Genomic DNA, 115343 nt, shown 5'->3' on the forward strand with positions numbered 1-115343 from the left:
TTCGAGGGCCACAACATCCATACGGAGTACGCCTCGCTGCGCAGCCGGATCGGGATGGTCCCCCAAGACGACGTCGTGCACCGTCAGCTGACCGTCAACCAGGCGCTGGGCTATGCCGCCGAGTTGCGGCTGCCACCGGACACCAGCAAGGCCGACCGCGAACAGGTCGTCGCGCAGGTGCTCGAGGAACTCGAGCTGACCAAGCACGCCGACACCCGCGTCGACAAGCTCTCCGGCGGCCAGCGCAAGCGCGCGTCGGTGGCCCTGGAATTGCTCACCGGCCCGTCGCTGCTGCTCCTCGACGAACCCACCACCGGCCTGGACCCGGCGCTGGACCGCCAGGTGATGATGATGCTGCGCCAGCTGGCCGACGCCGGCCGCGTCGTGTTGGTCGTGACGCACTCGGTGTCCTACCTCGACGTCTGCGATCAGCTGCTGCTGGTCGCGCCCGGCGGCAAGACGGCCTACTGCGGCCCGCCCAGCCAGATCGGCGCGGCGATGGGCACCACCAACTGGGCCGACATCTTCGCCAAGGTGGGTGCGGACCCGGACGAGGCCAACCGCCGGTTCCGGGAAGAAAACCAGCAACAGCCACAAGTACCGTCCGAACACAGCCCGGCCGCCGATTTGGGTGAACCGGTACACGCCGACGTGCGCCGCCAGTTCTCCACGGTCGCCCGCCGGCAGATACGGCTGGTCATCTCCGACCGCGGCTACACGGTGTTCCTGGCGCTGCTGCCGTTTTTGATCGGGGTGCTGACCCTGACGGTGCGCGGCAACAGCGGGTACGGCATGTCCGATCCGCTGGGTAACAATCCCGCTCAGCCCGACCAGATTCTGGTCATGCTGAACGTCGGCGCGGTGTTCATGGGTACCGCGCTGACGATCCGCGACCTGATCGGCGAGCGCCCGATCTTCCGCCGCGAACAAGCGGTCGGCCTGTCCACGGCGGCCTACATGGGCGCGAAAATCGTTGTCTTCTCGACGTTTGCGATCATCCAGGCCGCGATCGCCACGACCATCTCCGTGATCGGCTGGGGCACCCCGATCTCCAAGGCCGCGATCCTGGGCAACGTCAACTTCGAACTGTTCGTCACGGTGGCCGCGACGTGTGTGGGTGCGGCGCTGCTGGGCATGGCGCTGTCGGCGCTGGCCCAATCCCAGGACCAGATCATGCCGATGCTGGTGGTGTCGATCATGAGTCAGCTGGTGTTCTCCGGCGGCATGATCTGGGTGACCAACCGGCTGGTGCTCGACCAGCTGTCGTGGCTCACGCCCGCGCGGTGGGGCTTCGCGGCGTCGGCGTCGACGATCGACACGCACCGGCTGATACCGGGCCCGACCGACCCGAAAGACCAACACTGGAATCACACCAAGAGCGCATGGCTGTTCGATATGGCCATGCTCGGAGTCCTGTGCATAAGCTATAGCGCGATCGTGTGGTGGAAGATCCGGCTGAAACGACGCTGAACTAATGAATGCGCCTGCGCAATCGGTACTGACGGTGCGGTCCAACCGATCCGAGGTCAGTTTTGCCCCCGGCGGCGACGTCATCATCGGCAGCGACGTCCGCGCCGACCTGCGCGTGGCGCATCCGCTGGTCACCCGGGCACACCTGGTGCTGCGCTTCGACCACGGCAAATGGGTTGCGGTGGACAACAATTCGCGCAGCGGCATCTTCGTCGACGGACGCAGGGTGCCGGGTGTCGACATCCGGGACGGCCAGGCCGTCAACCTCGGCGCCCCCGACGGACCGCGGATCACCTTCGCGCTGGGACACCATCGCGGCAGCGTCGGAGTGCTGCCGCCGACCTCGCGGGCGGTGCCGACCGTCCCGCCGGTCGGCAGATACCAGGACCGGCCCACCGACGCGGTGCACACCACCGCCGTGCCGATCGTGCAACCCACCCTGCCGACCCAGGCCGTCCCGAACGACGCGACCCGGGTCGCCCAGCCGGCGGGCACCGACATGTCGCAATTTCCGACGCGGGTGATGAAAGTCGTCGGGCCCGAGTCGGGGGTGCAGGCCCCGAAGGGCGGCACCGCCTGGATCGGACGCGAGCTCGACAACGACATCGTCATCCACGACGTGCTGGCCTCGCGGCATCACGCGTTCCTGGAGCCGACGCCCGCCGGCATCGAGATCCGCGACGCGAACAGCATCAACGGAACGTTCGTCAACGGGGTGCGAATCGCGCAGGCCCTGCTGACCGAGGGCGACGTGGTGACGATCGGCAACGTCGACCTGGTGTTCACCGCCGGCCTGCTGGCCCGCCGCCAGGAAGTGGCGACGAGCACCGGTGGGCTGGAGGTGCGCGAGGTCGGCTTCGCGATCAACGGCAAGCATCTGCTGCAGCAGATCTCGATGACGGCACGACCCGGCACCCTGACCGCGATCATCGGCGGCTCGGGCACCGGCAAGTCGACACTGTCGCGGCTGATCGCCGGCTACACCACCCCCACCGCGGGCGTGGTCACCTTCGAGGGCCACAACGTCCACACCGCCTACGCCACGCTGCGCAGCCGGATCGGGATGGTCCCCCAAGACGACGTCGTGCACCGCCAGCTCACCGTCAACCAGGCGCTGGGCTATGCGGCCGAACTGCGGCTGCCGCCCGACACCGGCAAGGCCGGCCGCGACCAGGTGGTGGCTCAAGTCCTCGACGAGCTGGGACTGACCGCGCACGCCGACACCCGCGTCGACAAGCTCTCCGGCGGGCAGCGCAAGCGCGCCTCGGTGGCCCTCGAACTGCTCACCGGGCCGTCGCTGCTGATCCTCGACGAGGCGACCTGGGGGCTGGACCCAGCGCTGGACCTGCAGGTCATGACGATGCTGCGCCAACTCGCCGACGCCGGGCGCGTCGTGCTGGTTGTCACGCACTCGCTGACCTACCTCGACGTCTGCGACCAGGTGCTGCTGATGGCGCCCGGCGGCAAGATCGCGTTCCTGGGCCCGCCGGGTCAAATCGGGGAGGCGATGGGCACCACCAACTGGGCCCAGATTTTCGCCAAGGTCGGCGCCGACCCCCACGAGGCCAACCGCCGTTTCCTGGAACGACAGGACCACACCCCGCCCGCCCGGGCCGAGACGCCGGTCGATCTGGGCACCCCGGCGCGCAGCAGCATGTTGCGCCAGTTCTCCACGATCGCGCGGCGCCAGGTCCGGTTGATCGTCTCCGACCGCGCCTAATTCGCCTCCTTGCGCTGCTGCCGTTCATCCTGGGCGCGCTGTCGCTGACGGTCCCGGGTCACACCGGCTTCGGCATCGCGGACCCGAACAGCGAGACGCCCGACGAGGCCGCCCAGATCCTGACGTTGATGTCGATCGCCGCCGTCTTCATGGGCACGGCCCTGACGATCCGCGACCTGATCGGCGAACGCCCGATCTTCCAGCGCGAGCAGGCCGTCGGCCTGTCCACCGGGGCCTACCTCGGCGCCAAGATCTCGGTGTTCTGCGCGTTCGCCATCATCCAGGCGGCGATCGCCACCGGCATCGTGCTCGTCGGTAAGGGCACGCCCAAACAGCCGGCGCTGCTGCTCGGTAATGCCAGCCTGGAGCTGTTCGTCACGGTCGCCGCCACCTGCGTGGCGTCGGCGATTCTGGGCCTGGTGCTGTCGTCGATCGCCCGCTCCAACGAACAGATCATGCCGCTGCTGGTGGTGTCGCTGATGCTGCAGCTGGTGCTCGCCGGTGGACTGATCCCGGTGACCGGGCGGCTCTTCCTCGACCAGCTGTCCTGGCTGATGCCCTCGCGCTGGGGCTATGCGGCGTCGGCGGCCACCGTCAATCTGCGGACGTTGGTGCCCCTCGGCCCGAAGGACAGCCACTGGGCGCACACCGACAGCGCCTGGCTGCTCGACATGGCGATGCTGGGCGTGCTGTCGGTGATCTACTCGACGATCGTGTGGTGGCGCATCCGGCTCAAGCGCTAGTCGGATTTGGCGTCCAGCCGCAGCCCGCGTGCCGCCGCGAAGGCCAGCGCACAATCGGCCCACTGCTGCACCGCGGTCAAGCCGTCAGGCTTTGCAGCGCGTACTCGCTGATTGCGATCAGCGCATCGGTCGCCGACCGGCGATCCCTGGCATCGACATCGATCACCGGAGTGTGCGGCGACAAGGCCAGCGCCTCGCGGATCGCGCCGACGGGATAGGTTGGCGCACCGTCGAATTGGTTGACGGCGATCAGGAACGGCAGGTTGCGGTGTTCGAAGAAGTCGACCGCGGCGAAGCTGTCCTGCAGCCGGCGACAGTCCACCAGGACGATCGCGCCGATGGCGCCGCGCACCAGGTCGTCCCACATGAACCAGAACCGCCGCTGGCCCGGCGTGCCGAACAGGTAGAGCACCAGGTCGTGGTCCAGCGTGATCCGGCCGAAGTCCATCGCGACCGTCGTCGTCCGCTTGTTGGGTGTGGCCTCGAGCATGTCGACGCCGGCCGAGGCGTCGGTGACGAGCTCCTCGGTGCGCAGCGGCATGATCTCCGAGACCGCCCCGACGAACGTGGTCTTGCCGGCGCCGAACCCGCCGGCGACGACGATCTTCGTCGACGCGGTGGCGCCGGAGTCAGAGTGCTTTAAGGCCACGCAGGGTCCTTCCTATGAGTTCGTGGCGCTCGTCGCGGGTCGACTGCTCGGTCAGCGTTCGATGCACTCGAAGGTAGCCGGACAGCACCAGGTCACCGACCAGCACCCGCGCGACACCGATCGGCAGGTTCAGCAGCGCCGAAATCTCGGCTACGGAAGGGTTTTTGACGCACAGCCCGATGATCTTGCCTCTCGCATCGTCGGCCGGCCAGCGATGAGCCCGCCCGGCCTGCAGCGTCTGAACCGGCGCCTCCAACGGAATGTCGACGCCGGAGTTCGTCCGCCCGGCGGTCAGGGTGTACGGGCGGACCAGGTTCGCCTCACGTGAGGGCGGCCCGGATTCGCTTCTGTCCATCGCGACTCACGAATGCCTGACGGAGCGGCGGGTGGACTGCACGACGCCGCCCACCCGTTCGACGAGGATCGCCATCTCGTAGCCGATTTGGCCGATGTCGCACGACGTCTCGGCCAGCGTCGCCAGGTGCGACCCGTCGCCGACGCGCATCAACAACAAGTAGCCGTTCTGCATCTCGACCACCGACTGCAGCACCGCTCCGCCGTCGAACAGCTGGGCGGCACCGGTCGCCAGGCTGGCCAGCCCGGAGGCCACCGCGGCCAGCTGGTCGGCTCGTTCGCGGGGTAGCAGCTCGCTGGCGGCCACCGGCAGACCGTCGACCGACACCAGCAGCGCATGCGCCACGCCGGGGACCTCGAGAGCGAACTTCGTCACCAGCCAGTCCAGTGAGCTGCTTGCAGACGTCATTCCTCATCGGGTCCTTGGCTCGAGTGACGGGCGTGTGACCGCCCGCTGCGCACCCCGCCGAAGTGGTTACTGAACGAGGCCCGAACCGCTTCGGGGTCGCGGGCCGCATGCAGTCCGCCGTTCGATCCTACGAGGGATTGCTGGTCGTCCTGGCTGCGGTGCCGCTGGTCGGAGGCGGGGACGCCGGCCGCTCCGGGCACCAGCCGGGCGCCGGGGGTGCGAACGGGCAGGCCGTGGTCGGCGGTGCGCTCCTCGACCGGCTTGTCCTCGGCCTCGGCGGCCAGGGACCAGCCCCGATCCCACACCGACTGCCAATCCAGGTCCGGGCTGTTGACCAGGTCGTGCGGGTCACCCATCATCTCTGAGAGCATCCTCCGATAGATCACGTCGTCCTTCGACGCCGGCATCGCGGCCGGGATGGACGGCTCGGCGGGTGGCTTGGCGGGCGCCGGTTTGGCGGGCGCCGGCTCGACGGGGGCCGGCTTGGCGGCACGGGCCGGTGGCCCCGCCGAGCCGGTCTCCCGCGACCGCGCGGCGAAGAACGCCGAGGTGTCCGAGACCGCGGGGGCCGGCTTCGGGGCGGGCGGCGCGGGCCGCGGCTGGTTCTCGGTCTCCCACCACGGGGTGGCCAGCTCACGATGGCGCTTGGGCAGCGGCGGCGCGGGAGGCGCGGCGGGAACGTCGGTGATGCCGCTGGAGCCCGGGCTGCGGCGGGGCAACAACGAGATCGGGGGCACCTCGCCGGAGCCCTGGTCGGGTGTGGCCGCAACGGGGCGTTGGCGCGTCGCGCCCCTTTTCACCCGCGGCGGCCCGCTGGCCAGCTTGGTGCTCGGCGACGAGACGGCCCGGATCCGCTCACCCTGGTCCTCCGAGATTTCGGCCGGGCCGCCGTCGAAGCCCTCCAACACCGTCGGCGGCAGGTAAACCTCGGCGGTCGTGCCGGTGCCCGCCTCGTTGGGCCCCGGGCCGCGCAGCCCGACCCGGATGCCGTGCCGGGCGGCGATCCGGCCCACCACGAAAAGCCCCATGTGGCGGGCGTTGTCGGGGGTCACCTCACCACCGGCTTGCAGGCGCATGTTGGCCATCCGCCGATCGGAGTCGTTCATGCCCAAGCCGGAGTCGGCGATCCGTAGCACCACTCCGCCGTAGCCGCCGCGCGCCCCGGAAATCCGGGCGTACGTCGACGGCGGCGAGTAGCGCAGGGCGTTGTCGATCAGCTCGGCGAACAGATGGATGGCGCCACCGGCGGCCCCGCTGATCAGCAGGCACTCGGGCAGCTCACCCAACTCGACCCGGCGGTAATCCTCGACCTCGGAGACGGCCGCGCTGATCACCGTGGACAGTGGGACCGGCTCGCGCTGATCGCGGGCCAGCTGGGCGCCGGCGAGCACCAGCAGGTTGGCGCTGTTGCGGCGCAACCGGGCGGCCAGGTGATCCAGCCGAAACAGGCTGTCCAGCCGATCGGGGTCCTCTTCGTTGCGCTCCAGCCGGTCGATCAGCGACAACTGCTGGTCGACGAGCGAGCGGCTGCGCCGCGACATGGTCTCGAACATGTCGTTGACCAGCAACCGCAACCGCGCCTCGTCGCCGGCCAGCAGCAGCGCCTGGGTGTGAAGTTCGTCCACCGCGTGCGTGACCTGACCGATCTCCTCGGTGGTGAACACCGGCAGCGGAGCCGGAATCGGTTCGGCCTCACCGGCTTTCACCCGGGCGATCTCCTCCTCGAGATCGGTGTGGGCGACCTTGAGCGCGCCGTCGCGCAGCACCCGCAGCGGCATCACCAGCGCGCGCGCCATCAGTAAGACGACCAGCAGCGCGATCACGATGGCGGCGAGTACCAGCACACCGTCGACGATCGCGGAGTTACGCCGCTCGTCGGCCTGGGTGTGCACCGACTTCGTCACCGCCGCGGTGGCGCTGGTGATGACCTGCTCGGCGATCGTGTCGGTGGTCCGGATCGAGCGCAGCAGGTCCGGGTTGTCGGCGAGCGCGCTGGCCGGATCGGACATGATCGCCATCCGGGTCACCATCTGCTGCTGCAGCGTCTTGGCGTCGGGCGAACCGACACCCAGCACCTGGCTCATTCCGAACAGCGTCGACGGCTCGGTGCCGGCCAGGGTGATCATCGAGGTGCGCAGCTGCGGCTCGGACAGCTCGGCGCCGCGGGTCACCAAAATTTCCTGCATCGTCATCTGGCCCCGGGCTCCGACGGCCCGGCTCAAACCCTGTGCCTGCGCGCGGATCTGCTCGTCGTCCACCTGTACCGAGGCGTTGATGACATCCTCAGCTATCAACAGCAGCGGCGCATAGGTGGTGACCCGGTCCCGCAAACCGATGCTGTTATCGGCCACCTTGTCCAGCAGCGATTGCCCGCCGCCCAGCAGGGTGCCCACGCCGGACCGGACGTCGGGAGTGACATCGGTGTTCGACAACCGGGTCTGCAACTCGCCCCTGCGGGCTTCGTAGTTCTTCTTCGCGCCCTCGACGTCACGCCCGGTGGAATTCGCCAACAACGCGACGTCCAGCGCCGACATGTACTTGGTGAGCGCCGGCAGCAAGTCGGCGCGCGCGGCGGCCAACCGGAGGCCGCTGGAGCTCGAGATGGCCGTGTTGAGGCGCAGGCCGCCGAAGATTGCGGCCAGGACCAGCGGGATCAGCACGATCGCCGCGACCTTCCAGCCGACCGGCCAGTTGCTCGGGGACCAGGCCGGCGGACGCCTCGCCGGGGTCGCCGGCGCGTGGGCGAACTCGGGGGGCGCCGCCTCGGCCGAGGTGGCCGGGCGGTTGAACATCGTCATGTGGTTGCGGCCGCGCGACCGGCCGCTGCGCTGGCACTGGGCATCGAAACAAACGAGAGGCTCATGAACTTCCTGCTTTTATTCCGCTCCCCCCGCGCCAAGACGCGCGAGCGGAAAACGCGTGGCAATTCGACGAGTATGACAGCCCGCGGCCCGGCTCACCAGAATCGTTACTGAGCAGACAGGCACCCCCAAGGTGTGCCGGTGCGCGGGCATGCGGGTCTGGCAAACGGGCCGCGGCGCGAAATCCCTACGCGGGCCGCAGGATCGCGACGAGGAAGTCGGAATCGTCGGTGAACGGCCGCAGATCCCAGGTGGACAGCAGCACATCGGCAGCGAATCCGGCGGCCGCCGCGTGGCCGAGAAATTCGTCGAATTCGTAGTCGCGGCCGGCGCCGAAGCCGATCGCCGCTCGACCGTCGTCGGCGACGTGGGCCCGCAGCCGGCTCAGCACCCGGCCGCGGGTGCTCGGCGCGAGGAATGCCATCACGTTGCCGGCGGACACGATCACGTCGAACGCGTCGGTGATGCCGCGCGCGGGCAGGTCCAGCTCGGCGAGGTCGCCGACCAGCCATTGCGGGCCGGGATAATCCTGCTCGGCCGCGGCGATCAGCGCCGGGTCGACGTCGACCCCGACCACGTGGTGACCGACCGTGGCCAGATACCCGCCCACCCGTCCGACGCCGCAGCCGGCGTCGAGGATGCGGGCCCCGCGCGGCACCATGGCGTCGATCAGCCGGGCCTCGCCGACCAGATCCTTGCCGTCGCGGGCCATCGAACGGAAGCGTTCGATATACCAGTTCGAATGTCCGGGATCGGCGGCCACCTTCTGCATCCAGATGCTCTGCTCGATCATGTCGCCATTATCCGTTCATTCGACGACCAAGATCGGGATCGTCCGTTCCGTCAGCGCCTGCAACTGCGTGTAGACCGGGTAGGCCTCGATCGCCGTCTGCCACCATTCCTCGCGTTCGGCGCCGTGCACCTCGCGTGCCGTCATCTCGAAGACCTTGTCGCCGTCTTGCACAGTGACGTTCGGGTTGGCTTTCACGTTGTGGTACCAGGGCGGGTGCTTCGGGGCTCCCCCGATGGAGCCGACCATCGCGTAGCGTCCGTCCTTCTCGACGCGCATCAGTGGCACATACCGCTTGAGGCCACTCTTCGCGCCGGTCACGGTGAACAGCACGACGGGCCGGTCCATGATCTCGACGCCGTCGGTGGTGCCTTGCCGCAGAATTTGTTCGGTCTGCTCGCGCACCCAATCCGTCGTGCTGAGCTGTACTTGATCCGTCATGCCCTGCTCAACAACGAAGGGAGTCCGCAGTGTTCCGGCTGATGTTCGTGGCGCCGCGGATTCCGCCCAATACCGGCAACGCCATCCGCACGGCCGCGGCCACCGGCACCGAATTGCATCTGGTCGAGCCGATGGGCTTCGACCTGTCCGAACCCAAGGTGCGCCGGGCCGGACTGGACTACCACGACCTGGCCTCGGTCACCGTGCACGCGACGCTGCAGCACGCGTGGGACGTGCTGATGCCGGCGCGGGTGTTCGCGTTCACCGCGCATGCGCCGACGTCGTTCGCCGACGTCGCCTATCGGCCCGGCGACGTGTTGACGTTCGGGCCGGAGCCCGACGGGCTGGATGCGCAGACCCTGGCCGACGGCCACATCACCGGCCAGGTGCGCATCCCGATGCTGGCCGGGCGGCGGTCGCTGAATCTGGCGAACGCCGCGGCGATCGCGATCTACGAGGCATGGCGCCAACACGGCTTTCCCGGCGCGGTGTGAACTACCAGGTGTTCCAGTGCGTCAGGGTGTCGGCGGGCAGCCGCTTGGCCGGGCGGAAATAGGTGCCCTTGGTGTAGGCGATCGGGAACAGCCCGCCCTGGCTGACCTCCTCGTAGGGGATCCCGAGCACCTCGGCGGCCTTGCATTCGCCGTCGCCGAGCAGGTGCAGCGTCGTCCAGCAGGAGCCCAGCCCGCGGGAGCGCAGCGCCAGGCAGAAGCTCCACACCGCCGGGAACAGCGACGCCCAGAACGAGACGCCGCCCAGCGGTGACTTGTCCTCGCGGCCGGCGAGGCACGGGATCAGCAGCACCGGCGCCTCGTGCATGTGCTCGGCGAGGTAGGTCGCCGAATCCACCACCTTGCCCATCCGCTCGCCGCGGGTGTCGCCCTCGGCGTACTCGGGCTTCGGCGCGCTGAGGTAGGGCCGGGCATACGACAGGTAGATCTCGCCGATCGCCTTTTTCTTCTCGGCGTCTTCGACGAACACCCATTGCCAGCCCTGGGCGTTGGAACCGGTGGGCGCTTGCAACGCCAGCTCCAGGCACTCCATCAGAACCTCGCGCGGCACCGGCTTGTCGAAGTCGAGACGCTTGCGAACCGAACGGGTCGTGGTGAGAAGTTCGTCGACGGACAGGTTGAGGGTCATGCTTGGAGGCTATACGCGTGCGCCGAACGTGCACGCAGCGCGAGACTTTCGCCGTTCGGCGCAGGGTCAGCCTAGGTCGGTCGACGTCGAAAGCGTCCGCCACTTGTCGATGTCGGCCTTGAGGCTGTCGATCTTGGCCTCCACCGTGGCGACGCAGTCGGTGCCCAGCAGCAGATGCACCGGCGGGTCGACGGCCGCGGCGATGTCGACGATGGCCGCGGCGGCCTTGATCGGGTCGCCGGGCTGGGCGTGGTTGACGTCCGCGGCGTGGGCACGCACCGCCCCGGCGGTGGACTCGTAGTCGGCGATGACGGTGGCTTCGGTGTCCAGGCTGGACGCGTCGAGGAAGTCGGTCGGAAGTATCCGGGTTCGACGATCGTGACCCAGATTCCCAGCGGCCGCAGCTCGCCGGCCAGCGCCTCACTGAACCCTTCCATCGCGAACTTGGTCGAGCAGTAGATGCCCCATCCCGGCCCACCGGCCAGGCCGCCGACCGAGCTGATGTTGATGATGTGGCCAAAGCGCTGGGCGCGCATGATCGGCAGCACAGCGCGTTGCATGGTCAGGGTACCGAACACGTTGACCTCGTAGACGGCCCGGACCGCTGGGTCGGAGGCCTCCTCGACGGCGCCGAGCAGGCCGCGGCCGGCGTTGTTCACCAGCACGTCGATCCGGCCGAACGTATCGACCGCCGAACTGACCGCCCGCGCGGCCTGATCGGCGTTGGTGACGTCGAGGTCGACGGGCAGCAGCGCGTCGCCGGCGTCGGGCAGGTGGGTGAGGATCTCTCGGCGCGTCGCGCGGTGGCCACCACGCGGTCGCCCTGAGCCAGGATCTTGCGGGCGATCTCGAGGCCGAAACCGCGGGAAGCTCCGGTGAGGAACCAGACCTTGGACACTTTCCCTCTTTCTTCTCGCGTTTCTTCTCGCGGTCGGCCTAGCTGGGCGGCGGGGGTGGCTGGTCGGGCGGGATCGCCCCGGCGCAGCCCCCGGGCGGGGGCGGCCCGGGCAGGAGTTCGTCGCCGCCGACGCAGTCGTAGTAGAACTGCGGGCCGGCTATCCAGGTCTTCATCCACTGGTGCCAAAACGACCCGTCGGGGTACTTCTCTCCGTCGCACACCGCCAAATTGCCGTATCCCCATCGGCCGCCCGGGCAGTAGCCCTTCGTCATGTCGGGCTGGTGCGGGTCGGGCGGATCGGCGCGGGCGACGGCGGGAGAAAGCACAAGCGCCGCAGCACAACCCACTATCGCTGCGCCTCGGCGAAGAAGCGTGAATGTTATTTCGACTCCGTTGAGGCATGCGATAAGGGGGCGATTCGGGTTCGCACAGTGTACGACGCGGTCGTTCCCGCCGAACGTGCTCTGGTGGTGAAAAATCGGCGAAAATCTCGCCATTAGAGCACGTTCGGCGAACAAGTCAGCGAAAGTCCCGCGACTTCGAGCCGACGGCCAATGTGATACGGCCCAGCCGCTCGGCCACCACGGTGACTGCGCCGCTGGCGTTTTGGACCTGACCGCGGACCAGCAGCGCCGGTGCGGTGTTCGCCAGCTTGCGGTGTCGCGCCCAAACCCCGGGTGTGCAGAGCACATTGACCATCCCGGTCTCGTCCTCGAGGTTGATGAACGTCACGCCCTGCGCGGTGGCGGGTCGCTGCCGATGGGTCACCGCGCCGGCGATCAGCACCCGGTCGCCGTCGGGCACGCCGAGTAGCCCCTCGGCGGGCACCACCCCCATCGCGTTCAGGTCGGCCCGCAGGAACTGGGTCGGGTAGCTGTCCGGGGAGATGCCGGTGGCCCACACGTCGGCGGCGGCCAGCTCCAGCTCGCTCATCCCCGGCAACGCCGGAATGTGCGACGACGAGCCCACCCCGGGCAGCCGGTCCGGCCGTTGGGTGGCCGCGGCCCCGGCCGCCCACAGCGCCTCGCGCCGCGACATCCCGAAGCAGGCGAAAGCCCCGGCCGTCGCCAGCGCTTCGGTCTGCGGCACGTTCAGCTGCAGCCGGGAAGTCAGATCCAGCAGAGAAGTAAACGGGCCGTTGGCTTTTCGCTCCTCGACCAGCTTCTCGGCCAGGTCGTCGCCGATATGACGGACCGCGCCCAGCCCGAGCCGTACCTCCGTGCCGGCGTTCTCGAGGGTGGCGTGCGCCAGGCTCGCGTTGACGTCCGGGCCGTGCACCAGCACGCCGTGCCGACGTGCGTCGGCCACCAGCGACTGCGGCGAATAGAAGCCCATCGGCTGGGCACGCAGCAGCGCGGCGCAGAACGCGGCCGGGTGATGCAGCTTGAACCACGACGAGTAGAACACCAGCGACGCGAAGGACAATGCGTGGCTTTCCGGGAAGCCGAAATTGGCGAAGGCTTCCAGCTTTTCGTAGGTCCGCTCGATCACCTCGTCGGTGGCACCGTGCAATTGACGCATGCCCTGGTAGAACCGGTCGCGCAGCCGTCGCATGCGTTCGGTCGAGCGCTTGGACCCCATGGCGCGCCGCAGCTGGTCGGCCTCGGCGGCCGAGAAGCCGGCGCAGTCGACCGCGAGCTGCATCAGCTGCTCCTGAAACAGCGGCACCCCCAACGTCTTTCGCAACGCGTGCTCCATGGACGGGTGGTCGTAGACCACCGGGTCCAGGCCGTTGCGCCGCCGGATGTAGGGGTGCACCGACCCGCCCTGGATGGGCCCGGGCCGGATCAGCGCGACCTCGACCACCAGGTCGTAGAACACCCGCGGCTTCAGCCTGGGCAGCGTGGCCATCTGCGCGCGGGACTCCACCTGGAACACGCCGACGGAATCGGCGCGGGCCAGCATCTCGTACACCGCCGGCTCGGAGAGGTCGAGGCGGGCCAGGTCGACCTCGATGCCCTTGTGTTCGGCCACCAGGTCTTTGGCGTAGTGCAACGCCGAGAGCATGCCCAGACCGAGCAGGTCGAACTTCACCAAACCGATTGCCGCGCAATCGTCTTTGTCCCACTGCAGGACGCTGCGGTTCTCCATCCGCGCCCACTCCACCGGGCACACATCGGCGATCGGGCGATCGCATATCACCATGCCCCCGGAGTGAATGCCCATGTGCCGCGGCAGGTTCCGGATCTGGGTGGCCAACTCGATCACCTGCGGCGGGATGCCGTCGAGGTCCGGCGAGTCGGCCAGACCGTCCCAGTGGCTGATCTGTTTGCTCCACGCGTCCTGCTGGCCCTGCGAGTAACCCAGGGCACGGGCCATGTCGCGCACCGCGATCTTGGCGCGGTAGGTGATGACGTTGGCGACCTGAGCGGCGTAGTCGCGGCCGTATTTGTCGTAGACGTACTGGATGACCTTTTCACGCTGATCCGACTCGATGTCCATGTCGATGTCGGGCGGCCCGTCGCGGGCGGGCGACAGGAAGCGCTCGAACAGCAGCTCGTTGGCCACCGGGTCGACCGCGGTGACGCCCAGGGCATAACAGACCGCGGAGTTGGCCGCCGATCCCCTGCCCTGGCACAGGATGTTGTTCTCCCGGCAAAATCGGGCGATATCGTGCACCACCAGGAAATAGCCCGGAAACCTCAGTTGGGCAATGACTTTCAGTTCATGTTCGATCTGGGCGTACGCCCGTGGCGCTGATTCGACAAGCCCGTAACGATCGCGCGCTCCCGCCATCGTCAACTGCCACAACCAGCTGTCCTCGGTGTGCGGATGGGGCACGTCGAACGGCGGCAGCTGCGGGGCGATCAGCGCCAGCCCGAACGCGCACTGCTCGCCGAGTTCAGCGGCGGCGGTCACCACCTCGGGCCACTGGGTAAACAGCCGGGCCATCTCTTCGCCGGACCGCAAATGCGAACCACCCAGCGGGGCCAGCCATCCGGCGGCCGACTCCAATGACTGCCGGGCCCGGATCGCGCCCATCGCCATGGCCAGCCGGCGCCGGGACGGCCCCGCGAAATGTGCTCCGGTGGTGGCGACGACGCCGACGCCGAAGCGTGGCGCCAGGGCGGCCAGTGTCGCGTTGCGCTCGTCGTCGAGGGGCTGGCCGTGCTGGGTCAACTCGACGCTGACCCTTTCCGCGCCGAATCGGTCCACCAGATCGGCCAGCGCCCGCGCCGTCGCCTCCGGGCCTGCGTCGGAAAAAGCTTGGCGCACATGGCCTTTACGACATCCGGTCAGGATGTGCCAGTGCCCGCCCGCGGCTTCGGTCAGCGTGTCGAGGTCGAAGCGCAGCTTGCCTTTCTCCCCGCCGGCCAGATGCGCGGCGGCCAGCTGCCGCGACAACCGCCGGTAGCCCTCCGGGCCGCGGGCCAGCACCAGCAGGTGCGGGCCGGGCGGGTCCGGCTGCTCGGTGCGGGCCTGTGAGTTCAGCGACAACTCGGCGCCGAACACGGTGCGCACGTCGAGTTCGGCGGCGGCGTCGGCGAACCGCACCGCGCCGTACAAGCCGTTGTGGTCGGTCAGCGCCAGCGCCCGCAGATCCAGCCGGGCGGCCTCCTCCACCAGCTCCTCAGGCGTGCTGGCGCCGTCCAGGAAGCTGTAGGCCGAATGCGCGTGCAGCTCGGCGTAGGCGACGCGCGAGCAGGCCGCCCGACCACCGTCTGGTGGCCGATAGGCCGGGCGCTTGCGCGAGAAGGGGGCCTCTTCCGCCGGACCGGACGGGGTGGGTGCGCCGGCATGACGCGGCTTGCCGTCGAGCACCCGCTCCATTTCCGCCCAACTCGGCGGCCCATTGAACCAACCCACCTCCGCAGTCTATCGAAAGTGTGTTCGATTTCGCGCGGGGTTGTCGAAGAGGTTGTTAAACGGGTCTTCAACTTCTAAACACAGTCTTAACGGACTGGGATCTACCGCGACGGGGCCGCGGCCACAGATACTGGTACGGGGCAACTAGGGCGGGAACTGAACATGGGACAGCTGACAGCGGCATTGGATTCGGGATTGCGCACCGCGGCGGACCCCGATCGGCAGGCGAGCATGGCGACGGGGGCGGTCGCCATCGTCGAAGGCACCATACCCAGCCCGGCACGCCTCAAAACCCTACTGGCAGAACGCATTCAGTCGATACCGTGGTGCACCCAGGCGTTGCGGACACATCCATTCAGCGGTGTCCAGCATTGGGCCGACGATCCTGCTTTCGACCTCGCCCACCACCTGCACCGGGTCGCGGTTCCCCGCCCGGGCGACGAGGCCGACCTGTCTCGGGCGATCGCCCATGCCCTGGAACGCCCCCTGGAATTGGACCGCCCGCTGTGGGAGTGCTGGGTCATCGAGGGGCTGCGCGGCAAGTGGGCGATCCTGATCAAGGTCCACCACTACCTCGCCGAAGCCACCCCCGCTGCCCACTTGCTCACCCGGCTCTGTGACGACGCCGACGGCGAGACGTTTACCAATTATGTTGCGTACCAATTATGTTGTGCCGGATAATGTTTCGGAACAGGGTCGGAAGCCGGATTGGACCGACGCGCTGTGGCGGGTCTCAATCGTCGCCAGCACTGTCACGAGCACGCTGGCCGAGACCCTCCGAGCGGCGGCACGTACGTCGACGGGTCCGGCGGTCACGATGCGGCGCTACGGCACGGTGCGCGTTCCCCTCGCCGCCGTCGACGCGGTGTGCGGCAAGTTCCGGGTGACCACCGACGACGTCGCGCTCGCCGCCATCACCGAGGGCTTCCGGGCCGTGCTGCTGCACCGCGGCGAACAACCCCGCGCGGGCTCGCTGCGCACTCCCGAGAAGAGGTACCTGCCCGTCGAGCACGACGATCCGGTGCAGCGGCTGCGGATCGTGCACAGCAGCTTGAATCAGCCCACGCCGGCTGACCAGAACACCGGACCGAGAATCGCCGACCTGGCTACCAGCTCCATGCCATTCACCTTGTGCGCCAAGGCGATTCGGCTGGTGCTGAGCCGGCTGCCGCAACCGGGCATCGTGACGCTGGCCACCAGCGCGCCCGGGCCGCGGCACCGGCTGGAGCTGATGGGCGCCACCGTGGAGCGCCTACTGCCGATCCCGCCGACGGCTTCCCGGCTGTCCAACGGAGTCGCGGTACTCAGCTATGGCGACGAGTTGATCTTCGGGATCACCGCCGACTACGACGCCGCACCCGAACTGCAACAGCTCGCCAGCGGCATCGAACGAGAGATGGCGCGGCTGACGGCACTCAGCCAGGACTCCGTCCTGCTGTTCAGCAAGGATCGCCGCCAGCGACGGGTTCGTGCGCTGACGGGCGGCGCCGTCGAACCACCCGACCGTGCGCGCACGCCGCTGACCCGACCCGGGCGGCGTCCATCGCCGTGAGAGGGTTGGTCAATGCCATCGGTCACGATCGACCCACACCGCCACGACGCGGTGCTGTTCGAGCCAGGACTGGACGCTCCGCCGGCGTTGCTCGCGCAATTGCGGGAGGCCGGTGTCGGCATCGGCAGCTTCCCGTCGCCCGACCTTTGCGACATCCGGGCGGGACGAGCCGTGGTCGTGGCGGCGAGCGCGGCGGCGGCCGCGGCCGCGGGCGACGCGGGGTTCGCCTTGGTGATCGCCGCGCAGGACCTCGATGGCGTCGCGGTCCGCACCGGGGACCTGCGGATGTCGCAGCTGCCCGACGCCTCGCGGCTGCTCGATGAGGATCTTCGGCACCCGGCGGTGTTCTTCGACTTCGACGGCACGCTCTCGGACATCGTCGACGATCCGGACGCCGCGCAGCTGGTCGCCGGCGCGGCCGACGCGCTGCGGCGGTTGGCCGCTTGGTGCCCGGTCGCGATCCTGTCCGGCCGCGACCTGGCCGACGTGAGCGCACGCGTCGGCCTGCCCGGCATCTGGTATGCCGGCAGCCACGGATTCGAGCTGACCGCACCCGACGGGACTCACCACCAAAACGACGCGGCGGCCGCGGCCGTGCCGGTGCTGGAATCCGCGGCCGCCCGGCTGCGCGAGCGGTTCGCGTCGATTCCGGGTGTCCGCGTGGAGCACAAGCGATTTGGCGTCGCCGTGCACTATCGCAATGCCGCGCGTGACCGGGTCGGCGAGGTGACCGCGGCGGTGCGGGCGGAGGGTCAGCGCGACACGCTTCGGGCGACCACCGGGCGCGAAGTGATCGAGCTGCGCCCGGATGTCGACTGGGACAAGGGAAAAACGCTGCACTGGGTGCTCGATCACCTGGACGACACGGCACACCTGACGCCGATCTTCCTCGGCGACGACATCACCGACGAGGACGGCTTCGACGCGGTGCGCGCGGACGGGATCCCAATCCTGGTGCGGCACAACGACGACGGCGACCGGGCCACCGCCGCGCGGTACGGGCTGGACAGTCCGGCCGCCGCGGCCGACTTCGTAGCCCGGCTGGCGCAGCGGTTGTCCGGCTAGCTCGGCACGTATTCGACGGCGCCGTCGTCGAGCACCACCCGCCCGGCCTCGGCGCCTTCGGCACCGGAAGCAACCGTGCGAAAGACCGCCTTGCCTTCCCCGGTGCGCCAGATCAGCGTCGTCAGCGTCTCGCCGGGAAACACCGGTGAGCTGAAGCGCGAATCGATCGCGGTGATGTTGGCCGTCACCCCCTTGCCGAGCTCGGCCACCAGCGCCCGGCCCGCCACTCCGTAGCTGCACAGCCCGTGCAGGATCGGCTTCGGGAACCCGGCCAGCTCCCGGGCGAACCACGGGTCGCTGTGCAGCGGGTTGCGGTCACCGGACAACCGGTAGATCAGCGCCTGATCCTCACGGGTGGGCAGCGCGACCGTCACGTCGGGCTCGCGATCTGGGAATTCCGGGGCGATCGGGCGCTGCCCCGGCTGCCCGCCGAAACCGCCCGCGCCCCGCACCACAAACGTGGTCGACGTTTCGGCGACCAGATTGCCCGAATCCGGGTCGGTGCCGCGGCCGCGCAGCATCACGACCGCGTTCTTGCCCTCACCCTTGTCCTGGATATCGGTGACCTCGGTGACCACCGACAGCTTGCCCGCGGCGGGCAGCGGCGCGTGCAGCCGGATGCCCTGCGAGCCGTGTAACAGCATGGCCCAGTTGAAATCTCCGATCTTGCCCGCCGCCCCGAACGCCGGGCAGCAGATCACCGCGTAGGTGGGCAGCACCTGCTGGGTGATCCCGTGGCTGTTCTCGGTGGTGAACGACAGATCGTCGAACCCCGCGCCGACGCCGAGGGCGTACAGCAGTGTGTCCCGGTCGTCCCACTCGAACAACTTCGGCTCGGTCACCGCGCCGACGGCAGTCGGGTCGATCGCCATTCGGGTCTCCTCTCGATCTCACAATTCCGGCTTTTCTGCACCCAACCATTGCAAACCCTTCCCCCGGGGCTGTCGGCAGGGCAGGCTATCGACATGGCCACGCGCAGTAGGCTCGGACGGGCTTTTTGGAAAACGGGGGTCGTGGTGGCCGCCATGCTCATCGTCGGTGCCTGCGGAGGATCGACGCAGGCGCGCGCGATCACGCTGACGTTCATCCGAAACGCGCAGACCCAAGCCGACGCCGACGGGATCATCGCCACCGATCCGCCCGGCCCCGACCTCACCGCCGAGGGCAAGGGTCAGGCCCGGCAGGTCGCGCATCAGAGCGGTCGCAACGACTTCGACGCCGTCTACGCCTCCGCGATGGCCGAGGCACAGCAGACCGCCGGACCGCTGGCCAGCGAACTCGGCAAGCAAGTCGAGATCCTCAGCGGCGTGCAGGCACTGGGCGCGGGCTGGTACAACGGCAAACCGCAATCGATAGCGGCTACGACGTACATGCTGGCGCCGGCCGGCTGGATCAACGGTGACGTCGCCAACAGCATCCCGGGATCGGTCAGCGGCAAGCAGTTCAACGACCAGTTCACCGCCGCGGTCAACAAGGTCTACAACAGCGGCCACAGCAAACCGGTGGTGTTCTCCCAGGGCGCGGCGATCATGGCGTGGACGCTGATGAACGCCACAACCGCAGGAACAGCCTGCTGACCAGCCATCCCCTACCGAACATCGGCCGCGTGGTCCTCACCGGCAACCCGACGGACGGGTGGACGCTGGTCGAATGGGACGGCATCCGCAACTTCAACTGATCCCCGCTACCATGGCTGAATGCGGTATGTCGTTACCGGCGGTACCGGGTTTATTGGTCGCCGCGTCGTAGCTCGCCTGCTGCACACCCGGCCCGACGCCGAGGTGTGGGTGCTGGTCCGGCGCCAGTCGCTGGGACGCTTCGAACGCCTGGCCGCCGAGTGGGGCGAACGCGCAAAGCCGCTGGTCGGGGAGCTGCCGGAGCTGGCGCTGACCGACCAGACCATCGCCGAGATGGGCCGGGTCGACCATCTGGTGCACTGCGCGGCGATCTACGACGTGACAGCCGGTGCGGCCGAACAGCGCGCCGTCAACGTCGACGGCACTCGCGCCGTCGTCGACCTGGCGCGACGCCTGGACGCCACGCTGCATCACGTGTCGTCGATCGCCGTGGCGGGCGACTTCCCCGGCGAGTACACCGAGGACGACTTCGACGTCGGCCAGCAGCTGCCCACCGCGTACCACCAGACGAAGTTCGAAGCCGAACTGCTGGTGCGCTCGGCGGCGGGGCTGCGCTATCGCATTTATCGTCCCGCCGTCGTGGTCAGCGATTCGGTGACCGGCGAGATGGACAAGATCGACGGCCCGTACTACTTCTTCGGCGTGCTGTCCAAGCTGGCCGTGCTGCCGTCGTTGACGCCGATCCTGTTGCCCGACACCGGGCGCACCAAACATCGTCCCGGTCGACTACGTCGTCGACGCACTCGTCGCGCTGATGCACGCCGACGACTCCGACGGGCAGACGTTCCACCTGACCTCGCCGAAAACCATTGGGCTGCGTGGCATCTATCGCGGAATCGCCAAGGCGGCCGGGCTGCCCCCGCTGCGCGGCGCACTGCCCGGCGCGGTGGCCGCACCGGTGCTCAAGGCCCGCGGACGCGCAAAGGTACTGCGCAACATGGCGGCCACCCAGCTCGGGATCCCGGCCGAGGTGCTGGATCTCGTCGACCTGGCGCCCACCTTCGTCAGTGACAAGACGCAAAATACGTTGCGCGGCACCGGATTCGAGGTCCCCGAGTTCGGCGGTTAAGCGGCCCGGCTGTGGCGTTACTGGGCCGAGCATCTGGATCCCGACCGCGCCCGCCGCGACGACCCGCAGGGGCCACTGCGGGGCCGGCACGTGATCATCACCGGCGCGTCCAGCGGCATCGGCCGCGCGTCGGCGATTGCAGTTGCCGAGCGGGGCGCCACGGTGTTCGCGCTGGCCCGCAACGGCGCCGCGCTCGACGAACTGGTCGCCGAGATCCGCGCCAACGGCGGTCAGGCCTACGCGTTTACCTGCGATGTCACCGATTCGGTGTCGGTGGAGCACACCGTCAAGGACATCCTGGGCCGGTTCGACCACGTCGACTACCTGGTGAACAACGCGGGCCGCTCGATTCGCCGTTCGGTGGTCCACTCATACGACCGGCTGCACGACTACGAGCGGGTGATGGCGGTCAACTACTTCGGCGCGGTGCGAATGGTGCTGGCGCTGCTGCCGCATTGGCGGGAGCGCCGATTCGGGCACGTGGTCAACGTGTCCAGCGCCGGTGTGCTGGCCCGCAATCCCAAGTACAGCTCGTATCTGCCGACCAAGGCCGCGCTGGACGCGTTCTCCGACGTGGTCGCCTCGGAGACGTTGTCCGACCACATCACGTTCACGAGTATCCATATGCCGCTGGTCAAGACGCCGATGATCGTCCCGTCGCAACGGCTCAACCCGGTGCCGCCGATCAACCCCGAACGGGCGGCGGCGATGGTGGTGCGCGCACTGGTCGAGAAGCCGGCCCGCATCGACACGCCGTTGGGCACGCTGGCCGAGGCCGGCAACTACCTGCTGCCAAGACCTCGCGACGAATTCTGCATCAGGTCTATCTGGGCTACCCCGATTCGGCTGCCGCACTGGGCGTTTCGCCGAGTGAACCCGAGGGTGACCACACTCCGGCACGCCGTCGGCCCAGACGGCCGGTACGTGCCGTCGGTTGCATCGGGGTCCCCCGGACAGTGCGCAAAGCGGTCCGGCTGGTGCCCGGAGTTCATTGGTGAGCGAACCATCGCCGGTGTTCGCCGATGTCGATACCGGCGTCGACGACGCGCTGGCCTGATCTATCTGCTGGCCAGCCCGGACGCCAATCTGGTCGGTATCGCCTCGACCGGGGGAAATGTTGGCGTACAACAGGTTTGCGCTAACAACTTAGGCCTTCTCGAATTGTGCCGAGGCACCAGCGTGCCGGTGTCCAAGGGCGCCGACGAAACGCTGACCGGACCCCTGCGCACCCCCTCGAAGGTCCATGGCCCGCGTGGCCTGGGATATGCCGACGGGCCCCCGGGCAGCGCGGAGCCGACCGACTACGACGCGGCGACCGCCTGGGTGCGCGCGGCGCGGGCGTTTTCCGGCGAGCTGATCGGCGTGGCGACCGGCCCGCTGACCAATCTGGCGCTGGCGCTGCGCATCGAACCCGAGCTGCCGAACCTGTTGCGCCGCTTGGCCATTATGGGCGGGTCCTACGACCACATCGGCAACACCACCGCCGTGGCGGAATGGAACATCAGCGTGGACCCCGAGGCGGCAGCCGAGGTGTTCGCCGCCTGGTCTGATGAAAGCCTTGGGCCGCAAGGACTTCCGATCCTGTGCGGCTTGGATCTGACTTGCAACGTCGCGATCACGCCGGGAATCCTGGCGCGATTGGCCGACGCCGCGGGTTCGACGTCGACGATGATGAGCGTGGACGACCAACGAGGCACTCGATCGACGGCGTCCAATCCGATGATCCGGGTGATCGAGGACGCGTTGCGGTTCTACCTCGAGGGTTACTACGACAACGGGCACGGATATCTGGCGCATCTGCACGATCCGCTGGCCGCGGCGGTAGCGCTGGACCCCGAACTCATCGCCACCCGTTCCGGGCGAGTGGACGTCGAACTCGCGGGCACCCTGACCCGAGGCATGACGGTGACCGATTGGCGCCGAGAACCCAACGCACACATTGGTATTGGCGTGGATCCGAAAGCATTTTTCGATCGCTTCATCGAACGCGTGGGGCCTTTCGCGCAGCGCCTGGCCCGCTAGCCGAGCTGGGCCCCGCCTTGCGTTGACCCAACCCGGCCAGCAAAGATGGAATAGTTGGGTATCTGCGCGGGGTTGCGGTATTCAAAGCTGGGAGGACCTTCGCGATGACAGAGCTGAGCACCGGAAAGGCGCTACCAAATGTAGTGGTCACCGGCATCGCCATGACGACCGCATTGGCGACCGACGCCGAGAACACCTGGAAGTTGTTGCTGGACAGCCAAAGCGGCATCCGCACGCTCGAGGACTCGTTTGTCGAGCACTACGACCTGCCGGTACGCATCGGCGGGCACCTGCTGGAGGATTTCGACCACGGATTGACCCGCGCCGAGCGGCACCGGATGGGCTGGTTGCCGAAGATGACCACCGTCTTGAGCCGCCGGGGTGTGGGAGAACGCCGGCTCGCCCGAAGTCGACCCCAACCGGCTGCTGGTGTCCGTCGGCACCGGCCTGGGCTCGGCCGAGCAAATCGTCTTCAGCTACGACGACCTGCGCGCCCACGGTATCAAGGCGGTTTCACCGCTCGCGGTGGCGAAGTACATGCCCAACGCCTCCGCCGCGGCGATCGGGCTGGAACGACACGCCAGAGCCGGGGTGCTGACCCCGATTTCGGCGTGCGCGTCGGGTTCCGAAGGTATCGCGCAGGCCTGGCGCAAGATCGTCCTGGGCGAGGCCGATATTGCCATCTGCGGTGGTGTCGAGGTCAAGATCGAAGCGGTCGCGATCGCGGCTTTCGGCCAGATGCGCATCGTGTTGTCGACCCGCAACGACGACCCGGCCGGGGCGTGCCACCCGTTCGACCGGGACCGGACCGGCATCGTGTTCGGCGAGGCCGGCGCGTTGATGGTCATCGAGACCGAGGAGCACGCCAAGGCCCGGGGCGCCAACATCCTGGCCCGGATCATGGGCGCCAGCATCACCTCCGACGGCTTCCACATGGTGGCGCCGGACCCCAACGGTGCGCGCGCCGGACATGCGATGAGCCGGGCGATTCAGCTGGCGGGGCTGACGCCCGCCGACATCGACCACGTCAACGCACGCCACCGGCACCCTGGTCGGCGATCTGGCCGAAGGCAAGGCCATCAACAACGCGCTGGGCAGCCACAGACCGGCCGTGTACGCGCCCAAGGCCGCGCTGGGCCACTCGGTGGGGGCGGTCGGCGCGGTGGAATCGATCCTGACCGTGCTGGCGCTGCGGGATCAGGTGATCCCGCCGACCCTGAACCTGGAGAACCTGGATCCAGAGATCGACTTGGACATGGTGGCGGGCAAGCCGCGGCCCGGCAATTACCAATACGCGTACCAATACGCGCTCAACAACTCGTTCGGGTTCGGCGGCCACAACGTGGCCGTGGCTTTCGGCCGGTACTGACACCGGGTTACTCGTAGCTCCCTTCGAGGTACCACCTCCTTTGCCGATAGCACAGCAGCAGCGCGCGTTCGCTTTCCAGCAACACCTGGGCGCGAGCGGTGCGGCCTTTTACCAAGTCGGTGTCCCACCACCGTTCGTCGACCGGCCACGGTCCGGCCCACCAGCGCAACGGATCGTCCTGGCCGCGGCCCACCATGCGCGCGGGATCGGCGGAGAACATCCCCCGGCTGGTCACCCGTACCGGATTTCCTTGGGCATCAAGCAATTCCACCGGATCGTCGAGCAGCACCGCCGGCGACGGGTCCGGCAGCTGGCCGGGCCACGGCAACCCCGGGTCGGCGTGCGGCACCGGCTCGTCACCCAGCGGGGTCAGCGTGATGCGTTCGGCCGGCCCGCGGCCTCCGGACAGCACCGGCACCCGCACCGCCTCCGGGCCGAGCAGGCCCTGCACCCGCACCAGCGCGCGGCGCGCCCGCAGCCGGTCCTCCTCCCCCAGGCCGCCCCATAACGGCAGCTGCAGCGCCTCGGCGGAGACCACTTCCACCGCCCGTAGCCGCAGTAAGGTCACCGGCGCCGTCGGGCGGGGATTGCGGGCGGTCCGGCTGTTCAACCACCCGTCCAGTTGCCAGCGCACCCGATCGGCGGTGGCGTCCTCGGTCAACGGCTCAGCGCACCGCCATACCCGGCTGCGTTCTTCGCCGTTGGCGGTGACGGCGTGAATGGACAGCCGGGTGCATCCCACCCCGGCGGACATCAGCATCCGGTGCAGCGAGCCGGCCAGCGAGCGTCCGGCGAACGCCGCGGCGTCGACCCGGTCGATCGGCGGATCGCAGTCCAGACCGGCCTCGAGTTCGGCCGGCGGTTCCCGCCCGGACGGTCCCCGCTCGGGCTGCCCGCGGGCGAACCGGTGTGCGCTGACCCCGTCGGCGCCGAACCGGGAAGCCACGTCGGCTGCCGGCAACGCGGCGAACTGCCCGATGGTGCGAATCCCTAACCGCCACAACAGATCCGTCAGCTCTTCTCGCCCCGGACCGGACAGGCTCGGCTCGGTGGCCAGCTGCCGGATCGACAGCACCGACAGAAACTGCGCGTCGCCGCCGGGCGCGATGACACGACCCGCACGGGCGGCGAAGACCGCGGTGGACAGCTGATCGGCGATCCCGACCTGACACTCGGCGGCGGCCACTGAACTCACCGCCACCGCGTCGATCAGCCGTTCGGCGGCCTGGGCTTCCGACCCGAAATAGCGGGCCGCTCCGCGCACCGGCAGCACCAGCAGCCCGGGCCGCAGCACCTCGGCGCGGGGCACCAGATCGTCGACCGCCGCGATCACGCTTTCGAAAAAGCGGGCGTCGCGGTCGGCGTCGGCTGTGGCGATGTGCAGTTGCGGGCAACGGGCCGCCGCCTCCCGGCGTCGCAACCCTCGCCGCACTCCGGCCGCCCGCGCCGCCGACGAGCAGGCGATCACCCGGTTGGCCAGAGTGACCGCGATCGGAGTCGTCATGGGCCGGTCGGCGGCTGCCGCCGCGGCGACCGCCGGCCAGTCCATGCACCAAATGGCCAGCACGCGAGAAGACATTCGAACTCACCCGGTTCGCGTTCGGCTGCTGATCACCCGTCTCCCCGCGCACACCCCGCTGACCTGCAGCCGCACCCCGCCGATCCGGCCGAATCCCGGACGGCCTTCGGCGGTGATCTCGTAGCCGCAGACCCGGGCGGCAAGCCGCGTCGGCGCCCCTTGCCACTCGCCGTCGGTGACCAGCAGGGTGCAGCCTTTCAGGCGGGCGCGAGCCACCACCGCCCGCGCCCGGGTCGGCGGCACCCGGCGCCCGCCCAGGCCGAGAACCACCAGATCCATCCCGTCGACGAGCACCGCGGCCACCTCCACCGGATCGGTCCCGGGGTCCGGGATCACCGCGAGCCGGCTCAGATCCGCCCCCATCTCCACCGCGGCCAGCAGCCCGATATCCGGCTGGCCGACGATGGCCGCGTTCCCGCCGGCGGCCGTCACCGCGGCGATCACGCTCAGCAACAGCGACCGCGCACCCGAGAGCACCGCCACCGTCCCGCGGGGTAGCGGGACGGGTAGCGCCTCGGCCAGCCACTGCGGGACCGGCAGTTGGGATTCCGATTCCGGCAGCAGATCGTCGGGCCGGGCAGCGGGCCTCCCGGGTGATTTTCCGGACAACACCGCCATCTGCCGGCGCAGCGATTCGAGCTGTTCCGCACGATCCGGGTCGGAGGCGACAGCCGCCGTCATATAGCCTCCTACCAGCAGTTCCATGACTATTTTCGAATGTATGTTCGACTTGATCCGAGTAAACACCCACCCGCCGACAACCGTCAAGAAACGGGAGAGGCTGCTTATGCGATCGGTGCTGCTGTGGCTCCTGGTGCTGTTTTGTGGAGCGATCGTGACGGCCACCCCGGCCCGAAGCGACTGCCAACCCGCCAAGTTCTTCGTCGCCGACCACCCCGATCCCTATTCGAGCCACAGGCCGACGCGACGATCGCCGTCAACGGCGTGACGGTCACCGGATCGACGCCGCTCGACGGGGTGTACTGGCCCGACGCACAGCAACGGAGCACCGTTGATCGTTCGCGCGAATTCCATGTCTGCGGCCCCGACCAGCCCACCCTGCACGCCGCCGCCGAGGCACTGCGCCGGCAGTTCAGCCAGGAATCGGTGCTGTTCTTCGACTACCGGCCGCAGCAGGCGCCGGACGCGATCATCATCACCGTGCCGAATGTCGACATCGAACGCCTCGGCACCGCGCTGGCGGGCGATCTCGCGGCCCGCAACCGGCTGCACGGCGCCTCCGTCACCGCGACCGACCACACCCTGATCCTGGTCGCCGCCAGTGGCGATCGCGATATCGCCCGCCGGCTTGTCACCGAGGCCGGTGGCGACTGGCAGGAGGCCGACATTGCTTACGGCAGAAGCGAATTCGTGAAGTAGCTAGCCGGGAACCTCTTCCCCCGCGGGCGTGACGCCAGCCGCACGTTCGGCGGGCGGGAGCCTGTCGCGGAGTTACTCCCACTCGATGGTGCCGGGCGGCTTGCTGGTGATGTCCAGCACCACGCGGTTGACCTCGCGGACCTCATTGGTGATCCGGGTCGAGATGCGCTCCAGCACCTCGTAGGGCACCCAGGTCCAGTCCGCGGTCATGGCGTCCTCGCTGGACACCGGGCGCAGCACGATCGGGTGCCCGTAGGTGCGGCCGTCACCCTGCACACCGACCGAACGCACCTCGCCGAGCAGCACCACCGGGCACTGCCAGATCAGGTTGTCCAGGCCGGCCGCGGTGAGTTCCTCGCGGGCGATCGAATCGGCCCGCCGCAACGTGTCCAACCGGGCAGCGGTGACCTCGCCGACGATCCGGATCCCCAAACCCGGGCCCGGAAATGGTTGGCGCCCAACGATTTTCTCCGGCAGGCCCAGCTCGCGGCCGACGGCGCGGACCTCGTCCTTGAACAGCAACCGCAGCGGCTCGACCAGCTTGAACTTCAGGTCGTCGGGCAGCCCGCCGACGTTGTGGTGGCTCTTGATGTTCGCGGTGCCGCTGCCGCCGCCGGACTCCACCACGTCCGGATACAGCGTGCCCTGCACCAGGAAGTCGACCCCGGACCCACTGTCTCCCACGATGTCCCGCACCGCGCCCTCGAAGGCCCGGATGAACTGGCGGCCGATGATCTTGCGCTTGCCCTCCGGGTTGGTCACGCCCGCCAGCGCCGCGAGGAAGGTATCGGCAGCGTCCACGGTGACCAGGTTGGCGCCGGTGGCGGCGACGAAATCGCGCTGCACCTGTGCGCGCTCGCCGGCGCGCAACAGCCCGTGGTCGACGAAGACGCAGGTCAGCCGGTCTCCGACGGCCCGCTGCACCAGTACGGCGGCCACCGCGGAATCCACTCCGCCCGACAGCCCGCAGATCGCACGGCCGTCACCGATCTGGGCGCGTACCTGCTCGATCAGCGCCTCGGCGATGTTGGCAGCCGTCCAGTCCGCGCCGAGCCCGGCGAAGTCGTGCAGGAACCGGCTGAGCACCTGCTGCCCGTGCGGGGAGTGCATGACCTCGGGGTGGTACTGCACGCCGGCCAGACGCCGGGCCCGGTTCTCGAAGCCGGCGACCGCCGCACCCGCACTGCTGGCCACCACGTCGAACCCCTCGGGGGCCGCGGTGACCGCGTCGCCGTGGCTCATCCAGACCGGCTGCGCCGCGGGCAGGCCCGAATGCAATTCTCCGCCAAGCACTTTCAGCTCGGTGCGACCGAACTCGCTGGTGCCGGTGTGGGCGACGGTCCCGCCCAGCGCCTGCGCCATCGCTTGAAACCCGTAGCAGATGCCGAACACCGGCACGCCGAGGTCGAACACCGCCGGGTCCAGCTGCGGGGCACCGTCGGCATACACACTGGCCGGCCCGCCGGAGAGCACCAGCGCCGCCGGATCCTTGGCCTTGATCTCGTCGATGGACGCGGTGTGCGGGATGACCTCCGAAAAAACGCGGGCTTCCCGGACGCGACGGGCGATCAATTGCGCATACTGCGCGCCGAAGTCGACCACCAGCACGGGCCGCGTCGAAGCTGCTTCCACGGCAGCCAGCTTAGTGGCTGGCCAATGCCGAGGCGTCGGCGTAGGGATTCCCGGCCGACCGGCCTACAGCGAAAAGCCGGCCCGCACCGCGTCGACGGTCGCCGGATCGCCCGTGACGGCAACGCGCCGCAGCGCCGCCTTGCGTTTGGCATCGCTGTGACCCAAGCGGGCAGTCACCAAATCCGCGGCGGCGGCGGTGATCGTCACCACGGGCTCGCAGTGGGCACCGGCCAGCCGGCCCTGCGTGACCATGAAATCGAAACGCCGGCCGTCGATCTCGGCCCGGCACGTCGCCTCCAATCCCGCGGTCTTGCCGGGGTCGAAGCCGAGCAGGACGCCGACCAAAAAGCCGTTGAGCGGCGTCACCGGACCGACGTCGACGGGATCCAACCGGTCCAGGCCGAACCACGCGATGCTCTGGATGATCGGCAGCACCCGCTGCCAGCCCAGGTCGCTGAGCGTGTACACGGTACGCCCGATCGGGGCCGGCAGGTCGGTCCGGTCGACCAGCCCGGCGTCCTGCAGCTCCTTGAGCCGCTCGGCGAGCAGATTGGTTGCGATGCCGGGCAGTGCGGCGCGCAGGTCGCCGTAGCGGCGCGGCCCGCCGACCAACTCGCGCAGGACCAGCAGCGTCCAGCGCTCACCCAAGATGTCGAGCCCGCGCGCGATCGGGCAGTTCTGGTTGTAGTTGCGTGTCCGCATCACCCCACCTTACCAGCGAGAGACGTCTTTTTCTTTCTGTTGCGTGATTTATTTGTCTATTAGATGTACTGTCTTGTCCATGCGTACCAGCCCAGTGTTCCGAGATCACCCGTTCGCCGCGCTCACCGTCATCTGCCTCGGCGTCTTCGTCATCAGCGTCGACGCCACCATCGTCAACGTCGCACTGCCCACCCTGTCGCGCGAACTCGATGCCGACACCTCGCAGCTGCAATGGATCGTCGACGCCTACACCCTGGTCATGTCCGGGCTGTTGCTGTCGGCCGGCAGCTTCAGCGACCGCTACGGGAGGCGAGGCTGGCTCAATGCCGGCCTCGCGCTCTTCGCTGTCACGTCAGGCCTTGCCGCGCAAGCGAATTCCGCGGATCAGTTGATCGCTGCGCGTGCTGCCATGGGAGTGGGGGCGGCGGTGATCTTCCCGACCACACTGGGCCTGATCACCAACATCTTCACCGACCCGGTCCCGCGCGCCAAGGCGATCGGGCTGTGGGCGGCGATGGTCGGGGTCGGGGTGGCCGCCGGGCCGATCAGCGGCGGCTGGCTGCTCGAGCATTTCTGGTGGGGAGCCATCTTCATGGTGAACATCCCGATCGCGATCGCGGCCATCGTCGGCGGCGTCTTGTTCGTGCCCACCTCCCGCGACCGCGCGGCACCGCGCGTCGACGTGCCGGGGTTGGTCCTGTCGGCGGCCGGCGTCACCGCGCTGGTCTACACCGTCATCGAGGCGCCCTCGTGGGGCTGGACCAGCACCCGCGCCGGCGTCGGATTCACCACGGCCGCTGCCCTTCTCGCCGGGTTCGCCCTCGTCGAGCGGCGCAGCACCCACCCGATGCTGGACGTCACGGTGTTCGCCAACCGCCGGTTCTCCGGCGGCAGTCTCGCGGTGACCGCGGGCTTTCTGACCTTGTTCGGTTTCATCTTCGTCATCACGCAGTACTTTCAATTCATCAAGGAGTACAGCGCTTTTCAGAGCGGCGTCCGCCTGCTGCCGGTCGCCGTCTCGATCGCGGCGGCCAGCGTCGTGGGGCCGCGACTGGTAGAGAGGATCGGAACCACCGCCGTCGTCGCCGGCGGACTGGCCGTGTTCGCGGCCGGTCTGGCCTGGGCATCCACCGCCGACGCCGCGACGAGCTACACCGAGATCGCCGCGCAGATGCTGCTGCTCGGCGGCGGCCTCGGACTGACGTTTTCGCCGGCCACCGAGGCGATCATGGGTTCGCTGTCGGCGGACAAGGCCGGGGTCGGCTCGGCCGTCAACGACACCACCCGTGAGCTCGGCGGCACCCAGGGGGTGGCCATCGTGGGCAGCGTCTTCGCCTCGGTCTACTCCGCACATCTTGGCTCCGCGCCCGCGCTGGCCGCCTTGCCGGCCGACCTCACCGCGGCGATGCGTAACTCGATGGCGGTGGCGCACGCGGTGATCGGGCGGCTTCCCGCCCAGCACGCGGGCCCGGTGCGCGAGGCCGTCAACCGCGCGTTCTTGGACGGCCTGCAAGTGGGTTCGCTGGTGTGCGCGGGGATCGCACTGGCTGCAGCGATCGTCGTCGCGGGGCTTCTTCCGGCACGCGAACGGGTCCGCGAATTGGAAAGGCAACAAGCATGACTCGGATTGGAACTCAGTATTCGACCGGCCTGTCGCGGGCCAACATCGAGCAGGCGCTGCGCACCGCCGGAAAGGACCTCACCCGGCTGGTCCCCGCCGACCTGAGCCTGCTGGAGGACTTCCACACCATGGGCCGCATCGCAACCGCCCAACTGGTCGACCTCGCCGGGATCACCAGTGCGAGTGCGGTGCTCGACGCGGGCAGCGGGGTCGGCGGGACCGCGCGCTATGTCGCCGACCGGTTCGGCTGCACCGTCACCGCCGTCGACCTCACGGCCGAATACTGCGACACCCACCGCTGGCTCAATCGACTCGTCGGCCTCGACGACCGGATATCGGTGCACCAGGGCGACGTCACCGCGCTGCCCTTCGCCGACGCCGGCTTCGACGTCGCGATCAGCCAGCACGTCCAGATGAACGTGGCCGACAAGGCGCGGCTGTACTCCGAAGCGCGCCGGGTGCTGGTCAACGGGGGCCGTCTTGCCTTGTGGGACATCACGACTGGCGACGGCCGCGAACTGACCTATCCGCTGCCGTGGGCCGAGCAGCCCGCACACAGCCATCTGGTGACCCCCGCCGAGCTGCGCGAGGTCATCGAGGCGTCCGGATTCGCCGTCAAGCACTGGAACGATCTCACCGACCAGGCGGGCACGATCATGCAGGCCCTGCTGGCCCAGCCCGTCGGGCCGTTGGGCCTGCACGCCTTCGTGGCCGACTTCGCGCGCAAGGCCGAGAACCTGACCGCCGCATTGTCGGATGGGCGGCTGCGGATCATCCGGGCAGTCGCGCGAGTGAGCGGCGCGGGTTAAATGCCCTGAGCATCATCGCGCGCGGGCGCAAGAATGCGAGTTCGCTGGCGGCCCAACCGCAAGCATGGTGGAGTGGTATCGCCCGAATACTCCGACAGTGAGGATCCTCTGTGCTGGGTCTGCCAGAGAAGGTGCGTGCCTGCCTGTTCGACCTCGACGGCGTGCTCACCGACACCGCAAGCGTGCATACCAAGGCCTGGAAGACCATGTTCAACGCGTACCTGTCCCAGCGGGCCGAGCGCACCGGGGAGAAGTTCGTGCCGTTCGACGCCGCCGCGGATTACCGGACCTACGTCGACGGCAAGAAGCGCGAAGACGGGGTCCGGTCGTTTCTGCACAGCCGGGGAATCGAACTGCCCGACGGCGACCACGACGACCCCAGCGACGCCGAAACCGTTTACGGCCTGGGCAACCGCAAGAACGACATGTTCCAGAAGGTGCTGGACCGAGACGGCGTCGAGGTGTTCGACGGGTCGCGGCGCTACCTGGAGGCGGCCTCGGCCGCCAGGCTGGGCATCGCCGTCGTGTCGTCGAGCGCCAACACCCGCGAGGTGCTCGAGATCACCGGGCTTCAGCGGTTCGTCCAGCACCGGGTGGACGGGGTGACGCTGCGTGAGGAAAACATCAAGGGCAAACCGGCGCCCGATTCCTAATCTGCGGGGCGCGCAGTTGCTCGACGTCTCCCCCGACGCGGCCGCGGTGTTCGAGGACGCCCTGTCGGGTATCGCGGCCGGGCGTGCCGGTAACTTCGGCTACGTGGTGGGTGTCGACCGAGTGGGCCAGGCCGAAGATCTGCGGAAGAACGGCGCCGACATCGTGGTGACCGATCTCGCAGAATTGCTGCCCGCATGATCACCCAGGAGGCCTTCCCGGTCGAGCCGTGGGTGGTCCGCGAGACGCGCCTGGACCTGAACCTGATAGCTCAGTCCGAATCGCTGTTCGCCTTGTCCAACGGGCACATCGGGCTGCGCGGCAACCTCGACGAGGGCGAGCCGTACGGTCTGCCGGGTACGTATTTGAACTCCTTCTACGAGATCCGGCCGCTGCCCTACGCCGAGGCCGGTTACGGGTATCCGGAGGCGGGTCAGACCGTCGTCGACGTGACCAACGGCAAGATCATCCGCCTGTTCGTCGAGGACGAGCCGTTCGACGTCCGGTACGGCGAACTGGTGTCCCACGAACCCGTTCTAGACCTGAGGGCGGGCACGCTGACCCGTAACGCGCACTGGCGTTCGCCGGTGGGCAAGGAAGTCAAGGTGACTTCGACCCGGCTGGTGTCGCTGGCCCACCGCAGTGTCGCCGCCATCGAGTACTGCGTCGAGGCGGTCAACGAGTTCGTCCGGGTCACCGTGCAGTCGGAGTTGGTCACCAACGAGGACCAGCCGAGGACGTCGGCCGACCCCCGGGTGGCGGCCATCCTGGAAAATCCGCTGGAGGCCGTCGAACACGACGAGACCGACTGCGGTGCGCTGCTGATGCACCGGACCCGGGCCAGTCAGCTGATGATGGCCGCGGGAATGGATCACATCGTCGAGGTGCCCGGGCGCGTCGAGGTCACCAACGACGCCAGCCCCAAACTGGCGCGCACCACCGTGATCTGCGGGCTGCGCCCCGGCCAGAAGCTGCGCATCGTCAAGTTTTTCGCGTACGGCTGGTCCAGCCAGCGCTCCCGGCCCGCGCTGCGCGACCAGGTCGCCGCCGCGCTGCACAGCGCCCGCTACAGTGGCTGGGACGGGCTGCTGAAGCCCAGCGGCAGTTCCTCGACGACTTCTGGAACAACGCGGACGTCGAGGTCGAGGGCGACTCGGAATCCCAGCAGGCGGTGCGGTTCGGGCTGTTTCACCTGGTGCAGGCCAGCGCTCGGGCCGAGCGCCGCGCCATCCCCAGCAAGGGCCTGACCGGAACGGGCTACGACGGCCACGCCTTCTGGGACACCGAGGGTTTCGTGCTTCCGGTGCTGACCTACACGCTGCCGCACGCCGTCGCCGACTCGCTGCGCTGGCGGGCGTCGACGATGGACATCGCCCGAGACCGGGCGAAGGAACTCGGCCTGCAGGGAGTGAGCTTTCCGTGGCGGACCATTCGCGGCCAGGAGTGCTCGGGCTACTGGCCGGCCGGCACCGCGGCCTTCCACGTCAACGCCGACATCGCGATGGCCTTCGAGCGCTACCGGGTCGTCACCGGCGACCAGTCCCTGGAGGCCGAGTGCGGCCTGCAGGGACTGATCGAGACGGCCCGGCTGTGGATGTCGCTGGGACACCATGACCGCCACGGCGTCTGGCACCTCGAGGGGGTCACGGGCCCCGACGAATACACGGCGATCGTGCGCGACAACGTCTTCACCAACCTGATGGCCGCGCACAACCTGGTCGTCGCCGCCGACGCCTGCAACCGCCACCCCGAGACGGCCGAGGAGCTGGGCGTCACGCACGAGGAGATGGCCTCCTGGCGCGACGCGGCCGACGCCGTCCACATCCCCTACGACGAGGAGCTGGGCGTCCACTAGCAGTGCGAAGGCTTCACCAAGTTCGCCGAGTGGGACTTCGAGAACCGGCACAAATGTCCCCTGTTGCTGCACGAACCGTATGTGCGGCTGTACCCGGTGCAGGTGGTCAAGCAGGCCGACCTGGTGCTGGCCATGCAGTGGCAGAGCCACGCGTTCACGCCGGAACAAAAGGCCCGCAACGTCGACTACTACGAGCGACGCACGGTGCACGACTCGTCGCTGTCGGCCTGCTGTCAGGCCGTGATGTGCGCCGAGGGCGGACATCTCGAGCTCGCGCACGACTACGCCTACGAGGCCGCGCTGATCGATCTGCGCGATCTGCACCAGAACACCCGCGACGGTTTGCACATGGCATCGTTGGCCGGCGCCTGGATGGCAATCGTCGCGGGCTTCGGCGGCCTGCGCGACGACGAAGGCATCCTCGACATCGATCCCGCCCTGCCCGACGGCACCACCCGGCTGCGCTTCCGGGTGCGGTGGCGCGCCTTCCGGCTGATGGTCGACGCCAACCACACCGACGTCACCTACACGCTGAGCGACGGGGACTCCGGTGAGCTGACCATCCGGCACGCCGGCGAGGAACTCCTGCTCAAGACGGACTCGCCGACGACCATTGCGGTGCGTCAGCGCAAGGCAATGCTGCTGCCGCCGCCACAGCCGCCCGGCTGTGAGCCCACCCACCGGCGCACCCAAGCCCACCAGCTCGCCGGCGGACACTGACCGCGGCTACGCCACGGGCACACCGTCTTCTGTTGCCGCAGAGTCGATCTCGCTGTCCAGTAGCTCGACGATGCGCGCGGTCACCGCGGCCGCGGTGGGGTGCTCCCACAGCAGCGTCGGAGGCAATGCCAGCCCGGTCTGCTTCTCGAGCTGACGGCGCAACGCGACCGTCATGATCGAGTCCACGCTGATTTCGACCAGCGGCATCCGGGTGTCGACGCTGTCGACGGGCAGCCCGAGTTCGGCGGCCACCGCCGTGAGGACCTGCTGGCTCACCCATTCCTCGGTGTCCATGTCGCCGGGGCCCACCGGGGTGCAATCCTTTTGCCGCATGGTCGAATCCGCGGCAACGGCCGCGGCGATGTCGGCCAGGATCGGCACCGACGCGGCGTCCGGGAGCACCGGCAACACCACCGGGTTGGCCTCCTGCGACCGCATCGCGACGTCCAGGGCCCGCAGTGCGTCGTCGGCGCCGATGGTGTCCATGCCCAGCGCATCCAGTTGCGCGGCAATGTATCCCGAGTCGAGCCCATACCCAGGCCGCGCCACGCGGTCCAGGCCACGCTGGTGGTGACGTCGCCCAGCCCGCGCCGGTGCCGGACCAGCGCGTCCAGGAAGGCGTTGCCGCAGGCGTAGACACCCTGTCCGGGGAAGCCGGCCAGGTAGCCACACGAGGAGTACAGCACCATCCAGTCCAGCTCGCCGGGCGCGAACATCTCGTGCAGCGTGAGCGCTCCGTCGACCTTCGGATGCATGGTGGCGACGATCTCGTCGATGGTGGTATTCGCAAGCAACACACCGGCTTCCACGCCCGCCGCATGGATCACGCCGCGCACCGGCGGCAAGTCGGCCAGCACCGAGCGCAGTTCGTCGGCGGCGCCGGGCGTGGCGATGTCCAAGGCGACCGAGCGCACCCAGACGCCGCGCTCTTCGAGCGCGGACACCGCGCGGACCTGGCTTTGGTTGTCCGCGGCGGCGCACGCCGAGCGTTGCGGAAGACCGGACCGGGACAGCAGCACCACGCGGTGCGCACCCAGATCGGCCAACCGTTCGGCGATGCGCAGGCCCAGCACGCTGGTCCCATCGGTGACCAGGTAGGTGCCGGCCGGCGTGCATTCCATCGTCGGTCCGGTTCCACCAATGACGTTGGCCAGCTTCGCAATCCGCGCGACACCGTCGCGAACCACTACCACAGCGTGGCCGCTGAGCGTGGCCAGCGCACCCAGCGGCAGCCGGTTCTCGGCCAGATCCAGCACCCCACCCCACAGGGTGGGATGTTCGGCGGCCGCCACCCTCGACAGTCCCCACAGCGGCGAGCGGTTCACGTCGGCGCCCTCGTGCACGCCTTGGGTCAAGGTCCACAGCCGTGCTGAGAGGCCATTGTGCAGCAGCGATTTGAGGGTCGTCAGCACGGTCTCCACGGCTCGGACCGGACTGTCCTCGGCATGGGGCAACACCAGTACGACGGCGCCGGAGTCCAGCTCGGCGGGAAGGTCGGCCGGCGTGGCGCAGATTTCATAGGCGACGCCAGCCGCGGTCAGGTCGCGTTCACACCAGGCGCGGACGCCCGCGTCACCGCCGACCAGCACGACGTGACCCGGCACCGCGTCGGCGTCGAACGGCGTCGGATGCCAATCGATTCGGTGCACCACCCGAGACACGTCGCCGCCGTTGTTCTCCAGCTCCTCGAACGTCATCCTCGCGACCGCCACCAGCGGCCTGCCGGTCAGCGTGGCGATGGTGACATCGGTGCAGGTGCCCTCGTCGCGCCGGCGAATGTGCAGCAGTACCGAATCAGACGGTGTACCAAGGACTCTCACCCGTTGGATACGCGCGGGCATGTGCAGCCGGGGCGCGCCGTCGAACACCGTGGAGGCCACCGAGGTGGCGGCGTCGATGAGCCCGGCCCACGTCGAAGGCTGCGACCCGTCGGGTTCGGCACGCACCTGCGCGAGGAATTCGCCGTCACCGGCCCACAGATCGACCACCTCCCAGCCCAATCCCATCTCGGCGACACCGAGGGCGGCTAGGCGCTCCACCACGGTGTTCGACGTCAACTGCTCGGTGCACCGTACCCGGATCGCGGACTCGTCGAGCCCGGGCACCTCGCGATCGTCGCCGGGGGCGGCGATCGCGAGGTGCAGTGCGTCAGCCAGCCGCCGACGTCGGGGCCGTCGTCGACCAGCCGGGTGGCGATCGCCAGCGCCTGGTCCTGCAGCACGACCTGGACATCGCGGGTACGGCCGGGCGCGACGGGGGTGCGCAGCTGCACCTCGGCCACATCGGTTTTCGCGGCCGTGCGGAAAGTGTTGAGCAGCACCGCGGCCGGCACGATCTCGGTGCCCTGCACGGGATGGTTACCGGGATACGGCCGCGTCGCCATGTCCAGCCGGGTCTCCCAGACCCGGGCCAGCACCGTGCCGGTGACCTCGAGTCGGCCGCCGAGCAGGGTGTGGCTGTCGGCGTCGTGTACGCCGCGGCCCGCGGGCGGGGCGCTCGGGATGCGCCAGAAATCGCGGTGCTGCCAATGCGTGCCCGGCAGATCAGGGGCCCATGTTGCGGCGGGGTGCCGGCGTCGCCGACGGGCGCGCCGTGGCAGTGCAGGGCGGCGACCGCGGCCGCGACGCAACGCCGTGCCCGCTGGTCGCGGCTCAGCACGTCGACGGCCGCATGCTCGTCGATCTGCAAGTGCAGCAACGTTTCTGCGATGGAGTGCGAAACCACCGGGTGGGCCGAGACCTCGAGGAACAGCCGGTGACCGTCCTCGGCGGCCGCGCAGACCGCCTCGGCGAACCGGACCCGGTCGCGCAGATTGGCCACCCAGTAGTCCGGCCCGCGCGCCGCCGACGACCGCGGGTCGGCCAGCGCGGTGGTGTAGAGCGGAACCCGGGCCGGCGCCGGCTCGGGCAGCGTGGCGGTGAGCCGCGCCAGGTCGGCGGTGAGGGGGTCCATCGCCGGGCTGTGGAACGCGACGTCGGTCTTGACGCGCCGGACCGACAGGCCTTCGTCGCCCCACCGGGCGGCGACCTCGTCGACGGCCGCGGCGGTGCCCGACACCACCGTCGAGGTCAGCGACGCGCTGATGGCCGCCACCACATCGGAGCGCGCGCCGAGCCGTTGCTGAGCAGCGGCGAAGGGCAGCGGCACCAACGCCAGCGCGCCCGCACCCATCACCGTGCGGAATCCACGGGCGCGGTAGCACACCACGGCGGCCCCCTGCGCCAGGTCGAATACACCCGCGGTCACGCAGGCGGCGACCTCGCCCACGGAGTGACCGATCACCGCCGCGGGCCGCACCCCGCGCTCGCGCAGCACGGCGGCCAGGCCGACCTGCATCGCGAAGGTCAGCGCCTGCACCTGGTCGGTGCCGCCGAGGTCGCCGGAGGCCAGCGCCACGCGCGCCGACAAACCCAGTTCGGCGCCGAAGATCGGGTCGATCGCGTCGATCACGGCGGCCAACGCCGGTTCGGTGGCCAGCAACTCCTGGCCCATCCGCGACCAGTGCGAACCGTGTCCGGAGAACACCCACACCGCACCCCCGGACGCACCGGGCAGCACCGTGCCGCGCACCAGCGCGGCGTCACGCCCGCCGGCGGCCAGGGTGCGCAGCGCGCCGATCAGCTGCTCGGAGTTCTCGGCTATCACGGCCGCTCGCACCGGCTCGTGGCTGCGACGGGTCCACAGCGTCGCGGCGATCTCGTCCAGCGATGCCTTGCGGTCGCCGAGATGCTCGGCCAGCGCCGCGGCCTGCGCGCTCAGCCTGCTCGCCGAGCGGCCCGATAGCGGAATCACCGCCGCCCCAGTCTTTTCCGCGGGTGCGGCAGCCGGCGCGGGCGGCGCCTCCTCGAGCAGCACGTGCGCGATCGTGCCGCCGTAGCCGTAGCTGCACACCGCCGCTCGGCGGGGATGGCCGGGCCGGCGCGGCCAGGCCTGCGCCTCGGTCGGCACCCGCAGGCCGCTGTTGTCCCAGTCGACGGCGGGGGTGAGCTTGCGCACGCCGGCGGTGGGCGGAATGGTCCGGTGGTGCAGGGCCAGCACGGCCTTGACCAGGCCGACGGCGCCGGCGCCGCCCTCGAGATGGCCGGTGTTCGGTTTGACCGAACCGACCAAGGCGGGATCGTCGGCGGGTCGGGCCGCCCCGTACACCTCCGCCAGCGCCGCGACCTCGACGGGATCGCCGGTGGGCGTGCCGGTTCGGTGCGCCTCGATGAAATCGACGGTGGCGGGGTCGATGCCCGCCGACGGCAGGCCAGCCGGAACAGATCCGCCTGGGCGGCGCCGTTGGGCGACATGATGCCGACTGTGCGACCGTCCTGGGCGACCGCTCCCCCGCGGACCACGGCCAACACCCGGTCCCCGTCGCGGCGGGCGTCGGCGAGCCGCTTGAGCACCACCACCGCGGCGCCCTCGCCGCAGCCGTAGCCGTCGGCGGACTCGTCGAAGGTTTTGCAGCGGCCGTCGGGCGCCGTCGCGCCGGCCTGGTCGAGCACCCGGGTCAAACCCGGCCCGATCAGGGCGCTGACGCCGCCTGCCAGCGCCAAGGCCGTCTCGCCCGAGCGCAGCAGTTGGCAGGCCTGATGCACGGCCACCAGCGAGGCCGCGCAGGCGGCGTCCAGCGCCACGCTGGGGCCACGCAGATCGAGCAGGTGGGACACCCGGTTGGCGATCCCGCACAGCGACGTGCCGATCCCGGTCCAGGCCTCGATGCCGGGCAGGTCCTCCATCAGCAACTTGCCGTAGTCGTCGGAGTTCACCCCCATAAGCACGGCGGTGTCGCTGCCGGCCAGCGACCGGGGCGGCACCCCGGCGTGCTCGAGCGCCTCCCAGCTGACCTCGAGGGCCAGCCGCTGCTGGGGGTCCATCAGTTCGGCCTCGCGCGGGGAGACGCCGAAGAACTCGGCGTCGAATCCCGCGAGGTTGTCGATGAAGGTGCCCCACGGTGTGGTGTCCTTGAGCACCGCGGCGTTGCGCGGGTCGCGCCACCGGTAGGGCTCCCACCGGTCGGCGGGTACCTCCCGCACCGCACTGCCACCTTCCAGCAGGAAATCCCAGAAGGCCGCGGCCGTCGTGACATCACCGGCCAGGCGGCAACCAACGCCGATGACGGCGATCGGTTCGCGCATCGCGTCAGAGGTCACGCGCGGTACCGTTCATCAAAAGCCACCGTTGAAATGTCATGTCAGTCAAATCCCAAGTGCGCCAGTGGCTCTCACGCCCGCGTCAGGGTGACGACGATTTGCTTCTTGTCCACCTTGCCCACCGCGGTTTTGGGGAGCGACCGCATGGCCTCCAGCACGTCCGGCTTGGCGTGAACCGAGACGCCGCGACCGTCCAAGAATCCATTCAGCTCGGCCAGGGTGACCGGAGTGCCCTTGAAAACAACTGCCGCACAGATCTTTTCACCGAGGTACTGATCCGGCAGGGCGACCGCCGCCGCGTCGGCGACGGCGGGATGAGCGTGCAGGTGCTCCTCCAGGTCCGACGCCGAGACGGTCTCGCCGCCCCGATGGATGACGTCCTTGATCCGGCCGGTCACCTCGACGTAGCCGGCCCGCGGGCCGTCGGCGAAGATCCGCACCCGGTCGCCGCTGCGGTAGAAGCCGTCGGGGCTGAACGACCGGACGTTGGCGTCCTCGGCGCGGTAGTACCCGTTGATCGTGTACGGCCCGCGCACCAGCAGCTCGCCCTCTTCGCCCGGGGCCACTTCGTCGCCGTTCTCGTCGACGACCTTCATCTCGTCGGCGGGCGACATGGGCCGGCCCTGAAGGTTGTCCACCACGTCGACGGGATCGCCGGGCCGGGTGAAATTCAGCATCCCCTCTGCCATCCCGAAGATCTGCTGCATGCCCGCGCTCAGGTTCTCGCGGATGAACCGGGCCTCGTCGGGCAGCAACCGCGATCCGCCGACCTGCACCACGCGCAGCGAGGTCGACAGCACCGGTTCCCACTCGCAGGCCTGCGCCCACAGCTTGGCGAGCGCGTTGACCAGACCGGTGACGGTGACGCGGTGCCGGTCGATCAGCGCGAAGCAGGCCTCGGGGCTGGGGTCGTCGGTGAAAATCGTGGCGGCGCCCACGGTCATCGCGCCCAGCAGACCCGGGCAGCACCACGAGGTAGGCGTCGTCGGGGGTCATCCAGTAGGCCGCGGCGCACGCCGCAGCGTTGTAGCGGTAGTCGTCGTGGGTGCGGGCGATCAGCTTGGGCAGCCCCGTGGTGCCGCCGGAAACCAGCAGCAGCGCGGGCAGGCCCGGATCCGGCGCCGCGGTCGGCCGGACCGGGCCCGCGTAGTGCCGAACGTCGGCCCAGGCCCGGAAGTCGCCGGGGTCGCCGTCGACCAGCACCCTGGTCAGCCGCGGGCGCTCCCGCACCAGCGCGGTGGCCATCTCGCGGTAGTCGAAGCCACCCGCCTGATCGGTGATCACCAGCCCGACCGCCCCGCTGACCTCGGCGAAGTGGCTCAGCTCGGCCGTGCGATGGCCGGGCAGGCACATCACCGGCACCACCCCGGCGCGCAGCATTCCGAACAGGGCCAACGCGAATTGGCAGGAGTTGGGCAGCTGGAGCAGGACCCGGTCGCCGGCGACGAAGCCGAGGGTGGTCAACCCGCCGGCGATGAGATCGGTCAGTGCGTCGAATTCGGCGAAGGTGTAGCTGGTATGCGCATCCGCGATACCGCGGCGCTGCGGCCAACGGTGCGCGGCCTCGCGCAGGATCGAATCCAGCGGCAGCCCCGCCCAATAACCGGCCCGCCGGTAGGCGTCGGCCCGATCACTCGGGAACGGGACGAATCCCGTTGCGAGGTCCACACTTTCGTCGTGTTGCAGCTCGGCATCGGGATGGAATCCGGTGCTCATCGCGGTCGGCGCCCTTCCGGGGTAAGTTAAGTCCCAAAACCAATATAGGGTAGCCTCCGCATCGTTAGGACAGCCTTCACTAATTGCTGAGAGGTTTCACACAATGGGTCGCGCCGCGACGAGCGCTCTGAGCGTCCGAGAACAGGTCGCCGAATTGCTTGGCATCGCCCCCGAAGCGTTGGACCCCGAAGCCGACCTTATTGCCTCCGGGCTCGACTCGATCCGGATGATGTCGCTGTCCGGGCGGTGGCGCCGGCAGGGCATCGACATCGGTTTCGCGTCCCTGGCCGAGAACCGACCGTTTCCGCGTGGACGCGAATGGTCTCGGCGCTGCGCCACGACGACGGCGGCGGCGAGGAGCCCGAAGCCGCGGCGCCCGGTGACGACGACGGCGAGACCTTCCCGCTGGCGCCCATCCAGCACGCATTGTGGTTGGGCCGCAACGAAGAACAGGCCCTCGGCGGCGTGGCCCCGCACCTCTACGTGGAGTTCGACGGCGCCGGGGTCGACCCGGAGCGACTGCGCGTGGCCGCGGCCGCACTCGCCCGCCGTCATCCGATGCTGCGGGTGGAGATCCTGCCCGACGGCACCCAGCGGATCACCGACCGCACCGTGGGGGTCGAGGTGGTCGACCTCCGCGACCTCGACGCGGCCGCGGCTCAGCAGCGGCTGGAGCAGATCCGTGACGCCAAGTCACACCAGATCCTTGACGGCGAGGTGCTGGAGATCGCCCTGACGCTGCTGCCCGACGGGCGCAGCCGCCTGCACGTCGACATGGACATGTCGGCCGCCGACGCCGTCAGCTACCGCAACTTCATGGCCGACCTCGCGGTCTTCTACCGCGGCGGCGACCTGCCCGAGCTGGGCTACACCTACCGGCAGTACCGGGCCGCGCTGCCGGCCGCCACCTCGGTGTCCGAGGAGGACCGGCGGTGGTGGGCCGAACAGGTGCCGGACCTGCCCGAACCGCCGTCGCCCCCACTGGTGCCGACCTCCGAGCAGGCCAATCCGCGGCGCAACATCCGGCTCTGGCGCTACTTCGACGCCGACATCCGCGAGGCGCTGTTCGCCGCGGCGCACAAGCGCGGCATCACCCCCGCGATGGCGATCGCCGCGTCCTACGCCGGGACGCTGGCGCGCTGGTCGACGAACTCCCGGTTCCTGCTGAACCTGCCGATGTTCGGCCGCGAACCGTTTCACCCCGACGTCGACAAGCTGGTCGGCGACTTCACCACGTCGCTGATGCTCGACGTCGACCTGACCGACGCGCCGACCGCGGCAGCCCGGGCCCGCGTCCTGCAGGAGTCGCTGCACGCCAGCGCGGCGCACTTCAGCTACTCGGGGCTGTCGATCCTGCGCGACCTGACCCGGCATCGCGGCGTGCCGACGCTGGCGCCGTTCGTGTTCACCAGCGGGCTGGGGCTCGGCGACCTGTTCGACGGCGAGGTCACCGAGCAGTTCGGCAAGTGCGTCTGGCACATCTCGCAGGGGCCGCAGGTGTTGCTGGACTCCCAGGCCACCCCGTTCGACGGCGGCCTCCTGGTCAACTGGGACGTCCGTGCCGAGGCGTTCCGGCCGGGGGTCGCCGACGCGATGTTCGCCTACCACGTCGCCGAGCTGATCCGGCTGGCCGACGACGACGCCTGGGAGGCGCCCGACCCACCGGCACTCCCGCCCGAACAGCGCGCCCTGCGCGCCCGGCTCAACGGCGTCACCATTGCGCCGAGCTCAGATGCGTTGCACGACGGCTTCTTTCGAACCGCAGCCGCCCGCCCCGACGCCCCCGCGGTGTACAGCAGCCTGGGCGATCTCACCTATGCGCAGCTGCGCGAGCAAGCCCTTGCCGTGTGTGCGACGTTGCGGGAGAACGGGATTGGCCGCGGCGACGCTGTCGCGGTGCTGGGCCCCAAGACCGCCGAGCAGATCCCGGCGCTGCTGGGCATCCACACCGCCGGCGGTGTGTACCTGCCGGTCGGCGTCGACCAGCCGGCCGCCCGCGCCGCACGCATCCTGGGCGGCGCGGGCGTGCGGGCGGCCCTGGTGTGCGGGACTCGAGGGCTCGACGGCCTGCCGGTTCCCGCGCTGACCGTGGCCGAAGCCGTCGCGCAGGGCCTGCCCGCCGCCGCCGACACCGAGCCGGCCGCCACCGATCCGGCCGATGTCGCCTACGTGCTGTTCACCTCGGGCTCCACCGGGGAGCCCAAGGGCGTCGAAGTCAGCCACGACGCCGCGATGAACACCGTCGAATTCATCAACGCCCACTTCGACATCGGCGCCGACGATCGATGCCTGGCGCTGTCCACCCTGGAATGCGACATCTCGGTGCTGGACATCTTCGGGATGCTGCGCGCCGGCGGGTCGATCGTGGTGGTGGACGAGGAGCAGCGGCGCGATCCGGACGCCTGGGCGCGGCTGATCGAGCGGCACCGGGTCACCGTGCTGCACTGGCTGCCCGGCTGGCTCGAGATGCTGGTCGCGGTGAACTCGGGCCGGATCGCGTCGGTGCGCGTGGTGCCCACCGGCGGCGACTGGGTGCGCACCGAGATGGTGCGCGCGCTGCGTGCCCAGGCCCCGCGGGTCCGCGTGGCCGGGCTGGGCGGGGCCACCGAGACGGCCATTCACAACACGATCTGCGAACCCGGCGAGCTGCCGTCGCATTGGGCCGCGGTGCCGTTCGGCCACCCGCTGCCGAACAACAGCTGCCGCGTGGTGGCGGCCGACGGGTCCGATTGCCCGGACTGGGTTCCCGGCGAATTCTGGGTCGGCGGGCGCGGCATCGCCCGCGGCTACCGCGGCCGGCCGGATTTGACCGAAGGCAAGTTCATCGAGCACGACGGCAAAAACTGGTACCGCACAGGCGATTTGGCGCGATATCTACCCGACGGCACGTTGGAGTTCGTCGGCCGCGCCGACCACCGGGTCAAGATCAGCGGCTACCGCGTCGAGCTCGGCGAGGTCGAGGGAGCGCTGAACCGGCTGGAGTCGGTGGACGGCGCGGTGGCCGCGGTGATCCCCGTCGCCGGCGACCCCAAGCGCGAGCAATTGGCCGCGCTGGTCCGGCTCACCGACCCCGCGTTGACGCCGGCGCAGCTGACCGCCGCGGTGTCGGGATTCGTTCCGCCCCATATGGTTCCCGACCTGATCGTGCCAGTCGCCGAGATCCCGTACACGGTCGGCGGCAAGATCGACCGGAAGGCGGCGGGCGAGCTGCTCTCGCGCGCCGGCCAGCAGCGCGCCACGGCGACCCAGACGGACCGGCGGGCGCCGTCGACACCGCTGGAACGGGCGCTGGCCGACATCACCGCCGGCCTGCTGCGCGTCGAGACGGTCAGCGCCGACGACAATTTCTTCGGCCTCGGTGGAGATTCGGTGCTGGCCACCCAGCTGGTCGCCCGCGTGCGCGCCTGGCTGGACACCCCCACCGTGATGGTGGCCGACATCTTCGCCGCGCGCAGTGTGTCGACGCTGGCCGCGCTGCTGGCGGCCCGCGAGCCGGGCAGCGATCGACTGGCCCAGGTGGCCGAGGTCTATCTCGAGGTGGCGGCGATGGAACAGCACGAGGTGGCCTCCGCGCTGGGCTCTGCGACCGCATCCTGACACCGGTCCATTTCCGCAAGTTATCGGCTTGACCTGCAGTTTGTCGCGGTCAGAACCTCCTTTGACCGACCCCTTGCCCAAACTGTAGACATCCGACTACACTCGCGGTTAGTCAACTGACTACACCGACTTTTCGAGCAAGGATCAGGGCCATGACAGACCAGATAACCGTCACCAAGCTGGGCAGCCGGATCGGCGCTCGGGTCGACGGGGTGCACCTCGGCGGCGACCTCGACCCGGTTGCCGTCGAGGAAATCCGCCGGGCGTTGCTGACTCACAAGGTCATCTTCTTCCGCGGCCAGCACCACCTCGACGACCAGCAGCAGCTGGCGTTCGCCGGCCTGCTGGGCACGCCCGTCGGCCACCCGGCCGCCGGCGCGCTCGCGGCCCAGGGCGCGCCGATCATCACGCCGATCAACTCCGAGTACGGCAAGGCCAACCGCTGGCACACCGACGTCACGTTCGTCGCGAACTATCCGGCGGCCTCGATTCTGCGGGCGATCACCCTGCCCCGCTACGGCGGCTCGACGCTGTGGGCCTCGACGGTCGCGGCCTACGAGGACCTGCCCGAACCGCTGAAGTGCCTCACCGAAAACCTGTGGGCGCTGCACAGCAACCGCTACGACTACGTGACCGACGAAGCCGTCCTGTCGATGACCGACGCGCAGCGGGCGTTCCGGCAGGCGTTCGAAAAGCAGGACTTCCAGACCAAACATCCGGTGGTGCGGGTGCACCCGGAAACCGGTGAGCGCTCGCTGCTGGCGGGCGACTTCGTGCGCAGCTTCGTCAGCCTGTGCAGCGCGGAGTCGACCGCGCTGTTGGAACTGTTGCAACGTCGAATCACCAAGCCCGAGAACACAATTCGCTGGCACTGGGAGGCCGGTGACGTCGCCATCTGGGACAACCGGGCCACCCAGCACCGGGCGATCGACGACTACGACGACCAACCCCGGCTGATGCACCGGGTCACGCTGATGGGCGACGTGCCGGTCAACGTGCACGGCGAGCGCAGCCGGGTGGTCACGGGCGCGCCGCTTCAGGCGATCGCGAGCTAACCGACCGAACCGACCGGGTCGATCGGCAGCCAGCGCAGTGCGCCGGGCGCGTCGGCCGGCACCACCGGGTACTTCGGCGGGATGGGGTCCAGCCGACGGTAGCTATCGCCCTGCAGCGGCCGCAGATCGCGCTCACCCTTGTTCGGCCACAGCGAGGCGGCCCGCTCGGCCTGCGCGGTGATCGACATCGAAGGGTTGACGCCCAGATTGGCCGAGATCGCCGCGCCGTCCACCACCAGCAGCGACGGATAACCGTAGACGCGATGGTAGGGGTCGATGACTCCGCGCTCGGGGCTGTCGCCGATCACCGCGCCGCCCAGGAAGTGCGCGGTCAGCGGAATGTTGAACAGCTCGCCCCAGGTGCCGCCGGCGACGCCGTCGATCTTGTCCGCGATGCGGCGGGTGACCTCGTTGCCGACCGGGATCCACGACGGGTTCGGCTCGCCGTGTCCCTGCTTGCTGGAATACCAACGGATGCCCAGCTTTCCGCGCTTGGTGAACGTGGTGATCGAGTTGTCCAGGTGCTGCATGACCAGCGCGATCACCGTGCGTTCGCTCCAGCGGCTGGGGTTGAGCAGCCGCAGCATCTTGCCCGGATCCTTTCCCGCGGTGTCGAGCAGCTGCCGCCAGCGCGGCACATCGGTACCCTGGCGGGCCGGGGCCGTCGGTCATCAGCGTCTGCAACAGCCCCATGGCGTTGGAGCCCTTGCCGTAACGGACGGGTTCGATGTGGGTGTCCGGCGTCGGGTGAATCGACGACGTGATCGCCACGCCGTGCGTCAGGTCCAGATCCGGGCTGACCTCCAACCGTCCGGCGCCGACGATCGACTCCGAGTTGGTCCGGGTCAACACGCCCAAACGTGTTGAGAGACGCGGCAATCGTCCCTTGTCGCGCATCTTGAACAGCAGGTGCTGCGTCCCCCAGGTGCCGGCGGCCAGGATCAGGTGGCTCGCGGTGTAGGTGCGTCGGCCTCGGCGCACCCAGCTGCCGGTGCGAACCGTTCCGACCTCCCACAGCCGGTCGGGGCGCTGCTGGAAATTCTTTACCGTCGTCATCGGAATGACTTGCGCCCCAGCCGATTCGGCGAGGCCTAGGTAGTGCTTGAGGAACGTGTTCTTGGCGCCGTAGCGACAGCCCGTCATGCAGCAGCCGCATTCCAGGCAGCCGGTGCGGTCGGGGCCCACGCCGCCGAAGAACGGGTCGGGCACCGTCTTTCCCGGCGTCTTGGTTCCGTCCGGTCCGAAGAACACCCCGACCGGGGTGGGCACGAAGGTGTCGCCACAGCCCATCTCGTCGGCGACTTCCTTGACGATGCGGTCGGCGTCGGTGAACGTCGGGTTGGTGACCACGCCCAGCATCCGCTGCGCCTGCTCGTAGTGCGGCATCAGCTCGCTGCGCCAGTCGGTGATGTGGCGCCACTGCTGGTCGTTGAAGAACGGATCCGGCGGCACGTACAGCGTGTTGGCGTAATTCAACGACCCGCCGCCCACGCCGGCGCCGGCCAGGATCATCACGTTTTTCAGCGGGTGGATCCGCTGAATGCCGTAGCAGCCCAATCTGGGCGCCCACAGAAATTTGCGCAGGTTCCACGACGTCTTGGCGAACTCGTCGTCGGCGTAACGCCGGCCGGCCTCCAAAACGCCTACGCGGTAACCCTTGTCGGTCAACCGCAGCGCGCTGACACTGCCGCCGAACCCCGAACCGATGATCAGGACGTCATAATCTGGCTTCATCCCCACCAGTATGAACTTACCGGCCAGTAATAAGCCAGCGGGCCGTTACCGTCGGCCGAGTGCCGCGACGGGCCCTAGATGCCGACGGTCAGGCCGACCTTCTGGAATTCCTTGAGGTCGCAGTAGCCGGCCTTGGCCATCGATCGGCGCAGGCCGCCGACCAGGTTGAGGCTGCCGAACGGGTCGTCGGACGGCCCGTTGAGCACCTGCTCGAGCGGCGGGCGCTCGCCGACGGCGATCTGCAGCAGCGCCCCGCGCGGCAACGACGGGTGCGCCGCCGCGGCCGGCCAGAACCACCCGCCGCCCAGCGCCTCGTCGCTTTCGGCCAGCGGGGTGCCCAGCACCACCGCGTCGGCACCGCAGGCGATGGCCTTGGCCAGCTCACCGGAGGTGTGGATGTCGCCGTCGGCCAGCACATGCACGTAGCGGCCGCCGGTCTCGTCGAGGTATTCGCGGCGCGCGGCCGCGGCGTCGGCGATCGCGGTGGCCATCGGCACGCTGATGCCCAGCACCTCGTCGCTGGTGGTCACGCCGCGGGTGGAGCCGTAGCCGACGATCACGCCGGCCGCGCCGGTGCGCATCAAATGCAGCGCGGTGCGGTGGTCGAGCACCCCGCCCACCACCACCGGCACGTCGAGCTCGGAGATGAAGCTCTTCAGGTTCAGCGGTTCGCCGTTGGAGGCCACGCGCTCGGCCGAGACGATAGTGCCCTGGATGACCAATAGGTCGATCCCGGCCTGCAGCAACACCGAGGTCAGCGACTGCGCGTTCTGCGGGCTGACCCGCACCGCGGTGGTCACGCCGGCCTCGCGGATACGGGCCACCGCGGCGCCCAGCAGGTCCGGGTTCAGCGGCGCCGCGTGCAGCTCCTGCAGCAGCCGGATCGACGCCGAGGGTTCGGGTTCCTTTTCGGCGGCCTCGACCAGCTGGGCGATCTTGGCCTGCACGTCGGAGTGCCGGCCGATCAGGCCCTCGCCGTTGAGCACGCCCAGCCCGCCGAGCCGGCCCAGCTCGATCGCGAACTCCGGTGACACCAGCGCGTCGGTCGGGTGGGCCACCACGGGGATCTCGAACCGGTAGGCGTCCAGCTGCCAGGTCGTCGACACGTCCTGCGACGAGCGGGTGCGCCGGGACGGCACGATGCTGACTTCGCTGAGTTCGTAGGTGCGACGGGCGACGCGGCCCATCCCGATCTCGACCATGTTCAGTTCGCTGCTCATCGGGCGTAATAGTTCGGTGCTTCGACGGTCATCGTGACGTCGTGGGGATGGCTTTCCTTGAGCCCGGCCGACGTGATCCGGACGAACTGCGCCTGCTGCAGCACCTCGATGGTGGGCGAGCCGGTGTAGCCCATCGCGGCGCGCAGGCCCCCGGTCAGCTGGTGGATCACCGACGACAGCGGGCCGCGGAACGGCACCCGGCCCTCGATGCCCTCCGGCACCAGCTTGTCCTCGCTCAAAGCGTCGTCGGCGAAGTAGCGGTCCTTGGAGTACGACTTGGCGCCGCTGCGGCCCGCCATCGCGCCCAGCGATCCCATGCCGCGGTAGCTCTTGAACTGCTTGCCGTTGACGAAGATCAGCTCGCCGGGCGCCTCGGCGGTGCCGGCCAGCAGCGAACCCAGCATGGCCGTCGACGCGCCGGCGGCCAGCGCCTTGGCGATGTCGCCGGAATACTGCAGGCCGCCGTCGGCGATGACCGGCACACCGTGCGGTCCGCAGGCCGCGACGGCTTCCAGGATCGCCGTGATTTGAGGGGCGCCGACCCCGGCCACCACCCGGGTGGTGCAGATCGAACCCGGGCCCACGCCGACCTTGACCGCATCGGCCCCGGCCTCGACCAGCGCCAGCGTGGCCGCGCGGGTCGCCACGTTACCGCCGATGATCTCGACACGGTCGCCGACCTCGGCCTTGAGTTTGCCGACCATGTCCAGCACCAGCCGGTTGTGCGCGTGCGCGGTGTCCACGACCAGCACGTCGACGCCGGCGTCGACCAGCATCATCGCCCGGACCCAGGCGTCACCGCCGACCCCGACGGCGGCGCCCACCAGCAGCCGGCCGTCGCTGTCCTTGGTGGCCAGCGGGTGCTGTTCGGTCTTGACGAAGTCCTTGACGGTGATCAGCCCGGTCAACCGGCCGTGGCCGTCGACGACGGGCAGCTTCTCGATCTTGTTGCGGCGCAACAGCCCCAGCGCCGCGTCGGCGGTGACGCCCTCGCGGGCGGTGATCAGCGGGGCCTTGGTCATCACCTCGGAGACGGGCCGGGTCTGGTCGACCTCGAACCGCATGTCGCGGTTGGTGATGATGCCGACCAGCGCGCCGGAGTCGTCGACGACGGGCAGGCCGGAGATCCGGAACCGGGCGCACAGCGCGTCGACCTGGGCCAGCGTGTTGTCCGGCCGGCAGGTGACCGGGTCGGTGACCATGCCCGCCTCCGACCGCTTCACCATCTCGACCTGGCCGGCCTGCTCGGCGACGGGCAAGTTGCGATGCAGCACGCCCATGCCACCGGCGCGGGCCATCGCGATGGCCATCCGCGACTCGGTGACGGTGTCCATCGCCGAACTGACCAGCGGCACCCGCAGCCGGATCTTCTTGGTTAGCTGGCTAGAGGTGTCGGCGGTGGCGGGAACCACATCGGAAGCGGCGGGCAGCAGCAAAACATCGTCGTACGTCAGGCCCAGCATCGCGACCTTGTGCGGGTTGTCGCCCCCGGTCGGCACGCCCTCGCCGGCCAGGCCGCCCACGCGCAGGTAGGGACTGGCGACCTGGTCGGAGCTGTCTTCCAGGTGGGACGTGCCACGGGACATCGGTGAAACCCTCCATACGCGCGCGAAGCGACAAAGCCATCCTATCGGTCCGCGACGTCGGGGAGTTGAACCTGTTGGCGCGCCGCCCGCCCAATCGCCGCGGGTCGGCCTGCTGGCGTTACCACGGCCTGGCTGCGTAGGCTAGGGGCGTGCGTGACCACCTCCCTCCGGGTTTGCCACCCGACCCTTTCGCGGACGACCCATGTGACCCGTCGGCGGCGCTGGACGCCGTGGAGCCCGGACAGCCGCTGGATCAACAAGAGCGGATGGCGGTCGAGGCGGACCTGGCCGATCTGGCCGTATACGAAGCACTGTTGGCGCACAAGGGAATTCGCGGTCTCGTGGTATGTTGCGACGAGTGCCAGCAAGACCACTATCACGACTGGGACATGCTGCGGGCCAACCTGCTGCAACTACTGATCGACGGCACCGTCCGCCCACACGAGCCGGCCTACGACCCGGAGCCGGACGCCTACGTCACGTGGGATTACTGCCGGGGATACGCCGACGCCTCGCTCAACGAAGCGACATCAGACGCCGACGGCTTTCACCGCCGCCACTGAGGCGACCGACCCGCCCGCCTGCTAGGGCGTATTGCGCGGCACCGCGCTGGGCGCCGGGGACTGCGTGGCCGGAAGGGGCGCCGGCGGGAGCGTCGCATTCGGATCCCGCGAATCGACTTTCGCGTTCAGCAGCTCGATTTCGTCCAGTAGCTCTTTGCGGCCCGCGCTGTCGTTCATCGACCGCACGGTGCTGCTGACTTCCGCCAGCTGATTCTCGGCCTGCGTCCACTGCCCCTTGTCGATCAGTTGCTGCACCTTGGCCAGATCGGCCTTGGCGGACAACATGATCTGGTTCTGGTTGACCCGCGGCTCGTCGAAGAACATCGAGTGCAGCCCGTACAGCGTCCCGCCGGGGCGGGCCTCGACGACCATGGCGCCGAAACCGCTGAGGGCGATCAACGTCGCCGCCACCGAGCCGATCGTCGCCAGGCCGCGCCGGCTCCGCCGCTGCTCCAGCATGCCGGCACGCAGCGCCCCGACGGCCTCCTCCGGCGAAACCAGCGCGCTGGCCGGCGGCCACCGCAAGTCGTCGCGCCATTCCCCCAGCAGGGTGGCCAGCGCGTCGTCGTTGGGATCGTCGACGTCGATGCGCTGACGTTGGGCGAGCGCGTCGAGCAGCAGATCGGACCGGCTCAACTCGTCGAGTCCCGGTCGGTCTGTGAAACCAGATTCAGGCCCAGATTTAGGCATAGTCCCCCGCCGCAACCATCTCGGATTTGAGCCGCGTCAAAGCTCGGTGCTGAGCTACCCGGACGGCTCCTGGTGTCGCGCCGACGGCGGCGGCGGTCTCTTCGGCAGACAGGCCGACGACGACGCGAAGAATGAGGATCTCGCGCTGCTTGGCGGGCAGGATGTCGAGCAGTTCGTTCATGCGGCTGACCGAATCTGCTTCGAGGGCCCGCTGCTCGGGACCGGCCTCCGACGACCAGCGCTCGGGAATGGTGTCGGAGGGGTAGGCGAGGTCGCGGCCGGCGGCGCGATGGGCGTCGGCCACCTTGTGCGCCGCAATGCCGTACAGGAACGCCAGAAAGGGACGGCCTCGATCGCGGTAACGCGGCAGGGCTGTCAGCGTCGCCAAGCACACCTCCTGAGCCACGTCGTCGGCTGTCAGGCCACCGCGCTCGACCGTGCCGACTCGCGCCCGGCAATATCGCACCACAATCGGACGGATGGTCTCCAGCACCTCCCGTAGGGCGTTTCCATCTCCCGCCACGGCTTCGGCAACCACAGCGTCGAGACGTTCCGCTTGAATTGTCATCGACGGCGGCATCTCCAACGTTACAAACCGGACGCATCGCGGGCTAACTCTCGGAATGACAATAACGGCCGAAACGCGTTTCACGCGGAAGGCCAGGTTCCACCGGCGCGCCGCACCTGGCCTGCGCAGACATCCCGAATTTCGGCCAATTCGGGCGCAAGAATCGTGACGCTGCCGATATCAAACAGCAAGCAGGCCGATGCCCATCGAAGCGGTATCAGCCCCAGCCGGCCGGTGGCGTCGAGCGCGGACTCGGCGACGGTGCGGGCGCGCTCGATCGAGCCCGCACTGCACAGCGCGGCGGCGAGCACCACGTCACTCTTGACCTGGTGTCGCCGCGAGACCGGTTCCATGGCCCGCGCCAGCTCGACGGCCTCGCTGGCATGACGGACCGCGAAGGCCCCGTCGCCGCGGGCCATCGCCAGCTCGGCGGCCACCCACTGCCGGCGTACCGGCACCCGGTCCGGCACCCCCGCGACCAGCTCCGGGTCCGCGCGCGCCAGCAGGGTCGCCGCGGCAGCGAAACGGCCGACGCCCAATGCGTCGGCGGCCAAGCCGATCAGCGCATCGGCGCGGGGTTCGGGATCGGCGCCGGCGAGCGCGAGAGCGCGACCGTCCCAGCCCCGGGCTCGTGCGTGCCAACCGAGCTGGCGCAGAAAGGATCCCTGCGTGCTGTGGGCCAGCGAAATCAGCGGGCCGGACGCCACGTCGTGGCGTAATGCCGCCAGGTCTCGATAGGCACTGCCGTATCGGCCCTGCCCGCCGGCCGCCACTGCCCGCAACCAGAGTTCGCTCGGAGACGTCGCCGTCGGCAGCGGCCAGCGGGCCGGCTGGTCACCGAAGGCGGCAGCGGCCAGCGTCGCGGCAATCGGCGAACTGTGATGGGTTCCAATCACGGTGATAGTAGTAAACAGTTCGTGCTGTCGGTGTTACTAAAATGTTAATCACGATCATCTCTGTAATAAATGGCGGATAGCGGTGCTTGCGCCCTGAGCTGGGAAATCTCGGTTTGGTCAAGTCCCTGGTAGCGCCGTTCTTCCACGCAAAATGCGCGGCGGATGAACGCAGAGTTAATTCTGCTCCAACCCCTATATACTTTGTCACACTAAGCGCCTATTGACGTAAATTCACCGCCCCACCTAAGTTCTAGCAATGACGGGTAGTCATCGGTGACGCCACCCTTAAATCAGTCGCACACTCACTTTGCGATCCAAACCTCACTTGGGCGTGCCGTGCAGAGAGGGAACTAGCCATGCCACAGCCGGAGCAGCTACCTGGGCCCAACGCGGATATTTGGAGCTGGCAGTTGCAAGGACTGTGCCGCGGCGTTGACTCCTCGATGTTCTTTCACCCCGACGGCGAGCGCGGCCGCGCCCGCATGCAGCGTGAGCAGCGCGCCAAGGAGATGTGCCGGCAGTGCCCGGTGATCCAGCAGTGCCGGTCCCACGCACTCGATGTCGGTGAGCCGTACGGGGTTTGGGGCGGCCTGTCCGAGTCCGAGCGCGACATGCTGCTGAAGGGTGACATCGGCCGCACCCGCGGCATCCGCCGCTCGGCTTAGCCGGGTGGGCGTCGAAGCGATCGCGACACTGAGCCGGGCGGGTGGCGAAGCGATCGCGACACGTAAACCATTGCGGCGACACGACGCGACCACCCGCCGTGGCTTCAGTCTCGAGGAGCAAGCGCGCACCCGGCGACCGGGCCTTGCCCAGTAGAGTTCGAACATGGACTTCTCGTGTGCGTTCGCGACGTCGTCGAACACCCCGGCGCACGTGGAACTCGCCGAGACGCTCGGGTACGCGCGTGCCTGGCTCTACGATTCCCCGGCGCTCTACCCGGATGTGTGGATGATTTTGACCCGGTGCGCGAAGCGCACGTCGCGCATCGGCCTCGGGCCGGGTGTGCTCGTTCCCAGCCTGCGCCATCCGATGGTCAACGCGGCCGCGATCGCCGAACTGGTCAGCCAGGCGCCGGGCCGGGTCACGGTGGCGATCGGCTCGGGCTTCACCGGCCGGATGTCGTTGGGCCAGAGGCCAATGCCGTGGCGGCGGGTCGCCGAGTACGTCCGATGCCTGAAGGCTCTACTCGCCGGGGACACCGCGGTCTGGGACGGGGCCAAAATCGGCATGTTGCAGCTGCCCGGCTTCGGAGCGCAGCGTCCGATCGAGGTGCCGATCCTGATCGGCGCGGACGGCTCGAAGGGGTTGGCCGTCGCGGCCGAACTCGGCGACGGCGTCTTCTCCGCGGCCGTACCGCAGCCGGACGCCGCCAAAGCGTGGCGCGCACTGCTGTGCTTCGGCACGGTGCTCGACGAGGGCGAGGACCTGACCGCGCCGCGCGCCATCGATGCCGCCGGGCCCGCCGCGGCGGTGCTGTATCACTCCATGTACGAACGCGGCGGCGCCGACGCGGTCGACGCCTTGCCGGGCGGGCGGGGGTGGCGCGAGGCGATCGAGGCGCACCCGGAGGACGAGCGGCATCTCGCGATTCATACCGGGCATCTGGTCAAGGCCAACCCTAGCAACGCGCCGCACATCGCCGACCTGATCCCGTTCGCCACGTCGATGGCGCTCACCGGCCCCGCCGCTCAACTGCCGGACAAGATCGCCGGACTCGCCGCGCAGGGCGTCACCGAGATCGTCTACCAGCCAGCCGGATCCGACATCGAGCGGGAACTCACCGCATTCGCCTCCGCGGCCGGCCTGGCGGCCTGAGAACTACGCGGTCGACCTCTCCAGGACGTGCACGCCGCAGGCGGAACCGAGTCCGATGACGTGCGCCAGACCCACCTTCGCGTCCGCGATCTGGCGCTCCCCCGCCTCACCGCGTAGGTGGTGGCAGATCTCCCAGACATTGGCGATGCCGATGGCCGCGATCGGGTGGCCCTTGGACTCCAGCCCCCCTGACACGTTCACCGGCGTCGAGCCGTCCCGCCATGTCGCACCCGAGTTGAAGAAGTCGGCGGCGTCACCCTCTTCGCACAGCATCAAATTGTCGTAGTGCACCAATTCGGCCGTGGCGAAGCAGTCGTGCAATTCGACGAGATCGAGGTCGGCCGCGCCGATGCCCGCCTGTTCATATGCGATCGTCGCGGCCTTCCGGGTGAGCGTGTTGACGTTCGGCAACACCTGACAGTCCTCTTCGTACGGGTCGGTCGTCAGCACCGACGCCGACACCTTCACGGCACGCCGTCGCTGCTCGAGCGACAACGACTTGAGCGTCTCGCCGCTGCACACGACGGCGGCCGCGGCGCCGTCGCAGTTCGCCGAACACATCGGGCGGGTGTTCGGGTACGCGATCATGACGTCGTTCATGATCTGCTCCAGCGTGAACCGCTTCTGGTATGACGCAAGCGGATTCAGGGTGGAGTGGGCGTGGTTCTTCTCGCTGATCTTTGCGAACAACTCGAAGCTGGTGCCGCCGTACTTGTGGCCGTACTCGACGCCGATCTGGGCGAAGACGCCCGGCATCGTCTCGGTGCCGATCCTGCCGTCGATCGCGGCCACCGCGCCGTAGCGGCCCGCGGGTGTCCAGGTGTCGGCGTCCTTCTTCACGGACCCACCCGCCAGCCGACCGGCACCCGCGAGCTTCTCGACACCGACGGCCAGGCCGTAGTCCACCTCCCCGGCCTTGACGGCCATGATGGCGGTGCGCAAAGCGGTGGCGCCGGTCGCGCAGGCATTGGCGACGTTGTAGACGGGGATGCCGGTCTGGCCGATCTGCTTCTGCAGCTGCTGGCCGACGCCCGCGCTCGCGTTCATCAGGTTGCCCGCCGCGATCACTCCGATGTCCGCCATCGTGACGCCCGCGTCCGCAAGCGCGCCCATCGCCGCCTCGGCGGCCAGATCGACGGTGTCGAGTTCGGGGTGCTTGCCGAACTTGGTCATGTGGATGCCGAGAATCCTGACCTCATCGCTTGCGCTCATCATTGCTCCTTTACGAGACGGGCTCGAAACCGAACCCGACCGCCTCGGTGCCTTCGGAATCGGTGCCGATCGGGTGGGTGGCCAGGCGTACTTTCATGTTGTCGAAAACATGTTCGGAATCGGGCTCGACGTTGATGAGATTTGCGCGCACCTGGGTGCCGCCGCAGTCCACCACGGCGGCCACGAACGGGGTCGGGATGCCGGGTGCCGCGAAGGCGACGATGGTGAACGCGCGCACCGTGCCCTCGGTCGGGACCGGGACGGTTGCGAATTCGGTGGCAAAGTAGTTGGCACACGCGTTGCGCCGATCGAAGTATTTGGCGCCGCAGTTGACGCATTCCTGCGCGACCAGATGCGGATGGTCGCCGTCAAGGACCAAATAGTCGACGAGTGGTACCTGCCGGGCCATGCGCACCTCCATCGTTTGTGTCCCCGACGTTATCGCGCGGCCGCCGGCGCCGATAGCGTGGGCTGCATGACAACCCAGAGCGACCAAGACTCGGCGCCGGCCGAGGGCACGGTGACCGTCGCGGAGACCGGCGCCGGAACGTATACGCAGCAGATCACCGCCGGACATCACCAACTCGTCGCCGACGAACCACGGCCGATCAGTGATGACGCCGGACCGACACCCTACGATCTACTACTGGCCGCGCTGGATTCGTGTACCTCGATGACGGTGCGGATGTACACCGACCGCAAGGGCGGGCCGCTGGAGAATGTCCGAGTCACGTTGCGGCACTCGCGGATTCACGCGCAAGACTGCGCCGAGTGCGAAACCAAAATCGGGTGGGTCGATCACATCGATCGCGAGATCGAGTTGACCGGCGATCTCGATGACACGCAACGGCAAAAGCTACTGCACATCTCTGAACGCTGCCCCGTTCACCAGACCCTGACCTCCGAAGTCCACATCGCCACGTCATTGCGTTAACGCTTCAACGATCCCGCCGCAATCCCTGCTCGGCAGGCCCTCGACCACGCCGGTACATATATTGTTATCTTGACGACCGCAACCAATTCATGGCACCGTCGACGGGTGCTCAACTCGACTCCAGTTGCCATGGTCACCGGTGTCGGTCGCGGCATCGGTCGCGCGGTGGCGGTACGACTGAGTGCGCAGGGCTACCGCGTTGCGCTCACCTCGCGCAGCGCACACCAATTACATGAGACCGCCCGAGCCTGTACCGGCAAGAGCCTGGTACTGCCGGAAGACATCACCTCCAGCGACGCCATCGACCGCCTCTTCGACACCGTCGAAAAAGCGTGGGGCGGAGTCGAGGTCCTCGTCGCCAATGCGGGCGCGGCCACCTCGGCTCCGATTTCCAAGACCACCGACGAGCAATGGGCCCAGATGCTCGACCTGAACCTCACCGCGCCGTTTCGGTGCATCAGACGCGCCGTCCCCACGATGGCGAGCCGGGGCTACGGCCGAATTGTGGTGGTGGCATCGGTGGCCGCCAAGAAGGGCGAACCGTACGTCAGCGCCTACACCGCCAGCAAACACGGCGTGCTGGGTGTGGTCCGTTCGGCCGCAGCTGAGGTTGCGGCAAAGGGGATCACGATCAACGCGGTGTGCCCGGGCTACGTCGACTCGTCGATGACCGAGCGCACCATCGCCAACATCGCCACGGCAACCAACCGCACCACCGAGCAAGCACGCGCGGCGCTGGAGGCCAAGCAGCCCAACGGGCGACTGGTGACGGTCGACGAGGTGGCCGAAGCAGTTTGGCTGTTCGTCACGAACTCCGCCCTCAATGGGCAGGGCATCACCATCGACGGCGGAGCAGTCCAGTCGTGAAGTCTCAGGCAAATCTCACGTACGTCAACCTGCCCGAATTGGGTGCACCGAAAGGGTTTTCGCACGCCGTGGTGGCCACCGGGTCGATCGTGTTCCTGGCCGGCCAGACGGCACTGGATGCATCCGGGCGCATTCACGGCGAAAATGTGGTCGCGCAATTCGAGCAGGCCCTGGGCAACCTACTCACCGCGCTCGCGGCCGCGGGAGGCAAGCCCTCGGATCTCGCGAGCTTGACGATATACATCGTCGACATGGCCGAATATCAAGCCAATTCCCGCGCGATCGGCGCGGTGTGGAAGCGGCTCGTGGGCAATCAATACCCGGCCATGGCAGGCATCGGCGTCGCGCGCCTGTGGGACGCCGAGGCGCTTGTCGAAGTGCAGGGATACGCGGTAGTACCTACCTGACCGGCCCGGAAGCCCGGGAACCGCAGAGTGCGGCATATCTATTTCTTGACTACCGTCATTGACACTACATACTCGTGCGGGCACACTGCACTCGAGGGGTCTCTTCCAGGAAGGACGCGATGCCGGCACCCTCCGCCCACCATGACACATTTTGCCGAGACAATCGGCCAGCCGAAAGCGACTGGCCCGAGCTGCTTTTGGAGGATGCCGGCCTGGAATATCCCGAGCGTCTCAACTGCGCCGTCGAGCTACTACTCGACAACGTCGCCGACCGCTTCGGCGCCGATCGGCCTTGCCTGTTGGCACCCGGCCGCGCCCCGTGGACATACGGCGACCTGCGTCGGGTCTCCAACCAGATCGCGGCGGTACTCACCGAAGATCACGGGATTGTGCCTGGAAATCGCGTCCTCCTCCGTGGTCCCAACAATCCGTGGCTGATCGCATGCTGATTCGGTGTCATCAAGGCCGGAGCGGTCGCGGTCACCACGATGCCGATGCTCCGCGAAAAAGAGCTGGCCACCATCGCCGACATCGCGGCGGCCGACTTCGCGTTGTGCGACGCCCGATTCACCGAGGCGCTCAACTCCGCCGGCATTCGGGGACTCCGCGTCGTGGACTACGGTGGTGACGCCGGTCTCGACGTCGCGATCGCCGACAAGTCCGCCGAGTTCACCTCCGTTGACACCTCCGCGGAAGACGTTGCCCTCCTTGCCTTCACATCGGGTACGACGGGTCACCCCAAAGCCACGATGCATTTCCACCGCGACATCCTGGCGATAGCCGACACGTTCTCTGCACACGTCCTCAAGCCGACGGCATCAGACGTCTTCACGGGAACCCCACCGCTGGCGTTCACCTTCGGTCTTGGCAGCCTGGTGGTGTTCCCGCTCCGCGTCGGCGCCTCCACCCTGTTGCTAGAGAGGGCGACTCCCGACCAACTCCCGACCTCGTCGCGGAGCACCGGGCATCGGTATGCTTCACCGCACCCACGGCCTACCGCTCGATACTGGCCTCGGGCAGGGCCAACCGGCATTCGACGCTGCGGCGCGCGGTCTCGGCCGGCGAGCACCTCCCCGCTGCTACGTGGCAGTCGGTCTTCGACGCGACCGGCATCCGCCTCATCGACGGCATCGGGGCGACGGAGATGCTACATATCTTCATCGCTTCCACCACTGACGAGCCGCGACCAGGCTCCACCGGCCGTGCCGTACCCGGCTATGTCGCAACAGTTCTCGACGAGCAGGGGCGCCCGCTCCCTCCCGGAACTCCGAAAGGCCTCGCGGTCAAAGACCCCACCGGCTGTCGCTACTTGCGTGACCCCAGGCAACGCGAGTACGTGCAACACGGCCGGAACATCACCGGCGACACCTTCATCCAGGACGCCGATGGTTACTTCTGGTATCAGGCGCGCAGCGACGACATGATCGTCTACTCGGGCTACAACATCACGAGCCCTGAAGTCGAAAACGTACTGCTCGCGCACCCGGACGTCAGCGAATGCGGTGTCGTCGGTCTCCCGGACGAAAGCCGGGGCCAGGTCGTCACCGCTTTCGTCGTGCTGCGCGAGGGAGTCGACGGCACCGAAGTTGTTGCGACGCAACTACAGGAGTTCGTCAAGCGACAAATCGCTCCCTACAAATACCCCCGCCGTGTGGTCTTCATCGAAGCGCTGCCCAAGACCGCCAGCGGCAAGCTGCAGCGGAACCGGCTTCAAGAGCTGCAGCCGGGGCCGGGCACCCAACCACCACGGTGATCCATATTCCTCGTCGGTGGCGGTCCGGGTGGCCTGTACTTCTCGGCCTTGGCCAAGCAACTGGGCCCGGACAACGACATTACGGTATGGGAACGTAACGCCGCCGATGACACCTTCGGTTTCGGGGTCGTCTTTTCCGACGAGACCCTCGGCGGGATCGAGCATGCCGACATCGCAATCTACCGGCGCATGGAGCAGGAATTCGCTCGCTGGGACGACATCGACGTGCATTTCCGGGGCGAGACGATTACCAGTGGCGGTCACGGCTTCGCGGCGATGAACCGCAAGCGTTTCCTGCAGATCCTCCAGGAACGTTGTGCCGGCCTCGGGGTGAGCGTACATTTCCGCGCCGAAGCTCCGAACGTGAAAACCCTTGCCGCAAACCATGATCTAGTCGTGGCATCCGCCGGCGTCAACTCGACGGTGCGTTCGACCTACTTTTCGTCGTTCGAGCCGCGACTCTTTCACGGCGCGTGCAAGTACATGTGGCTGGGCATCGGCAAGGTATTCGACGCGTTCAAGTTCTACATTCGCGAAACACCACATGGCGTGATGCAGGCGCACGGCTACCCGTTCGATGCGACGGGCAGTGCCTTCATCGTCGAAATGAAGGAAGATGTGTGGCGCGCAGCCGGATTCGACAGCTTCGCTGCACGTGACTTCGCGCCGGGCGAGTCCGACGAAAAGTCCATCGACGTGGTCAAGGAGATGTTCGCCGACATTCTCGACGGCCACGAGGTGATGGCGAACAACTTCAAATGGATGAAGTTCGCGACCGTGCATAACGAACACTGGCGCCACAACAACGTCGTCCTGCTCGGCGACGCCGCGCATACCGCCCACTTCTCGATCGGCTCGGGCACCAAGCTCGCGATGGAGGATGCCCTGTCCCTGGCGGCGTGCCTGCACGAAAACGACGCCGTTGATGTCGCGCTCAACGAGTACGAGACCGAGCGCAACACGGTGGTGCTGTCTACCCAGCGCGCCGCGCGGGCGAGCCTCGAGTGGTTCGAGAATCTCGCTCAGTACGTCGACCAGGATCCCCAACAGTTCGCGTTCAACATCATGACCCGCAGCCGGCGGGTCACCTACGAGAACCTGCAGTCGCGGGATCCCGAATTCGTTGCGCACGTCGATGATTGGTCCACCGCACAGCACCGATCCCACCAGCACGACACCCCGCCCATGTTTCAGCCGTTCCGGCTCGGCGAATTAGAGTTGGCCAACCGGGTGGTGGTGTCCCCGATGGACATGTACCGCGCCGAGTCTGTCATGCCGAACAACTTCCACCTGGTCCACCTCGGCGGCAAAGCACTCGGTGGCGCCGGGCTGGTGATGACCGAAATGGTCTGCGTGAGCGAAGCGGGCCGGATCACCCCCGGCTGTGCCGGTATGTGGACCGACGAACAGGCGCGGGCCTGGCGTCAGATCACCGACTTCGTACACGCGGACACACCCGCGAAAATCCTTGTCCAACTTGGTCATTCCGGGCGCAAAGGCTCCACCAAGCTCATGTGGGACGGTATCGACCAGCCCCTCGACGAGGGTAACTGGGAGATCGTCGCCCCCTCGCCGCTCCCTTACCAGCCGGGGGTCAACCAGGTGCCCCGGGAGCTCACCGAAGCCGACCTCGCCGTGATCAAGCAGGAGTTCGTCGACGCGGCAAGACGTTCCGACGAGGCGGGCTTTGATCTGCTCGAGTTGCACTGCGCGCACGGCTATCTGCTTTCGTCGTTCATTTCCCCGGTCACCAACCGCCGCACCGACCAGTACGGCGGCGACCTGGCCGGCCGGCTGCGCTACCCGCTGGACGTTTTCCGGGCGGTACGCGAGGTATGGCCGGCGTACAAGCCGATGACCGTGCGCATCTCCGCGACCGACTGGGTCGACGGCGGAATCACCGGCGACGACGCGGTTTTCATCGCCGAAGCCTTCAAGGAACCCGGTGCCGCCGCCATCGACGTCTCCTCGGTCCAGGTGACCCCGGCCGAGGCGCCGGCCTTCGGACGCTCCTACCAGACGCTCTTCGCGGACAAGATCCGCAACACCGTCGACATACCCACGATCGCGGTCGGGGTGATCTCGTCCCATGACGACGTGAATTCCATTGTGCTGGCGGGGCGCGCCGACCTATGCGCGCTCGGCCGGGTGCATCTCTACGACGCGAACTGGACACTGCACGCCGCCGCCGAACAGGAGTACACCGGCCCCGGTGCGCAATGGCCGAAGGCCTGGCGAGCCGGCCGGCGTAAACCACAGACCGGCCGCACCGACGGCCCCAAGCGGCGCCTGCAACTGATCCGCGAGGGCGTGGTCGGCACCCGGTACGAGCGGTGGCGCCCGACCCGACAGGAGAGTCGGTGACGGTGCTCGGCGCCGAGGAGAGTGGGTACGCACGGCGGGTACGCGAGATGGCGCAAACCGAGTTGCTGCCGCTGACCGACCACGGTGACGAAGCAAAGGTGAACCGCGCGCTGCTTGTGGCGATGGGAGATCTTGGGCTGCTTCGCGACTTGTTCGGCGGATCGCCCGACGAGGCGCCGACAGACGCCGCGGCCATGCGGCTGTGCCTGCTGCGCGAGACCATCGCCGGCGTGTCGACCGAGGCGGAGACTGCGCTGGCACTGCAAGGCCTGGGTTCCTACCCGATCTTGCAGTCCGGTCGGCGCGAGACCGTCGAACGGTGGATCCCGGGGGTGGTGCGCGGCACGACCGTCGCGGCGTTCGCGCTGACCGAGCCCGAGGCCGGGTCCGACACGGCCGCCCTGTCGCTGGCCGCGACGCGCGACGGCGATGGGTGGCGATTGCGCGGGGAAAAGATGTGGATCTCCAACGCACCGGAGGCCGACGTCTACACCGTCTTCGCCCGCACCACAGCGGATGCCGGCGCCCGCGGCGTCGCCGCGTTCGCCGTCGCCGGAGACGCCGACAGCCTGTCCGGCGAGCACCTCGACCTGCTGGCACCCCACCCGATCGGTCGGCTTCGCTTCGACGATGTCCGGGTCGGGCCCGCCGACGTGCTCGGCGAGGTCGACGCCGGGTTCAAGGTGGCGATGCGCACCCTTGACCTGTTCCGCCCCAGCGTCGGTGCCTTCGCGGTGGGCATGGCGCAGGCGGCCCTCGACGCCACGCTCGACTACGTCGCCACCCGACACGCGTACAGCGCACCACTGACGACTCAGCAGTCGGTCGCGCACCGGCTCGCCGACCTGGCCACCCGGCTGGAGGCCGCGCGGTTGCTGGTCTACACCGCCGCACGCACGTATGACGCCGGTGCCCCCCGCAGCGAAATCACCCGGCGCGCAGCGATGGCCAAGCTGTTTGCCACCGAAACCGCCCAGATCGTCGTCGACCAATGCGTCCAACTGCACGGCGCCCGCGCCCTGCGGCGCGGCCATCTGCTCGAGCACCTCTATCGCGACGTCCGCGCTCCGCGCATCTACGAAGGCACGTCAGAAGTGCAGCGCTCCATCATCTTCCGTGAGCTGTTTCGAGAAAGGACGACACCGTGACCCGGTTTAGAGCATCCGTCTCGCTGAGCACGACCTGGAAGAACTTCGACTTCACCGTCGCGGGTCCCGTCGCCACCGTGACGCTCAGCCGTCCCGAAAAGTTGAACCCGCTCACCTTCGAGTCCTATGCCGATTTACGCGACCTGCTGGCGGAACTACCCCACCGCCGCGACGTCAAGGTCCTGGTGATCCAGGGGGCAGGACGGGCGTTTTGCGGTGGCGGCGATGTCAACGAGATCATCGGCGAGCTGATCACGATTAAGGCCGGCGAGCTGATGCAGTTCACGAAAATGACCGGCGACGTCATCCGTGCCATGCGAAAGTGCCCATTCCCGATCATCGTCAAGATTCAGGGCATCGCGGCCGGCGCGGGCGCGGTGATCGCGCTGGCGGCCGAATTCCGGGTCGTGGGCCGCTCGGGGCGTTTCGCCTTCCTGTTCACCAAGGTTGGGCTGTCCGGCGGCGACATGGGCGCGGCCTACCTACTGCCCCGCGTCGTCGGTCTCGGCCGCGCCACCCAGCTTCTGATGCTGGGCGACACGATCGACGCTGCGACCGCCGACCGCTACGGCCTGGCCTCACAGCTTGTCGACGATGACCGGCTCGACGAGTCGGTCACCGCGCTTGCCCACCGGATCGCCAGCGGGCCGAGTCTCGCGCTGTCGCAGACCAAGTCGCTGCTGACGCGCGAGCTGGAAATGTCGCTGTCGGCTTCGATGGAACTCGATGCGATGACCCAGGCACTGCTGATGACCACCGACGACCACGCCGAGTTTCACGCGGCATTCAACGCCCAGCGCCCACCCGCCTGGAAGGGACAGTGATGGATCCCGTCGACTTCCTGCAAAGCGACGACCTGCTCTCGGTCGAGGAGCGCGCCATCGGCCGGACCGTGCGGGACTACGCGCGGGCCGAACTCGCACCGTACGTCGGCGACTGGTACGAGGCGGGTACCATCCCGCTCGAGATCGCCCGGGGCCTGGGAAAACTCGGACTGCTCGGCATGCATCTGCAAGGCTACGGCTGCGCCGGCAACACGGCCACCGCCTACGGCGTCGCATGCCGGGAACTCGAAGCCGTCGATTCCGGCCTGCGCAGCCTGGTTTCGGTGCAGGGCTCGCTCGCGATGTTCGCGATCCACCACTGGGGCACCGAACAGCATCGCCGGGAGTGGCTCCCGCGAATGGCGACCGGCGACGCGATCGGATGCTTCGGCCTGTCCGAAGCGGATGCGGGCAGCGATCCCGGTTCGATGCGCACCCACGCCAGGCGGGACGGTACCGACTGGTTACTCAGCGGCTCGAAGATGTGGATCACCAACGGCACGATCGCCGACGTGGCGATCGTGTGGGCGTAAACCGCCACGGGTATACGTGGTTTCGTCGTCCCGACCGATACGCCCGGCTTCACCGCGAACGAGATCGGCCGCAAGCTGTCCCTGCGCGCGTCCGTCACGGCCGAGCTCGCCCTCGAGGATGTGCGGCTGCCGTCGGCGGCGGTCTTTCCGGACGTCCGGGGACTGAAGGGGCCGCTGTCCTGCCTGAACGAAGCGCGGTACGGCATCCTGTGGGGTGCGGTCGGAGCCGCTCGGTCCTGCTTTTGCGAAGCCCTCGAATATAGCTTGCTGCGAACACAATTCGGCCGACCACTGGCCGAGTTTCAACTGACCCAACGCAAACTCGCCGACATGTCGATCGCGGTGGCCAGCGCCGCTCTTACCGCCGTTCAACTCGGTCGGCTCAAGGACACGCACTGCGTCACCCCCGAACAGATCAGCCACGGCAAGCTGGCCAACGTCCGCTCGGCCCTCGAGGTCGCTCGAACCTCGCGCGCAATGCTCGGTGCCGCCAGCACCACCCTCGATCACTCGGTGATGCGGCATATGAACAACCTCGAGACGGTCGCGACCTACGAGGGCACCGAGGAGATGCACGCCATCAGCATCGGGCGTGCGCTGACCGGCATCGCGGCATTCCGCTGAGGAACGCTCGACTCAGCCGGACGATGTACCTCGGCGAGGCTGTGGCGCAACTGATCTGGTGCGCTTGCCGTGGATGACGGCCAGCGCGTGCCGTTGCGCCAACGGCCGCAGTATCGTGTTCAACTCGCCGAACAACTCGCCGGCCGCCTCGCCGTTCCATGCCGGCGGCAACAACGAGAGTGGTAAGCCCGGGTCGCGGTATGGCAGCTGACGCCATTGGGTCAGCATCTGCACGTAGGTGGTAAACGCTTCCTCCGCGGTGAAGCCCTCGGCCGACGACCGATACAGGGCCGCGCGGTAGCGGTGCAGGAACTGCACATACAACTCGGTGAGTTCGTCCAGGTTCCACCAAAGTTCGACCTTGGATCGAAGATCGCTGAATGCGAAATACTGGCCGCAGAAAATATCGACGTACTCGAACAACTCCCGACGTTGCAGCGCGTGGCGCGTTTCGTCGGCAAGGTTTCCCGGCGCCAGCCACACACCGGGTGCCACGGTGCCGAATCCGAGGCGGGTGAGGCTCGACCGAAGGGCATGCCGCTTGTCGCGTTCGGATTCGGGTACGGAGAACACCACCACCACCCAGCCGTCGTCGACGGTTGCTCTGCGGCGCTCGAAGATCCGCACATCGCCCTCGGCGAGCACCTCCAGCGTCGATGCGGACACCGCATAGCCCGCGGTGTCCGCATGACGCTCGCTGATGAGAACCCCACGGCGCTTGAGACGCGAGATCGCCGAGCGGACGGCCGGCCCTTCGTCCCCGAGGTCAGCCATGAGGTCGACCACCGACGCAACGGACAGCCAGTTACCCTCGGCGCGCGCGTACAGGCCGAAGATCGTCAGGATCTGCTGAGCCAGGCGAGCATCGCGACCACCGCTGCGAGCCGATTGAACCGCTGAGGCCATGCGAGCACCCTACCTGGGTTCGCATCGCGTTTGGTTGACGGCAGTCACGCTTTCGCACGCCAGCCGGCACTCAGCCTGTGGGCGGGCGTGGCGCGGGGCTTCCCGTCAACGTGATGTAGACCGTGTCGATGTCAAGGTCGATGTCGACCCTGCGGTGGCGGAACCGCCATCCCGCCGCGGTACGGATGAACTCGTCGGTATACCGACCCGTCGTCACCAGTTCCCAAGTGCTCTTGACCTGCTGGCGCTTGGCCAACAGCAGGGTGGCGACCTGCGTCGCGCGGTCACCGGTGACGTCGACGACGGCGTCCAGCGTCATGTGCACGGTTCCGTAACCGAGTCCCTCGGCCGCCGCCATCAGCTCCTGACGACCCGACAGTTGGGGCAGCCCAACCAGTTCCATGGTTCCTTCGGGTACGAAGGTATCGGCGAAGGCGTCTAGATCGCGGTCGTCGACGGCGCGTGAGTACCGGACGGTGAGATCGCGGATCGCGATCCGATCTTCGGCAACAGACACGATGAGATTCCTTTAATTCGAGGGGGTGAACGCGACGTGGACCGCGGTCGGGCTGAACAAGAAGCCGCCCTGCAAGCCGCTGAATTCGACGTCCCCGGCAAGACGCAGGCCGGGCAGGCACCGAAGCATTTCTTCTGTCGCGATCCACATCTCAGCCCTTGCCAGGTGCATACCGAAGCACTTGTGGATGCCGTCACCGAAAGCGAGGTGACGGTTGGCGTTCGGCCGCTCGACGCGAAATTCGTCCGGCGACTCGAACACCGCGGGATCCCGGTTGGCCGCGCCGAAATTCATCATCACCCGCGCGTCGGCCGGCAATTCCACGCCGTGCACCCGAGCCGGACAAGTCGTCTTGCGTCCGATCGCATGAAGCGGCGAGTAGATGCGTAGCGTCTCCTCCACCGCATTGGGAATCAGCTCCGGTTGCTCGATCAGCAGGTCCCGACGGGTGGAATCGGATCCGAGAATGTATGCCATGCTCGCCAGCGCGGAAACCAGCGAGTGGTGCCCGCCCAGCGTCATGGTCACCACGTACATCGCGAGTACCGGATCCCAGCAGCTCGCCCCGGATCTTCACCCGGGTCATCGACGTCAGCGCGTCCTCGCGCGGATTCTCCCTGCGATCCTGAACCTCGGCGATCATCATCGCGACGTAGGCGCCCATTGCGGCATCACCCGCCGGGGTGTCAGCGTTGCGGACCCAGTCCGTCGTCAGCTCCCGCACCCGTTGTTTGGCGACATCGGTGATTCCGAGAACCTCGGCGATGACGCCGACCGCGAAGGGCTCCGAGAAGTCCTCGATGATCTCGCACTCGCCGCGACTGCTGACCGCATCGAGCAGCTCGATTGCGTTTCGTCGGATCATCCCTTCCGCTTTCGAAACTTCGCCGGGCGTCAGGAGGGGCACCATGACCTTGCGGTTGTCGCCGTGCACCGGCGGGTCGAACTCCAATGCCCGAAACGGGGGCCGATCCAGTTCGGGCACGAGGATCCCGTGCGCAGACAAAAACGTCTCGTGGTTCTGGGCGACGGCCCGGACATCGTCGTACCCGGTGAGTGTGTAGAAGCCGCCGTACAGGTCACTGAAATTCACGAGGCATTCTTGTCTCATCGCCACGTAGACGTCGTAGAGCGCCTCACCTTTCAAGGTGTCGTCGTGGTGGTCGTAATCTGCAGCCGAGTGACGTTCCATCTCCATATGGACACCGTGGCTGGAATGAGTCACCAACACATCCGTCAAATTACCGAGCCTGTACTGATTTTCGATGACGTGGACGCGGGCGTTCGCACGAAAAAGCCGACTCTCGCATCGGACGCGGAACCGGTCGGAGCCCTCGCCGCGGTGTAGTGCCGTGGCAGTCACATCACCATGCCACCGTCGACCGGCAGCACCTGCCCGGTGATGTAGGAGGCGGCATCGGACGCCAGGAACACGAAGGCTCCGGCGATCTCATCTGGTTGGGCCCAGCGGCGCAGCGGGATTCGCGCCATCATGGTGGCCGAGAACTTTTCGTTGGTCCGGATCGTCTCGGTCATCGGTGTGGCCACAAGGGGCGCCAGGGCATCGACCAAGATCTGCTTGCGTGCCAACTCGCGCGCAAGAGACTTGGTGAGCCCGATGATTCCGGCCTTGGCGGTGGAATAGTTGACTTGGCCGAGCGTGCCCGTGATACCCGCCGCAGAGGTGACATTGATGATGCGGCCGGTGCCGTCGGTGGGCAGGAAGGGTAGCGCGGCCTGGGCGCAATGGAATGCGCCCAGCACGTGAATGTCGACCAATCGTCGGAAGCTGTCCTCGGAAGTGTCTGCGAACATTGCCGGCGCGGTGATACCGGCGTTGTTCACCAAGATGTGCAGCCTGCCGCCTGTCATTTCGGCGGCTTTGGCGACGACCCCGTCGGCCGATGCACGCTGGGTCACGTCAAGCGGGGCGCTGTCCGCAGTACCGCCCAGCTGGGTGATGCGCTCGGCGACCGCCCTGGCGGCGACATTGTCGACGTCGGTCACCAGCACCGCGGCACCCGCAGCGGCCAGCGCCCGGGCGACCGCCGCCCCGATGCCACCCGCCGCCCCGGTCATCAGCGCCGACCGTCCGGACAGATCGAACGGTGAAATCATCGATGCCCCTGCATAATCAGATCCGAGCCGGCCAGATCCAGCGCGATGTCGACGATCATGTCTTCCTGACCGCCCACCAAACGTCGCCGGCCCACTTCGAGCAGCAACGCGCGGGTGTCGACTCCATAAGTGCGCGAGGCGGTTTGTGCGTGACGCAGAAAAGACGAATACACCCCGGCGTAGCCGAGGGTCAGGGTCTCGCGTCGACTTGAACGGGCCGGTCGCGCAGCGGGCGCACCAAATCGTCGGCGGCATCTTGCAACTCGAGCAGTTTGCAGCCGTGCGACCAGCCATGCAGATCGGCGACCGCCACAAACGCCTCGATGGGAGTGTTGCCGGCCCCGGCGCCCTGTCCGGCCAGCGAAGCATCCACCCGGACCGCGCCTTCTTCGACGGCCACCACGCTGTTGGCAACCGACAGCGACAGGTTCTCATGGGCGTGCACGCCGATCTGAGTCTCGGGTTTCAACACGTCGCGGTAGGCACGGACGCGCGCCCGCATTCCGTCCATCGTCAGCCGCCCGCCGGAGTCGGTGACGTAAACGCATTGCGCTCCATGCCATTCCATCACCTTAGCCCGGGCGGCTAATTGCGCCGGGTGGGCCATGTGGCTCATCATCAGAAAGCCAGACACATCCATCCCCAGTTCCCTGGCGGTCGAGATGTGTTGGGCGGCAATGTCGGCTTCGGTGCAGTGCGTGGCAATACGCACCGACCGGACTCGCAGCGAGTGCGCGTGTTTGAGCTCGGCGATGGTGCCGATGCCGGGCAGCAGCAACGTTGTCAACACCGCGTTTTCGACGATCGCGGCGGCGGCCTCGATCCACTGCCAGTCGGTGTGGCTGCCCGGACCGTAGTTCAGCGATCCACCGGCCAGGCCGTCACCGTGCGCGACTTCGATAGCGTCCACGCCCGCCGCATCGAGGGCCGCCGCGATGCGTGCGACGTCCTTCGGGTCGATCCGGTGGCGGATGGCGTGCATGCCGTCGCGCAGGGTGACGTCTTGAATGTACAACGCGGAGTTCATTTCCGGGCCTCAGCGAACTGAGCGTCCAATTGCCGCTGTGCGATCGATTCGGCGACCCGCAACGCGGCGGAGGTCATGATGTCGAGGTTGCCGGCGTACGACGGCAAATAGTGGGCGGCGCCTTCCACTTCCAGAAAGACCGACACCCTGGTACGTACCGGGCCCGCACCGTCAGGCACCAGAGTATGGACGGGTTCATCCGGTGCGACCGGGTGAACTGGACCTGCTGTTTGAGTCGATAGCCGGGTACATAGCCGCGGACCCGGTCGACCATCGTGCCGATGGAGGCCGCGATCGCGTCATGGTCGGCGTCACCGATCGGGCAGAAGACGGTGTCACGCATGATCAACGGCGGCTCGGCGGGGTTGAGGATGATGATGGCCTTGCCCCGCGCCGCTCCCCCGACCGATTCGACGGCCTGTGCGGTGGTTTCGGTGAATTCATCGATGTTGGCCCGTGTTCCGGGACCCGCCGACTTCGAGGCGATCGAGGCCACAATTTCGGCGTAGTGCACCGCGGAGACCGCGGCGACGATCGGGATAGTGGCCTGGCCTCCGCACGTCACCATGTTGACGTTGGTGGCCCCGGCATCCAAGCAGGCGTGCAGGTTGACCGGTGGGACCACCATCGGGCCGATCGCCGCGGGCGTCAGATCGATAAGCGTCTTGCCGTACGACGCGAGTGCGCTGGCATTGGCGAGGTGAGCCCGGGCGGAGGTTGCGTCGCACACGATGCCGATGTCTTCGAATCCGGGCAACTCGACGAGCCCGGCCACGCCGTCGTCGGTGGTCGCAATGCCCACCCGCGCCGCTCGGGCCAGACCATCGGAAGCGGGATCGATTCCGACCAGCGCGGCCATTTCAAGGTGCTTGGATGTCCGCAAGATCTTGATCATCAGATCCGTGCCGATGTTGCCCGATCCGATAATGGCGACTCTTGTCTTGTTCACGTCTCCTCCAGAATTGATAAATGGGCGGAAATCGGCCCCAGTGGCGCGATTTCGGCGTGAATGCGGGTACCTGGCGGCGCGGCGACCATTGGGCCCAGCGCGCCCGACAGCACAATCTGGCCGGCCCGCAGCGGCTCGCCGTAACGTGCCGCGGCGCGGGCCAGCCAGGCGAGAGCGTTGAGCGGGTCGCCCAGGCAGGCCGATCCATCACCGTGTGATACCAGTTGATCGTCGACGTACGTCCGCATCGTCGCCGCGCGCGACTCGAACTCATCGAGAGTCAGGCGTCGGCTGCCCAGCATGAACAAGCCCGCCGATGCATTGTCGGCGACGGTGTCGGCAATGGCGATGTCCCAGTTGCCGATGCGGCTGTCGACGATCTCCAAGGCTGCGGTCGCGTAGTCGACCGCAGCACAAATGTGCGCGGTGTCGTCGAAGCCGCCGACGAGATCGGCCCGCAGTACGAATGCGATCTCGGCCTCGACCTTGGGTTGCAGCAGCCGCTGTGACGGAACCGATGCCGCGGCACAGACCTCCATATCGGCCAGCAGCACCCCGAAATCCGGTTGGTCGACTCCGAGTTGCCGCTGGACAGCCGGCGACGTCAGCCCGATCTTGCGTCCGACGATCACCGCACCCTCGGCGACGCGCCGATCGATAAGCTGCCCCTGCACGGCGTAGGCGGCGTCGATGTTGTCCGCACCGAGCAACCCGCGTACCGGAGCGATCGGCTGCCGCGTCAGCGCGGCCGACTCCAGCTTGTCGACGACATCGCGGATGGCGGTGTCGGCAAACTTGTCGTGCGCCGTCACCACGGCAGTTGGCTGACGTCGTGGGTGCGGCAACGCGAAACGCTCACTTGAGCACCACCACCGAGCGCAACACCCGGCCGCTGTGCATCTTGGCGAACGCGTTCTCGATGTCTTCGAGTCCGAGCGCTCGGAGACGAACCTATCCAGCGGGAGCCTGCCCTGCAGGTACAGCATGACCATGGTGGGAAAGTCCCGCTCCGGCAAGCAATCGCCGTACCACGACGATTTCAGCACTCCGCCGCGGGAGAAGAAATCCACCAATGGCAGGTCAATGCGTACGTCCGGGGTCGGAACACCCACCAGCACAACGGTTCCACCGAGGTCCCGACCATAGAACGCCTGCGTCCAGGTCTCGGGGCGTCCGACCGCGTCGATCACCACGTCGGCGCCGAAACCGTCGGTCAGGTCTTGGATCGCCTCGACGACGTTGCTACGACGCGCGTTGACGGTATGGGTTGCACCGAAGTCTGTGGCCCAGTCCAGTTTGGTGTCATCGGTGTCGACGGCGATGATCTTGCGCGCGCCGACGAGCCGGGCGCCCGCGATAGCGGCGTCGCCCACTCCGCCGCAGCCGATCACCGCGACGGTGTCGTCGCGGTTCACCGCGCCGGTGTTGATGCTCGCGCCGAGGCCGGCCATTACTCCGCACCCCAGCAGCGCAACCACCGCGGGGTCCGCCGCCGGGTCGACTTTGGTGCACTGTCCTTGGTGCACAAACGTTTTGTCGATGAGGGCACCGATACCCAGCGCGGGTGTGAGCTCGGTGCCGTACGTCAGCGTCATCGCCTGTGCGGCGTTGTGGGTGTCGAAGCAGTACTGTGGGCGACCCCGCCGGCAGGCGCGGCATTGTCCACAGACGGCACGCCAGTTGAGTACTACGAAGTCGCCGGGTTCGACGGCTGTGACACCGGTGCCCACCGTCTCCACGACGCCGGCCGCCTCGTGGCCAAGCAGGAACGGGTAGGCATCGCTGATCCCGCCGTCGCGATACGTCAGATCGGTGTGACAGACCCCGCACCCGCTGATTGCCACGATTACTTCGCCCGGGCCGGGATCGGGGACGAGCACGTCGACCAGCTGGACGGGCTCGCCCCTTTTCTTCGACACCACTCCGCGCACCATCTGGGTCAAATCGATTCTCCTTGTGTGTTGTCGCTTTTCGGTCGCGCTACTTGATCCGGGCGGCCAGGTCCGCCGACATGGCCCGCAGTTGTGGTGCCCAGGAGGACCAGCCGTGGTCACCGGTGACCGGGAAATCGAAGTGCCCGTTGCGGCCGCCCGCCGCAACGTAGTGGGCGTAGAAGACGCGGCTGCTGCCCTGAGCCTGCTCGGGGTAGCCGATCATCGCAACCTCGTCACTGGCGGTCAGGGTTTGCGGACTGTAAACCCACAGCCGGGTGTTGTTGTCTATCAACGCCTGTACGTGCACGTCCGGGTCGTGCCATTTCCAGTGCCCCAACTGGGGTAGTCCCCACATGTTGCGGATGTCGGCGCCGCCGAACCTCATCATTCCCGCACTGATCGCCCCGTTCAGGATGGTGTTGGACGGGGTCAGGAAGCCCGACATCGAGCCCGCATAGCTGAAACGATCGGGGTGGAACTCCGCCAGCATCAGCGCGCCGGTGCCGCCCTGGGCGGCCCCGACCACCCCGTGCCCACCCGTGGCCAGGCCCCTGTTGGCGGCCAACCAGGCCGGCAGCTCGGCGGACAGAAAAGTATCTCACTGCCGGCTGGGATCCTGCTCCCAGTCGGTATAGAGGATGTAGGCGCCGCCGGCCGGGGCTACTACCGAGATGCCTTTTCCCGCAAGCGTGTTCATCGAGTCGCCGGCACTCACCCAGGTGCTCACCGCATCACCGGCGTCAAATGCGTCCAACAGATACACCGCGTGCGGTCCCTCGGCCATGAAAGCGACCGGGATGTCACGCCCCATCGCCGCCGAGGGGACCATCAGGTAGTCGACCGTGCCGGCGCGCGCATACGCCGCGGTCAACAAACACAGCGTCGATGCCGCCGCCATGGTGGCGCGCAGCAGCGTGGTTCCGACCTTAATTGAGATCCTCCTACACCTGCGGGTAGGCCGGCGGTGGATACACCCCTCGTAGGATCCACGCAAACAATCGATGCCGCACTCTAATTCGTCGCTGACGTCGTAATCGAGACTGGGATCCATTAATCTTGTCTCCTATCGATTCAACTTGTAGGCGAAAGCTGCTGGGGCACAATCCCTTCGATTGAACCGTTCATATCGGACGTCCGTACACGGCCACTACCACCGTGCGATCCGGGCGGCTGCCCGACCAGACTCCGATCTGGGTATAGCTGCAGTTCTGCATGATGGCCAGGTAGGACGGGTTGTAGTACCACTGGTTGATCAGCTCGATGCCGCTGATGACCAACGCTGGGTTGATGGCAACGGTTTCGGCCACCGTGCCGTGATACCCGGCAGTCGCGGCGCGGTCGGCCACCGAAGATCCGTCCGAGCCGGGGTCACCGTCGAGTGAGTAGTTGGCAAGCAGGTCGTCGGTGTGCCATTGCGCGGCCAGCCGAAGGGGTGGGCTGACGCGTAGGTCCTCAGTGCAGCCGGCGTGTCGGTGAATCGTCTACACATTCGAGACCACACTGGCGTTCAAGCGGCTGTTGTCGGCGTGCGCCTGCGGCAGACCAACAGGGTCGCGAACCATCAGCGGCGCCGACATCGCCGCGACCAGCCGTCGCCGGTGCCTCGGCCGGCCCATGTCGGTGACTCTGTTCATCACTGCTCCAAGGAATTTGCGCGTCGGGACTAGGTCGTGGTGGGGCGGTAGCCGCCGGCGGAATTGCGCAGTTGCCAGATCAAGGCCGGGCACAGCTCATTGGTCGCCTGGGCGATCAGATAAGACGCCTGATAGTCATCGGAGGTGCCCAGATCGGCCTTGACGTCACCGGTCAGCCGGCTATATGCACGCCCCGACGCGATCTTGTCGCAGATGCGGTGCCCGTAGCCGAGTGCATCCGCAGCGCTGGTGAAGCGGTAACCGGGCCAGACCGCCACGTTGACCAGATACGCCGTCGCGTCGGCGTTCACAGTGACCGCCGGCACCAGCATGGTTGCCAGCACGGACGCGGCCAGACCCCCGACAGCGCTGGTCACGAAGCTCATTTCGGCTCGAATCCTGCTACCAGCCAACGGTTCCCAAGTTTGTCGAGAGTGACTTCGACCACCGACGCGGTTTGGGTCGGGGCATCGGTGCCGATCACGATGGCCTGGTCGACGAACAGCACCACCACCGCGTGGTTGGCACTGGCCGACTCCGACACCGCGGCGGCCACCGTGGCGGCAACGGAGATCTTCTTTTCTCTCGCACCGGGAATCACGACGTCGTGAATCAACGAGGTGTAGGAGTCGTGGAACGTTCCGGTGAGTCGGTCGCTGGCGGCCGTGAGTTTCTGTTCGACGCTGTCGGGGGTGTAGGACAACATCGCGACGGTGCTGTCCTTGGCTGCCTGAACCGATTCGACCGCCGCTCGACTCGCCGCCGCCGCCCTGGCGTCGAGATATTTCACGTAGACCGCCACCCCCGACAGCACCGCCACTAGTACGAAGGTCCCGTCCCCGACGGCAAAAACCCTGCGATCGGGATGATCGCGCCCGGTTTCGTCGAAGTCGTTGTCCGACAGCTCAGTTTTTTCATTCTGCTTCGGCGTATCGGCCTGGGCACCGGCACGTTGAGTGCGTGGTCGAACCCTGAGCCTGCCCAAGGCGGTCAGCAGGGATCGCAAGCCGCGCCGGGCACCGCCCTCGTGGTCTACTGCCGCGAGATTCTCATTCGCGGTCACGGTACGAACTCCACGTTGGACACCTTTACCTCCTGCCCGACTTTCTGCACCGAGATCCGCATCCGCCACAGTCGCGTCTTTTGTTCGGCCACAACAGCATTGGAGATCCGAACACTGACCGAGACCAGCACTTGGGCCTCGGTGTCTGTGGCCGACTCCAGCCCGGCCGCGGTGATTGTTCCCTGGGATGTCGACTGCACCTGCTTGACCACGTCGATCAGCGGCTTGGATCGGTTGGCGAAGTCGTCGTGGAAGGCGCCGATGGCCGAGCCGAGGACGCGCTGCACGTCGGCGTCGGCTTGCCGCCAGTCGATGGAGGTGAGGTTCAGGGCACCCTGCCGACCCGCGGCCAAGAACATCGCGCGTTGCTGGCTGACCCGCTCGGAATGGTAGGCCCTCCATCCGAGCCACCCGGCGACGCCGGTGACGATCATGATCATGATGAGCCCGACGAACAGCGACTGCCGGCGTAACGGTATTCGTCTGCGCGGCTGTGGTTTCGGCGCGTCGTCGATGACGTCGGTGTCATCGACCCCGGCTTGCTGGATGTCGGTTGTCATTTCAGCGTCCTGTCTGGGGAATCAACATGTCCTGCCAGCTGTGCTGGACCGGAACGTTGGCGGCCAGATCGGCCTGGGTGTGCTGGCGCCCGTCGGGGCCCGTGTAGGTTCCGGTGGCGGGGTCATAGATGGCCGCGGCGATCGGCGGAGGTGCCTGCGCGGCAGCACTCGGCGGCAGCTGCGGAACGCCCTGCCCGACAGCGTCGCGTTCGGGTCGCCCTTCCAGTTGTATCCGTCGTTCAGCGGAACGTAATTGTCGTTGCTTTCACACATCTGGACCGTCGGCGCCCGCTTGCCCGGCCTGGTCAGACACGGCAGGTTGTGCGCACCCCGGACGTTGAGCAACGAATCCTGTGGCACTCGGCAGTACATGTCACCGGGCAGTCGGTCCGGGTAGTCCACCTCGCTCGGCGAGCGCACTTGGTTGGGCGGCAGAAATCCGGTGGTACACGGCGGCGGAAGATTCACGTTTAGGTTGAACAACAGGTAGGTGCCCTTGTAGGCCTGCTTGGTGTCCCGGTCGGCCAGTGTCGAGCCCTGCAGCATCTCGACCAGTGGCGGCATGAGCACCAACAACTGCTCGATGCTCGGTTGATAGGTGAGCGCCACCTGCCCGACGCTGGCCAGGTTCGCCGCCAGGATCGGCAACGTCCGCTTCAGCCGGTCCAACAGCCGGCGAGCTTCATCGACGGCGTCCGGACCGGTGTTCAGCAAGCCGCGCATCGAACTGTCCTGGGCCGCAAGTTCGCCCGTGATTTGCGCGACGTTCGCAGCCCACGCCCGGATCGCGTCCGAGGTGTCGACCTGGGTATCCAGGATCGGTTTGGACTGGTCGATCAGGGTGGTCAACGCGGCCAGATTGGTGCGCGCATCGGCCGCCAGGGTGGTGGTACCTTTCACCAGGCGCGCCAGCTCGGGGCCCAAACCGCCGACGGCCGTGTAGGACTCGTCGATCGCCGTTCTCAGGTTGTCGTGCGGGATGGCCGACAGTCCGGCGTTGGTGGCACTCAGCAGCGAGTTGATGTCGGGCGGTATGCTGGTGCGCCCCACCGGAATCACGTCACCGTCCCTGAGCGCGGGACTGTCGCCGCTTCGGGGAACGAACTCGATGAATTGCTCGCCGACGGCGGTTTGACTGTGCACCTGGGCTTGTAAGTCCGCGGGGATGCGCATGCCCGACCTCAGCGAGAGCACTGCCGCCACGCCGGTCGGGGTCAGGCCGACGTCCTCGACGCGCCCGACTTCGGTGCCGCGGTAGGTGACGTTCGCGTTGGGGTAAAGGCCAGCGGCCGTGGGTAAGTCAACGGTCACTCGGTAGTGACCGATACCGAAGAACTGGTTTCCCAGATCGAGATACCGGAACATCATGATGCCGCCCGCGACGAGGGCGATCACCGCGAACACGGCCAACTGCAATCGGACGCGCAATGTCAAGTGCATCATGTCAGGGCCCCTGATCGAATCGGTAGGGCGCCAGCAGGGGATTGCCCGCGGTGTAGGGGCTGGGAAGCACCCCGACGGTGCGACCCCACTGCATCTCGAGTTTGGTGAGGTTGCCTTCCCAGCGCGTCCTGGTGAAAAACGAAGTGTCAAGCCGGCTCAGGGTCAAGTCGACGACCAACGTCACGTTCGCGTAATCACCGCGGAACCACTTGGTCAACGTGTCCTTCGCGAACGGGTAGGTGGTGAACAGGTTCAGCGACCGGGTCAGAGAGCGTCCGGCGTTGCCCAGCGATTCCAGCACCGGGCCAAGGTCTTTGAGCTCGGCCACGATCGCGGCTTTGGTCTGCCGCACCGAATCAGCGGCGAGTGCGCTGAATTTGCCCAGCTGATCGACGGCGTCGATCAGGGTGTCGCGTTCGCTGTTCGATGTCGCCAACGCGTCGGGAATCGTGTCCAGTCCGCGGTCGATGACGGGCTTCTGTGCCGCGAACTTAGTGAGCAGCGCGTTGAGACTGTCTGTCGCGGCAATGATGTCGTGGGTTTGCGCATTGACCCGGCCGATGAAGGTGTCCAGTTGCGCCAGCAGCGTGCGCAGCGCATCTTCGCGGCCGCCGAAGGCGGTGGTCAACGCGACGGTGACGTCCTGGACCTGGCCCAGCCCGCCTCCGTTCAGCAGCAGCCCGGCGGACGCCAGTGTCTGCTCGGTGGACGGGTACGCCTTGCTGGCCGACAACGGAATCAGCGATCCCTGGTGCAACTGACCGCGTGGCGGTTCGTCGGTGGGTACCGCCAACTCGATGTGCAGCGATCCCAGCAGGCTGGTCTGCCCATGGGTGGCAGTCGTATTCGCGGGCAGCTTCACATCATGGTTGAGACTCATGGTCACCAGCGCGTGCCAATCCTGACGCTCGATCCTGGTGACGGTGCCCACGGTGACGTCGCCGACCCGCACCCGCGAGTTTGGCTGGATCGTATCCACGTCGGGCATCTGGGCCACGATGGTGAACGATCCCGCCCCGCGACCCTCCGTGCCGGGCAACGGCAGCGAGTTCAACCCCCGCCAGCCGCACCCGGACAGGGCGGCAGCCAACCCGACGAGGATGACCACGACGCGACAGCGGATAGGGGTTCTCATTGCCGGCCGCCTTCGCCGGGCATCATCATGCCCTGCAATCCGGCCGCCGGATCAGCCTGCTGCACGGGCGGCACGTAATCCGGGCGCATCCAGTCTTCGCTGTAGGTGATCTCGTTGGGCCGCGCGGCAGCGCCCACGAACGGATTGACACCGAGCGGAAGGAAGTTGACCTGACGGTTCTTGACGATGGGGGCCAGATACTGCACGCACAGCTTGGCCGACTGCTCGGCGCCCAATCTGGAAGCGGCCTGGATTGCTCCGCACAGGAAGTTGATGGGGTCTGCGAAGTTGTTGACCGCCAGCGCACCGCTGAGCGTGCCCTGCGCGGGTTGATAGAGGTTGACGGCGTTGCTCGCGGTGGTCGGCAGCATGTGCAGCAGCTGCTTGATGTCACCGAGGCCGTCGACCAGGGTCTGGGACACCGCGGCCAACTTTTCGGTAGTGGTGCCCAACATGTCGCGGTTGTCGGCGACGAACGTCTTGACTTCGGCCACCACGTCGTTGAGATCCTCGATGGCGCTTGCGATCTCGTTGGGATCATTGCCAGCACTCCGGTGACCGCGGCGAGGTTCTCGTTGAGTTGGCGAATCAGAGTCGTGCTGCCCTGCAGCGCCGACACCAGGGTGGCCAGATTCTTGACCGAACCGTAGGCGTCGGTGCTGTGGTCGGCTAACGCCGACAACGCTTTGGACAGCTTGACGAGCGCTTCACGAATCGTGGCTCCCTGTCCGCGTAGATTGTCGGCAGTGGTGTTGACCAGCGAGCCCAGTGTGCTGACCCCGCCGGACTCGGTGGGCTGCAGCAGGCGGGTCAGGCGCTCGAGTTGGCCACGGAAGTCGTCCCACTCCATCGGCACCGCGGTGCGGTCCTCGCCGATGACCGCGCCGTCAGCCAGGGTTGGTCCGCCACGGTAAGGCGGGGTCAGCTGGATGGCTCGCGACGTGACCAGCGTGGGAGACAGAATCACCGCCTTGGCGTCGGCGGGCACCTTGTACTGGTCGTCCACCCAGAAGTGGATCTTCACCCGATCGGATTCGGGTTCGATCGCGTCGATGCTACCGACCTTGACACCCCGGATTCGTACATCGTCACCGGCGAACACACCGTTGCTGTTGGGAAAGTAGGCGACGGCGTGGATCCGGCCGACCTGACGGGCAGCCCCGAGCACCAGGTAGGTGGCCGCGGCGATCACGACGACCAACGCGGCCGCAAAAGCCGACCGCAACCAGCGCGGGCGGTTCATCCGGCGACCCCCGCGGTCGGTGCGCCGGGCTCGCCGGGTGCGGGTACGAATACCGCTGTGGGCGTGGGCTGTACAGGTGTCTGCTGGCCAGGCAGCAGCGCGGGCGGCCCGGGTGGGGGCCCGCCCGGAGGCGGCGCCGGGAGCGGCTCGCGGTAGGGGTAACGCGGATCTCCCGGTTTGCCGGTGATGGCATCGGGCAGCGTCAGATGCGGCTGGCCGCCCTGGCCGGTGCGCGGATACGGCACGGGCAGGGCCGGCGTTCCCGGCTGACCGGTCTGCGAGTCGGTCCGCTGCGAGGGCAACAGCACATTCGGATCCAGGCCGAGGTCAGAAAACGCGACGTCGACGAAAGGCTGGATGAACTGTCCGGGCAACAGGTTGACGACGTAAGCCTTGAAAAACGGTCCGGACGAGATTGATTCGCCGAAGGACATCACGTATGTGTTGAGACCCTTGAGCGATTTCTGGACTTCGGCCTTGCGGTTGTCGATGGTGGCCAAGACACCGTTCAGTTTGTCCAGCGCGGGTTTGAGCGTCGCGCGGTTGTCTGCGATGAAGCCGTGCAACTGCGCAGCCAACGCGGAGATGTGCCGCGAGATCTGGTCCAGTGCAGCGCTTTGGCCTCGCAGCGCAGCCAGCACCGCGTTGGAGTCCCGGATAAGCCGCACCACTTCGTCGGTGCGCGAGGACAGCACCGTGGTCGCGTTGGCGGCATTGGACAACAGGCTGCGAAGCTGCGCGTCGCGTTCGTTGAGGGTCTCAGAGAATCGAGCGACGCCTTCCACGGCGACCTTGAGCTGCGGCGGCGTGTCGTGCAGCGTGGTCGCCAGGGTCTTCAGCGCATCGGAGAGTTGATTCGTATTGAGCCCGCTGATGGTTGCGGTCAGATCACCGAGTGCGTCGGGTAGTTGATACGGGGAGGTGGTGCGCTGCAGCGGGAGGTGCCGTTCAGGTGACCGTCGCCACGGGGGGTGACCTCCAGGACTTTGTTACCGAGCAGGCTGATCGATTTGATCGCCACCTCGGTCTGTTCGCCCAGCCGGACGTCGTCGGCCACCGTGAAGGAAACCAAAACGCCGTGAGGGTCCAGACCCATGGATTTGACCTGACCGGACTTGAACCCGAGCACTTGCACCGGAGCACCTGTCGTCAGACCACCCGCCTCATCGAAATATGCCGAATATGTTGTGCCGGAGGACGAGGGGAGCCGGTTGTAGTTCAGCGCGGCCACCGTCAGAGCGGACACCACGACGATGGTCGCGATGCCGACGATGACCGGGTTGCGGTCTCGGAAGGGCTTCATCGTGGTGTGCACCTGCCCGTGTCCTGCCCGGCGACCTTGATGAAGACCGGCTGACCTCCCTTGCCGTTGACCTTGAGGATCAGGTCGCACATGTAGAAACTGAAGAAGTCGCCGTTGAGGGCCTGCCGACCGAGCACACGGTAGGCGTCGGGCAGCGTCTTGAGCAGGTCATCAAAGAAGTCGTGATCCGCTACTACGTTGCCGGCGGTACGGTCGGTCCCGTGCACGGTTTTCTGTAATGGAGCCCGCGCCTGGGACAGCAGGTCGGCGCGCGAGCCCGCGGCCTCGTTCCCATAGGCGACGCTGTTGACGAGGTCTTGCTTGCGTTCGGCCAGCGCGTGCACCAGTTGCGACAGCGAATCGATCGCGGCGCCGAACTTGTCGCTGTGTCCGCCAGGGACCCGAGCACGGTATTGAGGTTCACCACGACCTGTCCGATCAGCGCGTCGCGGTCGGCGAGCGTGTTCGTCAGCGACGCGGTTTGCGCAAGGATCGATCCGATCGTCGCGCCTTGGCCCTGGAACGCCGCAATGAGTTGGGAGGTAAGCGTATTGACCTGAGTAGGGTCCAGCGCGCGCAACAGCGGCCGGAAACCACCGATCAACGCATCGAGATCCAGTGCCGGCGCGGTGTTCGCGACCTTGATGGTGCCGCCGGGCGGGAGTTTCGCCGTTGGTCCCGGGCCTTCCTCGAGGGCCAGATAAGGCCCGCCGATCAAGTCGGCATACCGGATCACCGCCTTGGTGCCCTGGGTGAGGACCACCGAGTCGTCGGCGGATAAGGTCACCCGCACCATGTCGTCGTTGGCGATCTGGATGTTTTTGACCTTGCCGACTTCCACACCGGCGATGCGCACGAAATTCCCGTTCTGCAGTCCGCTGACGGTGGTGAAGACGGCGTTGTAGGTCCTCTCGTTCTCAAATCGCAGTTGTCCGTAGATGGCGACCAGCGCGAACGCGCCGATCCCACACACCACGACGAAGGCCGTGAGGTGCAACAGAAGCCCTGTTAGGTTACGCCGCAAGGAAATTCACCTTTCGTACTCGTGGGTTTGGGTAGGCGGGCCCCCGGGCGTCATGGCGCGAGCGAACCGGTTTGGGTGGGCGGGCGCCCCCCGTCCGGAGGGGTGGGGGGAGGAACAGGAGGGGGGACGCCCGGGTACAAGGGGGTGCCGTCGGGTGCGTACTGGGGCGCACCATAGGGCGGGCACCCGGGTAGGGCACGGGACCGGGAGCCGCCCGCCCGGGTAGCGGATGCTCGGCGGCTCCGGCACCCCGCGAGTCACCGGAAAGAATTTGCCCAGCCGGGGAATCCGATGCCGGGATTCGGCCGGATGTCCATCCCGGTGCCGAAACCGGTATCGGTGACCAGGTAGCGCACCGGCCAGTTCTGGGCGACGTCGGGAAGCGCCCCGCACCCAGGCTTGCCGCCGGGGCCGCCCTTTGCGGCGACGATCGGCAGGTTTTGCGGGTTTCGATACGGGTCGTCGCCGAGCAGCAGCTGGGCGTCCATGATCAAGGACTTGCCGTTGCTTCCCCCGAGCATCTGAGACCAATCAGCGAGCGTGCGGTCGGCGCCGACGAGCATGCACGTCAGCTCCGGGTTGTATTTCATCAGCAGATCGGTCGTGGGTCGCAGCACATTGGCCGCGGCGACGAGGTTGTCCTTGCTGGGGCCGAGAACGTCGATTCCGCTGCGCGACAAGCCCGCCACGCTTGCCAGCAAGACGTCGAGTTGGCCGGCTTGGGTCGTCACCGTGCCGCCGGTGGTGGTCAGCGCGGCGAGGGTGTCGATGATGTGGTCCGCGGCCGCGCCATAGATGTCACCGACGCGTTGCAATGCGCGCCAGTCGGCGCGAAGCGTGTCGGTGCGCGGATTGATCGCCTCCAGAACCTGATTCATGTCGGTGATCGATTCGCCGATACGTTGCCCCTGTCCGCGCACGCCTTCGGCAAGTGCCGACAGAACCGCATTGAGCTTGGCCGGATCAATCTGCTTTATGAGCTGCACGAGGTTTTCGAAAACGGTATTGACCTCGGTCGCAACGTTTTCCGATCGCAGCACCGCACCCGCGGCGAGCCGCTTGGGGCTTGGGTTGGCGGGATAGATCAGGTCAACGTATTTCGCGCCGAATAGCGAGGTGGCATTGATCCTTGCCTCGACGTTGGCGGGGATGAAGTTGATCTTGTCCGGGTCGATCTCGAGACGCAGCGTCTGTGAGTTGAGGCCACCGGAGACGGTCGCGACGTGTCCGACCTGCACGCCGCGCATCTTCACCTTCGAGTACGGCTCCATGACCAGACCGGTGCGGTTCGACGTCAACGTGACCGGCACCGCCGCCGAGAACGTCCGGTTGAAGGACGCGACGCTCAGCGCCGCGGCGGCCACGATGCCGGCCACCAAAGGGATTGCCAACCATTCGGCGGCAATGCGGGGTTGCCCTCGGCGTGCCATGCGTCAGCCCGCGAAGTTGAAGTTGCCGGTCTGGCCGTAGAGGGCCAGGGTGACGAACAACACGATGAACGCCGCTCCGATCAACGAGGTCCGGGTGGCTCGGCCAACGGCCTTGCCGACGCCGGCGGGCCCCCGGCCGCGGTGTAGCCGTGGTAGGTGTGGATCAGCATGATCACGGCCACTTCGGCAATCGTGACGACGAAAGACCGCAGCAAGTCCGCGGGAATCAGAAAGGTGTCGAAGTAGTGCTGATACACGCCGCTGGACTGGCCGTAGATCAGCGTGGTGACGAAGAAGCCCGCCGTGTAGCCCAATAGCAGACCCACGCAGTAGAGCGAGATGACGACGAAAACGCCTGCGCCGATTCGAGTTGAGGCGAGGTAGGCGATGGAGCGGATGCCCATCACCTCCAGCGCGTCGATCTCTTCGTTGATCCGCATGGCGCCGAGTTGGGCGGTGGATCCGGCGCCGATGGTGGCGGCGAACGCGATGCCCGCGGTGAAGGGGATGACCAGTCAAGTGTTGACGAACGCCGACGCGAAGCCGTTCAACGCCTCAACCCCGATCTGCGACAGCTGGTTGTAGCCTTGGCTCGCAAGCGCGCCGGCATTGGACATCGTGATGAACGAGACCACCGCGACCGTTCCGCCGATGATGGCCAGCGAGCCGGTACCAAGGCTCATCGCCGCGATCTGGCGCAACGTCTCGGCTCGGTAGTAGATGACGGCGTGCACGACAGCGCCCAGCGCCTTTTTGTAGAACCTGGCCTGCTCTCCGAGCCGGCGACACCCGTCCCGCAGCTCCCTGATCCGGGCGGCACGCGGCACCCACTGATCGGCGAAGGTGCTGGTGCTCATTTGGTCACCTCGAAGCCGAGGGCGGTGCTGACCAAGTTGATGATGAACAACAGCACGAACGAGAACACCACGGTTTCGTTGACGGCGTTGCCCACCCCGGCGGGCCCACGGCTGACGTTGACACCCTGAAAGCAAGCGATCAGGCCGGCAGTGAGACCGAACATGGTCGCTTTGACCATGGCCACCAACACATCTCGCAATCCGGTGACCAGTGTCATGCTCGCCACGAAAGCTCCGGGTGTGACGTACTGGAAGAACACCGATAAGAAGAACGCTCCGGTGACGCCGGTCAACGTCACCAGCGACGACAACAGCAGCGCGACCACGGTGGTGGCGAGCACTCGCGGAACGACAAGCGCCTGAACCGGATCGATGCCCATCACCTTCAACGCGTCGAGTTCTTCGCGGATGGTTCGCGCCCCGAGGTCGGCACACATCGCCGACGCCCCGGCCCCGGCGACGACGAGAACCGTGACGAACGGGCCGATCTGGTTCACCGCGCCGAGCGAGGCGCCGGCTCCGGACAAGTCCGCGGCGCCGAATTCGACCAACAGCACGTTGAATGTGAACACCGTCAGCACGACGTACGGCACTGACAGCATCAACGCCGGGAACATCGCCACCCTGGCGACGAACCAGGTCTGTTCCAGGAATTCACGTCACGCAAAATGCGTGGTGAACATCGTGACGACGGTGTTTAACGCAAACGCGGACATGGAGCCCACACCGCGAAGCGGTTTCATCGGCGTCGACTCAGACAGCGAGGAGATTCGCCGGTGCGCCGACGTGATATTCTGCGCCACAACGAGATTCGGGATGATCAGCTTCATCTGCCGGCCTCAGATGAACGCTTCGTTGAGGGCTTCCCGGCTCTCGGCGGTGGTCACGAAGGCAGTGAGATCCTCCTCCACCGTCTCGATGTGGGGGTCACCCGGTTCGACGAAATAGTAACCGCCGGCGGAGATCGATTTGGGCTCGTGACCATCCAGGTCGACTCGAATCTTCCCATCCAGCACAAAGATTTGCACCCAATTCCGGTGGGAATGATGAGGGAAGACGAAGCCTTTCGGCAGCTTGAATATCCCGGCGAAAAGATCGCCCTTATCCCACAACCGACACTCTTCGACGTTGAAACCCGCCAGATAGGCCGACTCCCACCACTGATCTTGAGTGGTGACGAACTTAGCCATGGGCGCTCCTGGCGGGATCGGGATGTGAGAGTCGCTGTGAGGTCGGGAAATGCGTCGCTACGAGGCACCACCGTTTCGCTGGTCCCCGGAGAAACCGCGCGCATGGGTGGACGCGAGTTGGCGCCATTTGGTGATGCACATGTCCGGCGGGAAGAGGTGCTCGTTGGCCCAACCGTTCTTGTCGCGGTAGAACTCTTCTTGCGCCTCGCGCGCCCAGACGTCATCGTCGTTGAATCCATGCGGGGCGAGATCACGCCACTTGTCGTTGAACTCTTGCTCGAAGGCCTGGATGTCGGCCTCATTCGCCACCTTTCGTTGCAGCACCTGGAAGTACTCATGCTCGGTCGCGCCAACCGGCACATAGAATTCATATTGCACGAGCGTGGGGTCCGGGAAGGGATCGACTTTCAGCACTCCCGGCAGCCATACGCTTACTCTTGCTGCTACCCGTTTTTCGTCACCGGACAGCTGGCATTACAGCACGGGCTGGCCGTGCAGTTGCGCTTCGAAAACCGGCTTGTAGTTTTGGGCGAGATTGTCGACAACACCTTTGGGCCAGCCCTGGGCATGGACCTCCATCGCCCCGCAGTTGGCGGGAACAAAGCCGTACGGCAACGCGAGTTTGTTGCCGGACACCAACGGCGAATCGCGATGCATGAAGATATGGGTGGTGTCGAACCCGTTTTCCACCCCGAGCCGCCAATTCGACGCAACGGTGCGACGAATCCCGAGGCAGTGCGTATTAGGTTCGAAAAAGCCCGGCGGAACATCCTCACTCAGCGCGGGGGGTTCCTGGTCGCCGACGAACACAAAGATCAAGCCCTGCTGCTCTTCGGCAGCGAAGACGGGGATGCCCACCTGCCCGATCACCGGCGAATCAGGCGACGTCAGCACGTCGGTGAGCTGCCCGTCAGCGAGGGAGTACGTCCAGCCGTGATACCAACACGACACCGTGCCCTTCTGAAAGCACAAGGGCTGCGCCGAGAATCGCACCCCGTGGTGTGCGCACTGATCCGCGATCGCGCGGACTTGCCTGTCGACACGAGTCAACAGAATCTGTCGGCCGAGCATCTTCACCGACGCGAACGCACCTTCGGCCAACTCGTGGCTGAACAGCGCCGGATGCCAGTGATTAGAAAAGCCCAACTCCGCACGCAGATACCGCGGCCACTTCGAGGCCTCCGCCGATCCGGCAGCATCGGCGGGCACATCTGTTTCGAATCATTGGTCGGCGGCAGTCACCAGGCTCTTCTCCCCACAACGGATCGCTCTTGATTTAGCATGCGACTACGCCAACGCCGCAGCGACGTCACATCCGTTGAACTACCTAGTCGGCTACCGAAAACATCCGAAGGTCTGCTGCATGGATAAGTGATAAACGAGGTGCTGCGCCGGATCGCGGCCTATTTGTGGCAGTCAAATCTGTCCGGGACAAGGCTTCACCGCTCGTCAAGGAGCTCGTTGTTTGACGGGATTCCCGCGGCGGTGACGTGCCGGGTGCTCAAGCTCACTCGCCAAACCCTACTATCGGTGGTTGGCCGATCGGTTTGCTGATTCCGAATATGTTGCCGCGCAACGGGTTAATGCTTCGTTCGAAGCCCACCGCGACGACTCGGAGTTCAGCCACCGCTATACCACTGCCGACGGTGCCAGAGTACGCTCAAACGATCGACCCCATCGAATTCGAAAAAATCATGACCAAACGGCCGGTCGGGCCGCATGAAGTAAATTGTCAACAATTCGTGGGGCAGACCCAGCAGACGCGCTCGCCGATCTTCGCGGCGACCAAGGCGACGACCACGATTCGGTCGCGGCGGAGTTCACCTTGACCGGGCCAGCGCACCCGACGCACCGAAATCGCCAGGTTCGTATTTGATGATCATCTGCGCGCACGGCCGATGGTGGCAGAGCTGTCTTGTTAGCGCTTGCTGCGGGCTCCTCGGATCACGAATGAGTGCTTTTCATGACTCGCCGGAGCGCTTCTCCGATGAAGCGGCGGGCATCGACTGCATCGTCGACGACGCCTGCCATGTAAAGGAAGGGATGAACTTGGCCGTCGTATCGACGGTATTCGACCGCGACACCTGCTGCTTGCATGGCCGCCGCGTAGGCCTCGGATTCGTCGCACAACGGATCGCACTCAGCTGTGACGACCGTCGCTGCCGGCAGTCCGGTGAGGTCGAGGTTAGCGAGCGGAGCGAGCGTCGGATCGGTGGGGTCGGCGTTCGGTGCATAGCTGCCAAAGAAGTACTTCATGGCGCGACTGGTGACGAAATGATCTTCCCCGTACCGTCGGTAGCTTTCAGTCGCACCCACCGTCGCTTGCGTGACCGGGTAGACAAGGACCTGATGAATCAGACCGGGCTCGTGACGAAGCTGCTGCGCAACGACGGCGGCCAAGTTTCCTCCCGCACTGTCGCCACCGACGGCGACGCGGAACCGATCTATGCCATCGATCCCGCCCGCGAGTACTGATCGCGTTACGGCCAGCGCATCGTCGACGGCCGCTGGGTGCGGATTTTCTGGTGCGAGTCGATAGTCGACACTTATAACGACAAGGTCGCCATAAATCGCTATATCCCGAGCGGTCGTGTCAGCGAGATCGAGGTCTCCTGCTACCCAGCCGCCACCGTGGAAATATATGAGGACTGGCTGATTCTCGGATGGCAGCGGCCAATATACGCGGACCTGTATTGGACCTTGCGGTGGGTCGAGGGTGGTGTCCACAACCTTATGCACCTCTGCTGGCGTGCCGGTCAGCGCGATCGCCTGCCTCATCTCCGCTCTGCTCTGTGCTAACGATTGTGAATCGAATTGCGGGGCACCACCAACGATGGACAGAAACTCTTTGGCCTGAGGATGCAGTGGCGCCACGCTTGTCCACCTTCTTACCCGCTCACATGCGCTTAGGCGTCAATATCGCGCGTCGAATGGCATGCATCTATATTGACGAACGTCACCGTAACGCGATGTTCTGAAGCTGTCAACATACCGCGAGTTCGGCGATGTCTCGATGGACTAGAGAGCTGATTCACCGTACAGACGCAAGGCGATGCCACAAACGAAGGGCCGGCTGCACGCCAACAGAACCCCGCCGTTCCGAAATCCATGCACCACAACCACATCACCACCCACAGTCACACCGCGCCCGACGCGTCTGTCACCCACAACCCCGGGCAAAGACATTCCGAAGTTCCGCGACTTCGTTGATATGCGGGTGGCTCGATCGTCGACTGGTGCATTGCCCTGTTAACGATTGCAACCATCCCATGGCGCGACCCGAAAATGCGCGACTCGAGTCCTCGGCGATCATTTTCGGCGCGCCGATACGACTACCGAAATACGCCGTGATCGGTGGTCGAAGGGCGGCCAGGGTCAGTGCCGGCTGGCGATCCATCCCGCAATCTGGCTGCGCGAGTTGACGTTTAATTTACTCAGGATGTGCTGAATATGGCTGTCTATCGTCCGGCTGGACAACACCAATTCGGCCCCGATCCCCCGATTCTTCATGCCACGCGCTACCAGGTCCGCGACTTCCAATTCCCGTGCCGTTAAAGGGGATTGGCTGCTCGGTGGTGGCGAGACTGTGGTGTCGTCGGCGCCGATGAGGTTGGCCGTTGCCAGATCGGTGCTCAGCAGGGCCCCTCCGGCGTTCAATGCGTCCGCTTCCCGCGCGCCGAGCACCGCGCGTAGCCGTGCCTCAGTACCGGCGCGGGAGTTGGCCAGGTCCGCCCCGAAGGTATCCATCGAGGTACCCAAGTTGTCCCAGATTGTGCGGGCGGCTCCCAGCAGCCGCGCACTCTCGGCGTATCGTCCGTCGGAGGCAGCGATCCACGCGAAGAGCTCGATCACGTGCGCGATCCCGAGATGATCGCGGAATTCGAGCTTCATGCGCAGGCTTTGCCGCGCCTGATCGGTAGCCTCGGCGTACTCCCCCGCCTTCCATTTGTTCAGCGACAGTGCCCATAAGGCGTAGGGCGCCGCCCATCGTTCCCCGTAACGAGCGCTCAGTTCAAGCGACCTCTCACACGCCGAGATCGCCAATTAAGACCCCCGCGATGTCACCGCGTTCCTCGTGGCTCGCCATGCCACGCTCGTAGTGGATCCTGGCCTCGGCCGGCTCGCCCCCGAAGAGCGCGGCCATGCCGCGCAGCTGCGCGATGTAGCCGAACAGGTCGGGCGCATCGATCATTCCCGCGAGTTTCTCCGCGTCCTCGAGCCTGGTTTGTGCCTCCCCCACCTCGCCACGCAGCAACGCGAGGTACGCGTCAACCCACATGGCATTGGCGCGGGCGCGGCAGGGAGCGTTTTTCGCATCCGGGGACAGCGCCTGACGGAACCAGCGGCGTCTTTCACCGAGGCAGCCGCCCGCGATCCAATACCACTGCAGCGCAGCAGCTAACGCACACGCTTGCTCCAACTGATCGCCTTCGACACAGTAGTCGAAGGCGCTCCTCAAGTTGGTGTGGTCTTCCCGCAGGCGAGCCAACCAGCTGGGTTGTTCGGGACCGCACCACTCCGCGAAACTTCGCTCGGCCAGGCACAAGAAGTAGTCGCGGTGCGCCACGTGGAGCCGCGTCAACTCCTCTTTCTTGGTGAGGCGGTCTTTGCCGTACTCCCGAAGGGTTTCGAGCAGCCGATACCGCATCTCCTTCCCAGCTCGCTCGACGATGAGAATCGACTTGTGCACCAAGGCATCCACCAGGTCGACGATCTCGTCGCCGGCCAGGCCGTCGCCCGCGCAAACCACCTCGGCGGCCGCAAGCGTGAAACTGCCCGCGAACACCGACGAGCGCCCCCATAGCGCCTGTTCGTTCGCCGAGCACAAGGCGTAGCTCCAGTCGATGAGCGCCGCCAGCGTCTGATGGCGCGGCAACGCAGAACTGTTGCCCGCGGTGAGCAGCTGGAAACGACGGTCCAATCGTTCGAAGACTTCGCCGACCGACAGTGTCCGCAAGCGAGCAGCCGCGAGTTCGATGGCAAGAGGGATGCCATCCAGCCGTTCACACAGCCGTGCCAGGAGCGCGCTGTTCTCTTCGGTGACGTCGAACCCGGAGCCGCTGTCGGATGTGCGGGCGCGCAACAGCGCCGACGGAGTCGAACTCGTCCAATGTGGAGGCGTCCAGACGCGCTCCCGATCTCGGAGTCGACAACGGTGGCACCGTGAAGATGTACTCTCCCAGCACCCCCAACGAATGACGGCTGGTCACCAGGAACCGGAGCATCGGCGCGGCGCGGGAGCAGCTCATCGACGAGTTCTGCGCAAGCAGCGCTGAGATGTTCGCAGTTGTCCAGGATGACGAGCATCTGTTTGCCGGCCAGGTGGTGATGCAGTTGCGATAGCGGCGCGCGCCGCGTTTGCTTCACCACACCGAGCGCGGTGGCAACCGTTTCCGCCAGCGCCGCGGAATCCTGCAGCGCCGCCAGCTCGACGAACCAAGCCCCGTCCGCAAAGGCTCGTCGCGAATCGGCCGCGACCTTGATCGCCATGCGCGTCTTGCCGACACCGCCGACCCCGGTCAGGGTCACCAGCCGTGATGCGGACAGCTGTGTACGTAGTTCCGCGAGTTCATGGCGACGGCCGATGAAACTCGTCACGTCTGCGGGTAATTTTCCCTCATTTCGCTTCGGAACCATGCCACTGCCTCATGCGACAGCATGATACTGAGCCGGAGTGGTGCCGCATAGGAATTGGTCGCAGAGATCGCCCCGAATTGGCAGTGATACCGCTAGCGGGCCGCAGCATCGAGAAGGTCACCCGCGGCGAACCGCCCAGCCTCGGTACGCAACAGCTTGCGCGCGGTGCCGAGTGCCTTGCTATTGACACCGAACACCCCGATCGCTCTGCCCTGAGCGGAGTAGACGGCCACGAATTTGCGGCCCGCGACGTCACCGGCGAGTTCCACGCCGTCATGCCCCCGGGTATCGCCGACACACCACATGTCAAGGTCGAGCTGCTTGGACCACACAAATGGCAGAGAGTCACAAAGTGTACTGCCACCCAACATATTTCGAGCAGCCACCGCACCCTGATGCTGTGCGTTCGACTCGTGTTCGACGCGCACGTGCCGGCCCAGTAGCTGCGAATACATCGCAGCGACATCCCCGGCGGCGAACACATGAGAATCTGAGGTGCGGCAATGCGCGTCGACGACGATCCCGCCCTGCGACAGCTCCACGTTGGTCCCGTCCAACCACGAGGTGTCCATGCGGCTGCCGACCCCGACCACGGCGATATCGCAAGCAATGGTAGCGCCGGAATCCAGCCGGACGGCCTGCGCTGGGGAATCGCCGCATATCTCGACCGCCGTGGCACCGAGATGCTTCTTGACCCCGGCGAGCCGGTGGCACTCGGTGAGGATCGCCCCGACGTCGGGTCCCACGACTCGCTCCATCAGAAACGAGTCCCTTTCGACGACATGAGCATCCGCGCCAAGAGAGATCGCGGTGGCGGCCACTTCGCAACCGATGAAGCCACCACCGATGACGACCACCGTCGCGGAGGCATCAATCCCCTCGCGAAGACTCAGCGCGTCTTCGAGACACCGCAGAGTATGGACACCGTTCAGCGTGAAGCCCGGAATGTCCAGCGGCGCGGGCATCACGCCAGTGGCGACAAGTGCTTTCTCGTAAGCGAATTGCGTCCCGGACGACAATGTGACGACGCGGTTGTCGGTGTCCATCCCGGTGGCGGCGTCATCTAGGACGATCTCGATCCCCTTGTTGCGGTAGTACTCAATCCGCTTCAGGTACACCGAAGATGGCTCGGCGTCTCCGGACAGAACCGCTTTAGAGAGTGGCGGTCTGGCATACGGAAGGTGATTTTCCGCGCAGACTATCGCCACAGATCCCGGCGCCTTCCTGGTCAGCGTGTCGACCGCACTCACTGCCGCCAGCCCGCCACCGATGATCAAATACCGTGCGCTGCGGGTCATTCATGGACCTCGATGCGATGGCCAGTAACGGATACGTCAGTCGTCATCCACGGTCACGACGAAGACTTCATCGCCGTCGATCACGACGTCGTACTTCCGGACCGGGTCGGTACATGGTTCCGCCGTCGGATCGCCGGTGCGGAGATGGAATTTTACTTCATGCAACGGACATTCGATCTCGAGAGTCTCGAGATGAAGCTGACCCGCGTCCAACCACGCGTCGGCATGACTGCAGATATTCGAAATCGCGTAAACCACGTCCGCGATTCGCACCAGCATCACTTCGTCGCTGCCGACATCCACCGCGATCGGTTGTTTGTCAACCAGGTCGGAATAGTCGGCGACCTTGACCAGCTTGCAGCCGCGCGTATTTTCGACGCTCATATCCCTCATTTCGTTCGTGTTCGATGACGCAGTGGCACGGATCAGTCGTCGACTTCCGGGGGCGCCGCAAAGGCAAACGCGCTCATCCCGGTGGCCCACGGTTTGATCGGCTCGTAGTACAGGGCGGCCCCGCCCGCGTCGCCGATGGCGGCCGCCGCGAAGATCCAATTGCGGATCTCCAGGCCGCCGTTGCCCGCCTGCTCGATGATGTAGTCGTTGGACCAGGTCGCGGCATAGCCGCCATCGCCGGCCGACAACAGTGCCAGGAACTCTCGGTCGAATTGTTCGTTTATTCGGCCCATCTGTGTGGTGCCGGGCCAGTGGGACAGACCACCGCAGCCCACGACAACCACGCGTTCCTCGCGCGTCGCCACGTAGCCGGCCAGCAATCGCCCGAGCAGGTAACAACGAGCCGCGGTCGCGGTGGCGCTCGGCGATTGGGTGCCGATGATCAGCGGTACCACCCGGATGTCGTTGGCCAGAAACATCATCAGAATCGGGATGGCCAATCCATGGTCGGCACGAATCGTGCTCATCGAGGCGATGTCGAAACCGCGAGTAGCGGCGTAACAGAGGAAGTTGGTCGCGAATTCTGCGTTCGACCGGATGTCTACCCGGGGGATGTCCATTTCTCCAAAGGTCTGAAACGAGTCGACGACCGGCACGGTGAACAAGGGTTGCGGACCGCTCGGCAACAGCGTCGGGCCGTGTTCGGATGACACGACGACCACGAGATCCGGGTCGAGGTCGTATACCCTGCGTCCGAGTTCCCGGAAGCCGTCGACCACCTGCTGCGCTTGATGCTCGACGCCGGTGCTGGGGAACATGGTGTGCGATGTCGCGAATGCCCCGACAACCTTGCCCATCAGTGTTCTCCGTTGGTGGCGGCGAAGTATTCGCGCGCACTCATCGCTCGCTCGAAATCGGGGTTGCAGATGAAAGAGCCTCACATTGCCAGCAGAGGGGGAACGCCCAACAGAGCCAACACATCTGGCGTCGAATTGTTCCGCACGATCTCCCACTCGTCGGCCGACAGCGCATACCGCCGCGACAGTGTCGGCTCGGCGGCGCGGACCGCATTCCAAGCGTCCCTGCTCGCGAGCGCATCCTCGAACATGCGGCTCAGCTCAGACGGACTCATCGCCTTCGTCCTCTGCCAGCAGGAAGTCGATCGCGATGCGGGCAAACTCCTTGGGATGCTCCAACATCGCCCAGTGGCCGCAACGGGGAATCGCGTACAGGTGGGACCGGTCGATGAGCTGGTGGAAGCGAACGGACTCGAGCAGTGGGACTACCGCGTCTTCGCGGCCGGAAACAACTAGCGTCGGAACCTTGACGGCGGCGATGTCGCTTTCCTCGAAATGCAGCCCGGCCTGGTCGCGAACCCAAGCCATGGTGCGCCGGTAGGCGTCCATCACCTTGTGGTCGCAGGTCAGTTTGTAGCGGTACTCGACGAGACCCTTTGGTGGCACGAAACTTTGGTGTGTGAGCGCATCGACGATTCGGGCCATGCCATCCAGGTTGGGTTCGCCGTAGTTCAGGATCGTCTGCAGCTGTGGCGAGAAGCTTCGGTTGAGCCCGGCGCTTCCCATCAGGACAAGTTTGTTGACCCGCGCGGGATTGGTCATGGCCAGCCCCAATGCGGTGGCACCGCCCATCGAGTTGCCGATCAACGACACCCGCTCCAGTCCCATCACGTCCAGAAAGGCCGCCAGATGGGCGACGCGGGCTGGTTGGGAGAATTCGAATTCGTCGTCGCTGGGCAAGCTCTGCCCGAAACCGACCATGTCGTAGGCGATGATGCAGAAGTGGTGGGAGAACGTCGGCATCAACGTCCCCCAGTTGCCCCATGCGTCGGCACCCGTGCCGCCGCCGTGGATCAGCACCACCGGCGCACCGGCGCCGGCCTCCCAGTAGCGCGTACTGACTTCGCCGACGTCGATCGAGCTGTCTCGCGGAGTCGTGGTAGCAGCGGTCATCTGCCCACGACCGGTCTAGCGCTCGATTGGCCATCAGCGGAAATCACTGGATTCTTCTCCCCACGCGCACGGATTGCTGTCGATTAGCAAACGACTATGCCAATGGCGCAGTGGGGGTGACATCCGTTGAAATACCGGCCGACTACCGAAAACGCGCCGTTGCGCTGACGCTTCAAAGTTCTCGCCGCAGCGTAGCCCAGCGCCAGGACAAGCACGGCGAACTTGATCAGGGCTGCGGTCCGCGCGCGCCGCGCATTCTCGGCGATGCGCCTGCCGCTGAGCACCTTGAGTATCGAGACCCTCGACCGCGGATTGCATCGTTTCGACACTGAACGCCGCGGGTAGGCCCGGCTTATGAAAACGGGCGCATACATCGGGGTGGCGGCGCTGACCATTGCGTCGTTGGCCGCCTGCGCGAATCAGCAGGGCAACCAGGCCAGCACGTCCTCGTCCACCAGCGCCCCGCCCGGCACCGAGCGGATGGCCACCCAGTTGAAGAGCGCCGACGGCACTCAGGTCGGCACCGCGACCATCGATTTCGCGAACGGCTATGCGACGGTCACGGCGGATGCCGGCCCCAACCAGGTGCTGAGCCCCGGTTTCCACGCGCTGATGATTCACGCGGTCGGCAGATGCGAGGCGCCGGACTTCGAATCAGCGGGCAGCGTCTACCAGGCCGCGGACCACACGGGTTTTCCCACCAGCAGCGACCTGACCGCATCGCAGGTGCGCTCCGACGGCTCGGCGAAACTCGTCACCACCACCACCAACCTGTTGACCGCAGCGGATTTGAGAAACAGCTCGGGTTCGGCGCTGATCGTCCACCAAGCCGCCGACAACTTGACCAATCCTCCCACCAGTGAGTCCGGCAAGCGGGTGGCCTGCGGTGTGATCACCGCGGCGTCGGCGTCGTCGACGTCGCCCAGCACGACGACGAGCAGCGTCTCGACGGTGACCACCACGGCCGTCGTGCCTGCGCCGTCGGTCAGCACCAGCACCATCACGGTCACCAGCACCCCGACCGGCTCGTCGGTAACGACCCCGACCACGACGACTCGCCCCAGCCTGCCGCCGGGCACCTGACGGTCAGGGCTTCTTGGCCCACACCGATAGGTTCGGGCTCACCATCAATACCGGGTCGGGGTCGCATTCCACCCTGACCCGCTCGGCGAACCACCCTGACCCGCTCGGCGAAGACGTCGATGTCAAGTTCGTCTTCGCTCACAATGCCGTGGGCGGTCAGCACACCCGACAGCCCGCGCAGCAGGGTGCTCACGTGCTCCACCACGTCGGCGCCGTGAAAGACGCCCGGACAGTTCATAAGGCGGCTGCGGGACGAGGCCGACCGAACGCAGCGCCGACGGCAACCGCGACGCGACCCGTTCCGGCACGCCGGTGGCCTCGAATCCCGCAGTCATCCACCGCGAGAGCTGTTCGATCGACGGGCTCTGCGGCGACATCATCACGCCGGCCGACGACATGTGTTCGAACTCGAGGAAGGCCATCACGCCGCCGGCCACGACCCGGTCGGCCAGGGCACGCAACACGGCCTCGAGGTCGGGCTGATACATCAACACCAACCGGCCGACGATCGCGTCGAACTGGCCCTCCGGAGGATCGGCGATGTCGCCAATTTCGAACCGAACGTTCGACAGCCCCGTGTCGGCCACGCGGCGGTTGGCGGCCTCGACGTTGTCGGGGTCGCGGTCGACGCCCAGGACTTCACCCGACGACGTGACGAGATCGGCAACGATGAGTGAAACATCGCCACCGCCCGACCCGCAGTCCAGGACTCGCGCGCCGGGACCGGTGCCGGCGGCGCGGAACAACTTCTCCGTGGCAGGTCGCAGCTGTTCACCCTGGCGCGCCAGCCGGTCACGTTCCCGCTCGTTGTTCGACCACGCGTACTGTTTGGCCACGCGCCGAATCGTCGCACACCCGTTGGCTTTTCGCTCAGCGAAGCGGAGGGGCCATCGCTGGGTCGAGAGCGAATATCTGCACGGCGACCGTCGGCGAATGCGGGACGATTACGCGTCGATGAGTGGCCTGAGCACTTCACCAACCTTCGTGACGACCCCGGGCGTGTAGCCGTGGGTCGGAAGGTTGACGATCACCCCGTCGACGCCTACGTCGAGCACTCGACGCTTGATCTCGTCGGCCACCTGGTCCGGACTGCCGACGACCGCCCGGCCACCGCGCGCCTCGCCGATGTCGCGCGGTGCGTCGTCCAACACGACGGTCAACAGCGTGCTGGTCTCCAAAGTGGCTGGGTCCCGGTCGATTTCGGCACACCGCTGCCGCAACACATCGAGCTTGTGCGGTAGCTCGTCGATGTCGGCGATGAGGTTGAGGTGATCGGCGTAGCAGGCGGCCAATCGGAACGTCTTCTTTTCACCGCTGCCGCCGAGCATGACCGGGATGTGGTCCCGATACCGGGGCTCGTTGATCGCGCTCTCGGTGTGATACCACTTCCCGTCGAAGGTGGGTCGCTCGCCGTGCAGCATCGGCACGATGATCTGCAGCGCCTCCTCGAGCTTCTCGAACCGCTCGGTGAACGTGCCGAAGTCGAACCCCAGCTGCTTGTGCTCGAGCTCGAACCATCCGGCGCCGATGCCCAGGACGGCCCGCCCCGCGCTGACGACGTCCAGGGTCGTGATCACCTTGGCGAGCAGGGTCGGATTGCGATAGGTGTTGCCGGTCACCAACGTCGACAGCTGCACCCGCTCGGTGGCCGTGGCCAGCGCCCCGAGCGCCGTATAGGCCTCGAGCATGGGTTCGTCGGGCTCACCCAGGCCGGGCAATTGGTAGAAGTGGTCCATCAACAGCACGGTGTCGAAGCCGGCGGCCTCGGCCTCTGCGGCCTGCGCTTTGACCGCGGGAAATAGGTCGGCCACGGGGGTGCCATAGGAAAAGTTCGGGATCTGCAATCCAAGTCTGATAGCCATGTCCTCCTACAACCGCGGGGAGCGGCGATCGCATTCCGCGGGCGAACTCTGAAGTTGCACGAGCCGGCAGATCGGCGGGGGCACCCGCTGGCGTCAGGCGGCGTGCACGTCCGGGGTGCGGACGTGTTCTGGCCGGAAGCCGCGCCCGACGAAGATCGGCGGAAGCGCCTGCAGCGGGCCCCATCCGACGATCTTCGGCACCTGGATCGGGGACAGGTCACCGATCAGATTGGGCGCGACCGCCCTGTCCTGCACCAGCACCTGACCGGCCTCAATGATCCGGGTGGGCAATTCCCGACGGCGCTGCACCTTGGCCAGGTCGGCGTCGGTCAGCCGGCCCTCGCGCAGCGGGGCGCACAGGATGTTGGCGGCGGCCACCGCATCGACGACGGCAAGGTTGATGCCGACCCCGCCGGCCGGTGACATCGCGTGCGCTGCATCGCCGATGCACAGCAGCCCGGTGCGCCACCAGGTCTCGAGCCGGTCCACCCGCACGTCGAGCTCGCTGGTGTCGTCCCATGATGTCAGGTCGTTGACATGCTCACGCAGCCGCAGCTGCGCGGCGACGATGCGCTCCTTGAACTCTTCCAACGATCCGCCCCGGGGGCTGGCCCCCGTCGGCATCAGATAGGCGACCTGCCAGTAGTCGCCCCGGTAGATCATGGCCATCAGCAGGCCCTTACGAATCACTCCGAACAGTTCCTGAGGGTCACCGGGCCGCCATTCAGCCGGAACCACAGCACGTCCATCGGGGAATGCGCGGCAGCGATGGGCAAACCCGCCACCGCCCGCACCGCGGACTTGCGGCCGTCGGCGGCTACCACCAACTCCGCCCGGACCTCCAGATCCGGCGTGCGTACCCCCACCACCCGGTCGCCGTCGAAGATCACATCTGTGACCTCCGCGTTCCGGATCAAGGTGAATTCCGGTTAGGCAGAAGCCTTTTCAGCGAGGAAGTCGAGAAAGTCCCACTGCGGCATCATGGCGATGTAGGGCTGCCTGAAGCCGAGCCGTTTGAGCACCTTGAAGTTGCCGAAGGTGCGGATCGAGCCACCGGTGTCGAAGGCAAGGCGGTCGATCTTGGTGTGCGGCAGCTTCAGGAACTCGTCAATGAATCCGAGCTCGTCCATGATCCGCAGGGTGCTCGGGTGCACGGTGTCACCGCGGAAGTCGCGCAGGAAGTCGTTGTGCTTTTCCAAGACGACGACCCGGATTCCGGCCCGGGCGAGCAGCAGCGCGTGCACGAGGCCGGCGGGTCCGCCACCGGCGACACAGACCTGGGTCTGCACAACTTGCGTCATGGTGTGCTCCTGGTGAAGGTTTTGGAATATACCCCTACGACATCGCTAGCCGGCCCGGGCGCACAGCACGGCCCGTCGGCGCTGGCCGTCGTCGTCGACGATATGGACGTCGACGTCGCCGAATCCCGCGGCTCGCAGCGCGTCGACGATCGGGGCGGGGTCGGCGACGCCGCTGAACGGCAACGCCGCCGCCACGTCGTCGGAGTAGTGATGCGCCGCCACTTGCGTGTTCAGCGAGCAGTCGGCGACCAGCGTCCCGCCCGGTGTCAGGACGCGGCGCCATTCGGCGAAAACCTTGTCGGGTTCGACCAGGGTCCAGAGGAAGTGCCGGGCCGTCACGGCGTCGAAGCTGGCGTCGGGAAACGGCAGTCGTTCGGTCACGCCCTCTACGAAATCGATGTCCATCCCGCGCTCGGCGGCCTTGGCGCGCGCGTGGGCCAGCATCGCCTGCGACGCGTCGTACCCGGTCACGTGGTGACCAAGCTCGGCCAGTAGCAGCGCGACGAACCCGGTGCCGGTGACCATGTCGAGGACCCGGGAGACGGGCGGGATGGCACCCAACGCTCCCGTCCACAGCTGGCGTTCGGCCTCGGAGAAGATGCCGTGGGCGTCCTTCTGGTCATAGCGTGCGCCCTCTTCCTCCCAGAAGGCGCGGATCGCACTGTGAGCGGCGTCCGGGGAAGCTTTCGGCGACATGGCAATTCACCCTAGTCGAATTGCTGGCGCGGGCAGCTTGGCGCTCCTACTGTTCTGGCATGCAGAAGGCGTTGTTCGCGCTCGGGTTGATTCTGTTTCTGCTCGGCCTGCTCACCGGCTTCGTCGTCCCGGCGTTGAAGAACCCGCACATGGCGCTGGCGAGCCATCTCGAGGCGGTCCTCAACGGCATGTTCCTGGTGGTGCTCGGTCTGCTCTGGCCGCACCTCCACTTGCCCGATCCATGGGCGCTTGCGGCGGTCGTACTTGTCGTCTACGCGGCCTATGCGAACTGGATCGCGTCGTTGCTGGCCGCGGCGTGGGGCGCCGGGCGCAGGCTGGCGCCGATCGCGACCGGCGACCACGAGGCCTCGGCGGCCAAGGAGGGGATCGTCAGTTTCCTGCTGGCGTCGCTGTCAATCTCGATGGTCGCCGGTATCGGCATCGTGATCGCGGGGCTCTGAGTCACCGGTTCGCGAATTCGACCAGCTTCACATTGACGGCCGCGGCATTGGGGCGGATACCGTCGTGGTTGCCCTTGTTGACCCATACGCATATGACGGCCGAGCTACGAAAACGCCCCGGCCAGATGACCGGGGCGCTTCGTCTCGACTACTTAGTGGTGGTGATGGCCGTGGCCGTGGCCGTGGTCGTCTTCCTCGGTGGCCGGCTTCTCGACGACGGCCGTCTCGGTGGTCAGCACCATGCGGGCAACCGACGCCGCGTTGAGCACCGCCGACCGGGTGACCTTCACGGGGTCGATGACGCCCTGCTTGACCAGGTCGCCGTACTCCAGTGTGGCGGCGTTCAGGCCGTGGCCCGCGGGAAGCTCACTGACCCGCTGGACCGCGACCGCGCCGTCGAGCCCGGCGTTGACCGCGATCCAGTACAGCGGCGCGCTAAGGGCCTCGGCGAACACGCCGAGGCCCGCGGCCTCGTCGCCGGACAGAGACTCGCGCAGCTTCTCCAAGGACTTGCGGGCCTGGATCAGCGCCGATCCACCGCCCGCGACGATGCCCTCCTCGACGGCTGCCTTGGCGGCCGCGACGGCGTCCTCGACGCTTTCCTTGCGCTCCTTGAGTGCGGTCTCGGTGGCGGCGCCGACCTTGATGACGGCCACGCCGCCGGCCAGCTTGGCCACCCGCTCCTGCAGCTTCTCGCGATCCCATTCCGAATCGCTGGCCTCGATCTCGGCACGCAGCTGCTTGACGCGGGCTTCCACCGCGTCCTTGGAGCCGCCGCCGTCGACGATGATCGTGTCGTCCTTGCTGACCACCACGCGGCGGGCCGAGCCCAACACGTCGGTACCCGCCTCACGCAGCAGCAGGCCAACGTCGGGGTTGATCACCTGGCCGCCCGTCACGATCGCCAAGTCCTCGAGGAAGGCCTTGCGGCGGTCGCCGAAGAACGGCGACTTGACCGCAACCGCCTTGAGTGTCTTGCGGATCGAGTTGACGACCAGGGTCGCCAATGCCTCGCCCTCGACGTCCTCGGCGACGATCAGCAGCGGCTTGCCCGACTCGGCGATCTTCTCGAGCATCGGCAGCAGGTCCGGCAACGAGCTGATCTTCTCCTGGTGCAGCAGGATCAGCGGGTCCTCGAGCACGGCCTCCTGCGAGTCGAAGTCGGTCACGAAATACGCCGACAGGAAACCCTTGTCGAAGCCGACGCCCTCGGTGAATTCGAGCTCGGTGTTCAGCGTCGACGATTCCTCGACGCTGACGACGCCGTCGGCGCCGACCTTGTCCATGCCCTCACCGACCAGAGCGCCGATCTGCTCGTCGCGCGAGGAGACCGTCGCGATCTGCGCGATGCCGTCGCGGCCGGCCACTGGAGTGGCCGCAGCCAGCAGCGCCTCGGACACCGCATCGGCGGCCTTGCCGATGCCCGTACCCAGCGCGATCGGGTTGGCGCCGGCGGCGACCAACCGCAGGCCGCCCTTGACCAGCGCCTGGGCCAGCACGGTCGCGGTCGTGGTGCCGTCACCGGCGACGTCGTTGGTCTTGGTGGCCACCGACTTCACCAGCTGGGCACCCAGGTTCTCGAACGGGTCTTCCAGGTCGATGTCCCGTGCCACGGTCACGCCGTCGTTGGTAATCGCCGGTCCGCCAAACGCCTTGGCCAGCACCACATGCCGGCCGCGCGGACCCAGCGTGACACGCACCGCGTCGGCGAGCTTGTTCACGCCCGCCTCCATCGCGCGGCGCGCGGTTTCGTCGTACTCAATCAGCTTGCTCATCAGGCTCCTTGCCTCAATCGCCGAACGTCGACTTGTTGTTGGGTTTTCGGTTTGATCTGCCCGATTAGTCGACGCTCGGCGGATTAAAAACGCATGCCGCCCCGGAAATCACCCGTGCCTGCGCACGGGGATCGCCGGGGCGGAACACGGTTCTTACTTGGAAACGACAGCCAGCACGTCGCGCGCGGACAGGATCAGGTACTCCTCGCCGTTGTACTTGATCTCGGTGCCGCCGTACTTGCTGTAGATGACGGTGTCGCCCTCCGACACGCCCAGCGGGATCCGCTTGTCGCCATCCTCGTCCCACCGGCCGGGGCCGACTGCGACGACGGTGCCTTCTTGCGGCTTCTCCTTGGCGGTGTCAGGAATGACCAGACCGGACGCGGTCGTGGTCTCGGCCTCGTTGGCCTGCACGAGAATCTTGTCCTCGAGTGGCTTGATGTTCACCTTCGCCACGATTGGAGCCTCCACTATTTGGATCGGGTCCGGGACGTGCGCCCGGACTGCAGTTGGCGGTCGGTTCAGGCTGGCCCGAACCGACCATTTACCAGATGATTCGGCATTCGGCCGTGCCCATGGGCCGTCGTCGCGGGTGCCGACACAGGGGATCGTCCGATTGCCACCTAGCACTCTATACACGAGAGTGCTAGCACTCAAGGCCACCCTGCTGCTTCCCACGGATTTATGCTGTGAGCTCAGCGAACCTGGCCTTCTACCACCGGCAGCCCCGGATCGCTGGGCGCGTCCAGCGGTGACGGCGCCGCGCCCGCGGCGACCAGTTGCGCGGCGAATGCCGCGATCATCGCGCCGTTGTCGGTGCACAGGCGCGGCCGGGGGATACGCAGCGTCAGGCCCGCCTCGGCGCAGCGCGCGGTGGCCAGCTCGCGCAGCCGCAAGTTGGCGGCCACTCCCCCGGCGATCAGCAGCGTCCGCACGCCCAACCCGGTCGCCGCGCGCACCGCCTTCATGGTCAGCACGTCGGCGACGGCCTCCTGGAAGCCCGCGGCGATGTCGGCCTGGGCCGCGTCCGGATTGCTCTCCACGTATCGCGCCACGGCGGTCTTGAGGCCGGAGAAGCTGAACGCGTGCGGATCGTCGCGCGGGCCGGTCATCCCGCGCGGGAACAAAATGGCGTCCCGATCACCGGTGCGGGCCAGCTCGTCGAGCACCCGGCCGCCCGGATAGCCCAGCCCCAGCAGCCGCGCCACCTTATCATAGGCCTCGCCGGCGGCGTCGTCGACCGTGCTGCCCAGCTCGACGATCGGCTCGCCGAGCGAGCGCACATGCAGCAGATGCGTGTGTCCGCCGGACACCAACAGTGCCACGCACTCGGGCAGCGGCCCATGCTCGTACACGTCGGCGGCCAGGTGCCCGCCCAGATGGTTCACCGCGTAGAACGGCACACCCCACGCGGCCGAATACGCTTTGGCCGCTGCCACTCCCACCAACAACGCACCGGCCAGCCCGGGGCCGATGGTGGCGGCGACGACGTCGGGCTTGTCCAGTCCGGCGACGCCCAGCGCGCGGCGCATGGCCGGGCCGAGTGCCTCCAGGTGCGCGCGGGACGCGATTTCGGGGACCACGCCGCCGAACCGGACATGCTCGTCGACGCTGGACGCCACCTCGTCGGCCAGCAGCGTGACGGTGCCATCGGCGTCCAGCCGCGCGATGCCGACTCCTGTTTCGTCGCAAGAGGTTTCGATGGCCAAAATGTTCGTCATAGTGCTTCCCGCCGCATCGTGTACGCGTCCGCGCCGCTGACTCGGTAGTAGCGCTTGCGCAGGCCGATCTGCTCGAAACCCACGCTACGGTAGAGCGCGATCGCCGCCTCGTTGTCGGTGCGGACCTCCAAATAGACGACACCGCCGTCGGCGAACGCCAGCAGCTCACCGAGCAGCCGGCGGCCGATGCCCCCGCCCTGATATGCCGGGTCGACGCCGATGGTGTGCACCTCGTATTCGAACGGCGGCGTGCGGCCCAACCGGGAGATACCGGCGTAGCCGACGAGCAGGTCACCGGTACGCGCAGCCACGTAATGGTTGTGGGCACTTGCCAATTCGCGGTTGAACGCCGCAGCCGGCCACGGGTCGTCACCGTCGAACAGCTGGGCTTCCAACTCCGCACACCGCTGCGCGTCGGCGCGGGTCAACTCGCCGATCGTGACAGGTTCGCGGCAGGCGGTCATCGCCGGGCCGCCACGGGCTTGGCGTCGGGCCGGCGCAGGTACAGCGCCACCAGCGGCGCCGGGTCCGCCGACCAGTCGGACACCGCGGAGGCCGACTGCGCGGCTCCTCCTCCGGCTGTCCCGCCCGGCATCGTCACCGCGCGCACCAGCCCGGCCGGTGTCGGGTGGACGGGCTCGCGGACCGGCAGGCCGAACGGCGCCGCGAGCTGGGGCGAGCCGGCGACCGCGGTGGCCAAGCCGGGATCGACGTCGGCCGGGGCGTTGACCGCCGGGCCGTCGATACGAATCCCGTCGCGGTAGCGGGCCCAGTAGACCTCGCGGCGCCGGGCGTCGGTGACCACCAGGGTGTCGCCGGTCGTCAGTGCTCCGATGGCGTCCAGGCTGCAGACGCCGTGCACCGGGATGTCCAGCGCATGCCCGAAGGCCGCGGCCGTGGCCATCCCGGCGCGCAGACCCGTGAACGGGCCCGGGCCGCAACCGACCACCACGGCGTCCAGGTCGGTCATCGTCAGCCCGGCCTCGGCCAGCGCGGCCAGCACGTTGGGGGTCAGCCGTTCGGCGTGGGCACGGGCGTCGACGGTGACCCGCTGGGCCAGCACCGTATACCCGGCGCCGTCGCGGCGGACCACGCCGGCCGTCACCGCCGGGGTCGCGGTGTCCAGCGTCAAGATGAGGCTCACGAACGGCCCCATTCCCAGGTCGCGATCCGCACGTCGGAGTGGCTGACCCGCTCCAGCCGGATGTCGAGATGACGATCGGAGAGCCGCTCGGCAAGGCCCTCCCCCCACTCCACCACGACGACCGCGTCGTGCAGATCCGTGTCGAGGTCTAGCGAATCCAGTTCGCCGAGCAGGTTGGCGCCCTGATGATCGAGCAGCCGGTAGACGTCAACGTGGACCATCGTCGGTGCACCGGCCTGTCGCGGCGGGTGCACCCGCGCCAACACGTAGGTCGGCGACGTGACCGGGCCGTCGACATCCATCGCCTGCGCAATCCCCTTGGCCAACACCGTCTTTCCCGCCCCCAGCGGGCCGGAGAGCACCACGACGTCGCCGGCGCGCAGCTGCTTTCCCAACCGCGACCCGAGCGCGATCGTGTCCTCGACGCGCTCGCAGGTCGCCGTGCCCGATCCCGTTCTCAGCTCAGCCACGGCGCCGCAACCGTTGTCGAGTTCGCCGATACCACAGGGTCATTCTGCCCGGGACCGCTCGATTGACCAGCCGGACCAGCCCGTCGTTGATGGCCTCCGGCTTGTCCAGCAGGGCCAGATGGCTGGCCTCGCTGACGATGACCAGCTCCGATCGCGGCAGCGAGGCCGCCATCTTCCGCGAGTATTCGTCCGGTGTGATCAGATCGTGGTCGCCGCAGGCGATCAGGGTGGGGATCCGCAGCAGCGTCCACAGGCCGGCGGTTTCGTCGTGGGTTTCCAGCGCGCGCAGGAACCCGACCAGGGTGGGGATCGGGGTGCCGTTCATCATCCGCTGGGAGAACGCGTCCAGGCTGCGGCTGACGTGCAGGTCACTGTAGGACACTGCGCGCAGAATCGGCCCGATCAGCGATCGGGACACATTTCGGCCGCGGTGCATCAGCTTTGGCGCCGAGCTAGCGGTGAACCGAAACGCTTCCACCGCAGGGTTTTTTCAATATCTCGCCCAGCGGAGACCGGGTAACTCCTTCTGCGGCAGTGGAAATCAGCGCCGCACCCACGATGCGAACGCCGTACTGGTCCGGGTACTGGCGGGCGTGCGACAACACGGACATGCCGCCCATCGAGTGGCCGACCAACACGATCACGCCGCGCGGGGCGACCGCGGTCAGCACGCCGTGCAGGTCCTGGCCCAGCTGGGTCAGCGTGTAGGTCTCGGGCGAGGCTTCGCCGGAACGTCCGTGCCCGCGCTGGTCGTAGAAGACCATCCGCACCCGCGGTCCCCACTTCTCGACGAGCCTCTTGCGCTGAAAGTAGAAGGCGCCCATGCGCAGACAGAATCCGTGCACGAAGACCATCGTCAGCGGGGCGTCCGGCGGCCCGACTTCACGCACCGCCAACGGCACGCCGTCGGACGTGGTCACCACGTAGCAGCGGTCGCTGTTGAGCCGCTCGAAATCCTCGTCGGCGTACGGGTCGTCGGTGAGCGTGATGCGTTGCGTCATCGACCGGCGCACCGAAGCGCCGACGATGGTGGCGACCGCAGTCAGCCCCGCCCCTCCCGCAAGCCAAGCATTTTCCCGTTGGCGCCTGCGAGTTTCCTCATCGTTCAACGGTTTCGGCCTCGCGATAGGTCCTGGCGATGCGGCCGCGCGGACTGGTGACCACCTCGTAGTGGATGGTGCCGAGCAGATCGGCCCAATCCTGTGCGGTGGGTTCACCGTCGGCGCCGGGACCGAACAGGATCGCCTCGTCACCTTCTGCCACATCGACCGGCCCGGGACCGAGGTCGACGAGGAACTGGTCCATGCAGATCCGCCCGACACCGGGGTACCGCTTGCCGTTTATCAGCACGTCGAGTCGCCCACCCAGCGACCGGAAGACACCGTCGGCGTAGCCGACCGGCATCAGCGCGACGGTCGTGTCGTGCGGCGCGACCCAGGTGTGCGCGTACGACACACCTTCACCGGCTCGGATCGACTTCACCAGCCCGACAGTACATTTCACCGTCATGGCGGGGACCAGACCCATATCGCCGAGCTGGGGAACCGGACTCAGCCCGTACACCGCGATGCCCGGCCGCACCATGTCGAAGGCGAAATCGGGACGCGACATCGTGGCCGAGGAATTCGACAAATGAGCGATCTCGAATTTCACCCCCTGGTCGCGCGCCTCGGCCAGCATCTCGTTGAACCGGCCGCACTGAACATCGTTGACGGGGTTGTCGGGCTGGTCGGCGAACACCATGTGCGACATCAGCCCACGCAACCGGATCGTCTCGTCGGCTACGGCCTTTCGCACCGCGGTCAGCATGGCCCGGTACTGGCCCGGCGGGACGCCGTTGCGGTTCAGCCCTGTGTCGACCTTGAGACTCACCGTAGCCGCACGCTCGGTGCGCTGCACCGCGTCCAGCACCTCCTCGAGCTGGCGCACCGACGACACCGCGATCTCCACGTTGCCCTGCAGCGCCGGGGCGAAGTCCAGGCCGGGTGGATGCAGCCAGGCCAGCACCGGCGCGGTGATCCCGTCGGCGCGCAATACCAACGCTTCCTCGACGGTCGCCACACCCAGCTCGGCCGCCCCGGCGGCCAATGCGGTGTGGGCCACCCGGACGGCTCCGTGGCCATAGCCGTCGGCCTTAACGACGGCCATCACCTGCGCGGAGCCGGCATGCTCGCGCAGTACCCGCACGTTGTGCGCGATTGCGCCCAGGTCCACGACGGCCTCGGCGAGGACACCCGGCGTCAGGGAGAGCGGGGTAGCTGCCACGGCCGCCATTGTCCCAGAAGCCGGAAATCCGCCGCGAGACTGCGATTACCGACGCCGCCAGTCGCGAAATGCGTCGCTGGTCGCAGTCTCGCGAAACTACACCGTCAGTGCGCGAAGTGCTCCGCCCGGTAGTGCCCGCCCGGCTTGAGCTTGTCCAGCGAGGCCAGCGCGGTGCGCGCGTCGTCGTGCAGGGCCCGGGCCAGGTCGGCGGAAAGCCCCTCGCGCACCACGATGCGCAGCACGGCGATGTCGGTGGCGTTGTCGGGCATGGTGTAGGCGGGCACCTGCCAGCCGTAGCCGCGCAGCTCGTGGGAGACGTCGAACTCGGTGTAGCCCAGGCCGCGCTGCAGGCGGAAGGCCACCACCGGGATCGCCGAGCCGTCCGAGATCAGCTCGCAGTGGTCCCCGACCCGCAACTGCTCGCCCAGCCAGCGCGCCGTCGACGACAACGTCTGCATGACCTGCGTGTAGCCCTCGCGGCCCAGCCGCAAAAAGTTGTAGTACTGGCCGACGACCTGGTTGCCGGGGCGGGAGAAGTTCAGCGTGAACGTCGGCATATCCCCACCCAGATAGTTCACGTGGAACACCAGGTCCTCGGGCAGGCACTCCTTGCTGCGCCACACGACGAACCCGACGCCGGGGTAGGTCAACCCGTACTTGTGCCCGCTGACGTTGATCGACACCACCCGCGGCAGCCGGAAGTCCCACTTCAGCTCGGGGTGCAGGAAGGGCACCACGAACCCGCCGCTGGCGGCGTCGACGTGCACCGGGACGTCCGCACCCCCGGCGGCGGCCAGTTTGTCCAGCGCCGCGCAGATCTCCGCGATGGGTTCCAGCTCGCCGGTGTAGGTGGTGCCCAGGATCGCTACTACCCCGATGGTGTCCTCGTCGACGGCGTCGACGACCTGCTCGGGGGTGATGACGTAGCGCCCCTCCTCCATCGGCAGGTAGCGCGGTTCGACGTCGAAGTAGCGGCAGAACTTCTCCCACACCACCTGGACGTTGGAGCCCATTACCAGGTTGGGGGTGCGGCCCGTCCAGTTTTTGCCGACCTTTTCCCGCCACCGCCATTTCATCGCCAGGCCGCCCAGCATCACCGCCTCGCTGGAACCGATCGTCGACACCCCGGTCACGCTCGACGGGTCGTCGTCGCGCAGGTCCTCGGCGTGGAACAGGTCGGCCACCATGCACACGCAGCGCTGCTCGATGGCCGCGGTCGCCGGGTATTCGTCCTTGTCGATCATGTTCTTGTCGAACGTCTCGGCCATCAGCCGCCCGGCCTGCGGATCCATCCAGGTGGTGACGAAGGTGGCCAGGTTCAGCCGCGAGCTGCCGTCGAGCATCAGCTCGTCGTGGATGAAACGGTAGGCGGCATCCGGGTCCATGGATTCCTCGGGCAGCCGCAGCGCCGGCACCGGCGTGGTGAACAGCCGCCCGGTGTAGGCGGGCGCGATCGAGTGGGCGGGCATGGACGGGTGTTGGGGCACAACGAAATCCTCTCTACAGCGCGGCCAGGGCGGCCCGAATGTGCGGCACGATGCGCGACGCCGACGTCGGCGCATCGCCGGGTCCCGGGTCGGCGGCCGACAGCGCCGCGGCGCGCGCGTGCACGTACGCGCCGGCGGCGGCCGCCTCGGCCGGCGGTAGTCCGGCCGCCAGCAGCGCGCCGATCATCCCGGACAGCACGTCGCCGGATCCGGCGGTGGCCGCCCAGGACTGTCCGGCCGGGTTGAGGTAGACCGGGCCGCCCGGGTCGGCGATGACGGTGACGTTCCCCTTGAGCAGCACAGTCGCGCCGAACGTGTCGGCCAGCTTGCGGGCCGAGATCCGGTCGTCGCCGGGCGCCGCCCCGGCCAACCGCGCGAACTCCCCCGCGTGCGGGGTCAGCACCGTCGGTGCGTGGCGGCTGGCCACCAGCTCGGGGTGGGCCGCCAAGATCGTCAGCCCGTCGGCGTCCACCAGCACCGGCAGGTCGGTGTCCAGGGCGAACCACAATGCCGCGGCGCCGGCGTCGTCGGTGCCCAGACCCGGCCCGACGACCCACGCCTGCACCCGCCCGGCCGCCGCGGCGGTGGGCGTCGCGACGACCTCGGGCCACGCCGCGAGGACCTGGCTGTGCCCGCTGCCCGCGTAGCGCACCATGCCCGAGGTGGCCGCGACCGCGGCGCCGGTGCACAACACGGCCGCACCCGGATACGTCGACGAGCCGGCCAGGATGCCCGTGACTCCCTGCGTGTACTTGTCGTCATGCGGACCCGGCACCGGCCAGCGGGCGGCGACGTCCGCGGCCTCGAACCCCAGCAGATCGGTCTCCGGCAGATCGAGCCCGATGTCGACCAGCGTGACCTCGCCACAGTCGGCGAGCGCGTGCACGGGCTTGAGGCCGCCGAACGTGACGGTCAGCGCGGCGTGCACGGCCGGGCCGGTGATCGCCCCGGTCGCCGGGTCGATGCCGCTGGGGATGTCGACGGCGACCACCGGGATGCCGGCCTCCTCGACGGCCTCGAACACCGCGGCCGCCGCCGGCCGCAGCGGACCCGATCCGGAGATGCCGACCACGCCGTCGATCACGAGATCCGTTGTCGGCGAGACACTCTCCACGATCCGGCCGCCGGCCTTGCGGAAGGCTTCCAGTCCCTTGCGGTGCGTGCGGTCGCCGCCGAGCAACACCGCATCGGCGGCCGCGCCGCGCCGCAGCAGAAAGGTCGACGCCCACAGCGCGTCACCGCCGTTGTCGCCCGAGCCGACCACGGCGCACACCCGCCGGCCGGCCACTCCGCCGGCCCGGGCGGTCAGTTCGCCGATGATCGCCGTGGCAAGCCCGAACGCCGCGCGCTTCATCAGGGCGCCGTCAGGCAGGCTGGCCAGCAGCGGCGCTTCGGCGTCGCGGATCGCATCTACGGAGTAGTAATGCCGCATCACAGCAAGCATTCCATGTCGAGGGGTACAGTCGCGCACGGCTCGATGCAAACGCGGACAGGGGGGATCGTGGCGCGCACGGATGACGACACCTGGGACCTCGGAAATGGCGTGGGAGCCACCGCAACCGGCGTCGCGGTGGGCCGCGCACTGGCCAGCCGCGCGCCCCAGCCACTGATCAACGATCCGTTCGCCGAGCCGCTGGTGCGCGCCGTCGGCGTGGAGTTCTTCAGCCGCATCGCCAGCGGCGAGCTGGATCCGGCCGCGGTGGACGACAACGGCGACTTCGGGATGCTGAGGATGGCCGACATGATGGGCATCCGCACCCGCTTCTTCGACGACTTTTTCGTGACCGCGGCCGCCGCGGGGGTGCGCCAGGCGGTGATCTTGGCGTCGGGTCTGGACGCCCGCGCCTACCGGCTACCCTGGCCGGACGGCACGACGGTGTACGAAATCGACCAGGCACGGGTCATCGAGTTCAAGAGCGCAACGCTGGCCGACCTGGGCGCCCACCCGACCGCCGACCGGCGCGCGGTACCCGTCGACCTACGCCACGACTGGCCGGCGGCGCTACGCACCGCGGGATTGGACCCCGCCAAGCCCACCGCATGGAGCGCCGAGGGGCTGATGCCGTTCCTGCCGCCGGAGTCCCAGGATCGGCTGCTGGACAACATCACTGAGCTCAGCGCGCCGGGAAGTCAATTGGCCACCGAGAACCTGCGGGGAGCCGGCGATGCCGTGCAGACGATGGCCGACCGCATTCGTGCGGTCACCGAGCAGTGGCGCGAACGCGGCTTCGACATCGAGATGACCGACCTGTGGTATGCCGGCGAGCGCAACGACGTGGTCGAGTACCTGCGCTCGCACGGCTGGCAAACGTCCGCCACCGCGGTGCCGGAATTGGCCGCCAATTACGGCCTGTCGCTGCCGCCGAGGCCCGGTAACGAGGAGACGATGTCGGCGCTGCAATACGTCACCGCCACGCGCAACTAAATGGGTTCCTCGCGGGAGCGGAAGCGCCGGAACGCGGCCCGAACCCGCGCCGGACTCCAAGGCTTGTCTTGTTTCGCCCGGGCCATCGGATAGAAGCAGAGCCCGATCAGGATCGACGTGAAGTGACCTATCGCGGTGAAGTTCAGCCCGTGTTTGGCCATCGTGATCAGCGGAAAGCCGAAGATGACCAGCAGCACGCCGAGGTAGAGCCAGCGCCATGGCCGCGCGATCCGATAAGCGAGCACGGCCATGATGCCGACCAGGAAATAGCTGACCCCGATATCGCCTGAGCGCACCAGCCGTTCCGACGCGTCGTGCTCCTCGATCGCGAAGTACAGGATGCCCTCACTGATGTAGGTCGACAGGATGTGGCTGGTCAATCCCACGGTGAGCCAATTCAAGTGGCCGAGCCAATGTTCGGCCGGAGCGAGAAACAAGGTGAACAGCAGCAGGTAGGGCTCCAGGCTTTTACCGTCGATCCACAGCAGGCTGGAAAACAACACGGACAGCGGATCGGTGCCCAACTCGTGGATGTTGGTGGAGCGATGCAGCAACACCGAATGCAGTTGCCGCCCGGACAGTTGGGTTTGGATGAGCGTCGTGATCATCAACACGAACAGCCAGCCGTAGGTTAGCGGCGCGCCGCTGACGAAATGCCAGATTCCGAGAGCCAAGCTCTTCAGTCGCGCCCCCACCGGTCCATCCGCCACGGCGTCCACCTTCGCATGCCCGGCGGCTTCGGCAAACCGCTATGCCGCCTTTTCGGCCTCGGGTCTTAGATGCCGCCACCAGCAATAGACGTAGAGCAGCATGGAAATCACCAATGTGACGATGACCCAAAGCGTGACCGTGACGTCGACCCACGATCCGATCGGGGGCGCGTCGGGCAGCGCGTTTCGCAGTGGTATCACCGCGAAGAGCATGGCCGCATACCACGTCGTCATCGGCGGCTGGAATTTTCGGCGATCGCGCGCGGTCTGAATGGCCACGAAGGCGCCCACTCCGGCAAGCGCGAGCATCACCACGATAACGACGGCGGCGAACACCGCGATGCTTGGCGAACGACGCATTTAGACTCGGTACGGCGACTGCGGATTTCCCTCGCCCGCAACGGAAAGCTTCCAACCGGAGACACGGTCGACGAACTTCACCGGGAGTTGCTCGGGTCGCTCGGTGCCGTAGATGAGGTCGATGGTGACCGGCCCCGAGCGGTACCGGTCGAACGGCCACACCGACGGATCACCGCTAATCGTCAGCGGGACAGGGTATTCGCCCGGCCGCATTTTCTTCGTCCAGGCGCGCTTGCTAGGCGTGACCGCGGAGTGCACGACGGCGGCGAAGTCGATGTTGAGGCCGCGGGTCACCGGATCCAGCAGCCCGGGCCCCGGCGTGACGGTGACGTTGCTCTGCACCGCGCCCTTCATCGACTGAAGTTCGAGGAAGTCGATCGTCACGGTAGTCCCGTCGGCCGCCGGCTTGCCCGAGGTGAGTTGCAGCGGGCAGCCGCATCCGGACCTGGCGTACAACGCGATCGTGGTGATGTAGGCACCGACGAAAAATATGACCAGACCCATGATCGAAAACTGCATGAACCGGGTGCCGCTGGCGAAGCCATTCGATGCCAAGATTGTCTCCCCCGCTGACTGCGCTGCCTCAGATGCGTCCCGGCCAGAGATACTAAACCTTCGAAGCCTCGGCTACCCGCGGTCCCTCGAGAAGGACACGAGCTCAGCGGGTTCGGGCCGCAGATGCTTCCACCAGCACGAGATGTAGAGCCCCATCGAAATCACCAGGATGACGGTCACCCAGAGCACGATCGTCACATCGATGAAGACGCCGATCCGAGGCGAATCGGGCAGCGCATTGCGCAGCGGCACCACTGCGAACAGCATCGCCGCATACCACGTTGTCGTGGTCGGCTGGAACTTTCGCTTGTCCCGCACCGTCTGCACCGCGACAAACAGCGCGAAGATGGCCAGGGCGATCAGCACGCCGAGGATCACCACCCCGAACGCCACGGTGCTCGACGATCGGAACAAGTCCACCAGGTATGGACCGTACAGATCGGACTCGGCGATGCGATTGAATTCGATGTCCCAGCCGAGAATCCGGTCGACCAGGGTCACCGACGCCGGCACTTTGGTGGACGCACCCGAGATGAGCGCGGCGATGATGGGCCCCGAATGGTATTCGTCGAACGGCCATGACGCGACCTCGCCCTCGAGGACCAGCGAGATGCGAAACACGTCGGACAGCGTGCCTTTCGGCCAGGTGCGCTTGCTGGCCGTCACCGCTGAGGTGACCGCGACGGTGAGATCGTCCTTGAGATTGTGGGTCAGCGGGTCCAGCAGCTCGGGGCCGGGATACACCGTGATGTTGGCAACCAGCAGACTGTTGGCCGACTGAACTTCCTGTACGTCGATGGTCACCCTGGTAAGGTCGGGCGCCGACGGACCGCGCACCACCACATTGGGGTGGCCCACTCCGCCGTCGATATACAGCACAACGGAAATGGCGTAGGCGGCGACGAACAGTACGACACCGATGATGCCGAACAGCGTGCGCCGGCTATTCAACCGTGACCGACTTGGCCAGGTTTCTCGGTTTGTCGACGTCATAGCCGCGGGCCTGTGCCACCGACGCCGCGAACACCTGCAGCGGGATGGTCGACAGCAGCGGTTGCAATAGCGTTGACACCGAAGGGATTTCGATCAGATGATCGGCGTAGGGGCGCACGGTATCGTCCCCTTCCTCGGCGATGACGATGGTCACCGCACCGCGGGTCTGGATTTCGCGGATGTTGGACATCAACTTCGCGTGCAGCGTAGCC

The 115343-nt window shown here is 67.2% G+C and carries 78 protein-coding genes and 32 pseudogenes (1 of these 110 running past the window's edge); 34 read left to right on the forward strand and 76 right to left on the reverse strand.

Going from position 1 to position 115343, the window contains the following annotated elements:
* Positions 1 to 1470, forward strand: a 1470-nt coding sequence (locus T428_RS0117130) for an ABC transporter permease (protein WP_025737430.1), incomplete at its 5' end; no start/stop codon positions are given.
* Between the two features lie 4 nt (positions 1471 to 1474).
* Positions 1475 to 3933 (forward strand): annotated as a pseudogene (locus T428_RS29000) (ATP-binding cassette domain-containing protein).
* 76 nt (positions 3934 to 4009) lie between these two features.
* Here T428_RS29000 and T428_RS0117145 read toward each other — a convergent pair.
* From T428_RS0117145 to T428_RS0117170, 6 genes are all read right to left on the reverse strand, one after another.
* The gene (locus tag T428_RS0117145; RefSeq protein ID WP_025737431.1) at positions 4010 to 4582 is read right to left on the reverse strand and encodes a GTP-binding protein; all 573 of its coding nucleotides are present in this window, start codon (positions 4580 to 4582) and stop codon (positions 4010 to 4012) included.
* Positions 4563 to 4937, reverse strand: coding sequence for a DUF742 domain-containing protein (locus T428_RS0117150; protein WP_025737432.1), 375 nt, complete (start codon positions 4935 to 4937; stop codon positions 4563 to 4565). Before T428_RS0117150 ends, T428_RS0117145 begins: the two co-directional genes overlap by 20 nt.
* A 6-nt stretch (positions 4938 to 4943) precedes the next feature.
* On the reverse strand, positions 4944 to 5345 hold the full coding sequence (locus T428_RS0117155; RefSeq protein ID WP_025737433.1) for a serine protease inhibitor: 402 nt from the start codon (positions 5343 to 5345) through the stop codon (positions 4944 to 4946).
* On the reverse strand, positions 5342 to 8143 hold the full coding sequence (locus T428_RS0117160) for a sensor histidine kinase (RefSeq protein WP_025737434.1): 2802 nt from the start codon (positions 8141 to 8143) through the stop codon (positions 5342 to 5344). Before T428_RS0117160 ends, T428_RS0117155 begins: the two co-directional genes overlap by 4 nt.
* Before the next feature lie 250 nt (positions 8144 to 8393).
* Positions 8394 to 8999: a class I SAM-dependent methyltransferase gene (locus T428_RS0117165; RefSeq protein ID WP_025737435.1), complete on the reverse strand. Its 606-nt coding sequence runs from the start codon at positions 8997 to 8999 to the stop codon at positions 8394 to 8396.
* A 15-nt stretch (positions 9000 to 9014) separates the two neighbouring features.
* Positions 9015 to 9437: a nitroreductase family deazaflavin-dependent oxidoreductase gene (locus T428_RS0117170; protein WP_025737437.1), complete on the reverse strand. Its 423-nt coding sequence runs from the start codon at positions 9435 to 9437 to the stop codon at positions 9015 to 9017.
* A gap of 29 nt (positions 9438 to 9466) precedes the next feature.
* Here T428_RS0117170 and T428_RS0117175 point away from each other — a divergent pair, with 29 nt between their 5' ends.
* Entirely contained in the window at positions 9467 to 9931 is a 465-nt protein-coding gene (locus T428_RS0117175; protein ID WP_025737438.1) for a tRNA (cytidine(34)-2'-O)-methyltransferase, read from the forward strand.
* A 1-nt stretch (position 9932) separates the two neighbouring features.
* Here T428_RS0117175 and T428_RS0117180 read toward each other — a convergent pair whose 3' ends face one another.
* The 5 genes and pseudogenes from T428_RS0117180 to T428_RS0117200 form a co-directional block, all read right to left on the reverse strand.
* Positions 9933 to 10577: a nitroreductase family protein gene (locus T428_RS0117180; RefSeq protein WP_025737439.1), complete on the reverse strand. Its 645-nt coding sequence runs from the start codon at positions 10575 to 10577 to the stop codon at positions 9933 to 9935.
* Between the two features lie 66 nt (positions 10578 to 10643).
* Complete coding sequence (locus T428_RS34780) at positions 10644 to 10856, reverse strand: Rossmann-fold NAD(P)-binding domain-containing protein (RefSeq protein WP_025737440.1); 213 nt, start codon at positions 10854 to 10856, stop codon at positions 10644 to 10646.
* A gap of 116 nt (positions 10857 to 10972) precedes the next feature.
* Positions 10973 to 11464 (reverse strand): annotated as a pseudogene (locus T428_RS34785) (SDR family NAD(P)-dependent oxidoreductase); the annotation flags it as partial.
* Between the two features lie 49 nt (positions 11465 to 11513).
* Positions 11514 to 11858, reverse strand: coding sequence for a hypothetical protein (locus tag T428_RS0117195; RefSeq protein ID WP_036468350.1), 345 nt, complete (start codon positions 11856 to 11858; stop codon positions 11514 to 11516).
* Positions 11859 to 11994: 136 nt separating this feature from the next.
* Entirely contained in the window at positions 11995 to 15282 is a 3288-nt protein-coding gene (locus T428_RS0117200; RefSeq protein ID WP_025737443.1) for an error-prone DNA polymerase, read from the reverse strand.
* Between the two features lie 162 nt (positions 15283 to 15444).
* Here T428_RS0117200 and T428_RS36140 point away from each other — a divergent pair, with 162 nt between their 5' ends.
* Genes T428_RS36140 through otsB form a run of 3 tightly spaced genes read left to right on the forward strand, consistent with a single transcriptional unit; the run spans position 15445 to position 17899 of the window.
* Entirely contained in the window at positions 15445 to 15963 is a 519-nt protein-coding gene (locus tag T428_RS36140) for a wax ester/triacylglycerol synthase domain-containing protein (protein ID WP_281173880.1), read from the forward strand.
* A complete protein-coding gene (locus tag T428_RS36145; protein WP_281173881.1) occupies positions 15953 to 16834 on the forward strand; it encodes a WS/DGAT domain-containing protein in 882 nt (293 codons plus the stop codon). Before T428_RS36140 ends, T428_RS36145 begins: the two co-directional genes overlap by 11 nt.
* 12 nt (positions 16835 to 16846) lie before the next feature.
* Positions 16847 to 17899, forward strand: a complete 1053-nt coding sequence (gene otsB / locus T428_RS0117210) for a trehalose-phosphatase (protein WP_025737444.1) — start codon at positions 16847 to 16849, stop codon at positions 17897 to 17899.
* On the opposite strand, the gene T428_RS0117215 is transcribed toward otsB, so the two are convergent.
* Entirely contained in the window at positions 17896 to 18771 is an 876-nt protein-coding gene (locus tag T428_RS0117215; RefSeq protein ID WP_025737445.1) for a MaoC family dehydratase, read from the reverse strand. The two genes, otsB and T428_RS0117215, sit on opposite strands and share 4 nt — an antisense overlap.
* A gap of 153 nt (positions 18772 to 18924) precedes the next feature.
* Between T428_RS0117215 and T428_RS29015 the strand changes: the two are divergent.
* The 4 pseudogenes from T428_RS29015 to kasB all read left to right on the forward strand — a co-directional run bounded on the left by T428_RS29015 (position 18925) and on the right by kasB (position 23996).
* Positions 18925 to 19577: pseudogene (locus tag T428_RS29015) on the forward strand (histidine phosphatase family protein).
* Positions 19578 to 19596: 19 nt separating this feature from the next.
* Positions 19597 to 21603, forward strand: a pseudogene (locus T428_RS29020) (SDR family oxidoreductase).
* A pseudogene (locus tag T428_RS29025) lies at positions 21600 to 22627 on the forward strand (nucleoside hydrolase). Before T428_RS29020 ends, T428_RS29025 begins: the two co-directional pseudogenes overlap by 4 nt.
* A 104-nt stretch (positions 22628 to 22731) precedes the next feature.
* Positions 22732 to 23996, forward strand: a pseudogene (gene kasB, locus T428_RS29030) (3-oxoacyl-ACP synthase KasB).
* 7 nt (positions 23997 to 24003) lie between these two features.
* Here the strand turns inward: kasB and T428_RS0117255 are convergent.
* Together T428_RS0117255 and T428_RS0117260 are read right to left on the reverse strand one after the other, a co-directional pair.
* Positions 24004 to 25575, reverse strand: coding sequence for a DNA polymerase Y family protein (locus T428_RS0117255; protein ID WP_211243968.1), 1572 nt, complete (start codon positions 25573 to 25575; stop codon positions 24004 to 24006).
* Between the two features lie 6 nt (positions 25576 to 25581).
* Complete coding sequence (locus T428_RS0117260; RefSeq protein WP_025737452.1) at positions 25582 to 26256, reverse strand: hypothetical protein; 675 nt, start codon at positions 26254 to 26256, stop codon at positions 25582 to 25584.
* A gap of 264 nt (positions 26257 to 26520) precedes the next feature.
* On the opposite strand from T428_RS0117260, the gene T428_RS29035 reads away from it, so the two are divergent.
* The gene (locus tag T428_RS29035; RefSeq protein ID WP_245604968.1) at positions 26521 to 26955 is read left to right on the forward strand and encodes a hypothetical protein; all 435 of its coding nucleotides are present in this window, start codon (positions 26521 to 26523) and stop codon (positions 26953 to 26955) included.
* 72 nt (positions 26956 to 27027) lie between these two features.
* On the opposite strand, the gene guaA is transcribed toward T428_RS29035, so the two are convergent.
* A complete protein-coding gene (gene guaA / locus T428_RS0117270) occupies positions 27028 to 28596 on the reverse strand; it encodes a glutamine-hydrolyzing GMP synthase (RefSeq protein ID WP_425412052.1) in 1569 nt (522 codons plus the stop codon).
* A gap of 54 nt (positions 28597 to 28650) precedes the next feature.
* The gene (locus tag T428_RS0117275) at positions 28651 to 29289 is read right to left on the reverse strand and encodes a winged helix-turn-helix transcriptional regulator (protein WP_025737455.1); all 639 of its coding nucleotides are present in this window, start codon (positions 29287 to 29289) and stop codon (positions 28651 to 28653) included.
* Positions 29290 to 29368: 79 nt separating this feature from the next.
* Between T428_RS0117275 and T428_RS0117280 the strand changes: the two genes are divergently transcribed.
* The 4 genes and pseudogenes from T428_RS0117280 (at position 29369) to T428_RS29045 (ending at position 34945) form a co-directional block, all read left to right on the forward strand.
* Positions 29369 to 30910 (forward strand): MFS transporter, encoded by a 1542-nt coding sequence (locus T428_RS0117280; protein WP_025737456.1) that lies wholly within the window; start codon positions 29369 to 29371, stop codon positions 30908 to 30910.
* Positions 30907 to 31719, forward strand: a complete 813-nt coding sequence (locus tag T428_RS0117285) for a class I SAM-dependent methyltransferase (RefSeq protein ID WP_025737457.1) — start codon at positions 30907 to 30909, stop codon at positions 31717 to 31719. Before T428_RS0117280 ends, T428_RS0117285 begins: the two co-directional genes overlap by 4 nt.
* 64 nt (positions 31720 to 31783) lie before the next feature.
* Positions 31784 to 32571: pseudogene (locus T428_RS29040) on the forward strand (beta-phosphoglucomutase family hydrolase).
* Positions 32568 to 34945, forward strand: a pseudogene (locus tag T428_RS29045) (glycoside hydrolase family 65 protein). Before T428_RS29040 ends, T428_RS29045 begins: the two co-directional pseudogenes overlap by 4 nt.
* 6 nt (positions 34946 to 34951) lie before the next feature.
* On the opposite strand, the pseudogene T428_RS29050 reads toward T428_RS29045, so the two are convergent.
* Together T428_RS29050 and T428_RS29055 are read right to left on the reverse strand one after the other, a co-directional pair.
* A pseudogene (locus tag T428_RS29050) lies at positions 34952 to 40068 on the reverse strand (type I polyketide synthase).
* Between the two features lie 86 nt (positions 40069 to 40154).
* Positions 40155 to 41799, reverse strand: a pseudogene (locus T428_RS29055) ((2,3-dihydroxybenzoyl)adenylate synthase).
* 103 nt (positions 41800 to 41902) lie between these two features.
* Here T428_RS29055 and T428_RS29060 point away from each other — a divergent pair.
* Together T428_RS29060 and T428_RS0117330 are read left to right on the forward strand one after the other, a co-directional pair.
* Positions 41903 to 45396: pseudogene (locus T428_RS29060) on the forward strand (non-ribosomal peptide synthetase).
* Between the two features lie 152 nt (positions 45397 to 45548).
* Entirely contained in the window at positions 45549 to 46451 is a 903-nt protein-coding gene (locus T428_RS0117330; protein ID WP_025737462.1) for a TauD/TfdA dioxygenase family protein, read from the forward strand.
* Here T428_RS0117330 and T428_RS29065 read toward each other — a convergent pair.
* From T428_RS29065 to guaB, 3 genes and pseudogenes are all read right to left on the reverse strand, one after another.
* Positions 46448 to 48185 (reverse strand): annotated as a pseudogene (locus T428_RS29065) (GMC oxidoreductase). The gene T428_RS0117330 and the pseudogene T428_RS29065 overlap by 4 nt on opposite strands.
* 74 nt (positions 48186 to 48259) lie before the next feature.
* Positions 48260 to 49387 (reverse strand): GuaB3 family IMP dehydrogenase-related protein, encoded by a 1128-nt coding sequence (locus tag T428_RS0117340; RefSeq protein WP_025737463.1) that lies wholly within the window; start codon positions 49385 to 49387, stop codon positions 48260 to 48262.
* Positions 49388 to 49401: 14 nt separating this feature from the next.
* The gene (gene guaB / locus T428_RS0117345; protein ID WP_025737464.1) at positions 49402 to 50991 is read right to left on the reverse strand and encodes an IMP dehydrogenase; all 1590 of its coding nucleotides are present in this window, start codon (positions 50989 to 50991) and stop codon (positions 49402 to 49404) included.
* Between the two features lie 149 nt (positions 50992 to 51140).
* Here guaB and T428_RS0117350 point away from each other — a divergent pair, with 149 nt between their 5' ends.
* Complete coding sequence (locus tag T428_RS0117350) at positions 51141 to 51554, forward strand: DUF5319 domain-containing protein (RefSeq protein ID WP_003879523.1); 414 nt, start codon at positions 51141 to 51143, stop codon at positions 51552 to 51554.
* A 21-nt stretch (positions 51555 to 51575) separates the two neighbouring features.
* On the opposite strand, the gene T428_RS29070 is transcribed toward T428_RS0117350, so the two are convergent.
* From T428_RS29070 to T428_RS0117365, 3 genes are all read right to left on the reverse strand, one after another.
* Entirely contained in the window at positions 51576 to 52190 is a 615-nt protein-coding gene (locus tag T428_RS29070; RefSeq protein WP_281173882.1) for an anti-sigma-D factor RsdA, read from the reverse strand.
* Positions 52191 to 52236: 46 nt separating this feature from the next.
* Entirely contained in the window at positions 52237 to 52812 is a 576-nt protein-coding gene (locus T428_RS0117360) for a sigma-70 family RNA polymerase sigma factor (protein WP_036468354.1), read from the reverse strand.
* An 80-nt stretch (positions 52813 to 52892) separates the two neighbouring features.
* The gene (locus T428_RS0117365) at positions 52893 to 53708 is read right to left on the reverse strand and encodes a hypothetical protein (RefSeq protein WP_025737468.1); all 816 of its coding nucleotides are present in this window, start codon (positions 53706 to 53708) and stop codon (positions 52893 to 52895) included.
* A gap of 356 nt (positions 53709 to 54064) precedes the next feature.
* On the opposite strand from T428_RS0117365, the gene T428_RS0117370 reads away from it, so the two are divergent.
* Both T428_RS0117370 and T428_RS0117375 read left to right on the forward strand, forming a co-directional pair.
* Positions 54065 to 54373, forward strand: coding sequence for a WhiB family transcriptional regulator (locus tag T428_RS0117370; protein ID WP_025737469.1), 309 nt, complete (start codon positions 54065 to 54067; stop codon positions 54371 to 54373).
* 163 nt (positions 54374 to 54536) lie between these two features.
* Positions 54537 to 55526 carry an LLM class flavin-dependent oxidoreductase gene (locus T428_RS0117375; protein WP_025737470.1) on the forward strand — a complete coding sequence of 330 codons (990 nt, stop codon included), beginning with the start codon at positions 54537 to 54539 and terminating at the stop codon, positions 55524 to 55526.
* Between the two features lie 3 nt (positions 55527 to 55529).
* On the opposite strand, the gene T428_RS0117380 is transcribed toward T428_RS0117375, so the two are convergent.
* Both T428_RS0117380 and T428_RS0117385 read right to left on the reverse strand, forming a co-directional pair.
* Positions 55530 to 56738 carry a thiolase family protein gene (locus T428_RS0117380; protein WP_025737471.1) on the reverse strand — a complete coding sequence of 403 codons (1209 nt, stop codon included), beginning with the start codon at positions 56736 to 56738 and terminating at the stop codon, positions 55530 to 55532.
* Positions 56739 to 56748: 10 nt separating this feature from the next.
* On the reverse strand, positions 56749 to 57147 hold the full coding sequence (locus tag T428_RS0117385) for a Zn-ribbon domain-containing OB-fold protein (RefSeq protein ID WP_025737472.1): 399 nt from the start codon (positions 57145 to 57147) through the stop codon (positions 56749 to 56751).
* Positions 57148 to 57213: 66 nt separating this feature from the next.
* Here T428_RS0117385 and T428_RS0117390 point away from each other — a divergent pair, with 66 nt between their 5' ends.
* From T428_RS0117390 to T428_RS29080, 10 genes and pseudogenes are all read left to right on the forward strand, one after another.
* The gene (locus T428_RS0117390; protein WP_025737473.1) at positions 57214 to 57672 is read left to right on the forward strand and encodes an OsmC family protein; all 459 of its coding nucleotides are present in this window, start codon (positions 57214 to 57216) and stop codon (positions 57670 to 57672) included.
* A gap of 69 nt (positions 57673 to 57741) precedes the next feature.
* Complete coding sequence (locus T428_RS0117395) at positions 57742 to 58539, forward strand: SDR family NAD(P)-dependent oxidoreductase (RefSeq protein ID WP_211243969.1); 798 nt, start codon at positions 57742 to 57744, stop codon at positions 58537 to 58539.
* The gene (locus tag T428_RS0117400; RefSeq protein WP_025737475.1) at positions 58536 to 58946 is read left to right on the forward strand and encodes a RidA family protein; all 411 of its coding nucleotides are present in this window, start codon (positions 58536 to 58538) and stop codon (positions 58944 to 58946) included. The genes T428_RS0117395 and T428_RS0117400 overlap by 4 nt, the downstream gene beginning before the upstream one ends.
* 119 nt (positions 58947 to 59065) lie before the next feature.
* A pseudogene (locus T428_RS35815) lies at positions 59066 to 59818 on the forward strand (AMP-binding protein); the annotation flags it as partial.
* A pseudogene (locus T428_RS35820) lies at positions 59764 to 60156 on the forward strand (AMP-binding protein); the annotation flags it as partial. The pseudogenes T428_RS35815 and T428_RS35820, both read left to right, overlap by 55 nt.
* A 99-nt stretch (positions 60157 to 60255) precedes the next feature.
* On the forward strand, positions 60256 to 60699 hold the full coding sequence (locus tag T428_RS35825; RefSeq protein WP_342666283.1) for an AMP-binding enzyme: 444 nt from the start codon (positions 60256 to 60258) through the stop codon (positions 60697 to 60699).
* A 3-nt stretch (positions 60700 to 60702) separates the two neighbouring features.
* Positions 60703 to 63063: a bifunctional salicylyl-CoA 5-hydroxylase/oxidoreductase gene (locus tag T428_RS0117420; RefSeq protein WP_025737479.1), complete on the forward strand. Its 2361-nt coding sequence runs from the start codon at positions 60703 to 60705 to the stop codon at positions 63061 to 63063.
* The gene (locus T428_RS0117425; RefSeq protein ID WP_036468356.1) at positions 63060 to 64211 is read left to right on the forward strand and encodes an acyl-CoA dehydrogenase family protein; all 1152 of its coding nucleotides are present in this window, start codon (positions 63060 to 63062) and stop codon (positions 64209 to 64211) included. The genes T428_RS0117420 and T428_RS0117425 overlap by 4 nt, the downstream gene beginning before the upstream one ends.
* Positions 64208 to 65035 (forward strand): enoyl-CoA hydratase family protein, encoded by an 828-nt coding sequence (locus tag T428_RS0117430; RefSeq protein ID WP_025737481.1) that lies wholly within the window; start codon positions 64208 to 64210, stop codon positions 65033 to 65035. The genes T428_RS0117425 and T428_RS0117430 overlap by 4 nt, the downstream gene beginning before the upstream one ends.
* A pseudogene (locus tag T428_RS29080) lies at positions 65035 to 66192 on the forward strand (acyl-CoA dehydrogenase family protein). Before T428_RS0117430 ends, T428_RS29080 begins: the two are co-directional and overlap by 1 nt.
* Before the next feature lie 12 nt (positions 66193 to 66204).
* Here the strand turns inward: T428_RS29080 and T428_RS0117440 are convergent.
* The 3 genes from T428_RS0117440 to T428_RS0117450 all read right to left on the reverse strand — a co-directional run bounded on the left by T428_RS0117440 (position 66205) and on the right by T428_RS0117450 (position 68152).
* Positions 66205 to 67098 (reverse strand): PaaX family transcriptional regulator, encoded by an 894-nt coding sequence (locus tag T428_RS0117440; RefSeq protein WP_025737482.1) that lies wholly within the window; start codon positions 67096 to 67098, stop codon positions 66205 to 66207.
* Between the two features lie 70 nt (positions 67099 to 67168).
* Entirely contained in the window at positions 67169 to 67615 is a 447-nt protein-coding gene (locus T428_RS0117445) for a nuclear transport factor 2 family protein (protein ID WP_025737483.1), read from the reverse strand.
* 12 nt (positions 67616 to 67627) lie between these two features.
* Positions 67628 to 68152, reverse strand: a complete 525-nt coding sequence (locus T428_RS0117450) for a cytochrome P450 (protein WP_025737484.1) — start codon at positions 68150 to 68152, stop codon at positions 67628 to 67630.
* Between T428_RS0117450 and T428_RS0117455 the strand changes: the two genes are divergently transcribed.
* Positions 68136 to 68963, forward strand: coding sequence for a hypothetical protein (locus T428_RS0117455; protein WP_156942983.1), 828 nt, complete (start codon positions 68136 to 68138; stop codon positions 68961 to 68963). The two genes, T428_RS0117450 and T428_RS0117455, sit on opposite strands and share 17 nt — an antisense overlap.
* Before the next feature lie 11 nt (positions 68964 to 68974).
* Here the strand turns inward: T428_RS0117455 and T428_RS0117460 are convergent, their stop codons facing one another.
* From T428_RS0117460 to T428_RS0117605, 29 genes and pseudogenes are all read right to left on the reverse strand, one after another.
* Positions 68975 to 69733: an SDR family NAD(P)-dependent oxidoreductase gene (locus T428_RS0117460; RefSeq protein WP_025737486.1), complete on the reverse strand. Its 759-nt coding sequence runs from the start codon at positions 69731 to 69733 to the stop codon at positions 68975 to 68977.
* A pseudogene (gene dmpG / locus T428_RS29085) lies at positions 69730 to 70760 on the reverse strand (4-hydroxy-2-oxovalerate aldolase). Before dmpG ends, T428_RS0117460 begins: the two are co-directional and overlap by 4 nt.
* Positions 70757 to 71655: pseudogene (locus T428_RS29090) on the reverse strand (acetaldehyde dehydrogenase (acetylating)). The pseudogenes dmpG and T428_RS29090 overlap by 4 nt, the downstream one beginning before the upstream one ends.
* Positions 71656 to 71705: 50 nt before the next feature.
* Positions 71706 to 72248 carry a 2-keto-4-pentenoate hydratase gene (locus T428_RS33290; protein ID WP_245604977.1) on the reverse strand — a complete coding sequence of 181 codons (543 nt, stop codon included), beginning with the start codon at positions 72246 to 72248 and terminating at the stop codon, positions 71706 to 71708.
* Between the two features lie 316 nt (positions 72249 to 72564).
* Positions 72565 to 73652, reverse strand: a pseudogene (locus tag T428_RS33295) (S-(hydroxymethyl)mycothiol dehydrogenase).
* A gap of 37 nt (positions 73653 to 73689) precedes the next feature.
* Positions 73690 to 74574 (reverse strand): annotated as a pseudogene (locus T428_RS29100) (alpha/beta hydrolase-fold protein).
* A gap of 10 nt (positions 74575 to 74584) precedes the next feature.
* Positions 74585 to 75220 (reverse strand): annotated as a pseudogene (locus T428_RS36150) (CAP domain-containing protein).
* Positions 75221 to 75306: 86 nt separating this feature from the next.
* Positions 75307 to 75663, reverse strand: coding sequence for a DUF732 domain-containing protein (locus T428_RS0117495; protein ID WP_025737489.1), 357 nt, complete (start codon positions 75661 to 75663; stop codon positions 75307 to 75309).
* Positions 75660 to 76340 (reverse strand): hypothetical protein, encoded by a 681-nt coding sequence (locus T428_RS34815; RefSeq protein WP_025737490.1) that lies wholly within the window; start codon positions 76338 to 76340, stop codon positions 75660 to 75662. The genes T428_RS0117495 and T428_RS34815 overlap by 4 nt, the downstream gene beginning before the upstream one ends.
* Complete coding sequence (locus tag T428_RS0117505) at positions 76337 to 76900, reverse strand: hypothetical protein (RefSeq protein WP_025737491.1); 564 nt, start codon at positions 76898 to 76900, stop codon at positions 76337 to 76339. Before T428_RS0117505 ends, T428_RS34815 begins: the two co-directional genes overlap by 4 nt.
* Before the next feature lies 1 nt (position 76901).
* Positions 76902 to 78340, reverse strand: a pseudogene (locus tag T428_RS29115) (MCE family protein).
* A 4-nt stretch (positions 78341 to 78344) separates the two neighbouring features.
* The gene (locus T428_RS0117515; RefSeq protein WP_025737492.1) at positions 78345 to 79478 is read right to left on the reverse strand and encodes an MCE family protein; all 1134 of its coding nucleotides are present in this window, start codon (positions 79476 to 79478) and stop codon (positions 78345 to 78347) included.
* A pseudogene (locus T428_RS29120) lies at positions 79475 to 80721 on the reverse strand (MCE family protein). Before T428_RS29120 ends, T428_RS0117515 begins: the two are co-directional and overlap by 4 nt.
* A pseudogene (locus T428_RS29125) lies at positions 80718 to 82024 on the reverse strand (MCE family protein). Before T428_RS29125 ends, T428_RS29120 begins: the two co-directional pseudogenes overlap by 4 nt.
* Positions 82021 to 83048, reverse strand: a pseudogene (locus T428_RS29130) (MCE family protein). Before T428_RS29130 ends, T428_RS29125 begins: the two co-directional pseudogenes overlap by 4 nt.
* 50 nt (positions 83049 to 83098) lie before the next feature.
* Positions 83099 to 84478: pseudogene (locus T428_RS29135) on the reverse strand (MCE family protein).
* Positions 84479 to 84481: 3 nt separating this feature from the next.
* A pseudogene (locus tag T428_RS29140) lies at positions 84482 to 85335 on the reverse strand (ABC transporter permease).
* Positions 85332 to 86078, reverse strand: a pseudogene (locus tag T428_RS29145) (MlaE family ABC transporter permease). The pseudogenes T428_RS29140 and T428_RS29145 overlap by 4 nt, the downstream one beginning before the upstream one ends.
* A 96-nt stretch (positions 86079 to 86174) precedes the next feature.
* Positions 86175 to 86525, reverse strand: a complete 351-nt coding sequence (locus tag T428_RS0117550) for a cupin domain-containing protein (protein ID WP_025737493.1) — start codon at positions 86523 to 86525, stop codon at positions 86175 to 86177.
* A gap of 57 nt (positions 86526 to 86582) precedes the next feature.
* Positions 86583 to 87734, reverse strand: a pseudogene (locus T428_RS34820) (Rieske 2Fe-2S domain-containing protein).
* A 735-nt stretch (positions 87735 to 88469) separates the two neighbouring features.
* Entirely contained in the window at positions 88470 to 89399 is a 930-nt protein-coding gene (locus T428_RS32190; protein WP_036468323.1) for an alpha/beta hydrolase, read from the reverse strand.
* A 501-nt stretch (positions 89400 to 89900) separates the two neighbouring features.
* Positions 89901 to 90569: a helix-turn-helix transcriptional regulator gene (locus tag T428_RS31310; protein ID WP_156942985.1), complete on the reverse strand. Its 669-nt coding sequence runs from the start codon at positions 90567 to 90569 to the stop codon at positions 89901 to 89903.
* Positions 90550 to 91608, reverse strand: coding sequence for an ATP-binding protein (locus tag T428_RS34825; protein ID WP_051465271.1), 1059 nt, complete (start codon positions 91606 to 91608; stop codon positions 90550 to 90552). The genes T428_RS31310 and T428_RS34825 overlap by 20 nt, the downstream gene beginning before the upstream one ends.
* Before the next feature lie 173 nt (positions 91609 to 91781).
* Positions 91782 to 92162: pseudogene (locus tag T428_RS36155) on the reverse strand (AAA family ATPase); the annotation flags it as partial.
* A gap of 92 nt (positions 92163 to 92254) precedes the next feature.
* Positions 92255 to 93460 (reverse strand): NAD(P)/FAD-dependent oxidoreductase, encoded by a 1206-nt coding sequence (locus T428_RS0117585; protein ID WP_025737497.1) that lies wholly within the window; start codon positions 93458 to 93460, stop codon positions 92255 to 92257.
* Between the two features lie 36 nt (positions 93461 to 93496).
* Positions 93497 to 93844 carry a non-heme iron oxygenase ferredoxin subunit gene (locus tag T428_RS0117590; protein WP_036468325.1) on the reverse strand — a complete coding sequence of 116 codons (348 nt, stop codon included), beginning with the start codon at positions 93842 to 93844 and terminating at the stop codon, positions 93497 to 93499.
* A 41-nt stretch (positions 93845 to 93885) separates the two neighbouring features.
* The gene (locus T428_RS0117595) at positions 93886 to 94710 is read right to left on the reverse strand and encodes a DODA-type extradiol aromatic ring-opening family dioxygenase (RefSeq protein ID WP_025737499.1); all 825 of its coding nucleotides are present in this window, start codon (positions 94708 to 94710) and stop codon (positions 93886 to 93888) included.
* Between the two features lie 80 nt (positions 94711 to 94790).
* Entirely contained in the window at positions 94791 to 94985 is a 195-nt protein-coding gene (locus T428_RS0117600; RefSeq protein WP_025737500.1) for a hypothetical protein, read from the reverse strand.
* A complete protein-coding gene (locus tag T428_RS0117605; RefSeq protein ID WP_025737501.1) occupies positions 94972 to 95823 on the reverse strand; it encodes an alpha/beta fold hydrolase in 852 nt (283 codons plus the stop codon). Before T428_RS0117605 ends, T428_RS0117600 begins: the two co-directional genes overlap by 14 nt.
* A gap of 354 nt (positions 95824 to 96177) precedes the next feature.
* On the opposite strand from T428_RS0117605, the gene T428_RS0117615 reads away from it, so the two are divergent.
* Positions 96178 to 96906 carry a superoxide dismutase family protein gene (locus T428_RS0117615; RefSeq protein ID WP_025737503.1) on the forward strand — a complete coding sequence of 243 codons (729 nt, stop codon included), beginning with the start codon at positions 96178 to 96180 and terminating at the stop codon, positions 96904 to 96906.
* Between the two features lie 122 nt (positions 96907 to 97028).
* Here T428_RS0117615 and T428_RS29165 read toward each other — a convergent pair whose 3' ends face one another.
* From T428_RS29165 to T428_RS0117635, 4 genes and pseudogenes are all read right to left on the reverse strand, one after another.
* Complete coding sequence (locus tag T428_RS29165; RefSeq protein WP_025737504.1) at positions 97029 to 97742, reverse strand: class I SAM-dependent methyltransferase; 714 nt, start codon at positions 97740 to 97742, stop codon at positions 97029 to 97031.
* 108 nt (positions 97743 to 97850) lie between these two features.
* Positions 97851 to 98768 (reverse strand): LLM class F420-dependent oxidoreductase, encoded by a 918-nt coding sequence (locus T428_RS0117625; RefSeq protein ID WP_025737505.1) that lies wholly within the window; start codon positions 98766 to 98768, stop codon positions 97851 to 97853.
* A gap of 93 nt (positions 98769 to 98861) precedes the next feature.
* A pseudogene (locus tag T428_RS29170) lies at positions 98862 to 100069 on the reverse strand (FAD-dependent oxidoreductase).
* Between the two features lie 45 nt (positions 100070 to 100114).
* Complete coding sequence (locus tag T428_RS0117635) at positions 100115 to 100765, reverse strand: class I SAM-dependent methyltransferase (RefSeq protein WP_025737506.1); 651 nt, start codon at positions 100763 to 100765, stop codon at positions 100115 to 100117.
* A gap of 59 nt (positions 100766 to 100824) precedes the next feature.
* Between T428_RS0117635 and T428_RS0117640 the strand changes: the two genes are divergently transcribed.
* A complete protein-coding gene (locus tag T428_RS0117640) occupies positions 100825 to 101226 on the forward strand; it encodes a styrene oxide isomerase (RefSeq protein WP_025737507.1) in 402 nt (133 codons plus the stop codon).
* 152 nt (positions 101227 to 101378) lie between these two features.
* Here the strand turns inward: T428_RS0117640 and groL are convergent, their stop codons facing one another.
* From groL to T428_RS0117695, 10 genes and pseudogenes are all read right to left on the reverse strand, one after another.
* Entirely contained in the window at positions 101379 to 103001 is a 1623-nt protein-coding gene (gene groL / locus T428_RS0117645; protein ID WP_025737508.1) for a chaperonin GroEL, read from the reverse strand.
* A 153-nt stretch (positions 103002 to 103154) separates the two neighbouring features.
* Positions 103155 to 103457, reverse strand: coding sequence for a co-chaperone GroES (gene groES, locus T428_RS0117650; RefSeq protein ID WP_025737509.1), 303 nt, complete (start codon positions 103455 to 103457; stop codon positions 103155 to 103157).
* Positions 103458 to 103696: 239 nt separating this feature from the next.
* Positions 103697 to 104722 (reverse strand): tRNA (adenosine(37)-N6)-threonylcarbamoyltransferase complex transferase subunit TsaD, encoded by a 1026-nt coding sequence (gene tsaD / locus T428_RS0117655; protein WP_025737510.1) that lies wholly within the window; start codon positions 104720 to 104722, stop codon positions 103697 to 103699.
* Positions 104719 to 105186, reverse strand: a complete 468-nt coding sequence (rimI, locus tag T428_RS0117660) for a ribosomal protein S18-alanine N-acetyltransferase (protein WP_025737511.1) — start codon at positions 105184 to 105186, stop codon at positions 104719 to 104721. Before rimI ends, tsaD begins: the two co-directional genes overlap by 4 nt.
* Complete coding sequence (gene tsaB, locus T428_RS0117665) at positions 105183 to 105878, reverse strand: tRNA (adenosine(37)-N6)-threonylcarbamoyltransferase complex dimerization subunit type 1 TsaB (RefSeq protein WP_025737512.1); 696 nt, start codon at positions 105876 to 105878, stop codon at positions 105183 to 105185. The genes rimI and tsaB overlap by 4 nt, the downstream gene beginning before the upstream one ends.
* Positions 105863 to 106336, reverse strand: a complete 474-nt coding sequence (gene tsaE / locus T428_RS0117670) for a tRNA (adenosine(37)-N6)-threonylcarbamoyltransferase complex ATPase subunit type 1 TsaE (RefSeq protein ID WP_036468329.1) — start codon at positions 106334 to 106336, stop codon at positions 105863 to 105865. Before tsaE ends, tsaB begins: the two co-directional genes overlap by 16 nt.
* Positions 106329 to 107382 (reverse strand): annotated as a pseudogene (locus tag T428_RS29175) (alpha/beta fold hydrolase). The gene tsaE and the pseudogene T428_RS29175 overlap by 8 nt, the downstream one beginning before the upstream one ends.
* A gap of 52 nt (positions 107383 to 107434) precedes the next feature.
* On the reverse strand, positions 107435 to 108601 hold the full coding sequence (gene alr, locus T428_RS0117680) for an alanine racemase (RefSeq protein WP_025737514.1): 1167 nt from the start codon (positions 108599 to 108601) through the stop codon (positions 107435 to 107437).
* A gap of 104 nt (positions 108602 to 108705) precedes the next feature.
* Positions 108706 to 110070, reverse strand: a complete 1365-nt coding sequence (gad, locus tag T428_RS0117690; RefSeq protein ID WP_156942988.1) for a glutamate decarboxylase — start codon at positions 110068 to 110070, stop codon at positions 108706 to 108708.
* Between the two features lie 31 nt (positions 110071 to 110101).
* A complete protein-coding gene (locus T428_RS0117695; RefSeq protein ID WP_025737516.1) occupies positions 110102 to 111520 on the reverse strand; it encodes a bifunctional ADP-dependent NAD(P)H-hydrate dehydratase/NAD(P)H-hydrate epimerase in 1419 nt (472 codons plus the stop codon).
* Positions 111521 to 111589: 69 nt separating this feature from the next.
* On the opposite strand from T428_RS0117695, the gene T428_RS0117700 reads away from it, so the two are divergent.
* Positions 111590 to 112513 carry a class I SAM-dependent methyltransferase gene (locus T428_RS0117700; RefSeq protein ID WP_025737517.1) on the forward strand — a complete coding sequence of 308 codons (924 nt, stop codon included), beginning with the start codon at positions 111590 to 111592 and terminating at the stop codon, positions 112511 to 112513.
* On the opposite strand, the gene T428_RS0117705 is transcribed toward T428_RS0117700, so the two are convergent.
* The 4 genes and pseudogenes from T428_RS0117705 to glmS all read right to left on the reverse strand — a co-directional run.
* Positions 112510 to 113187, reverse strand: a complete 678-nt coding sequence (locus T428_RS0117705) for a rhomboid-like protein (protein ID WP_211243975.1) — start codon at positions 113185 to 113187, stop codon at positions 112510 to 112512. The genes T428_RS0117700 and T428_RS0117705 overlap by 4 nt on opposite strands.
* Positions 113188 to 113262: 75 nt before the next feature.
* A pseudogene (locus T428_RS29180) lies at positions 113263 to 114102 on the reverse strand (DUF4436 domain-containing protein).
* 108 nt (positions 114103 to 114210) lie between these two features.
* Positions 114211 to 115089 (reverse strand): DUF4436 domain-containing protein, encoded by an 879-nt coding sequence (locus T428_RS0117715; protein WP_025737519.1) that lies wholly within the window; start codon positions 115087 to 115089, stop codon positions 114211 to 114213.
* Positions 115082 to 115343: the end of a glutamine--fructose-6-phosphate transaminase (isomerizing) gene (gene glmS / locus T428_RS0117720; protein ID WP_025737520.1), read on the reverse strand. The gene runs 1607 nt beyond the window's last position; only the last 262 of its 1869 coding nucleotides appear in the window; its start codon lies beyond the right edge, outside the window; the stop codon is at positions 115082 to 115084. Before glmS ends, T428_RS0117715 begins: the two co-directional genes overlap by 8 nt.

The sequence above is a fragment of the Mycobacterium genavense ATCC 51234 genome, from assembly GCF_000526915.1.
Lineage (GTDB): Bacteria > Actinomycetota > Actinomycetes > Mycobacteriales > Mycobacteriaceae > Mycobacterium > Mycobacterium genavense.

Coding starts and splice junctions, on each gene's coding strand:
- T428_RS0117150 (WP_025737432.1), bottom strand. CDS start 4,937: ATGGACAGAAGCGAATCCGGGCCGCCCTCACGTGAGGCGAACCTGGTC.
- T428_RS0117155 (WP_025737433.1), bottom strand. CDS start 5,345: ATGACGTCTGCAAGCAGCTCACTGGACTGGCTGGTGACGAAGTTCGCT.
- T428_RS0117160 (WP_025737434.1), bottom strand. CDS start 8,143: ATGACGATGTTCAACCGCCCGGCCACCTCGGCCGAGGCGGCGCCCCCC.
- T428_RS0117165 (WP_025737435.1), bottom strand. CDS start 8,999: ATGATCGAGCAGAGCATCTGGATGCAGAAGGTGGCCGCCGATCCCGGA.
- T428_RS0117170 (WP_025737437.1), bottom strand. CDS start 9,437: ATGACGGATCAAGTACAGCTCAGCACGACGGATTGGGTGCGCGAGCAG.
- T428_RS0117180 (WP_025737439.1), bottom strand. CDS start 10,577: ATGACCCTCAACCTGTCCGTCGACGAACTTCTCACCACGACCCGTTCG.
- T428_RS36140 (WP_281173880.1), top strand. CDS start 15,445: ATGGGACAGCTGACAGCGGCATTGGATTCGGGATTGCGCACCGCGGCG.
- otsB (WP_025737444.1), top strand. CDS start 16,847: ATGCCATCGGTCACGATCGACCCACACCGCCACGACGCGGTGCTGTTC.
- T428_RS0117215 (WP_025737445.1), bottom strand. CDS start 18,771: ATGGCGATCGACCCGACTGCCGTCGGCGCGGTGACCGAGCCGAAGTTG.
- T428_RS0117255 (WP_211243968.1), bottom strand. CDS start 25,575: ATGTCTTCTCGCGTGCTGGCCATTTGGTGCATGGACTGGCCGGCGGTC.
- T428_RS0117260 (WP_025737452.1), bottom strand. CDS start 26,256: ATGACGGCGGCTGTCGCCTCCGACCCGGATCGTGCGGAACAGCTCGAA.
- T428_RS0117275 (WP_025737455.1), bottom strand. CDS start 29,289: ATGCGGACACGCAACTACAACCAGAACTGCCCGATCGCGCGCGGGCTC.
- T428_RS0117280 (WP_025737456.1), top strand. CDS start 29,369: ATGCGTACCAGCCCAGTGTTCCGAGATCACCCGTTCGCCGCGCTCACC.
- T428_RS0117285 (WP_025737457.1), top strand. CDS start 30,907: ATGACTCGGATTGGAACTCAGTATTCGACCGGCCTGTCGCGGGCCAAC.
- T428_RS0117330 (WP_025737462.1), top strand. CDS start 45,549: ATGACAGACCAGATAACCGTCACCAAGCTGGGCAGCCGGATCGGCGCT.
- T428_RS0117340 (WP_025737463.1), bottom strand. CDS start 49,387: ATGGTCGAGATCGGGATGGGCCGCGTCGCCCGTCGCACCTACGAACTC.
- guaB (WP_025737464.1), bottom strand. CDS start 50,991: ATGTCCCGTGGCACGTCCCACCTGGAAGACAGCTCCGACCAGGTCGCC.
- T428_RS0117360 (WP_036468354.1), bottom strand. CDS start 52,812: ATGACAATTCAAGCGGAACGTCTCGACGCTGTGGTTGCCGAAGCCGTG.
- T428_RS0117370 (WP_025737469.1), top strand. CDS start 54,065: ATGCCACAGCCGGAGCAGCTACCTGGGCCCAACGCGGATATTTGGAGC.
- T428_RS0117375 (WP_025737470.1), top strand. CDS start 54,537: ATGGACTTCTCGTGTGCGTTCGCGACGTCGTCGAACACCCCGGCGCAC.
- T428_RS0117380 (WP_025737471.1), bottom strand. CDS start 56,738: ATGAGCGCAAGCGATGAGGTCAGGATTCTCGGCATCCACATGACCAAG.
- T428_RS0117385 (WP_025737472.1), bottom strand. CDS start 57,147: ATGGCCCGGCAGGTACCACTCGTCGACTATTTGGTCCTTGACGGCGAC.
- T428_RS0117390 (WP_025737473.1), top strand. CDS start 57,214: ATGACAACCCAGAGCGACCAAGACTCGGCGCCGGCCGAGGGCACGGTG.
- T428_RS0117440 (WP_025737482.1), bottom strand. CDS start 67,098: ATGGCCTCAGCGGTTCAATCGGCTCGCAGCGGTGGTCGCGATGCTCGC.
- T428_RS0117455 (WP_156942983.1), top strand. CDS start 68,136: ATGGTCACCACGTACATCGCGAGTACCGGATCCCAGCAGCTCGCCCCG.
- T428_RS0117450 (WP_025737484.1), bottom strand. CDS start 68,152: ATGTACGTGGTGACCATGACGCTGGGCGGGCACCACTCGCTGGTTTCC.
- T428_RS0117460 (WP_025737486.1), bottom strand. CDS start 69,733: ATGATTTCACCGTTCGATCTGTCCGGACGGTCGGCGCTGATGACCGGG.
- T428_RS33290 (WP_245604977.1), bottom strand. CDS start 72,248: ATGGAGGTCTGTGCCGCGGCATCGGTTCCGTCACAGCGGCTGCTGCAA.
- T428_RS0117495 (WP_025737489.1), bottom strand. CDS start 75,663: ATGAGCTTCGTGACCAGCGCTGTCGGGGGTCTGGCCGCGTCCGTGCTG.
- T428_RS0117505 (WP_025737491.1), bottom strand. CDS start 76,900: ATGACAACCGACATCCAGCAAGCCGGGGTCGATGACACCGACGTCATC.
- T428_RS0117515 (WP_025737492.1), bottom strand. CDS start 79,478: ATGAGAACCCCTATCCGCTGTCGCGTCGTGGTCATCCTCGTCGGGTTG.
- T428_RS0117550 (WP_025737493.1), bottom strand. CDS start 86,525: ATGGCTAAGTTCGTCACCACTCAAGATCAGTGGTGGGAGTCGGCCTAT.
- T428_RS0117585 (WP_025737497.1), bottom strand. CDS start 93,460: ATGACCCGCAGCGCACGGTATTTGATCATCGGTGGCGGGCTGGCGGCA.
- T428_RS0117590 (WP_036468325.1), bottom strand. CDS start 93,844: ATGAGCGTCGAAAATACGCGCGGCTGCAAGCTGGTCAAGGTCGCCGAC.
- T428_RS0117595 (WP_025737499.1), bottom strand. CDS start 94,710: ATGGGCAAGGTTGTCGGGGCATTCGCGACATCGCACACCATGTTCCCC.
- T428_RS0117600 (WP_025737500.1), bottom strand. CDS start 94,985: ATGAGTCCGTCTGAGCTGAGCCGCATGTTCGAGGATGCGCTCGCGAGC.
- T428_RS0117605 (WP_025737501.1), bottom strand. CDS start 95,823: ATGACCGCTGCTACCACGACTCCGCGAGACAGCTCGATCGACGTCGGC.
- T428_RS0117615 (WP_025737503.1), top strand. CDS start 96,178: ATGAAAACGGGCGCATACATCGGGGTGGCGGCGCTGACCATTGCGTCG.
- T428_RS0117625 (WP_025737505.1), bottom strand. CDS start 98,768: ATGGCTATCAGACTTGGATTGCAGATCCCGAACTTTTCCTATGGCACC.
- T428_RS0117635 (WP_025737506.1), bottom strand. CDS start 100,765: ATGTCGCCGAAAGCTTCCCCGGACGCCGCTCACAGTGCGATCCGCGCC.
- T428_RS0117640 (WP_025737507.1), top strand. CDS start 100,825: ATGCAGAAGGCGTTGTTCGCGCTCGGGTTGATTCTGTTTCTGCTCGGC.
- groL (WP_025737508.1), bottom strand. CDS start 103,001: ATGAGCAAGCTGATTGAGTACGACGAAACCGCGCGCCGCGCGATGGAG.
- tsaD (WP_025737510.1), bottom strand. CDS start 104,722: ATGACGAACATTTTGGCCATCGAAACCTCTTGCGACGAAACAGGAGTC.
- rimI (WP_025737511.1), bottom strand. CDS start 105,186: ATGACCGCCTGCCGCGAACCTGTCACGATCGGCGAGTTGACCCGCGCC.
- tsaB (WP_025737512.1), bottom strand. CDS start 105,878: ATGGGGCCGTTCGTGAGCCTCATCTTGACGCTGGACACCGCGACCCCG.
- gad (WP_156942988.1), bottom strand. CDS start 110,070: ATGCCCGCCCACTCGATCGCGCCCGCCTACACCGGGCGGCTGTTCACC.
- T428_RS0117695 (WP_025737516.1), bottom strand. CDS start 111,520: ATGCGGCATTACTACTCCGTAGATGCGATCCGCGACGCCGAAGCGCCG.